The organism is Bradyrhizobium elkanii USDA 76 (assembly GCF_023278185.1).
Classification (GTDB): Bacteria; Pseudomonadota; Alphaproteobacteria; order Rhizobiales; family Xanthobacteraceae; genus Bradyrhizobium; species Bradyrhizobium elkanii.
The window spans coordinates 5,743,936-5,857,440 of record NZ_CP066356.1 but is presented as its reverse complement, the minus strand read 5'-3'; the positions used below and the strand labels follow the sequence as shown (position 1 = coordinate 5,857,440).

Genomic DNA, 113,505 nt, shown 5'->3' with positions numbered 1-113,505 from the left:
CAGTTACCTCCGCCACGGTTGCAGTTTCCGTCGCGATGAATGGGAATGCTTCCTCGTCAGAAAGCCGGGAGGAGATTTCATTGCCGGCTGTTTTGGGGTGGCCGGATCGTCGCCACCGTGATTATTCCACAGCCCGCCGTTTCTTCCTTCGCCACTATCTCGGCCGCGCTGATGCGTAAACAGCTTAGGTAACTTCCTATCTGGCGTTCCTGCGGCTGTCGATTTCCTTGAGCAGGTATGTGCGCCGCTTCTGTGCCCCTATCAGCAACCCTTCGAACATCAAGAAGATGTCGCGAGCTTGGGCGAAGACTTCCCAATTCAGCGCGTGTTGGTCATATCCGTACGAGGCCAGGCGGGCCTCGATCTCGGATGCGGCACTATGATCCGACCGCCAGCTCAGCGCGTTTTGGCGAGTGTGGCGGCTGGCATCCTCTTTGAACTCGGGCGCAATGCCCACGAGGTCGATGCGGCGCAGCGCGGCCTCGATCGCCTGCTGGCGGTGATCCTCTAGCAGCGCGTGGCGTAGCAGTCGGTAACGACGGATCTCCCATGAGAGCTCCGCGATATCAATGGTGAGCAGCCATTCGAGGGCCGATCGCGGCGCGATGTCGGCGAAGACGGCCTGCTGCAGCGCATGATACGCTTCGAGACTCTCGCCGGGTAGGAGTAGTGGCGCAGGTATTAAAGCTTCAAGCTCGAGCGGCAGTGCGGCGACCGCCAACTGACGGGCGGCGGGGACGGGCCCGTTCATGACGTGGCGCCCTCCCGGTCGACTCTGGCGAGGCGCGCGCCATTGGAGGCCGGCGCCGAGTGGGTTTGTTGGGCGGAGCTGGCTTGCCAAAGCTCCTTGGCGAATGGGAGCGGGGCGATCTGCAGATTGGCCCACCAGGCCTTTTCGTTGCCATTCCGGTGCAGATCCTGGTGGTGCGCGCGACAGAGCGGCACGGTGAACTCGTCGCTGACCTTGCGGCCGAGCGTCCGCGGCTGGGCGAACTTGAGGTGGTGGGCGTCGGTCGGGGTGCGTTTGCAGACGAGACAGGGCTGTCCCCGGACGAACAGCAGATGCGCCTTGCTGCGCTTGCGGGGGCTCTCCTTGGGGAAGGCGAGCCCAGCGTCGGGAGCGTCGGGGAGAGCTTGCGGTTGGCCGGCCTCGGCGTCCACCGCGGCATGCGGCCAAAGCTGGGGGGGAGGGGCCGGCGACACCGATGCGGAGGGGGCGCGCTCTAGCTCGCTGGCCGCGGGGGGCGCGCTTTCGAGGCGCATCTGGTAGGCCGCCTCCACACGCCGGGCGTCGCCCTCGACGAGGGGAGCTGGCCGCGATAGACCGTGACGGAGTGCGTTCCGGCTTGATCGAAGCTTCCCCTGGCCTGTCTTCGGGCCCGTGCTGCGCTTGGCATTTCGCCGATTGGCTTCGATTTGTCGATCTGACGCCATGGCCCATCCCCCTCGTCCGGCCCTCGCCGGTCACGTCGACCACCTCGCTCCGATCCACTGTCCGCATCAAGCTTTGGCGCGCAAAAGAGCAAGATTGTTGCTGCAGAAAGGACTGGCATTCCCGTGCCATTGGAGCGTTACTGAGTCGGCCGAGCACAAAAACGGCCCCGGTTTCTCGCCTCGCATCCCGCGGGGTTTGGGCAGTGCGGCAACCATCGCCGCGCTGTTCACACCAGGAGAGACCGGTGAGTACCATTTCCAACTCATCAAGTTCAGCCGTTCCGACCGCCGTCATTTCATCGGCGGCTCGGATGCCCGCATCATCATGGGAAATGACGAGGCTGATCTCATCCGCCTGTGGCGGGAAAAGCGCGGCGAAAGCGAGCCTGAGGACTTGTCCGGCAATTTGATCGTCCAGCTCGGCACCGCTACCGAAGAGCTCAATCGGAGCTGGTACCAGCGCAACAGCGGCCAGACCGTCAAAGACATCCAGAGGCGCGTACGTCACCCCGTCCATTCATGGATGGCAGCAACGCTCGACGGCATCGTCGAGCAGACCGGCGCGGTGTTCGAAGCCAAGTTCATGCTGCCCTGGGCCTTCACCGAGGAGGGTGCCGCCGACAAGCACATGGCGAGGCGTACCGGAAGATCCGGTCATCCTCTCGGGGGAAGGGCGATGACGATGCGGAGTGCGAGGCGCTGACACGGGGGCTTCTGGACTGGATGGCGCGCGAGGCGCCCTCCATTGAACCAACCGACGTCGTACGCCCTAAGTTCGAGCTTGCTCGCTTGCGCGCAGTCCGTCACGAATTACTCGCTGCCTTTCTAAAGGCTCCTGACGCAAAATTGCGAAAACAGTTGCGGGGGCTGGAGCGCTATGAGCGCGCGGCCTTTGCGCGGCAGACGCGGGCGATGCGGCGCAGCGGCTAGCGCCCCCGATTTGGCAACAAAAGAAAGCCAATCGGAATACTGCCCGTTGGCGAATCCTCCGAAGGCGCACGTTGCTGGCGCCGTGGCGTACGGTGCCGTGCCCCCAAGGATCGGGAGCCCCTCGCGTATCCTGCTCAACGGGCGGTAAGCATGGCCGCAGAACCGACTGGACTTGCGGCGCAAACGGAGCGTTCCTGCAAATGCGAAGAGCAGAGAGGAGCGCGTGCGATGGTCGCACAATGGATTGAGCCGGCCATTACGGCCTGCCTTAAGAACGTTCATGCCAAGCGCAAGGAGGCCGAGCAGATTGCCAGGGCCGCGGCCGCCTGCGCAGAGACCGGCAGCGTCAGCGAGGGCGTGCGCGTCTCCATGGACATCGAGCAGCTGATCTATGACGCCGGGCGGCTCCAGGACGCGGCGTCTTTGTTGCGGACATTGCTGCGAGCCTGAGACCGTCTGACCTCGCAGGCCGAATTCGAAAGACTTTTCTGGTCGGCTCGAACGCGAATGGGAGCAGCATCCTTTTTGTTTACCCGTTAGCGAAGCCTTCTAGGTTTGCTCATCTCAGCGAGTCCCTTTGGCGTAATCCGGTAACGGACTTCGCCACCGGTGCCTTGAACCTCGATCCATTGATTGTGAAGCAAGGTCAGTTTCAGTTTTTGCCGATCGGGTAGGTCGGAAGAACGCATCCATGCCCCGTGCCGAAGATACTCTAAAAACTGCCGATGGTGCTGGTTGAAGGCCACGGACAAGTCAAACCCAAATCCAATTCGCAATCGATGACGCGTTGAGAGCAAGTAAATGCAATAACGCTCACAAGCCAATTGAGGCGACCGTTACGATTCGTGTAGTGCGGTTTGCAGCAATCCAGCTCACAACACGCAAAGCGCCTTTGATAGAATCGCGAACGGCCAGGAAAGGGCATCGTAGGGCCTCCATGCCGGCGCGTCTTGGCCCATTTGGGTCACAGGCAAATCCTGTCAAGAGGAGAAGAATTTTGCTCGGCTGCTGGATATCCGCCGATCGTGGTCCGGATTGACAGCCATCGGGATAGAGATACGCTTCGCCGCAACGTAATCCATCGGATCGCAGTGCCCAACCATGACCGGCTCCGATCGGTGAGCCCATTGTCGGTTGGTCGGAGCGCGAGACCAACTTTGCAACACGAAGCCGATTTTAGATGACCCAGATTGTTTTCAGCTGCACCAATTGCGGTGCTCTTTATCGTGCGGTGCAAAAGCCGAGAAATCTCTCGAAATCGCCGCGCAGCTTCAATTGCGCTGAGTGCAACGCGCCGGTCCACTCATGGGAAGGCCAATTCAACTACATCTATTGGAGGAGGTTTGTCCCGGCGATCAGAGATGAGGGGGTGATCTTGACGAAACAGAGCGAGGCTGCCGATGCGCTGGAGGCGTTCAGGCTGCTGATGGCCTTTCGCTCGATCCGCGACCGCGCCGCCCGACTTAGAATCGTCGAAAAGGCTGAGGCCATGGCCGAACACCAACGGGACGATGAAGCGGCCGACGAAGATCGACGTTCGCTCTCGGACAGCGGCCTGCACTGATCTTTTTTCCGCCGGTATCGGATGATCGTGCCTGTGCCTGGCGTGTCCCCGGTGACGGCGTAACTCGCCGGAGCCTGCCCGCGCGTCGGTAAATGGCGCCGTAGCACGCGGATGGCTTTGCGGTGGGTTGGCAATTCGCCGGGTCGACGCCGATTTGCTGCGCGAGGTCGGCGGTGGGGCATGCCTTATGCCGAGCGGCTCTTGCCACGCAAAAATTGCTTGAACAGCTTGGCGGGGTTAGCGCCAAGGGCTTCGGCGATGGTGATGAACTCGACGACATCGAGCCGCCGTTCGCCACCCTCATATTTGGCAACAAAGGATTGCGGCTTGCCAAGTTTTTTGGCGAGCCCGTGCTGGCGGATGCCGGCCTTGTGGCGCGCCGCGATGAGGAGCGCAATGAGGCGTTGGTATTCGGCAGACTGAAGGGATTTTTGCATCGTCGCCGGGGATGAAGATTCGGGGCGACAAGCAATTTGATCCCGGATTCGGATTATCCCAAAAGAGGATATTGTTAACTGTAACTCGCTAGGGTTCGCGCCGTCGCTCGACTTGAGGGACGGAACGAGCGAACACACCGGTCCGCGATGACCGCTGTTAGGATTGAGCGAGATGGCGACACAGAGCAGCGGTGCAAGAGGCCGTAGCGAGGAGCGGAGCGGGCAGAATGGAAAGCGCGCCGTAACAGCTGCGCGCACAAGCCGATATGCGGGCGGCGCCGATCAATTAGCTTCCTTCAAAGTAGGCGCGGTGCGCTACATCAAGCTGGGTGAGGGCGGGAAATGGGCGCGAGCGGCCATCGTCGAGGGTATTCTGCCGTTCGGATATCGCGCCGTAGCGCACACGGCTTGCGCGCAGGGCAATTGGGACAGGGTGCGCGAAGAGCTCATTGCGATGGGGCGCAAGAAGGCCGGCGTGGGGCAGGGCCTGCGCGAGCTTCAGGCGTTTTATTCGTTGGGTGAAGATACCCTATGGGTGACGATAGCGGACGGACATCTTTGGTGGACGTTCGCGGACGGGGACGTGGTTGCGGGCGGTGAAGATGATGCCGCGGCGCCGGCTCGGTTTCGCCGCACCCGCGGCGGCTGGCGGTGCACCACCTTGAGCGGGGAGCCGTTGACCTCGCGTAGCTTAAGCTCAGCGTTGACCAGCACCGCGAACTATCAGATGACGATCTGCGCGGTCCGCCACCAGGATTACTTGCTGCGACGGATCCGCGGCGAAGACGAACCGCTGCGCGTCAAGGGTGATCTCCTGCTAGCGGAAATGACCACAACCGTCGCCGCCATGGTGCGCCGGCTTGACTGGCGGGATTTCGAGACGCTGATCGATTTGATCTTCTCCCGCGGCGGTTGGCAACGAACAAGCCCGCTCGGAGGCAACCAGGCCGACGTCGATTTGATCTTGCGGCAACCGATCAGCGGCGAAACCGCTTGGGTGCAGATCAAATCACGAACCTCGCAGGCCGAATTCGAGGGCTATCTTGACCGGTTCGAACGCGAGGCGAGCTGCGATTTCTTCTTCTTTATCTATCACAGCGCGCCTCGTCCGATCGGCGGGCCCGCCGCAACGAAGGTCCGTCTTTGGTCGGCCGACCAAATAGCGAGCGCGGCGATCGACGCAGGCCTGGTGCGTTGGCTGTCCGATCGCCTGATGTAGCAACCGAATAGTTGGCCGCACGACGGTGCAACATCCGAACCGCGCCGCTTGTCGAAAATGCCGTCTAGTCTTCGAATGGCTCGCCCGTTGCTTGCAGAACGGCGTTGAGGCCGCAGGCGCTTTGCATGCGGCGCACAACGACGTCGCAATATTGCGGGTCAAGCTCGATGCCATAGCCGATCCGTCCGGTTCGCTCCGCGGCGATCAGCGTGGTTCCGGAGCCGACAAAAGGATCAAGAACGATGCCTTTGTGGTGGGAGCAGTCACGGATGGCGTCCGCGACCAAGGCAATGGGCTTGACAGTCGGGTGCAGCGCAAGGTCCTCGCGGCCATCGCCAAAGCCGCTTGCGCCGGCGTAGCTCCAGACGTTGCTGCGGTTGCGGCCATATTTGCCAAGGCCGACATTGTTGAGGTGCGGTGCGGTTCCGACCTTGAAGACAAAGACGAGCTCATGCTGCGAACGGTAGAGCGAGCCCATGCCGGCGTTGTTCTTGGCCCAGACGCAGATGTTTTTGGTCTCGGTATAGACCGCGCGGCCGGCGCTGATCATATGCCCGATATGGCGCCAATCGATGCATTGGAAATGGATGGCGCCGTCATCGGAATAGGCCGCCAAATGGCCGAAGACCTCGGACAGAAAGCAGGTGAACTCATCGTCCGACATCTCGCCAGAGGCCATCGCGAACTCGCGATGCTGGATTTGGCCAAGCCCGCCGACATGGCCCGCGATCGGGACATTATAGGGCGGATCGGAGAACACCATTTGGGCCCGCGCATCGCCGAGCAGCGCTTGATAGGTTTCAGCTTTCCTCGCATCGCCGCAGATCAGGCGGTGCGCTCCGATGCACCAGATATCGCCGGGCCGGCTGATCGCCGGCCCCTCGGGCGGGGGAATCGGCGGGTCCGCAGGCTCTTCCCGGGCGGCCGTTGTCTCGCCGATCAGGATGTCGATTTCCGGGAGCTCAAAGCCGGTGATCGTAACGTCCAGATCGATCTCAAGATCTGAGAGGTACTGCAGCTCGATGCCCAGCAGTTTCCGATCCCAGCCGGCATTCTCGGCAAGCTTGTTGTCGGCAATAACATAGGCGCGGATCTCGCTCTCGCTCATCTGCGAGAGGCGGACGGTCGGTACCTCGGCAAGGCCGATGGTCTTTGCAGCCTCAAGGCGGCCGTGCCCTGCGATCACACCATTGTCGTCATCGACCAGAACCGGGTTGGTGAATCCGAATCGTTGGATCGCCTTTGCAATTTGGGCGATCTGCTGCTTTGAATGGGTGCGGGGATTGTTCTTACGCGGGTTAAGATCGCAGATGCTTTGGTAGGTGAGGTCGAGTTTTCTGGTCCAGCGTGGATTATCTAACATATTGGTCTCCCGTTGTGGTTCGCAGGAGAGACCTACAGATTCAGGACGGCGGCATCATTCAGGATAATGCGCGGATTATTTGTCTGAAGAGACCCGGTTGAGAAACGAACGCCAACCGATGGGCAGGCGCCACGTTCTGATGACGATTTTTGCAGCCCGTTCATGCGGCGGCCCCGACCACCAATCTTGGCGGCGCAGGATCGACCAGCCCCGAAGGCCCAAGCTTCGGTCGCGTTTGGTCAACCAGCCGAGGTAAGCCCGATAGTCCGCAGTGGCCGCGGCAAATCGAATTTGCTGGATTTGGCGCTCTTTTGGTCGACCGGCCCTTTGTTTCAAGTCGCCCCGGAGGCTCTTTGCGACCAGATCCAAAAACCAGGCGGGCAAAGGTTGATGTGCGTTGGCCGACAGGATATCGGCGAGCTGCTCTGGACTGGGGATTTCGCCCGCATCGAGCCGCCGCTTGCAGTTTTGCAGGCTGGTAGCCTCGAACAGATCGTAGAGCGTGGGTTTGGATACATCGTCCATCGGATCACCAAGCGGCAGATCGGTTAGATCGAATACTTCTCATGAAAAGCCAGCAACGCCTCGCCTAAAGGCGACGGTTCGCCGCGAACGGCCTTGAGAAATTCGTCGGCCTCCACATTGATTTCGGTACCCGGCTCGATCTTGTGCCTATTGGCTTCCTCCTCCCGCTTTATCCACTCGTCCTCTGTTAGGGCTTCCGGCGACAAGAGTACGGGACCTTTATTTTCAGGCTGTTCCGTGGCGGTAAGGCCGCGCAATTGATCGATTAGGACGGCGGCCGCGGGGTGTCCGGTTGCTGCGACCGCCTTGAGCTTGAGGATCGCGATCTCAAGCCGGCTCATCGATTGCGTCTTGCCTGAGATCGCGACCGGTTGGGTTTTGAGCGCAAATTTGCGGGTTAGCCGCTCGATACTGACCGCTCCCTTAGGCCGACCCTTCGGGTTGCCGGAGGTCCCTTTACGGAATTGTGTAGCAACCGGCGGCAGCCCGCGCTTATAGCTAGATCCTTCTGTAAATCCCTTGGCCATGATGCCCGAGCTCCCTAGTCCATAACGCTCCGACGGGCCGCCTCGGCCTGTTCTTTGAGTTGTTCGATATGCGCGATATCGCGCTCATATTCACTTTTGAATTGCTGGTAGACATCGGCAGCCCAGGGCGGGGGACCGACGTGTTTGACAAGCCGCACGGCGAGCGGCATCGGCGTGCCATGCGGTACCTCGATGACGGAACGGCTTACGATGTCAGGCGGTGGATCGAGCAATTTGGCGCGCTTGCATTCCCGCAGAAACAGCTTGATCGCGGGGATTTTGCCCGCGACCACACGCTTGAACAGCCCGTGCAGCATCGCCTGGTGCGGATGCAGTTTGGTGATTTTGCCATCGATGCGAGCCTCGATCGACCGCTCCAGCAGCGCCGCAATATCAGGCGAGCGCTGTTTGCTTGCACGCCGGTTCGGCTGCGCGCGTGCTCCAAAGCGGGTCGCCTTGGGCGGTTTGCCGTAACCAACCTCGTAGGCCTCGCTGCGCGGCTCGCAGGGCGCCTCATCGCCGTCTTTGCTCATTGCGCCGCTCCATCTTTCGCACCGCGGACGCGAGCAGCCCTCGGGGCACAGCCCAAAAGTCAATGCGCGCCGAAGCGCGGTTAACCGCGTCCGATTGTGATCATCGCCGATGTGGTTTCTGGAGGCTCAGCAGAGCCGACTCTAATCGCCGGCCGGCTCAAAAACACATATAGGCTCGGATTTTTGATCGTCAAACAGATTTAGCAATGAGGTTAACATGCAAAGCTGCGGAGCCCTGGGAGGGGATCCAGCTGAGGGCAGCCTTGTGCGAAGAGTCCTAGGGCGCCAGAGCATTGCCGCGCGCGGACTAAATTTCCCGTGTGACGAAGGCCGAATTCCCGTAACCCGTTTGTCGGGAATTGGTCGGGAGTTGCGCGAAAAAATCTCAAGCTTTCAGGAGCTTGGCGCAAGCCATTGCGCGTCAATGGGGCACATTTTCCGTATTTACCCTGTTAATTCCCGTAAGGAGCTAGTTCGGCAATAGCACGGCATCGATGCGGCGGCTGTTGCGCGTGCTGATGATGATGGCACCGTTGCGGGTCGCAAACCTCGCACCGACAAGGCGCGGCAGCTTCTCCGTGAGCGGTGAAGGCAGCGGAATCATTCCACCGGTGATGGGATCGCCGACATTGATCGGCGCGACAGCTGCGCCGGCAGAAGGCGCTGCCTTGATGTACTCCCTTATCAACTGAATCTCTTCACGCGAGAGGCTGAGCGCGGCCTGTTCGCCTGCGCCGTCAGTCAGCTTCTTGTCCGCCTCGGCCTTGTTCTGCGCATCTTCCTGCTGGGCGGCCTCGCGTTTTGCGACTTCGACCTGTTCGAGTCTGGCGAGGCGTTCCCTCAGCGGGGCGAGTTCCCGTCGCAACGCGGCAATGTCCGACTTCAGCGAAGAGAGCTGACCAAGTGCGATCGCGGCGGCAACGCAAGCGACGACCGAGATCAGGCTGAGGCACGCCACCGCGAGCCCCGTCAATCCGCCTCGACGATCGGCACGACGATCCCCGACATCCTCTGCGGATCGCCGTCGCCGCGCGCCGGCGAATTTCGGCTTGATCGTGCCGAGCAAGCCGACCAGACCGGACAGCCGCGAACCCACCATGCGGTTCGCCCTTTGAAACGAGCCGAATGCAGGCGCAGGGATGATCGGAGAGTCCCCCGAGGGGATGTCGGGAGCAGTGGTCGAACGGCCCTCGCCGGATGGCTGGCGGTCGTCGCGGTCCTCGCGCGTCATGCCGGGGAGCTCGAGATCAACGCCGTCGGGATGGTCGATCGCGGTGTCCGCACCTGGATGGCGCGTGTCGGCTGCAACAGTGTCCAATCGTTCCGTTTCCTGTTGATCGAGTCTTTGCTCGATGCGGGCGGCTTCAAGCGAGCGCCACAGCGAGAGTCCCGAATCGGTGATCTGCAGGCCCGCATCGTTGATCGATGCCCATCCCGATTGGAAGACGTCGGCGTCGCCAAGCTCGGACGGCCGCTTCGACTGCGTGGCTTCATCGCCGGCCGCGATCATGCGCTTGACCTCGCGGCTGACCTCGTCGATCGCGATCCGCTGCCCGGGCCTTGCGGCCAGCACACTCAGGATCGCCAGATTGAACCTCATGCGGCGCCTCGCGATGCCCGATCAACCGGCCGTGCGGCCGTTCCTCTCCCGTCAGGCGACGTGCAAGCCTCAGCGGGGTCGAAGCGGATCAATCATGCCGGCACGGACGTCGGTCAGTCAGGGAGTCGAGCAAGTGTACCGGCTCCCCAAGGGGCAAACAATCCGGCACCAGACCTACGACAGATGGATAAGTCGCTCCGCAAACGAGACGCGTCGGGATCGCGTTCGTGCGCGCCTCAGAGAAACTCGCGAAGCCTGGAGAGCTCGATCACATGCTCGGGTGACAACACGTCGGGGACGAGGGGAGGCTGCGACTTGGTCCGGATCTCGTAGAGATGTCGCGTCTTCTCGGGTTTTCCCATGAAATCCCGAATGCATTGGTCGAGCGTTCCGTTGACGACCATATAGGGCGCGCGATCCTCTCGCCTCGCGTTGTTGAGCGAAGGCCATTTGTAGAGGTGGGCCGCAGCTTGGAAGTCCACCTGATGAGATTGGTCGGTCATTGCAAAATATCTAGCCGAAAAAGCCCCGCGCGGCAAAGTCAGCCGGCTGATGCGTGAGCCGGTGCGGCAATACGCGCAAGCTGCGTGCGGTCGTCCATCGCAGAAGCCGCCGTCATGCATCTCGATCGATCCGCCGACGTGCCTCGCGTTTGATGCCTCGCAGCAACTCCCGCTTCGATCTCCCGCAGGCCGAGATCGGTGGCGATGGGGCGAGGCCGGCTGAAGGAAGAGCCGGCCGACTCCCTCGCGCGGCACGCGCGCGCAGTAGCGGCGCGCGTTGACGACCTCGCTCGTTCGCGGCGCCAGCAGCCGCGACGACGCGTGCTGGATTGACTCGATTCCAGAATGTTCCTATTTTGTTCTATTGTCAATTTCCGCGTCCGGAGACGGGCGGCTTCGGTCAGGTCAGGGATGAACGGGTCGAGATGGCAGCCGCAGCCACCATCCTTCATGCGGACCTCGATGCATTCTACGCATCGGTCGAGCAACTGCTCGAGCCGTCGCTGCGCGGCAAGCCGATCGCCGTCGGGGGCGGGGTTGTGCTTGCGGCGTCCTATGAGGCGAAGGCTTTCGGGGTGCATGGCGGCATGTCGGGGCGGGAAGCGCGTCAACTGTGCCCGCAACTCGTTTTCGTTGGCGGCCATTTCAGCGACTACCAGCGGCTGGGCGACGCGGCCATCAAGGTGATCGGCGACTTCACGCCGCTGGTCGAGCGAATTTCGATCGACGAGGCGTTTGCGGATGTTGCCGGCTGTACTCACCTGTTCGGAACGCCTGCCGAAATAGCCGCGTCGATCCGGCGGCGCGTGCGTAGCGAGCTCGGCCTTCCGATCTCGGTCGGCGTGGCCCGCACCAAGCATCTGGCGAAGATCGCCTCGCAGGTCGCAAAGCCCGACGGACTTGTCGTCGTTGATCCCACCGCCGAACTAAGCTTCCTTCACGAACTGCCGGTTGAGTTGATGTGGGGGGTAGGGCCGGTCACCAGGGCCCGATTGGGCGCGATCGGCGTTACGACGATCGGTCAGCTCGCCAAATTGTCGGAACGGTCGCTGACGCGCTTGCTCGGTCCGGCAGCGGGCGAGAAACTTGCCGCGCTGGCCTGGAATCGCGATCCGCGACAGCTCAAACCACACCGGCGTGCGCGATCCGCGGGAGCACAATCGGCGCTCGGCCGAAAGCCTGCCATCGAGCAAGTCATTCGGCCAACACTGCTTCATCTCGCCGACCGCGTCGCCACGCGGCTTCGGGCGAAGTCGCGGCCCGGACGAACCGTGACGGTGCGCGTCCGCTTCGCCAACCTGAAATCGGTGACGCGCTCGATGACGCTCGATGCGCCGGTGTGCACGACCATCGTGCTGGCCCGGCTCGCCGAGAATCTGGTGCGCGCGGCTCTTGCCGACCATCCCGGCGCGAAGATCATCTCGCTGTTGGCGATCTCGGTGTCGCATCTCGAGGAGCATTGGGATCTTGCGCTGGAGCTTCCACTCGGACTGGCGGACGAAGCGCTTCGCCCTGGAAGCCCGACAGGGATCGCCCGCTGGGCGGCGGACCGTGCGATCGACAAAATCCGCGATCGCTTTGGCTGGGAGGCGATCGGATATGGTTCAGCGGCGCTGGAGGCGGTTCATTCGGTGCCCGATGCGTTTCGCAAGCTTGCCGAGAGAGACCTCTAACGCTCGCCGGTTCACGTATCTGTCACTGCATTAAGAAAAGGCAATTTGGAATCGCGCGCTTGTGAGTGGCGACCTGGCACGGCCGGCCTATCTTGAGCGTGCGGAGGGACAGCCATGAAGTACAGCGCCGAACTGATTCAGACGATGCGCGATGCGTTGGATGCAGTCATGGCAAGCGTGCCGGCGGATCAATCCGTGTTCGGTCTCAAGGCCGCTGTTGCGGAATGCATCCTGCGAGCCGCGGCTCACGGCCAGACATCGTTCGACGGGCTCGTGACGTCAGCATCCGATCAGCTTCAATCGATCATCTCGATGCTGACCTAGGCGATCGGGAATGCACGCGACCATCGCGCTCGCCTTGCCGCGCGGTGTGCTGATGATGCAATCGCTCGGGCCGACGGTTCTCTCAGGGCAGCGATACGACCCGTAGATTGTTGGTTGTTCCCGCTTGTCCAAAGGGAATGCCGGCGACAACGACCAGCAGATCGCGGCTCGATGCAAACTGCTCTGCATGCGCGAATGTAGTTGCGCGCTCGACCATCTCCTCATAGCTCTGAACGTCGTCGGAAAGCACGCTGTGAGCGCCCCAAAGCAGGCACAGGCGGCGGGACACTTCGCGGCTCGGGGTGATGGCGAGGATCGGGCGGCTCGGCCGCTTGCGCGCGACGCGTGCGGCCGTGGTGCCGCTCGACGTATAGGCCACAATGGCGGCGGCGTGAACGACGGAGGCGAGATCGGCCGCTGCCGTTGCCACGGCGTGCGGTGGCGTCTGCTCTTCGCCGGGCTGGGTCGCCTCGACGATCGAGCGGTACATCTTGTGTTGTTCGGTGCTGCGGATGATGCGGTCCATCATCTCGACCGCCTCGCGCGGATATCGCCCTGTCGCGGACTCCGCCGACAGCATCACTGCGTCTGCGCCGTCATAGATGGCGGTCGCAACGTCGGAGACTTCCGCACGCGTCGGCGTAGGGGCGGCGACCATCGAGTCGAGCATTTGCGTGGCGACGATCACGGGCTTCACCGCGAGACGGCAGGCCCGCACCAGCTCCTTCTGGCGCCCCGGCACGTCCTCATGCGGGATTTCGACGCCGAGATCGCCCCGCGCAACCATGATGGCGTCGCACAACTGGATGATGTCGTCGATCCGTTCGAGCGCGGCAGGTTTCTCGATCTTGGCCATCAGACCGGCGCGGTCCCCAATGAGACCTCGCGCCTCGATGATGTCCGAGGGCTTCTGCACGAACGACAGAGCAACCCAATCCACGCCAAGTTTCAGGCCGAACTCCAGATCGAGGCGATCCTTCGCGGTCAACGGTGAAAGATCGAGGACCGTGCCCGGCAGATTGACGCCCTTGTGATTGGATATCGTGCCGCCGACGATCACCTTGGCTTCGATGAAATCGTCACCGAGCCCGGTAACGCGAACGCGGACCCTGCCGTCGTCGATCAGAAGGTCATGGCCAGGGGCAACGGCGGCAAAGATTTCCCGATGCGGGAGGGGAATTGCGGTTCGGTCGCCATCCGATCCGGACAAGACGAACCGAATGGTCTCTCCGGCCGCTGCGGCGATCTTTCCATCGCGCAAGGTGCCGACGCGGATCTTCGGACCCTGGAGGTCCATCAGGATGCCGATCGGCCGGCCGACTTCCTGTTCCAGCTTTCGGATCGCCGCGTGAATGCGTGCGTGATCGCTCTGCGTTCCGTGACTGAAGTTCAGGCGGAACGTATCGACGCCAGCCAGCAGCAGCGCCTCGAGCATCTCGGGGGAACTGCTGGCGGGACCGACGGTTGCGACGATCTTGGCGCGTCGATGGCGGCGCATGGGTCACCTCATTGCTGGCTTGATTCCCGGCTTGCCGGCTGCAATCAGCACGGCGCGGATATCGTTGACATTGGTAAGCGTTGGCCCGGTGCGCACGAGGTCTCCAAGGCGGTCGAAGAACGTATAGCTGTCATGGGCAGCCAGGTGCGCCCGTGCGTCAAGCAGGTTCGCGGCGGCGCGCCGCAGCGTATCCGGACCGATCAAAGCGCCAGCCGCATCTTCCGTTCCATCAATTCCATCGCTGTCGCCCGCAATGGCCCAGATATCGGATGCGCCGGACAGGGCGACGGCAAGCCCCAGCAGGAATTCGGTGTTGCGGCCGCCGCGTCCCGCCGGCCCGCGCCCGATCGTCACCGTCGTTTCGCCTCCGGACAGCAGCACCGTGGGGGCGGGCCCTGGCTGCGCGCGCCTCGCAACCGACCGGGCGATGCCGGCCATCACGGTTCCGAGTTCCCGTGCCTCGCCCTCGATCGCGTCGCCAAGGACGATCGGCGTCAAGCCTTCGTCTCGGGCGGCGTTGGCCGCAGCGTCAAGCGCATGGAATGGAGCGGCAAGGATGCGGACGTCGGCATCGATCTCGCCGGGCTTGGGCGTCTCGTCCGCTTGTTCAAGCACAAGCCGCGCCGCTTCCGGCAGGTCGATGGCAAACCGGCCAACGATCTCCAGCGCATCCGCTTTTGTGCTGCTGTCCGGCAGCGAGGGACCGGAGGCAATCGCCGCCGGATCGTCGCCGGGAATGTCTGAGATCACAAGGGTCATGACGCGGGCGGGGCGGGCGGCCAGCGCCAGCCGTCCGCCCTTGATCGCGGACAAATGTTTGCGGACGACGTTCATCTCGGCAATTGTCGCGCCGCTTGCAAGGAGTGCCCGGTTGACCGCCTGCTTGTCGGCGAGAGTCATCGGAGATGCCGGCAGGGTCATCAGCGCCGAGCCGCCGCCGGACATCAGGGCGATGACGAGATCGTCTGCCGAAAGCCCCTCGACGGCGCGCAGCATGCGAAGGGCAGCGGCCTCGCTCGTGTCATCCGGCACGGGATGAGACGCTTCGAGCACTTCGATGCGGCCGGCTGGAACCGAATGGCCGTGGCGCGTGACGACGACCCCTGAAAGCTCGACGTCAGGCCATGCCGCGTCGAGGCCCGCCGCCATTGCCGCCGACGCCTTACCTGCGCCGACGACGATGCATCTGCCCTTCGGCTTTGCCGGCAGGGCGTCGGCAATCGTGATCCTTGGATCGGCGCTCGCGATGGCGGCGTCAAGGATTCGCCGCAGGGCGGTCCGAGCTCGCACATCCGTCCATTTGTCGTTCAATCGTTTGCGCTCCGGCCAACAGGTCTCTTGTTATGGCGCCTTCTCGAGACGGTCGTAAGACACGGATGCGTCATCAGGGAAGACCTTTGCACGAGCGATTGCGGCGCTTGCCGTCGCTTCACTGCCGAGAATGAACGCGCGTCGCATCGGCTTGATCAGGAGCAACGCGGTGAGGGCAGCGGTGGCATTGAGTGCAACCGCGACGATGAACACGGCCTGCCAGCCGAGCTGGGAAGAGATGATGCTCGCGAGCGGCACCAGCAGCGCCGCCGTGCCCTTCGCCGTGTAGAGCATGCCGTTGTTGGTGGTTGCGTATTTGGCGCCGAACGTGTCGCCCGACGTCGCGGGAAACAGGCTGTAGATTTCGCCGAAGACGCCGAAATAGATCGCCGTGGCCAGCACGAAGACAACCGGAACGTGACCGTAGGTGGACAGCGTCAGCAACATCAGCGCCGCAGTCGCGAACGCGATGAACATCGTGTGCTCGCGGCCGATATTGTCGGAGACCCAGCCAAAGAGCGGACGGCCGAAACCATCGAAGACGCGATCGAGCGAGATGGCAAAGGTCAGTGCCGCCATCTGGAAGCCCGCCAGCGTGACCGGCGTGTCCGCGATCTTGAAGTCATGGGCGATCGGTCCGATCTGCGCGGCGGTCATCAACCCGCCGGAAGCCACCATGACGAACACCAGGTACATGACCCAGAAGATCGGGGTGCGCAGCACCTGGGGCGGGGTGTAGTCGATCGCGCTTTGCGGCAGATTGAGACGCTTTTTTCTGGGTGATTCGACGCCATGCGGTGGCCGGACGAACCAGGCCAGCAGGATGACGATGAGGCCTTGCCCGATCCCGAAGGTCAGGAAGGTGCTCTGGTAGCCGCTGGCGGCAATCATGTTGGCAATCGGGACGACGGTGAGCGCCGCACCGGCGCCAAACCCGGCGGCGGTTGCCCCTGCGGCCAAGCCGCGCCGGTCCGGAAACCATTTCAGCGCATTGCCGACGCAAGTGCCGTAAACGGCGCCGGCGCCAATGCCCGCGACGATTGCTGCCGCATAGAGCGTGACGAGAGAGGAGGCGTATGAGTTCATCACCCAGGCCAACCCGATCATCAGCCCGCCGAACATGATGACGATGCGGGGGCCGTATTTGTCCACGAACCAGGCCTCCACCGGCACGAGCCATGTCTCCGTCATCACGAAAATCGTGAAGGCGAGCTGGATGGCTGGACGACCCCAATGAAACTTCGCGTCGATCGGGTCAACGAACAGTGTCCACCCATATTGCAGGTTGGCGATCATCGCCATGCAGACGATGCCGATCGCCAGCTGCAGCCAGCGGAAGCCGCCGGGCGATGATGCCGGTTTCGTGGAGTTCATGTGTGCTCCTGAGGCAGATAACTGTCGTTTGGGCCGGCTGCGTCGGGCTATCGTCCCGCCGCGCCTACTGACGAAACTCGTTGGTCAACTCGCCGATTCCGTCGATCGCGACGGTGACCGTGTTGACGGGCTCCTTCATCACCCCGACGCCAATCGATGTCCCGCAGCAGATCAGGTCGCCCGGCAACAGCGTCATGTCGTGCGAGATCTTGCTGACCAGCGTCTGTGCGCTGAAGATCATGTCCGCGATCGGGTAGTTCTGGCGCTCGACGCCGTTCAGGATGGTGCGCACCACAAGGCTTGCGGGGTCGAGGCCTGAGGCAATGACGGGACCGAAGGGGCCATATCCGTCGAAGCCCTTGGCCCGTGCCCATTGCGGGAAGGTCGGGTCGCGATTGAGGATGTCCGCGGCGGTGACGTCGTTGGTGCAGGTGTAACCGAAGATGAAGGCGTCGGCCTGCTCGGGCGCGACCGCGGTGCAGCTCCTGCCGATGACGATGCCAAGCTCGCCTTCGTAGGTCGTCTTGCCATCGTAGCCCAAGGGGCGCGTGATGATCGCGCCAGGCGTGGTGACGCTGGTTGGCGCTTTCAACAGGTACAACGGTTCGGCAGGCTCAGGTGATTTCAGCTTCTCCGCCAGTGCGTGAAAATTGTTCCAGAGCGCGATGATCTTGCTCGGTTGCGTCGGGGCGAGCAGCTCGACGTCGTCCAGCGCCAGCATTTGTCCAGTCGGTCGCGGGTCGCCGAACATGTCCCCTTCGTGCACGGAGATGCCGGACGGGGTGAGTTGCCCGAAGCCGATTTTGTCATGGTGGCGGAAGCGGACCCAGCGCGTAACATTGGCCATCGGGATCACGCCACCGCCAGCGTTTCTGCCGCTGCGGCGCCGGCCGCCCCGTCATAGAGGCCGGCCAGCCTGGTGCGCTGCGCGACCAGGGCCAGCACCGCATCGAGGGCGGGTGTCGCGATCCCGGTCATCCGGCCCATCTCCTGCACCACGGTGATCAGCGGATCGATCTCGACCGGACGTCCACGCTCGAGATCCTGCAGCATCGAGGTCTTGTGCGCTCCGACCTTGCGCGCACCTTCGATGCGGCGTTCGACATCGACCCGAAACTTGACGCCGAGGCTTTCCGCAATCGCCTGGGCCTCCAGCATGATCGCTCTGGACAGCGCGCGCGTGCCCGGATTGCTGCAGATCACGTCGAGGGTCGCGTGGGTGAGGGCGCTGATTGGATTGAAACAGACGTTGCCCCACAGCTTGAGCCAAATCTCGTCACGGATGCGGTCGAGGACGGGCGCTTTCATGCCCGCGGCCGCGAACAGCTCGGAAAGTTTCTGGACGTCGGGTGTGATCTCGCCGGAGGGCTCGCCCAGCGGAAAGTTGTTGCCGTAGACGTGGCGGATCACGCCGGGCGCCTCAATTTCGGTGGCGGGGTAAACCACGCAGCCGATGGCGCGTTCGGGACCCAGCTCGTTCCACTGCCGACCGCCAGGATCGATGCTCTCGAGCGTCGATCCCTCGTGCCGACCACCATGCTTGTGGAAATACCAATAGGGAATGCCGTTGACGGCGGTGACGATGCGGGTCCGATCGCCCAGCAGCGGTCGCATCGGCTCGATGACGCCGGTGATCGAATGCGCCTTGAGGCAAATGATGACGTAATCCTGCTCGCCGAGTTCGGCGGGGCTGTCGGTACAACGAGGATGCACGACGCGCTCCTCGTCGCCGATCAGGAGCTTCAGGCCGTTCTGCCGCATTGCGGCGAGATGCGCGCCGCGTGCGACCAGGCTGACATCGGCGCCAGCGCGCATCAATTCGACACCGAGATAGCCGCCGATCGCACCGGCGCCGTAGATGCAGATTCTCATGAGATCCTCGCAAGCAGAATGGGGACACAGCAGGAGCCGCAGCGGCTCGAACCGAGTAGCGTGGCAATGGCCTTGGGTAAGTCTGTCAGGCCGCGCAGGCGGCTTCCTCGAAAGCAAGGGTGATGTCCCGCATGCTCACGACGCCGACGAGCCGGCCGTTGTCGATGACGGGGATATGGCGGATCCCGTGACGGGCCATGAGTCGCTCGACATCCGTGAGCGCATCTTGCGAATTGCAGGACACCAGCGGCCGCGGCGAAATGAACTGCGCGACTTTCATGGCAAGACCATTGGTGCCGCGCTCGGCGATCACAGCAACGACGTCGCGCTCGCTGAACATTCCGACCACGGCGGCGTCCTTGCTGCGCGAGGCGCTTCTGACCACGAGGGCGCCGACATTGCTCGCGTACATCAGGTTCGCCGCAATGCTCACGGTTTCGTTGGAGCCGATCGCCACCAGGTGTGGACTGTTGTTGCGAAGGATGTCCCCGACGTACATGGCAGCGTTCTCCCGGTTGCGTGATTAGGTCGTCTCGAAATAATCGTGGTATACATTATCCCAGAAGTCAAACAAAAGAATCGAGCCAGTTTAAAAGAAGAATGGCAAAAATACTGACCTATTCGCAGATTTCGTTCCCTTGACTCCTGAGCGTGATGGTATGCCATATGCCAATTCTGATGCTCGTTCTTGGCGAGCAATTTCGTTCTGAACCGCAACCGGTTAGGGTCAGGTCGTGATGAAAAGAGAGTCGATCAGGCGCAAGCCATCCGATCCCGATCTTCGCGCGCAGCCGGAGCAGGACGTACGCGACGGCGGTGTTCAGTCCGTCGATCGCGCCATGCAAATCCTGGAGACACTTGCAGAGGATGATGAAGGCTATCGGCTGACCGATCTGGCGATCCGTACCGGCCTGTCGCCCTCGACCGTTCATCGTCTGCTGACCACGCTCGAGAACCGCAGGTTCGTGCAGTTCGACCGCGAGGAGTCCAAGTGGCACATCGGCGCCCAAAGCTTCGTGGTCGGCTCGACCTTCGTGCGCCGGCGGAATTTTGCCGCGCAGGCGCTGCCTTATCTGCGCAAGCTGCGCGACCAGACCAGGGAAACGGCCAATCTTGCCGTGGTCGATGACGAATCCATCATTGTCGTGTCCCGCATTGAAAGCCGTGAGATCATGCGCTCGCTGACCAAGGTCGGCGGACGCGTCGCGATGATCGCCTCGGGAGTGGGCAAGGCGGTGCTGGCCACCTATTCCGATGCCGACGTCAACGCGATCATTCGCCGCCAGGGCATGCCGCGGCTGACGGAAAAGTCGATCGTGCGGCCCGGCGAGTTGTTCAAGGAATTGGAGATCGTGCGGCGTCAGGGGTATGCGGTGGATGATGAAGAGGCGCGCCTCGGCCTGCGCTGCGTGGCCGCGGTCGTCTTCAATGATTGCAACGAACCATATGCCGCAATCTCGGTATCGGGCATGGCCGACAGGCTGACGAACGAACGCTTGCCCGAGATCGGCACGATCGTGCACCGGATCGCAGCCGAACTCACGGCCGAACTTCGCGGGAACCGCACGCAGCAAGCGCAGGCGTAAGGCTGGCTGCGATTCCGTCCGCAACGATTTCCATTTCTACGCTGAGGCTAATCGTTTGAAGACGCGCAAGAAATCGCGAGCGTTGCCACAGCGCGGAAATTCCAATCGATTGCGTTGAGATCGATGCTCGCGGGCCTGATGATCCTGCTCAGGCCAACTCATAGCGAAGCGGGATCATCACATGAAGATGCGAGCGGTGGATGCAGCGGTCCGCATACTGGAGCGCGAGGGGATCACTTGCGCTTTTGGCGTTCCCGGCGCGGCGATCAATCCGCTTTACTCCGCACTGAAGCGCAACGGCTCGATCAGTCATATCCTGGCGCGGCACGTCGAAGGCGCCTCGCATATGGCGGAAGGCTATACCAGGGCGAAGGCAGGCAATATCGGCGTTTGCATCGGCACATCGGGCCCCGCCGGCACCGATATGATCACCGGCCTCTATTCGGCGATCGCGGATTCGATTCCGATCCTCTGCATTACGGGTCAGGCGCCGCGGGCGCGGCTCTACAAGGAGGATTTCCAGGCCGTCGACATCGAGGCGATCGCAAAGCCGGTGACGAAATGGGCCGTCACAGTGCGCGAGCCGGCGCTGGTGCCGCGCGTGTTCAGCCAGGCTTTCCATGTCATGCGGTCGGGACGGCCGGGACCGGTGCTGATCGATCTTCCGCTCGATGTGCAATTGGCCGAGATCGAGTTCGACGACGAGACCTATTCACCGCTGCCGGTCTACAAGCCGGCGGCGACGCGCAAGCAGATCGAGAAGGCGCTCGAGATGCTGAACGCCGCGGAGCGGCCGCTGATCGTGGCCGGCGGCGGCGTGATCAACGCCGATGCGTCCGAGCTGCTGGTCGCCTTCGCCGAAGCGGTCAACGTTCCCGTGGTCCCGACGCTGATGGCGTGGGGCGCCATTCCTGACGATCACGCGCTGATGGCAGGCATGGTCGGCCTGCAGACCAGCCATCGCTACGCCAACGCCACGATGCTCGAATCCGATTTCGTGCTCGGCATCGGAAACCGCTGGGCCAACCGGCATACCGGCTCGATCGAGACCTATACGAAGGGCCGCAAATTCGTCCATGTCGACATCGAGCCGACGCAGATCGGACGGGTCTTCAATCCGGACCTCGGTATCGTTTCGGACGCCAAGGCTGCGCTGGAAATGTTCGTGAGCGTCGCCAGGGAGTGGCGGAAGTCGGGGAGGCTGCGCGATCGGCAGGCCTGGCCCGCCGCCTGTCGCGACCGCAAGCGTTCGATGCTGCGCAAGAGCCACTTCGATAACATCCCGATCAAACCGCAGCGCGTGTACGAGGAAATGAACAAGGCCTTCGGCCGCGACACCTGTTACGTGACCGTGATCGGCTTGTCGCAGATCGCCGGCGCCCAGTTCCTCAACGTCTACAATCCACGCAATTGGATCAACGCTGGCCAAGCCGGCCCTCTCGGCTGGACGCTGCCGGCCGCGCTTGGCGTGCGTGCCGCCGATCCCGATCGCGACATTGTCGCGCTGTCGGGTGATTACGACTTCCAGTTCCTGATCGAGGAGCTCGCGGTCGGGGCGCAGTTCAATCTGCCCTACATCCACGTCGTCGTGAACAATTCATATCTCGGCCTGATCCGGCAGGCCCAGCGCGGCTTCGACATGGACTATCACGTCCAGCTATCGTTCGAGAACATCAACGCGCCCGAGATCGGGGTTTACGGCGTCGACCATGTGGCCGTCGCGGAGGGGCTGGGGTGCAAGGCGATCCGTGTGACGGACCCGAACGACGCGCAGGCGGCGTTCGCGACCGCACGCGAGCTGATGGCGAAGCATCGCGTGCCCGTGGTGGTGGAGTTCATTCTCGAGCGGGTGACGAATATCGCCATGGGAACGGAGATCGACAACATCGTCGAGTTCGAGGAAGTGCTCGATCTTCCGCTCGATGACGTCCCGAGCGCGTCACGATCCGGCACGCTGTTGCCGGCCTGACGACATCTTTCAGCGCTTCAAGCGGAGATACGACCCGTGCCTCAATTTGCCGCCAACCTCACCATGCTCTTCAACGAGCTGCCGTTTCTCGATCGGTTCGCAGCCGCCAAGGCCGCCGGCTTCAACGCAGTCGAGTATCTTTTTCCTTATGACTTCGAGAAGGGCGCGTTGCGGGAGGAATTGGCGCGCTGTGGGCTGACCCAGGTGCTGCACAATCTTCCGGCCGGCAACTGGGCCGCCGGCGAACGGGGCATTGCGATCCTGCGCAATCGGGTCGATGAATTTCGCGACGGCGTGGTGCGTGCAATCGATTACGCAAAGGCGCTGGATTGCCGGCAGCTGAACTGCCTGGTCGGCATCGCTCCAGCCGATACGGATAGGGCAGAACTGCAGGACGTCCTCGTGTCCAACCTGCGCTTCGCTGCCGGCGCGCTCGGCCAGCACGGCATCAAGCTCCTGGTCGAACCGATCAATACGCTCGATATTCCCGGCTTCTTCCTGAACCGTACGGAACAGGCGGTGCAGCTCATTTCCGAGGTGGGCTCGTCCAATCTGTTCATCCAGTACGACATCTATCACATGCAGATCATGGAAGGTGATATCGCGCGGACCCTGCGGAAGCATCTCGGCCGGATCGCGCATGTCCAGCTCGCCGACAATCCGGGCCGTTATGAGCCGGGAACCGGCGAGATCAACTACTCCTATCTGTTCAAGCATCTCGACAGCATCGGGTATCGGGGCTGGATCGGGTGCGAATACAAGCCGCGGACGACCACGCTCGAGAGCCTCGGCTGGCACGCCGCGCAGACTTTCGTGACCTAGAGCCTGTTCCGTTCCGATTGAATCGGGACGGAGCTCTGGAATTTATTTGTCGCGTTTTCTTCACGCGAGCCGAGAGTCGCTCGCCGAAAAACGCTTTCATCCGGCTGACAGGAGCAACGACAATGAAAGACATCGGATTCATCGGACTTGGCACCATGGGACGTCCGATGGCCGGCCACCTCCTGGCTGCCGGCTATCGCCTGTTCCTGCACGACGTCGTACCTGTTGCGCCCGAGTTGATTGCGGCCGGCGGCACCGCTTGCGAGTCCGCCAGGCAGGTGGCGCAGGAAGCGGACGCCGTGATCATCATGGTACCGGACACTCCGCATGTCGAAGCCGTGCTGTTCGGTCAAGGCGGCGTGGCGGAGGGCATCTCCAAAGGCATGATCGTGACGGATATGAGCTCGATCTCTCCGCTGGCGACCAAGGAGTTTGCACGTTGGATCGATGCGCTCGGGGCCGACTATCTCGACGCGCCGGTCTCCGGCGGCGAAGTTGGCGCCAAGGCGGCCAGCCTGACCATCATGGTTGGCGGGCGGGAGCGGGCGTTCAATGCGATGAAGCCCCTGTTTGAAACGATGGGGAAGAATGTCACGCATGTCGGCGGCAATGGCGACGGCCAGACCACCAAGGTTGCGAACCAGATCATCGTGGCGCTGACCATCGAGGCGGTGAGCGAGGCGTTGCTGTTCGCCTCCAAGGCGGGGGCCGACCCCGCGCTGGTGCGCCAGGCGTTGATGGGTGGCTTTGCGTCGTCCCGGATCCTTGAAGTGCACGGCGATCGCATGCTGAAGCGCAATTTCGATCCGGGCTTTCGCATTGAGCTGCATCAGAAGGATCTCAACCTCGCGCTGGAAGGCGCACGCGCGCTCGGCTTGTCGCTGCCAGGCACTGCCGCAGCCCAGCAGCTGTTCAACACCTGTACCGCCCTCGGCGGCAAAAGCTGGGACCATTCCGCTATTCTGAGAGCGCTGGAGGTCATGGCGGGCCACGAGGTCGCGGCTGCCTGAGCCCCAAGGAAGGGAACGGACGAAAATATCGTGGCCCTGGTCGGTGCGGGGAGACGGTAACGCTTACCCGCCGCGGATCAGGCGCCTGGCGCCCAAGTCGGTCGCTCGGCGTTCGGATCGTTTGCTGGGCATGTTCCGGTGTCCCTAGGGCGTCTGGTGAGGACGAACAAGGTTGTCCGTCCACACCTCGACAATGTGAGACAGCGCCAGACCCGGCTTGCGCTCGAGCAGAAGTTCGAGCACGCGCGGCGGCGTCAGAGGTAATTCCTGCACCCGCTTTCCTGTCGCGTTGGCAACGGCGCAGGCGACGGCGGCGCCGACATTGAGGATCGGCACCTCGCCGGCGCCCTTGGTGCCGAGCGGCCCCACCGACGGCGCACCCTCATAGAGGCTGATCTCCACCGGTACGACGTCGAGCGCAAGCGGTACGCGGTAGGTCTCAAAGCCGCTTTGACTGACACGGCCATTGCTGCCGATCGTCACCTCCTCGTGCAGGGCGTAGCCCAGACCCTGCACGACGCCACCCTGGATTTGGCCTTGGATTGCGCGTGGATTCAGCGCGCGGCCGACGTCCTGAACCACGCGATAGCTTAGCACCTCGACATGCCCGGTCTCCGGATCGACGGCGACCTCGCAGTCATGGACGGCGAAGACGGGGATGTCGATCGCGTCGATGAAATGACCGGCAACGCAACCGGGCATCGCCGGCACCCCGGCGCCGGTGAAGGCGCCGGTGCTGGCGACCGGTCCGCCCAGCGCTTGAGCACGGGTCGCGACCTCAGCGACGGTGCGGCCGGAGCCCGGCGCGCCCGCGATCTCGATCCGACCATCGCGCATGACGAGATCGCCGGGCGCGGCCTCGATCATCTCGGAGGCGATCCTCAAAAGCTTCGTGCGGACCTCCTGTGCCGCCGACAGGCTGGCGGCGCCGAGCGAGACGGTGGTGCGGCCGCCACCGACGCCGACATCATAACCGGCCGCATCGGTATCGGCGGCGCGGACGATCACTTGCTCGGGCGCGATGCCGAGCGTGCTGGCAACGATCTGCGGCAGGCTCTGCATCATCGAGCCGGATCCGATCTCGACACCCGACGTGACCAGGGTCGCCGTGCCGTCGGCATTCATGTTCACCGTCGCGGCCGACGGGCCGACGAAGACGAACCAGGTGCCGACGGTGGTCGCACGTCCAAGGAGCTTGCCGTCGGTGCGCGCCGGCAGCGGCGCTGCCGCATCGCGCAACGTATCCATCCGGTCGAGCATCGGGCCGAGCACATCGTCTTCGAATACCTGGCCGGTGGCGCCGAGGTCCTTGTCGCCGAGCACATTGCGGCGCCGGAAAGCAAGTGGATCCATTCCGATCCGCGCCGCGATCTCGTCGGTGTGCCGCTCGAGCGCAAAGGTGTTGTAGACGCCGTTGCAGCAGCGGAACGCACCGTTCGGCGCCGTGTTGGTGTAGACTGCGCGCGAGACCATGCGCACGCTGCCAAGCCGGTAGTTTCCGCCGAGCGTGTGTGCGGTCATGGTGGTCAGGAAGATCTGTTCGCCGCCATAGGCACCGCAATCCATCAGCACGACCGCCTCGCGGCCCACGATCTCTCCCTCGCGTGTCACCGCCGAGCGGATGCGGATATCGGCGTTCTCGCGGAACAGGCAGGTCAGCATCTCGTCCTCGCGGGAATTGACGAGGCGCACCGGCCGGCCGCTGGCGCGGGCGAGGAGGGCGGCGAAGGGCTCAACCGCAAGATCGAATTTGAGACCGAAGCCGCCACCGACCGGCGGCACGGTGACGCGCACCTGTGACGCCGGCACACCCAACACGCGCGCGGTCGCGTTGCGGATGCTCCAGGGAACCTGCGTCGACGTCTCGATATGGAAGCGGCCGTCCTCGTAGGTTGCGACGACCGCACGCGGCTCGAAGGCCACGTGGTTCTGCCGGCCGACGCGATAAAGACTTTCGACGATCTCGACGTCGGGCCGCGCAAAGGCGGCGTCGACGTCGCCGCGAACGACGGTCGCCTCCCAGGCGACATTGCCCGCACGCGCGCCGCCTTCGAGCAGCACCTCATAGCTGCGCCAGTCCGGATGAACCAGCCGCGCATCTGGTGCCAGCGCATCCGCCATGGTCAATACTGCGGGGATTTGCTCGATCTCCACGTCGATCGCCGCGAGCGCGGCCTGCGCCTGCGCCAACGTGACGGCTGCGACCGCGGCAAGCGGTTCGCCGTCGTAGCGAATGACATCGCGGGCGAACAGCGGGTGATCGGCGATGCCGATGCCGATCATGCCAGGTGCATCCGCCGCCGTCACGATCGCACGTACCCCCGGCATGCGGGCAGCCCTCGACGTGTCGAGACGAATGATACGGCCCGAGGGCACGCCGGCGCGCAGCACCGCGGCGTGCAGCATGCCCGGCAGATATCGATCGATGGTGTAGCGCGTGCGGCCACGCAGCTTGTCGGCGGCGTCACGCCGGCGCAGATCCATCGTCGCGGAAACGTCGGACATGCTTGCGCCTCCTGATTATGCCGTGGCCAAGGCGAGCAACGTCGCCTCGACGATGCGTTCGTATCCCGTGCAGCGGCAGATGTTCCCGGTCAGTGCCGCCCGGATATCGTCACGGGTGGCGTCAGGCCGGGTCGTCAGGAGATGCACCAGGCTCACCACCATGCCGGGAAAGCACATGCCGCATTGGACGGCATCACTGGCCTCGAGGGCCGCCTGGATACGGTTCAGTTCGCCGTGAGGCGCAAGGCCTTCGACGGTGCGGATCTTGCGGCCATCGGCCAGCGCGGCGGGCAGCAGGCACGATGGCGTCGGCTCGCCGTCGACCAGCACCATGCAGGCACCGCAAAAGCCCTCGCGACAGACCGGTTTCGCGCCGGTCAGATGCATCTCCTCGCGCAGAATGTCAATCAGCGGCGTGGCGGGGTCGGCCACGGAAGAGAGGCGATCACAGTTCACTGTCAAGTTGAATCCCATGTCGATCCCCACCGGTTCAGGAGCCAAGCGCTGCGATCGCAGCGCGGCGAACGAGACCGGGTAGCACGCTGACCCGATACCAGGCCGGGGCATCGATGCTGTCGCGGCCGACGAACTCGTCCGCCAACGCGGCCGCAGTCTGCGCCGCCTCCGCTGCATCGAGCGGACGTCCGATGAGCGCTGCCTCGAGCCGCTCCCAGCGGCGCGCCACCGGCTCGACTGAACCGACCGCGACGCGCGCCGCCTGGACCCGGCCCGCTGCATCGATGCTGACCGACAGGCTGACGATGGCGACCGGGTAGTCACCCGATTTGCGCAGCGGCAGGCGGGCATGGGCGCTTCTGCGCGCCGCCCGCGGCAAGATGATCCGCGTCACCAGATGACCGGGGGGAAGGGACGATCGGATCTTTAGGAAATGCGCCAGGCCGATGCGCTCGCGGCCGTCGCGTGCGGACATTTCGACTTGGGCCTCGAGGCAGAGCAGCGCCGGCACGCAATCCGCGGCGGCGAATTCCGACGTCGCAAGGTTGCCGCCGATCGTTGCCATCGCGCGGATCGCGGGATTGGCGGAGCGGCCGGCGGCGTCGACCAGGACCGCGAATTCCGCATGATCGGCCAGGGCCGCTGCGAGTGCCGCATGCGTAACCGCCGCGCCGATCTCGATCGCATCGCTGTCGATACGGACCGTGGTCAGCTCGGCGATCTTGCCGATCGCGACATAGTGGGGCTTCAGCCGCTCGTGGCGGATCGGCGACCGCATGATCCATGTGCCGCCCGCAAAGGCAGCGCCGGCCGCGCCGAATTCGCGCAGTGCGTCGAGTGCGGAAGCGAGCGAGGGCGCGACGTAGATCGACGCAGGTGCATCGTGCGTCTCGCCAGCGACGCTCTGCATGGGAGAACCCGTCATCATTGGCGCCGCTCCAGTCGCAGGCGATCGAGCAGAACGCCGACGATGACGATCGCGCCGAGCACGACCATCTGGACGTATCCGTCGATCCGGGTGAGGTTCATGCCGTTGGACAAAATGGTGATGAACAGGGCGCCGAGCACTGCGGTTCCGACCCCACCGCGCCCGCCCGCCAGGCTTGTTCCGCCGACCACGGCGCCGGCAATCGCCTGCAGTGAAAGTGCTCCGCCGAGGTTCGGCTCGCCCGATCCGGTCCGCGCCGTCATCATGATCGCGCCGAGCGCCGCAAGCCCGGAGCACAGCACATAGGTCGCGATCAGGATGCGCTTGACCGGCAGGCCGGCGACCGCCGCTGCGCGCGGGTTGGTGCCGATGAGGTAAAGCGAACGGCCGAACACCGTCCGTGTCAGGGTCCAATGGAGCACGGCGCCGACCCCGACCGTGATTGCGATGGCCGCCGGGATACCGAAGACGCTGCCGCCGTAGAAGATCTGCGAGAACGGCGCCGGAACGCCTTGCACGGGCCGTCCGGACGACAGCGTGGTCGCAACTCCGATCGCGATATTGTAGCTGCCGAGCGTTGCGACGAAGGGGTTGACCCCGAGCAGCGCAATAACCACGCCGTTGAAGAGGCCGCACGCGATGCCGAGCAGGAAACCGGCAGCTAGCCCGGCGAGCAGCACGGAGCCTGTACCATGGCCCGACGCCGTGGCGCCGGCCATCGCCAGCGCGGTGCCGACGCTCACCATCGATACGGTCGGGCCGAGTGCGAGGTCGAAGCCGCGCGTCAGGATCACCACGGTCTGGGCCATCGCGAACAGGGCCAGATAGCTGGCCTGCTGCGCGATGTTGAGCAGGTTGGCCGGCGACAACACGCCGCGGTCGACCGCCGCGAAGCCGAGCAACAGGGCCACCAACGCGACCGGCAGCGCTGCGCTCCAGAGCCAGCGACCCGGCGCCAATTTCGAGCGATCCGCGTTCTTGGCGGCGACGGACAATTCGAGGTCAGACACGAGCCTTGCTCCGTCGGCTGAGTTCGTCCAGCGCCACGGCTGCGACCATGATGACGCCGAGGAAGACCGGCTGCAGCCGGGAGTCGACGTGCAGGAGGTTGAGCGCATTGCCCAGGATGGTCAGGAACAGGGCGCTGATGGCGACGATTTCGATGCGTCCGACGCCGCCGCGCAAGCTCACGCCGCCGATCACGGCGGCCGCGATCGATTGCAGCATCATCCGGTCGCCGCCGAAACTCGCCTGGCCGGAGCCGACCTGCGCGGTCAGCAGGATGCCGGTCAATGCCGCGAGCATGCTCGAGACAACGTAAGTGCCGACGACGTGGCGCTGGATCGATACGCCCGACACGATGGCCGCATCGACATTGCCGCCGATTGCGTAGACGTAACGGCCGAACAGTGTGCGCCGCTGCGCAAACACCATCACGATGATGATGACCAGCGCGACGTGGACGGCGGTCGGCAGGCCGAGCGCCTGGGCGCGGCCAAAGCCCTTCACGAAGATATCGGGCATGCCGTAAACCGGGATTCCGTTGGTGATCATCAGGCCGACGCCCGCGGTCGCCGACATCGTGCCCAGGGTCACCACGAAGCCGGATACCTTGAGCTTCGCCACGCAGAAGCCGTTGACGAGCCCGACCACGGCTCCGGAGCCGAGTCCGGCCGCCATCCCGCTGGCAATGATAAGGGCGTTGTTGCCGGGAAACGCGGTGGCTGCGGCGGCCATGGTCTTGGCGGTGACGACGCTCGCAAGCGCCACGACCGCGCCGACCGAAAGATCGAAGCCCCCCGCGATGATGACCAGCGCCTGACCGCAGGCGACGATCGCGAGCAGCGATGCGTTGCGCAGGATGTTGAGGATGTTGATGATGCCGTAGAATTGCGGATCGACCGCCGACATGCCGGCGACGAGCAAGACCAGCAGGGCAGGCAGGAACCCGACACGGCCTGCGATCGATCGCAGGCCGATCGCGCCTTGCGGGTTCGCGGTGACCAGCGCGGTGTTCACGCGACCTCCGCGGCGAGATGGTCGCGGAAGAAGCTCGACAGCACGTTCTGCTCGGTCTTCTCGGCGCCCTTCAGCTCGGCGGCGATGCGGCCGTGATGCATGACGTAGAGCCGGTTCGACAGCGCCAGAACCTCCGGCAATTCCGACGACACCACGATCACGGCAGCGCCGGCCTCGACCAGGCGCTTCATGAACTGGTAGACCTCGAGCTTGGCGCCGACGTCGATCCCGACGCTCGGCTCGTCGAACAGGAACACGGTCAGTTCGCGGGTGAGCGCGCGTGCCAGCATCACTTTTTGACGGTTGCCGCCGGACAGCGCTCCGACGCTCCGTTCGATGTTCGGCGGCCTCAGCTGCAACCGCTCCATGATGTCCGCGATCGTTATGCATTCGGCGGCCTGCCGCAGCACGCCGTAGCGCGCGAACGCGGGCAGGTCGAGCACCGTCATCGATGCGTTCTCGCGGATCGGACGGGATAGCGCGAGCCCTTCAGCAACTCGGTTGGCAGGAAAATAGGCGATGCCGCGCTTGAGGCTTTGCCTGGGGGCCGGGAATTCGTAAGGCAGACCGTCGATTCGGATCACGCCCGATGCCGTGGGCTCGATGCCGTAGACCGCGCGGATCAGCTCCGATTTGCCGCAGCCGACGAGACCTGCGATGCCGGTGATCTCGCCGGCGCGGGCGTGGAAATTCACCTCCTGTACGCTGCCGTCCGCGAGCGTCAGGTTTTCGATGTCGACCATCACCTTGTCAGGCCGGTGGGCGATGGTCGGGAACAGCAGGTCGATCCTGCGGCCGGTCATCAGCTCCACCAGCTCGCCGTCGGTCGAGCCGGCGGCGTCGAGGGTCTGGATGTGGCGGCCGTCGCGCAGCACCGTCACACGGTCGGCAAGGGCGCGGATTTCGCGCATGCGATGCGAGACATAGATCAGCCCGACATTCTGGCTCTTCAGGCGCGCGATCAGCTCGAACAGCCGTCCGGTCTCGCGCTCGGTCAATGAGGCGGTCGGCTCGTCAAGGATCAAAAGGCGGACGCGGCCGAGCAGGGCCTTGGCGATTTCGGCCATCTGCTGGTGCGCGCGGGAGAGGTCGTCGATCCGTTGCGCCGGATCGAGATCGAAGCCGAGCTCGTCGATCAGCGCCCTGGCGCGCTTGCGCATCTCGCGTGAGCGCAGCACGCCGCCATGCGTGACCTCGCGGCCAAGGAACAGGTTCTCTTCCACCGTGAGGCTCGGGATAAGCGAGAACTCCTGAAAGACCGGGCTGATGCCGATCGTGCGGGCTCGCTGCGGCGTGAGATGATGGATCTCCTCGTCGCCAAAATGGAACGTGCCTTCGTCCGGCGGAAACGTTCCCGAGACGACATTGATCAGGGTCGATTTGCCGGCGCCGTTCTCGCCGAACAGGACGTGAAGTTCGCCGGCACGAACGTCGAGGTCGACCCGGTCGAGCGCGCGAACGCCGGTGAAGCGCTTCGATATCCCCCGCAATCGAAGCAGAGGCTCGGCAGGCTTCGGGTCGATCTCGACATCCATCCGCGTCTCCGTTGGGCCGTGAGCAAGACGGGTGGGAGCAGGTGCTCCCACCCGGCACCATTCGCGAGCGGCTTACTTTGCCTTGACCGAATAGACCGGTGTCCAACTCGCCGGCGCCAGCACGAGGTCCATCTGCAATTTCGGTACCGTGGTCTTGTCGATGACCGCGGCGATCGGCTGGACAAGGCTCATGACCGGCTTCTTCTCGATGAGACGCACCGCCTGATCGATCGCGACGGCGCCTTCGCCGACCGGATACTGGGTTGCGAAGGCGAGGATGTCGCCGCGGTTGAGCGCGTCGAGCATGGCCTGGTTTTCGTAAGACGATACGATCTTCAGGTCGCTTCGGCCGGCCTCGGCAACGGCGCCGATGGCGGCTTCAGCGGTGGGGGCGGTGCCCCAGATCACGTTCATGCCGGGATAAGCCTGCAACGCGTCCTGAATGAGCTGAAGCTGCACGGCGACGCCGGAGTCGCCGAATTTCTCGGCCAGAATCTTGGCGTTCGGGTTCTTGGCAACAGCCTTCTTGAAGCCTTCGTTGAACGATTCCGCCCAGCCAGAGCCGGCCGGACCGGGGAACGTCACGATGTTGAGCTTGTCGCCGGGCTTGGTTTGCGCCAGCAGGCCGGCGCCGGTGACTTCGCCCATGGCGACGAAGTCGACGTAGTTGGCCGCGGGCAGCGCGTTCGGCGGCAGCGGGTTGGTGACGCCCACGACCGGCACGCCCTTGGCCTTGGCTTCCTCGAACTTCTTGCTGAGGCCTGCGCCGGAGATGGCGCCGACGATGATGGCATCCGGTCCGCTCGCCATGCAGTCATCGAATTGCGACAGCTGTTTCGGCAGGTTCTCGTAACCTCCGGCCTCGTAGAGGTTCATGTTGACGTTCATCGCCTCGGCCTGTTTGACGATGCCGTAGGCGACGGCGACCCAGAAACTGTCCTTCATGTGCGGAAACAGCACACAGAGCCTGTAGGGCTTCTCGGCCTTCGGCAGCGGCGTGTACTCGGCCGGCTTCGGTGTGCCGGACGACGCGTCGTAGACCTTCATCGGAAACCACGGCGTCTCGGCCGCGGCCGGCGCGACCGCAGCGGCAAGGGTGAGGCCTGCGGCAAGGCCGAGCGCGTGGCGGATCGGCCAAACTCGATTGGGGGAAAGGCACGTCGTACTCGTCATAGCACAATCCTCATGGCTCGAATGAAAGTGGAGGGGCGATGTCGGATCCAGTTTTCGTGAACGCTCTGTGCCGCCTGCCGGCGGCGCGGCCGGCGATGGCAATCAGCCTGCTTTCCACGTTGCGACCGAGCGCCGCTCGAACACTTCGCGGAACTGGCGCGTGGATTCGGGAAGCAGGGCGCCGGTGCCCCAATCGAGGATCACCGCGTGCTTGCGGATCGCATCGAGCGCGTCGATTGCCCCGCTGCGATAGCGTTGCGCCACCAGCTCCGGATCGAGCCGGACATTGGCAACGCGCTCGGAGCGGATCTTCGCGCGGAGCGCCTCGGTCGCGACCTTGTCGACCTCGTAGTTGCAGAGCTCGGCGTCGATGGTGTGCACCACGACGCCATAGTCCTTGGCGGCACGCTCGACCGAGACATAGTCGTCCTTGATATCCTCGATGACGAGGTTCGGATCGCGCTCCAGCGGATCGCCAAACCCGCCGCCGCCGGCGGTCGGACGCGAGAAAGTGTCGCCTTCGCCGATCGGGACGTCCGAGAAGATCGAGCCGAGCCGCTCCTCGGCCGTGCTGCCGGCGCGCTTCAGGGTCAGGCCGTGCGGCATCGACGGCAGGCCGCCCTCGATGCCCCACACGATCGCACGCTCGCGGTCGCAGATATAGGAGATCACGGTTTTCTCGGCCTGAAGCATCCGCGACGTCTTCACCACGCCGGCGCCGCCGCGCCACTTGCCGGGGCCGGGAGAGTCCTTGAGGATCTCGCATTCCGTGGTCAGGATCGGGTTGGCGCGCTCCTGGCCCTCGACCGGCTGCGACATCAGGCCGGTGCCGAAGCAGGCGGTCGTGACATTGCTGCCATCCTTGCCGTTGCGCCCGCCCCAGCCGCCGGGCAGCCAGTCATAGAACATGAAGATCGGCTTGTCGGAGCTGCGGGCATCGAGCCCGCCGGTGAGCAGATATTCGAGATTGAACGCGCAAGCGAGCGCGCGCTCCGGCATCAGCTTCGACCACATCTCGTAGATCGAGTTCATGATCTTCTCGAACGGCATCAGAAAGCCGGTGACCGCGATCGGCCATTTGGCGTCGACGATCGAGCCTTCGGGCGCGATGATCTCGAAGCAGCGGTAGAAGCCGGAATTGAGCGGCAGGTCGGGGAAGAAGGTCTTCATGCCGGCCGCGACGGCGGAAAAGGTCGCGCCGAACGCCGAATTGTAGATCGAGCCGATGGTCGGATGGCTGCCGGTGAAGTCGTAGATCGCGCGGTCGCCCTTGATTGTCATCTTGATGCGGATCGGGATCATGCCTTCGCCGCCGGCTGGATCGCGGTCGATGAAGTCGACCGTCTCCCATTCGCCGTCAGGAAGCGCTGCGATGCGCTGGCGCGCGGAACGTTCGACATAATCCTGCACGGCGGCAAGCCCGGTCTCGACGGTATCACGGCCATATTTGCCGACCAAGCGCAGGATCTCGCGTTCGCAGACGGCGGTGGCTTCGGCCTGTGCCTGGATATCGCCGATGATCGAGGCCGGATCGCGCGTATTCGAGGCGATCAGATGTGCGACGTCCTTGCGCAAACCGTTCTTGTCGAACAGCCGGACCGGCGTGATGCGCAGACCCTCGCGGAACATCTCGCGGGCGGCGACGTCGAACGATCCCGGCACGCTGCCGCCGACGTCGGACCAATGTCCGTTGGATTGGCTGAAGGCGATGATCTTGCCGTCGGCGAAGATCGGACGGATCAGGCGGACGTCCGAGAAGTGCGTGCCGCCGGCATAGGGATCGTTGATGGCGAAGACGTCGCCCTCATGCATGTCGCCTTCGAAATGGCGCATGACATCCTTGCAGGTGAAATGCAGCGTGCCGACGTGGACGGCGATATCCTGGTTGCCCTGCGCCGCGCATTCGCCGTTGGCGTCATGCAGCGCGCTCGAGAAATCACGATTGTAGATGACGAAGGAGTAGCAGGTCCTCAAGACCTGCTCGCCCATCTGGTCGACGCTGGTGATGAAGGAGTTCTTCAGAACCTCGAAGGTCACGGGGTCGAGCGGGAGAGCTCCGGCCATGGTTCACTCCTTCACGCGGATGATGATGTTGAGATATTTGTCGACCTCGGCGCTGGCGCCGGGCGGTACGACAGTGGTGGCATCGACCTGCTCGATGATCGCGGGGCCTTGAAAGGAGAAGCCGCAGGGCAGGTCGTCGCGCCGATAGACGGGTGTATCGAGCCCGCTGCCCTCGAACCAGACCCTGCGGCGGCTGACCGGCTCGGGGCTAGCGCCGGTCGGCGCGTGAACGGCAAACTCGGCCTTGGGCACCACCCCCACTGCCTTCAGATTGAGACGGAAGAAGCTGACCGGTGCGCTGTCGCGGCGGAAATTGTATTCGCGCTGATGCTCGGCATGAAAGCTCTGCACCAGATCGGCGATCGCGCCGATCGGCCGCGGCGCATTGACGGCAAGCGAACGCCACTGGCCGCGATACATCATGTCGATCGAGCGCTGCAGCACGATGTCCCGCTGCGCGACGCCCTCATGGGTCAACCGCGCGAGCGCGGCTTTCTCGAGCTCGGCGAACTGCGCCTCGATCCCGGTGGCGTCGGCATCGGTGGCGTCGACCATGCAGCTTTGCGAAAAATCGTGCTGCATGTCGACGAGCAGGCAACCGAGCGCCGAGGTCACGCCGGGATTGGGCGGTACGATCACGACGGGAATCGCCAGCTCGCGAGCGACGTCGACCCCATGCAGGGCACCGGCGCCGCCGAATGCCACCAGCGCAAAATCGCGCGGATCGTAGCCGCGACTGATCGAGATCAGCCGCACCGCATCCGACATGTTGGCATTGGCGACCTTGACGATTGCATCTGCGGCTTCATGCAGGCCGAGGCCGAACGGCTTGGCGACGCTGCCCTCGACCGCTTGCCGTGCCAGCTCGGGATCGAGCTTGACCTTGCCGCCGGCGAGATCGGTGCCAAGCCGGCCGAGCGTCACATTGGCATCGGTGTTGGTCGGTTGCGCATTGCCGTTGCCATAGCAGGCCGGTCCCGGATAGGCGCCGGCCGATTGCGGGCCGTTGCGCAGCGAGCCGGCCGGATCGGTCCAGGCCAGCGAGCCGCCGCCGGCACCGATGGTGAGCACCTCGATCGATGCGAAGCGGATCGGATAGCCGAACTCGATGTGCCAGTCCTTGGTGATCCGCGACTGGCCCTCATAGGCCAGCGAAACGTCGGTCGACGTGCCGCCCATGTCGAGGCCGATCGAATTGGGGAAACCGCAAAGACCGGCGATATGGCGGCTGGCGATGGCGCCGGCGGCGATGCCGGAGCCGGCAAGGCGCGCCGCAAAATCCTTCACGCTCGCCGGAGTCATCACGCCGCCGCCGGTGTGCAGCAGCAGAAGATCGCGGGTGTAGCCCTCGTCCGAGAGGCGTTCGCCGAGCCGGCTCGTGTAGTTGACGACGACCGGGCTCACCACGGCATTGGCGACCGTCGTCGAGAATCGCTCGTGCTCGAAGATTTCGGGAAGCACCTGCGAGGAGATCGAGACCGGAATGTCGGGCATCTCGACCAGCAGAATATCGCGCATCGCGCGCTCATTGGCGCCGTTGAGATAGGCGTTCATGAAGCACACCGCCACTGCGGCGACGCCGCGACGCTTGAGGATGCGTGCGACGCTGCGCGCGGCTTCGACGTCGAGCGGTTCGATCACCGTGCCGGCAGCATCGACGCGCTCGGGCACGGTGAGGCGGTCGCGCCGTGGCACATAGGGCCGGACCACGTCCTTGTAGGTGTCCCAGAGGTCTTCCTTGTTGGCACGCCGGATCTCGATGACGTCGCGGAACCCCTTGGTCGTGACCACCGCGGTGCGCGGCAGGCGGCGGGTGATCAGCGCGTTGGTGGCAATCGTGGTGCCGTGCGAGAACAACGCCACTTTCGACAGGTCGATGCCGGCCTTGGATACGCCGCCCATGATCCCTTCGATCGGATCGCGCGTGGAGGAGGTCTTCTCGATGCGCACGAGTCCGGTCGTCTCGTCCATGATGCAGATGTCGGTGAAGGTGCCACCGACGTCGACGGCCACACGAAGGTTCTGCGCCATGCCTCTTCCTTTCGAACGAGCGTTTCGCCGATCTTAGGCAGAGCGGCGGCTTCCGTTCTTGACGCTGAGCGCAGGAAGATTTGTGCGAGAGAGCGAACCGTGCCGGTGCCCATACATGCCCAGACCGGCGGCTGTGTGCCTAAGAATCGATCAGCAGGCCAGTCTTCAGGAGTTGGCTGTGCGCGAAATGGCGCGCGCCTCGCTCGGGGTGCATCCGAACCGGCTGCGATAGTTGCGGCTGAACTGCGCCTGGTCGGCAAAGCCCCATTGATAGGCGATTTCCGAAATGCTCTTGCGGCAGTTCGCATCGCGCAGCAGGGCGTCGCACATTGAAAGGCGCTGGTTGCGGATGTAGGCGCAGACGGTCAGACCTTCGCCCTCGAAGATCTGGTGCAAATAGCGCAGCGAGATGCCGCAGCCGTCGGCGATCATCTGCGGCGTGAGCCGCATATCGTCGAGGCGGGCGCGGATTAACTGCTCGCAACGCAGCAAATGGCCGTTGCGCACGGAGGACGAATGACCGGTCAACACACGGTCGTCGGATTCAATGGCCATCGCAAGCAGCTCGATCAGGTGCTTGCCCATCATCGTGCGCGCCGTCTCGTCCATTTCCTCGATCCGTTCACCGGACAGGCGCAGCGTGTCGACGAACAGCGCGCCGACGCTGCGGCTGGCGTCGAACTGCAGCGTGGCGAGGCGCTCGGGCCGGGAAATGCGAGCGCGCAGCACCGCGCTTGGGATCTTCAGACACCACAGCGCCGTCGGATCCTGATGGCTGAACTCGTAGGGTAGGTGGCTACGTTCGATCAGAAATGCGCCCGGCCGGCAATGCACCACCTTGCCGTCCTGCTCGAAACGGATTTCGGCGAGCTCGGGCACCGTGATCAGGAATGACTCTTCCCGCTCGCTCAGGAGATGCCGCTCGTGCCGCTTGTACAGCAGGCCGTTGGCAATGTTGCGGGACACCGAGACAGGGCCCATCGACCAGGCGCCGAGGCGCGCATTGAAGTCGCGCGTGCTCGGGAAGCGCAGGTCGAGCGAGTAATAGGTCTTCGAAACGACCTCCTGCCAGTACTGGCGGCGGGTCTGCAACGGGATGTCGTTGGTCGTGTACGTGACTTGCATGTCTCACTCCCGCCGCCGGCTGTGCCTCCGGTCGTCGTGTCCCCGGATAAAGTTTGGCGAGGACAGCCGGACGGCGTCAAGTCGAATAAAACGGAAACTGATATTCTAGATTTCGATGGCCTCTTCGGCCTGGTGCCGGTGATCGACGTGGACGGGGGGCCTGGCCGGCCCGACGCCGGCAACCGCAAAGCGCATGAAATCGCGGAAAGCCATGGCAGCCTCCGATGGCTTGGTGTCGCGACGCCAGGCAAGACCGATGTCCATGCTGGGCACCTCGTCCTCGATGACGCGGGTCTCGATCCGCTGCCCCTCCAGCGACCACGGCCGGTAGATCAGGTCGGACAGAATGGCGATTCCCATGCCGCCGGCGACCATGGAGCGGACGGCTTCGACCGAGGAGGTGCGGAACACCGTCTTCGGTTCGAGTGAGGCGTTGTTCCAATAGCGCATCGACGTGTGCTTGGCCTCGTCGACCGTGAGCATGACGTAGGGATAGGTCGCGATGTCAGCGAGGTGGACCCGCTCGGCACGGGTCAGGGGATGCTCGGGCGCAAGCCACAGCCGGCGCGGCGATCGCAGCAAGGTCTCGCTGGTGAGCATGGCGTTGTCGCGCAGGTTCGAGACCAGCATCACCGCGAGGTCGAGCGCACCATCGACGAGTGCGCGCTCGAGCACGTCGCGCGGCGCCTCGAACAGCTCGATCGTGATTCCGGGGAAACTCGCCTTGAAGCGCATCTGATGACGCGGCAGGAAGTAGCCCGACACGGTGTAGGTGACGCCGACGCGGACCGTCCCGAACAGAGGGCCGGCGGACATCTGCGTGTCGCGCACCGCCTCGGCGACGGCGGCGAGGATTTGACGGCCCTGGGAGAGGAAGCGGCTGCCCTCCATGGTGACGGTTACGCCGTTCGGCGCGCGCTCCAGCAAGCGGGCGCAGACGGTGGCCTCGAGCTGCTGGATCGCCGCGGTGACCGCGGATTGCGAGACGTTGAGATCGATGGCCGCCTGGCTGATCCGCCCGGTCTCGGCGGCGGCGACGAAGTAGCGGATCTGTTTCAGAGAAACGGACATCGCGGTTGTTCCGATGTTTGCATAACTCATGAGCAGTGTTTCTCAGCCCGGAGGTTTCCGCTGCAACTCTCGTGCCGCCCGGAGGACAGCACGCCGTGGTACCGACCTCAGATGTGCGAGCGCGCAACCGACAGCCACAGGTTTAGGCTTGACCATGCGCGATTGCGTCGGCGCCGACGGCCGAGGTCCGTTAGCAGATGCGGCGAGCTCCTGGCGATTACGCCATGGCGCTGCGAAGCTTGCCCAGCAGCTCGGTCCGGCTCTTGCGTGCCGCAAGCGCCTGATTCATGTCGACCTTGACGAACTTCACCGGCGTGTTGGGCTGCAGCTGGCCGATCAGATCCATGTCCGCGGCGATCACGGTGCCGACCATGAAGTAGCCGCCGCCGGATACGGCGTCGCGATGCAGCACGATCGGCTCGGTGCCGCCGGGAACCTGGATCGAGCCGTAGGGATAGCAGGCATCGGTGATGTTGGACGGATCGGAGCCGGCGCCGAACGGCGGTTCGCGCGGAACGAACTCGAGCGGCTTGCCACCCTTGAAGCGGTAGCCGATCCGGTCCGCTTCCGGCGCGACCTTCCAGGTGTCGGAGAAGAACCCGTTGCCGGCGGCCTCGGTGATCCGGTGCCAATAGAGGCCGGGCATGGCGCGCAGCTCCGTCGGCATTCCCGCCGGGTGCCCGCGCAAATCGCTGGCGACGGTGCGGCCGTCCTTGACCGTCACGCTGGCGTGGCCGACCGGCAATTCGTCGCCGGCCTCGAGCTTGCGGCCCTTGAAGCCGCCGAGCGCGCCGAGTGCGTAGGTCGATCGCGAGCCGAGCACCACCGGCACATCGATGCCACCGGCGACCGCGATGTAGCCGCGTGCGCCTCGCTTGAGGAAGTCGAAGGAGAGAATCTGGCCGCGCTTCACCTTGAAGCTGGTCCAGGTCTCGCGCGGCTCGCCGTCGAGCTTCGGCGGCAGCTCCGCGCCGGTGACGGCGACCGTGGCGTCCTCGGTGAATTCGAGCTCGGGCCCCATGAACACCGCTTCGAGCACGGCTGCGCCTGCATCATTGCCGACGAGCAGATTTGCGGCGACCAGCGCGTGACGGTCCATGCCGCCGGAGAGCGGGATGCCGATGTGATAATAGCCGGGACGTCCGAGGTCCTGGACGGTGGTCGCAAGACCCGGCTTCAAAACCCTAACGGCCATGGAGAACTCCATCGAGCTTGCTGTTGTAGCCATCAATGTCGCGGTTGAACTCGGTCAGCGAGAACGAGACGTCGCGGATCACGGGCGCAAATCGGCCGGCGTCGACGTCGGCGACCGCAGCGTCATAGGCTGCCCGGTCGATCGGTTTCCATTTCACGATGTCGCCCGGTTTGAACAGGCACATGAAGTCGCGCAAATAGCTGATGGTCTGGTTCGGATCATAGATCGGCATCGGCGTGATGCCGAACATCTGATAGCCGCCGGCGCCGCGCACCGAATAGATGCAGCTGAAACAGCCGCCATGCCCGACGGTGAGCTTCGGCGTGTCCGTGCGCGGGCGCAGATATTTCGGGGCCTGAAGCTGCCGCTTGCGCTCGACCATCTGGTAGAGGAAGGGCAGGCCGGCGACGAAGCCGACCATCGAGACGAACCAGGGCGCGCTGGAATGCGCCTTGATGAAGGCATCGACGCTGTCGAGGCCGTTGATCCGCGCGGCGTATTCGAGGTCGGTGCCATCAGGATTCTGGTGACGCTCGCGGAAGCGCATCAAGGTCTCATGGGTCCAGGGATCGTTGTAGAGCACGGGAATCTCGATGATCCGCGTCTTGATCACCGGTTCCGATTTCTCGGACGCGGAATCCAGCCGCTTCAGCTCGGCGAGGAGATCGTCCGGCTTGATCCGATCCGGATCGAACTTGACCTGATAGGACGCGTTCGCCGGGCAGATCTCGGTGACGCCCTTGACTCTGGCGTCGCGCACCGCATTGGTGATGAACAGGCTCTTGAAAAAGGCCTCGAGCGACATTGCCTCGCCGACCTCGGCGAAAATGTGCTCATCGCCGCCGAAGGAAAATCGAGTTTGCATGCTAGCGGCCTCCTGTTGCTGACGGGGCGGATTCTCTTGCCATCATGAGGCGACCTTCGCAGCTGATGGCGGCTGAGCGGTGGCAAGAGCGGCGGCATGGGACTCAAGCCATGGTTCGAGCCATGCCGTATGGAAGCGTCCGGCCTTCACGTCGGCGTCGCGCGCCAGCGCCTGGTGCAGAGGCTTGGTCGTAAAGATGCCTCCGACGGTGAGCTCGGCAAGCGCGCGCTCGAGCTTCTTCATGGCGCTCGGCCGATCCTTGTCGTGCACGATCAGCTTGCCGAGCAGGCTGTCGTAGAAGGGAGGCACCGTGTAGCCCTGATAGAGCATGCTGTCGAAGCGAACGCCGTCGCCGACGGGCAGGCTGAGCGCGCTCACCGTGCCCGGGTTCGGCAGGAAGTTTCTGGCGGGATCCTCGGCGTTGATCCGGACCTCGATCGAATGGCCGCTGACGCGCATCTCGTTCTGGCTGATGCGCAAGCGTTCGCCGCCGGCGATCTGGATCATCTCGCGGACGAGGTCGATGCCCGTGATCATTTCCGTGACCGGGTGCTCGACCTGGATGCGGGTGTTCATCTCCAGGAAGTAGAATTCGCCGGTGGCGTCGTCGTAGAGATATTCGAGCGTTCCGGCGCCGCGATAGTTGACCGCTCTGGCGAGTGCCACGGCCGAGCTGCAGAGTCTCTCCCGCACGGCCTGGGTGAGGGAGGGCGAGGGGGCTTCTTCCCACACCTTCTGGCGGCGGCGCTGCAACGAGCATTCGCGTTCGAAGCAATGGATCACGTCGCGTCCGTCGCCGAGCACCTGCACCTCGATATGCCGCGCGCCTTCGATCAGCTTTTCGACGTAAAGTCCGCCGTCGCCAAAGGCCGCGAGCGCCTCGGCTTGTGCCTGCGGCATCAGGTGTTGAAACTCCTCAGGCGACCGCGCGATGCGGATGCCGCGTCCGCCACCTCCGGCGGCGGCCTTGATCATCACGGGGAAGCCGGTTTTCTCGACCAGCGCGAAGGCCGCTTCCGCCGACTCCAGCCGCCCCTGGCTGCCGGGGACGGTCGGCACGCCGGTCGCGGCGGCGGCCTCGCGTGCCGCAACCTTGTCGCCCATCAGCCGGATCGATCGCGCGGTCGGGCCGACAAAGATCAATCCCGCCGCTTCGACAGCGGCGGCGAACTCGGCGTTCTCGGCCAGGAAGCCGTAGCCGGGATGGATGGCGTCGGCGCCAGTGCTCCGCGCCGCGGCGAGGATGGCCGCCTGGTTGAGATAGGATTTCGACGCCTGCGGCGGGCCGATATCGACCGCTTCGTCGGCGAGCCTGACCGCAAGCGAGTCCTGATCGGCCTTGCTGTAGACCTGCACGGTTGCAATGCCGAGATCGCGCGCCGCGCGAATGATGCGCACCGCGATCTCGCCGCGATTGGCTATGAGGAGCTTCTTGATCGCCATGGCTGGTCAGAGAGCCCTAAACGTCGATTTCGGCGATCGGCTGGCCGGCCATCACGGCATCTTCATTCTCGGCCAGGAAGCGGACGATCTTGCCGGCGATGCCGGCTTTCACTTCGTTGAACGATTTCATCACCTCGATAAGCCCGATCGTGTCGCTCTCGGCGACGGCGTCGCCGTCGTTCTTGTAGACCGGCTTGTCGGGCGCGGGCTTGCGATAAAAGATGCCTGGGAGCGGCGAGAAGATCTGCTGCGTTGCCATTGTTTCCTCGTGGTGTATTGGTTCGTTGCCGCGACGGTTCAGCGCGCGGTGAGATAGGGGCGTACCGCCTCGCGGACGGCCTCGGCGATGGCGACGGCGTTCGGCGTGTCGGAGTGGATGCAGATCGAATCGGAGCCGACCACGATGTCGTTTCCCGCCACCGTGCGCGTCTTGCCTTCATTGACCGCCCTTGCGCACCTTGTGGCGGCGTCGGCCGGATCCTTCGCCTCGTGCTCGCGGGTGATGATCAGGCTGCCGTCGGCATTGTAGTCGAGGTCGGCATAGTATTCGGCGACGAAGGCATGACCGCGCCGCTCGTAGACCTTCTGGTGCAGCGTTCCCTTCATGCCGAGCAGCGGCACCTTGTAGACGTCAGCGGCATCAGCCACGGCTTCGGCGATCTCCTCGCTACGCGATGCCATGCCGTAAAGTGCGCCGTGCGGCTTGATGTGATTGAGTGCCATGCCTTCGGCATCCAGGAAGGCCTTGAGCGCGCCGATCTGGTAGAGCAGGCAATTGGCCAGCTCCTCGCGGTCGATCTTCATCTCCCGGCGACCAAATCCCTGCAGATCGGGCAGCGACGGGTGCGCCCCGACCTTGACGCCAAATTGCTTGGCGAGCTGCACGGTCTTGCGCATGTGATTGAAGTCGGAGGCATGAAAGCCGCAGGCGACGTTCGCGACGTCGATATGAGGCATCAATGCCTTGTCGTCGCCCATCTTGTAGAGGCCGTAGGCCTCGCCCATGTCGCAGTTGATCACGACCATCTCCTGATTTCCTTCCAACTGGCTTTGCATATGACCGGCGAAGGCCGCCCCGGCGTATGACTGGCGCACCCAGGGCGGCGCATTGCCGGGTTACTTGGACACCAGATAGTCGAGCGGGATCTTTTCCGAGATCGTCCACTGATCGATCACCTGCGGCTTGCCGGCCTCAGTGTCGACGATCAGGTAACGACCCTGGTTCTGGTGGTGGATGTCCTTGGTGAAGGTGCGCGGCCCGAACAGCGTGGGCTCGCTGTTCATCTTTTCGAGCTCGGCCACGACGGCTGCCGCATCGGTCGATTTGGCGCGTTCGACCGCCTTGGCCCAGACGTCGATCAGGACGTAGCCCGGATAGACGTACTGGCTGGAGGGGTCACCGCCGGTGATCTCCTTGTACTTCTTGTTGAACTCGTTGACCTTTGGGTTCGGATCGTCGCCATAGACCGAGCCCTGCACCGGGACGTAGAAGTTCGAGAGGTCAGGAACTGCGTTCATCCAGTAGCTGCCGTCGACACCCGACCCGTTGAGGATCATCGACTTGATGCCGGCGGCACGGATCTGCTTGATGGCGGAGACAGCGCCCGGCATCATCGTGCAGAGCATGATGGCGTCAGGCTCCTTCGGCAGGCTCTTGATGCGCGTGATCTGCGAGGCGATCGAGGCATCGTCGTTCTTGAAGGTGTCGCTGCCGACCAGCTTGGCCTCCTTCAGGCGCGGCAGCATCCAGTCGAAGCCGTCGCAGATGCCCTTGTTGTAGACGGTCCAGCTGTCGAGCAGCCGGTAGAAGCTGCGTGCGTTCTTCTTGGTGTAAGCCCATTCCGACATGGTCGCTCCCTGCACCGGTGCCAGCACCGAGGCCGAGAACGAGAACGGGCCGACGCCGGGGATGCCGGCCTTGATCGATTCGGCGCAGAGGAAGAAGGAAACCTTGCCTGCAGCCTGCGCCTGCAGCGCCGCGGGCGCGCCGAAATCGTAGTCGCAGGAGACGATGACGAGGTCGGCACCCTGGTCGAGCACCGCAAGGCCGGCCTTGGCACCCTCGGCCTGATCGGTCTTGGTGTCGGCAAAGACGGGCTTGATCTTCTTGCCGAGCAGGCCGCCGGCCTTGTTGATCTCCTCGATGCGGATCAGCGCCGCGTCCTGCGCCGGCTTGTCATAGGCCTGCATGAATCCGGATGCCGCGGTCGCAAATCCAACAACGATCTCGTTGGCTGCCCGGGCCGGTGTGAACCAGAGCGCGGATGCTCCGGCCAAGATGCTGAGTAATGTCGTAAAGCGCATAACCCCACTCCTCCAATTGTACAAACGAGCGTCAGTGCAGTTCCTTCAGAGCGGTCTGGACCGGTGGCGCCAGGCGGCGCTGCAACGGCCATCGACGCCAGCAGAATTCCTGGTTGCGGGTCAGTCCCGTCGGCAAATACATCAGGATCGCGATGGTGATGATGCCGATCGCGATCTCCTGAACACCGTTCGGCAGGCCGACGGTGTGACCGCCGAGGCTGATGCCCTTCTCGAGATTGCGGAACAGCTCGATCAGCACGGATATCGCGACCACGCCGGAGACGGCTCCGCTGAGGCTGTACATGCCGCCGACCACCAGCATCGACAGCGTGATGAACGTCGTCCGCAGATAGAATGCGCCGGGATTGACGATGCTCAGGAAGTGCGCGTACAGCGCGCCGGCGAGCCCGATGATGAAGGCGCTGACGACGAAGGCGATCAGCCGTTCGCGGACGATATCGATGCCGGAGGCGCTGGCCGCGACCGCTTCGTCTCGCGTGGCGCGAAGTGCCAGTCCGGAGCGCGAGATCGAGTAGAGATAGGCGATCGCGATGGCCACGGCGCCGCCGATCCATCCGGTCCAGACATTCATGGTGGGCGGAATGCCGACGATCGAACCCTGTCCGCCCGTCACCGAATCCCAGTTCGAATAGACATTGTTGATGACGCCGAGCAGGCCGAAGGTCGCAATCGAGGCGGCGATGCCCGACAGGCGCATGATGACGCGGCCGACGATCAGCGCGAACAGTGCCGCAAACAGGCCGGATATCGGCGTCGCCACCCACATCGGCAGTTGCGCGTGGAGCAGCCACGCCGGCAACCCCTTGAGCGTGATCGACTTCATCACCGGCGGAATCGTGAGCCAGGCGGTCATGTAGGCGCCGAGGCACATGAAGCTGATATGGCCGAACGACAGCAGGCCCGAATTGCCGACGAAGACGTAGAGCCCGACCACCACCATGATGTTGATGAACATCTCGACCACGGTGCGGTTGAAGGCCCGGCTGCCGAATTGATAGGAGAGGGCGGCCATGATGAGCAGCGCCACGATCAGCACGATCGGCGTGATGATCGTTTGCCGGATGACGGACGGCCGCTGCGACATCGATCAGACCCTCTGCTTGGCGGATTTCGGTGCGAACAGGCCCTGCGGCCGCACCAGAAGGACGACGATGACGGCGCTGTAGACGAAGGCGTCGCGGAATACCCTGGCGTCGTGTGGCAGGGTCGCCTGGAACACGACGCTGGCCGCACCGATCAGGAAGCCGGCGGCAACGGCGCCGGGAATGCTGCCGAGGCCGCCGATCACGGTCGCGATGAACGCGATCAGCATCACGTTGGCGCCCATGCCGATGTCGGCGGTGCCGGAATTGGTCGCCAGGATCAGGCCGATCGCCGCCGCAAGCATGCCGCTGATGGCGAAGGCCAGCAGGATCACGCCGTTGGCGCGGACCCCGAGCATGCGCGCCATGGTGAAATTGTCGGCGGCCGCGCGCATCTCGAGCCCGTAGCGCGTGCGCTTGAGGAACAGGACGAGGACCACCAGCACGGCCAGCGTGATGATGATGGTCACGACCTGGAGCATCGGGATGTGAGCGCCCAGCAGTTCGACCGGCAGGCCGAGGCTCGACCACAGCGTGATCGACTTCGGCCGGCTGGAAAACAGCATCAGCAGGAGATGCCGGATCACGAAGCCGAGCGCGAAGGAAGCGATCATCATCGTCGCCGGATTGGCATTGCGGAAGCGGCGGAACACGACGATCTCCGACAGGATCGACAGCGCGGCTCCGATCAAGAGCAGCAGCGGGATCAACAGATAGAACGGCAGCTGCCCGGCAAAGACGATCGCCGCCGCATCGATCGACGGCCACAGCATGGCAAAGACGCAAAACGCGATGAAATCGCCGTGGGCGAAGTTGACGAGCCGCATCACGCCGAAGATCAGAGCGATGCCGAGCGCACCAAGGGCGTAGAGGCTGCCGAGGCTGAGGGCATCGAAGATGATCTGCAGCAGCTCGCGCATCTCAATGATCTCCGAAGCCGAAATAGGACTGCTTCAGACGATCATCCCTGACCATGTCGGCCGCAGGGCCCTCGAGCACGATGCGACCGCCGCGGATCAGGACCATCCGTCCGCCCGTCATCATGGCGCGTGTCGAGCTCTGCTCGACGATCAGGAGGGTGAGCTTGCGCTGCGTCCGCAGCCGCACCAGGATCTCGTAGACCTGGTCGATGATCTTTGGCGCAAGGCCTAGCGACGGCTCGTCGATCGCCATGATGCGGGGCGCGGCCATCAAGGCGCGGCCGATGACGAGCATCTGCTGCTGGCCGCCGGAGAGCATGCCCGCCGGGGTGTGGCGGCGCTCGGCCAGCATCGGGAATTCCTCGTAGACCTGATCCAGATCGTCGGCGATCTTCTTGCGGTCGGCGCGCATGCCGGTTCCGACCTTCAGATTCTCCTCGATCGTCAGCGCGCCAAAGACATTGCGTCCCTCCGGAACCAGGGAGAATCCACGCCGCGCGATGTCTTCGGGCGCGGCACCCGTGATCTTGGCGCCATCGATCATGATGGACCCGGAGCCCGGTGGCACGACGCCTGCGATGGCGTTGAGCAAGGTCGACTTGCCGGCGCCGTTCGGGCCGGTCACGAACAGGATTTCGCCTTTATCGATCTTCAGCGTCAGGCCGCGGAGAGCCGTCAGGCGCCCGTAGCTGACCGTGATGTCGTCGACGGCAAGCAGCGTCATGACGCGACGGCCTCTTCGGCGGCGACCGGCGGAAGCGGCTCGTCGCGCTGCGTACCCATATAGGCGTGCCGCACCGCATCGCTGTCACGGATCTGAGCGGGCGGGCCGACTTCGATGACCTCGCCGGAATCGAGCACGTAGATGCGCTCGCAGAGCTCGAGCACGAGGCCGATATTGTGCTCGATCAGCAGCACCCCGACATTGAGCTCGCCGGCGATCCGCCGGATGATGGCGGCAAGCTCGTGGCTTTCATGCTCCGACATTCCAGCCGCCGGTTCGTCGAGCAGCAGATAGCGCGGTGTGCACATGATGGCGCGGCCGATCGCGACGCGGCGCTCGTCGGTATAGGGCAGGGCGCCGGCGATCGTGTTGGACAGATGCGAAATGCCGAGCCAGGCCATGACGCGCTCGGCTTCACCGATCGCCTCCGGACGGGATTGGCCCAGGCCGACGCCGGTGACCTCAAGGTTGTCCATCACCGGCAGGTCGCGGAAAAGCCGGCCCGACTGGAAGGTTCGCGCTACGCCTTTGCGGCGCAGCTTGTGCGCTGCAATGCCACTCAGCGTCTCGTCCTCCAGTTCCACGGTTCCGGCGCCAACCGGCTGGAAACCCGTGAGCACATTAATAAGAGTGGTCTTGCCGGCTCCATTCGGACCGATCAGTCCGACGATACGTCCCCGCGGTACGGCCAAGGTCACGTTGGACAGTGCCTTCAGGCCTTCGAATTGGACGCTGATATCGCGAGCGACCAACTCGAAACCATCGGACATGACCTCAATGCCTCTCACTCGCGAACCGATGGATTGATTTTTCCGGTCCGCCGGGGGATTGTAAAATTCGAAATATCGTTCGCTGATATCGGAAATTTTTATGTCTCTGACGTTCCGTCAGGTTCGGCATTTCATTGCAACCGCCGAGACCGGGCGCGTTTCGGCCGCTGCGGCGGCGCTCAGCGTGACGCAGTCTGCGGTCACCGCGTCCATCAAGGCGCTCGAGGCCGAGCTCGGCCACAAGCTGTTCGACCGTCACTCGAACGGCGTGACGCTGACCTTTGACGGACGGGAGTTCTTGCAGCGTGCCCGCGCCATCGAGGCCAGCGTGTCGGATGCCATACGCGGGCCGCATCGCTGGGGAATGCAGGTCGACGGCACCGTCGATGTCGCCGTCAGCTACACCATCGCCGGATATTTCCTGCCGCCCTTGTTGTCGCGCTTCTGGCGATCATTCCCGGGCATCACGGTGCGTCTCCACGAGTTTTCGCGTGACGCGATCGAGCAGAGCTTGATCAGTGGTAGCGTCGATGCGGCCATCATGCTGGTTGCGAACTTGCATGACCGGCACTCCATTCGCTCGCGGCTCTTGTTGCGCTCGCCGCGTCGCTTGTGGACTTGCGTCAATCATCCGCTGCTTCGCAAGGACAGCATCAAGCTGGCGGACCTGGCGAGCGAGCCCTATCTGATGTTGACCGTCGATGAAGCCGAACGCTCCGCGATGCGTTACTGGCAGCATACCGCGTACGTGCCGAACGTCATCTTCCGGACCCTGTCGGTCGAGGCGGTTCGCAGCATGGTCGCAACCGGCATGGGAATTACAATCCTGTCCGACATGGTCTACCGTCCTTGGTCGCTCGAAGGACATCGCATCGATCTCAAGACGCTCGATGACGATGTCCACACCATGGATGTCGGGCTTGCCTGGAAGGACAAGACGAAGCTTTCTCCGGCGGCTCGCGCGTTCTGCGAGTTCGTTGCTCATTCCTATCCCGGATCCGAGCCGGTCCAATTTGAATAGCGAACTTGCCCTGCCAAGGACAGGCTTGAGCGTCTGCCTCAGCGTCTTTCCTTGGCCGGTGCCTGGTTAAACCGGTCCATGATGGATTGGATCGATGGTTGCCGACACGTGTCTTTGCCCCAACGTCGAACAAGGCAAAGGCAGCGCAGGACGTCAGGAGGTACCTGTAGGCTTGGACATCGCCGAAAGCGCGCGTCTCAGGGCAGTGGCGGCGACAACGCCTGCGCAACAGCCGGCGCCTTTGACGAATATGTCTTTCATGTAGCCATGCCTGCCGGCGAGCAGCTTTTGAATGAGTTCGAAGCCGACAATGACGGTGAGAAGCGCCAGCAGGATTGGCAGGACGTGCTTCGGATAGGCGAACGAAAAGACGGCACCGACAACGAACAGCGCGGCAAAGCGATCGGCGTTTGGCGATATCAAGGTGTGGGGACGAAATGCCAGCGTTGTATCGGTGACGATGAAGAGGCCCAGGATCAAACCCCAAGCCAAATATCGGAATACGGTTTGGGGCATTTCTGATCTCAACGGGCCATGTTGGGCGCGGCATTGAGCGGTGCGCCGCCAACCGAAACGGGACCCGACGGCCTGGCGGCCCGGGGCGGCGGCTTTCTCGGCTGCGGGGCGGGCGGCGCGATCGGGGCGCGCGGCACCTCGGCCGCAACAGGTGGCGGCGGCGCTACCGGCGGGGGCAGGTGCTGTAACTCTTCGACCTTCGAGGTCAGGACCGCCAACTGGTCGGTAATGGCCTTCAACTGCGCCTGCCCGTCGGCTACCGACCGATCGAGTGCGGCGAGGTCTTCCTCGAGCTTCTGCTGGGCCGCGAGGAGAGTTGGCAACGCCTCCTTGTCGCTCGTCGTCATCGCTCCGCCGGACGATTCGTGGCTTATGGCGGGAACCAACGCCGCGACTTCGGGCCAAGCGTAGACGCCGCCGGCGCCGACAAGGGCGAGGACGACGATCAGAAGCAGCCACGGCCAGCGGCGGCGACCGGCGGGCAGGGGGCTTTTCGGCGCATGGCCATGCCACGCCTGATCGGAATCGTTGTCCATCAATGCTTCCTAGGCGCCTCTGGCATTCGTTGCAATCGATACGGAGTTCGACCATGTTACCGGGTAATGCTTCATTTGCCCGTTCCCCGCTCAGCGCCTACCCGTACTTCCCAGCTCCTCGAAGAACTCGTCGCGCGAGCACCTGACGGCCCCGTCGACCTCGAATGGCTCCTCAGCCATCTGGACAGGCGCTCGTTCGGGCTGCTCCTGCTGTTGCTGGGGCTGCTCGTGATTGTCCCTGGCGTGGCCACGGTTGCGACGCTGGCCCTCCTGTTTCCGGCGGTCGAGATGATGTTGGGGCACAGTGCTCCATCTTTTCCCCGCTTCCTGTCGAAGCGGCCGTTCGACTTCAAGCGATTCAAGCGGTTCACCGTCAGGGCGGGTCCGCTGCTGCGCGCGATCGAGAACATCAGCCGGCCGCGCTGGAACGCGCGCCATGACGTGACTGACCGCCTTGTGGGGTTGGTCGTGTTCCTGCTGGGTCTGTTGGCGGGCTGGCCCCTGCCTCTGGTCAACGTCATTCCCGGGATTGTGGTCGTTCTGATCGCGATCGCTTACCTGCAGGAAGATGGTCTGCTGTTGGCCGTGGCAATGGCGGCCGCGGTGATGTCCTTGCTTGGCCTTGGATGGACGCTCTGGACGTCGGCCGCGGCCGTAATCAGCTGGATCGCGGTCTGAAATACCGCGGCAAGCCGCCGGATAGATGCGCTGCAGGACCGTTGAAGTTTAAGACATTGGTTATCACTTTGCTTTCATTTTCACCGCCTCATTCAACAAAGAGGCACCATGTCTGACATCACCATTCCCGGCGGAAAAATTCGTTCCTTCATCGAGCGGATCGAGAATCTGGACGCTGAACTGCAGGAACTGAACGAGCAGAAGAAGGAAGTGTTTTCGGAAGCCAAGGGTGAGGGTTTCGACGTGAAGATCCTCAAGGAGATCGTCAAACTGCGAAAGCAGGATCAGGATGAGCGCGACGAGCGCGAATCCCTGCTCGATCTCTACATGCGCGCGATGGAAACGGCACCGGCGGACAAGGCTGCTGCGAAAGCGGCGTGAGAAGCCCGGTGCGTTCCCCGCGATCGAGATCCGGGGGCGCGCGATCTCTCGGCGGACGAACTTCCCAAGCTCGTCCGCCTCCGTCCCATCAACCATTCGCGCGGCGCTGGTCGCACCTTCCGCCTGTAATTGCGTCTTCCGATCGGATCGGAGTAGCGCTCGATCAGGGTTGATGCGGCGATGCGCAGCGGAGCGCTGGAACCGGCAATCCAAGGTTATCGCGACGCTTTAGCGCCCCGCACCGTTTCGACCATGGTTCGAAAGGTGATCGAGTATCTGGGGGCCTCGACCGGCGGAATGCTGTGCTCCCATATCTGCCGTGCATCGCCGGCCATCAGGTAGAGCGATCGGGGCGCCGCATCGAGCGTGAACCGCTCCCATCCGTTTTCCGTCCGACGACGAAAGCGGAACTTGCATGCGGATCCCAGGGACAGTCCAAAGATCCGGTCGAAATGCGGCTTGTCGCGGTGCCAGCCGATGCCGACGCCGCGATCATACTCGGTGCACAGGATCTGCCCGATCTCGGTCGACGCGCCGCCGAAAGTCTGGATCGCGGCGACGATGCCGTTTAACCAGGACGGGATCGGTTCGGCACATTCCAGTCGGCGCGATGCATAGTCGTACCGGTAACCGAACGAAGCCACGCGGCGCTTGCCTTCGAACTGTCCGAACTGGAACGGGGCAAGCGGAAGTGCCCGGATGTGGCGGATGAGTTCGCCCTCGGCCGCTTTGGAGATGAAATCCGGCGCGTAGTGCAGACCCGCCGGTCCCGCGGCAGGCGCATCGAACATCGACAATTGTTCGGACAATCGGGTGCCGTCAGTGTTTGCGAAGCTGTCACGAATATGGGCGCGCCGAGACAGAATTTGAACCGGCGGTCAGGTCGCCCGGGCTTCCACCTGGCGCGGCTTCGATGGGCGGAAGACGGCGTCAACGCTCGGTCCCGGCATCCTCTATCGCCGCGATCTTCAGGCCTTGGCCGGGAAGCGATTGCCGCAACGTCGTCGGCTCCGTCCGGTCGCCGCGGCTGGATCGCGCTGTGAGGACCAGTCGACCTTAGGGACGGGCTCCTCAGGCCAAATGTATCCAATATCGCAATTTCGGCTTCAGAAAGGCCGATCGAACTTGGAAAACGCGCTTCAATTGCGGTCACTCGCCGATGCATATATCAACGGAATACAAAATGTTATGAGGGATTCAGGCGCGAATATATCCTTGGGTCAAGCCAGTTGCTGTCCGAATCCTGGATACGGACATTGACTTCTGGATACATTCTGTTCAATTTCCGCCCACAATAAAATCAATCCTGGGAGAACCCGGTGACCGGCAATTCGGGCGCGCGCGGGGCGAAATTGACGCAAACGACGGCCGTGCTGGTGATGTGCGCGGTCCTGATCGTCATTTTTTCGATCTTCCTGAAGGGCTTCCTGACGCTGGGCAATCTGTTCGCGCTGGCGCGCAACATTTCGATACTCGGCATTCTCGCGCTCGGCATGGCGGTGGTCGTGATTGGGCGTGGACTGGATCTGTCGCAAGTCGCCTCCTTTGCCGCTTCCACCGCGATCGCGATCATCCTGATGAATTCGGGCTACGCGACGCCGGTCGCGCTGCTGATCGGCTTCGTGATGGCGATCGCCATCGGCATCCTGAACGGGTTTCTGATCTCGGTGATCGAGATGCCGCCGTTGCTGACGACGCTGGCGTCGAGCCTTGCGGTGCTGGGAATCGTACGCACCACAGCGGTGCAGCACTATGTCGTCTATCTTTCCAAGGGGCATGACGAATTCCTGCGGCTCGGCGGAAACATCTGGGGCGGCGTTCCGATCTCGATCCTGATCTTCGCGGCCACCGCGGTCGTCGTGCATCTTTTCCTGTCGCGCACCGTAATCGGGCGCTTCGTCTATGCCCATGGCGACAATCCCGACGCCGCGCGTCAGACCGGTCTGCCGACCCGCCCGCTGACCATGATCGAGTACGCGCTGTGCGCCGCGATCGGGTATGTCGGCGGTGTCGTGATGGTCGCGCAGACGGCGCTGATGCATCTCCAGGTCGCGGAATCGACGATCATTTTCGACGTCATCATGGTCGTGGTGCTCGGCGGCGTCAGCCTCGTCGGCGGCCGTGGCAACGTGATGAGCGTCATCGCCGGAACGCTGCTGATCGGCGTGCTGCTGAACGGCATGACCATCATGGACATGGACGTGCAGACCCAGAACATCGTCAAGGGAGTCGTGCTGCTGATCGCGATCCTGCTCGATTCCCGGCTGCATCCGCGCGACGAGGAGACGTCGAAGCAGGGCGATTAAAGCTCTGCATCAACCAACGGGCCGCAACAGTCGGCCGACATAACAGGGGAGGAATTGACATGACGAAAGCTGTGCACAGAAGGGCGTTTGCCGGCATCGGGCTCGCCGCGATGGTGGCGACCGCCGCGCTGGTGGCCGCGCCATCGCAGGCGGCCGGGCCGCGCGACCAGCTGCGCGAGAAATTCGACAAGTCGCTCAAGGGCAAGACGGTGGCCTGGTCGCCGGTCTGGATGGGCGTTCTGGAATCCGAATGGACGCGCGTGATGAAGGATCGTTTCGACGATTACGGCATCAAGCTCGTCACCCGCGACGCCAACATGAAGTCGGACATCCAGCTTCAGACCGTCAGCGACTATATCAACGAAAAGCCCGACGTGATCGTGGTGCAAAATCCGAACGTCACGCTGCTCGCCAAGGAGCTCAAGCGTGCGATGGACGCGGGCATCTATGTCGTGCAGGTCAACATGGCATCGAATACCCTGACCGATGCCTATGTCGGTGTCGATGCCAAGGATCTCGGCACCAAGATTGCGCGCGAGGTCATCAATCAGTGTGGCGGCGGCAAGGGCTCCGGCGAGGTTGCGATCCTTGAAGGTGAGGCGACCGCCGCCTATTCGCTCGACATGAAGAATGGCGCGATGGAGGTGTTCAAGACCGACCCGTCGATCAAGGTCGTGTCGTCGCAGCCGACAAGCTGGGATGCCAACAAGGCCGGCGACATCACGACCACCGTGTTGCAGCAGCACCCCAAGCTGTGCGGGATCCTCAGCGTCTGGGGTCCGCAAACGGCGGGCGCGGCGCAGGCGATCAAGGCGGCCAACATGGGTGACAAGGTGAAGGTGTTCGTCGCCAGCGACGGCCAGCCCGCCGATTGCGATCTGCTCGAGCAAGGCGCGTTCTCCGCGAACCTGTCGTATCGCGCCGACGTGCAGGGCCAGACCATCGCCGACGCGGTGATTGCGCTGTTGCAGGGCGGCGACAAGCCGGGCGCGAAGAACATCGCCTATTACACGACCCCTGCCTGGGTGAAGTCGAAGGATGATCGCATGTACTGCTTCAGCATCCCGAAGGGCGCGAAGTAAGTCGTTCCGGCGCCCGCGCCCACTGCGGCGCGGGCAGGCCGGAACCATCGATCCCAATCCCCTGCGTTGTCCCGCCGTTCGGCCGCTTCCGCGCCGAGCCCGCCGGAGTCTGTTGATGAAGAGCCTGCAACGAGCCTGGCACCGCCATTCGCCCCAATTGTTCCTGGGCGAACTGCTTGAGAAGCGCTGGATGGAGCCCATCATTCCATTCACGCTGACGATCGCGGTTTTCCTGGCCTTCGCGATCATGATTCCGCGCTATCTGACGGCAGGCAGCCTGCAGGAACTGATGCGAAATTTCGCGGAGCAGGGCATGGTCGCGGTCGCGATGGCCTTCTCCGTGCTGTCGGGCGGCATCGACCTGTCGGTCGGCGCGGTGTTCGCGATGTCGAACTTCCTCGCGCTCTATCTGTATCTCATCCTCGGGCTGCCGCTGCCCGTGACCATCGTGCTTGTCGTCCTGTTCGGCGCGGCGATGGGCGCGATCAACGGCGGCCTGATTGCCTATGGCAAGACCCGGCCGTTCCTGACGACACTGGTCGTCCTCATCATCGTCCGCGCCGCCTACAACAAGGTGACGGTCGCGTTCACCAACGAGCTCGCCAGCATCGACAGCGGGTCCAGCACGTGGGACTTCATGGGATCGGGGAGGGTTCTCGGCATTCCCTTCAACATGCTGGTCCTGATCCTGCTCGCGGTCGGAACGCACTTCTTCCTCACCCGCATCAAGCCCGGCGTCCACATCATGGCGGTCGGGTCGAGCCGCAAGGCGGCCCGCCACGCCGGCGTCAACGTCAAGCGCGTGCTGTTCTCGGCCTATGTGATGTCGGGGGCGATCGCGGCGCTGGCGGGAATCCTCTATGCAGCCCGGCAGAGCAGTTCGGGCACCGACACCGGCGTCGGCTGGGAGATCAACGCGCTGGCCGCGGTGGTTCTGGGCGGCATCAGCCTGTCCGGCGGCCGCGGCACCATCGCGCGCGCCGTCATGGGCGCGGCGATCATCTTCATGCTCACCAGCGGCATGGTCCGGCTCGGTATCTCCGGCAACCTGACGACCGCCATCATCGGCATCATCCTGCTGCTCGCGGTCGGCTTCAACGTGAAGTGGGTCAAGAACAAGGGCAAGGTGCTGCAGAAGGTCTATGTCACCCCAAGCTGGGTTGATTTCGAGCCGCCGCCGTCGGTCGAGCGGGGCAGCGGCACGCCGTTCGCGGAGAATGATCGCCTGAAGAACGCGGAAGCGATCGCGCTCGACATGATCGAGGGCCCGGAAGACATCATCCTTGACCGCAAGGACAACCTCTACACCGTCAACCGCAACGGCTCGATTATCCGCTTTCTTGCGCCGGACTATACTGTGCGCGAGGAGTTCGCGCGCATCGGCGGCCGGCCGCTCGGGTTGGCGTTCGATCGGGATCAGAACCTCCTCGTCTGCATCGCGGGCATGGGCGTTTACGGTGTGAAGCCCGATCGTTCGGTCTTCAAGGTCACCGACCGCACCACGCGCACGCGCACACGCCTCAAGGACGATTCGCGACTCTATCTCGCTGACGATCTCGACGTTGCGCCCGACGGCAGGATCTATTTCAGCGAGGCCTCGACCCGCTACGAGCTGACCGATTGGGCACTCGACGGCTTCGAAGGGCGCGGCAACGGCCGCCTGATCTGCCACGATCCGAAAACCGGAATCACCAAGACGGTCCTGAAGAACCTGACGTTTCCCAACGGCATCTGCATCTCGCATGACGGTCAGTCGGTGCTGTGGGCCAGCACCTGGCTGTGCCAGATCAACCGCTTCTGGATCGCCGGCCCGAAGGCGGGCACCAGCGAAATCCTGATCGACAACCTTCCGGGCTATTGCGACAACATCAACCGCGCCTCCGACGGCAAGTACTGGCTCGCCTTCGTCGGTCTGCGCACGCCGGTCTATGACCTTGCGATGCGCAACCCTGTTTTCCGCACCCGCATGGTCAAGCAAATCCCGCCGGACGAGTGGCTGTGCCCGGGCATCAACTACGGCTGCGTGGTCAAGTTCGACGACAACGGCGTGGTGACGGAATCGCTCTGGGATCCGGGCGGGCTTTCGCATCCGACCATCACCTCGGTCCGCGAGCACAAGGGCCATCTCTATATCGGCGGTCTGGAGAACAACCGCATCGGCCGCATCCGCCTGCCGGACGCCGACCCGACCTGGGAAGCGCACAAGTCCTATTGGGGAGGGGCCTGAGCCATGTCGCTGCTTGGCGATATCATCGATCGCGTGCTGTCCCCGAACCGGGAAATTCACGGCATTCCGGTGCTCGACGGCGCCTTCTCCCCGAACCAGCGGCTCGATCAGGCCCGCCGGCTCGGCGATGAGATCGAGCGACCGGACGACATCACGCTCGGGCAGGACGGCGCGCTCTACGTCTCGACCGGCAACCGCATCCTGCGTTGCACGGGAGACGACTTCAACACGCGCACGGCGTTCGCGACGCTCGACGGCCCGGTCGGTGGGCTTGGCTGCACGCCGGACGGCAGGCTGCTCGCCTGCGTCTCCGGCGTGGGGCTGGTGGCGCTTTCGCCAACTGGCGAGATCATCGGCAAGCTCGAAAGCGTCGGTGGCGAGAAGATCGCCTGTCCGTTGTCGGTGACGGTCGCGCCGGACGGGGCGATCTACCTGACCGACGGCTCGCGAAACAATCGGCCAGAGCAATGGCTGACCGACTTGATGCAGAACCGTGCCCCGTCGGGCCGGCTCATCGTCTGCAATTCCTCGCTCGGCAGTGCGAGCGTGCGTGCGGACAAGCTCGCATGGCCGCTCGGCGTGGTCGTGTCCGGTGACGGCAAGGAAGTGTGGGTCGCCGAGTCCTGGGCCCACCGCTTGACCGCTTTTTCACGCGCGGGTGACGACAGGCGCGTGATCGTCAAGAATCATACCGGCTATCCGGCGCGTCTTGCCCGAGGCGCGAACGGTGAGATCTGGATGGCCTTCCTCGCGCTGCGCACGCAACTGACCGAATTCGTCCTGCGCGAGCGGGCATTCTGCGAAGAGATGATGCGGACGGTGCCACCGGAGCTTTGGATTGGGCCGGCGCTGGATGGTCGGCTCAATCCGCGCGAACCGACCCAGATCGGCCGCATCAAGAAGCTCGGCATCCAGAAGCCGTGGGCGCCGCCGCGTTCCTATGGCCTCGTCGCCCGGCTCGACGCCAGAGGCGCGGCGACGGAGACGCTGCACAGCCGCGTCGATGGTCGTGTTCATGGAATAACCGCCGTCCGCCCGATCGGCTCGCATGTGCTGGCGGTGTCCAAGGGACGCGATTGCCTCGTCGAACTGCCGCCTGGTCGCGGCATGCAGGAAGGATGAACGCCATGCCGGCCGAACAACAGGCAGGGACCCCGCTGCTTCAGATCGTCAACGGCAGCAAGGTTTATGGCGGTCTGCACGCGATCGACGGCGTCAATTTCGATCTGCGGCCGGGCGAAATCCACGCGCTGCTGGGGGAGAACGGTGCGGGGAAATCGACGCTCTGCAAGGCGATCGCCGGTGCGATCGTGCTGACCTCCGGCGACTACCTGATCCAGGGAGGCAAGGTTTCGTTCGCGTCGCCAAAGGAAGCGCTCGAGGGTGGGGTCGCGATGGTCTACCAGGAATCCAGCCTGGTCCCCTCCATGACGGTGGCGCAGAACCTTGAACTCGGCATGGAGAAATGGGTCACGGTCTACAGCAAGATCAACATTGCGGCGACCCAGTCGCTGCAATCGATGAACTTCAACGTCGACCCGCTGGTGCTGGTGGAGAATCTCGGAACGGCCAAGAGGCAGATGGTCGAGATCGTACGTGCGGTTCGCCACAACGCCCAGGTCTTCATCTTCGATGAGCCGACCGCATCGCTGACCCCTGAAGAGACGCAGCATCTGTTCCATCTTCTCAACACCCTGAAAGAGAAGGGCGCCGGGATCATCTTCATCTCGCATGCACTGGAAGAGGCATTGAACATCGCGGATCGCATCACCGTACTTCGCGATGGCAAGCTGGTCGCCACCGTACCGGCGAAGGACGTCACGCGTGACGCGCTGGTGCGGATGATGGTTGGCCGTGAGGAAACGGCAGCGCAGTACGCGACCCACGGGGCCGATCCGGATGCGCCGAAGCCGCATGCCTCCCGCGGCGAGAAGGTGCTTTCGGTCGAGAACGTGACGATGGGCAGCATCGTCAAGAATATGTCGTTCTCGGTGTTCAACGGAGAAGTCGTCGGGATCTTCGGGCTGGTCGGGGCAGGACGCTCCGAGATCGCGCAGATCGTCAGCGGCGCGCGCAAGCGCAACTTCCTGCGTGGCGGGATGATCTATCTGCGGGACAAGCCGGTCCGCTACCGGGTGCCGCGGCAGGCGGTGCGCGACGGAATTGCCTATATCACCGAGGACCGCAAGGTCGACGGCTTCTTCGAAACGATGACGGTGGATCAGAACATCTATCTTGGCTATCTGTCGTCGCCGCGCGTCAAGCGGTTCCTTTACTCCACGCGCGAGATGAAGCGGATCGCCGATCAATGGATCTCGGCGCTCTCGATTTCTGCATTGAAACGGACGCTCAAAATTGTCGAATATTCCGGCGGCAACCAGCAGAAAGTCGTGGTGGGAAAGTCTCTGGCCCAGGAACCCACGGTGGTCATCTTCGACGAACCGACGCGAGGCGTCGATGTGAGCGCCATCCCACAAATTCACGAGGCGATTCGCAGGTTGGCGCGCGAGAACAAGGCGGTTGTCGTTATCTCTTCCTATCTGCCGGAGATTCTGGCTATCTCGGATCGGATCCTGGTCGCTCGTGGCGGGCGTATCGTCGAGGAAATGGCGCGGGCTGATGCGACCGAGGACAAGATCATGTACGCGGCCATTCATTGAAGGAGGGCCTTTCATGAGTCCTTATCAGCGGCCTCCCCATTGGAAGGACATGACGCGGGACGGCACTGAAGACGATCCGGAGTCCGGTCGCCTGATGAGCGAGAGGATCGCAAGCGAAATTCGCAGCGCGGTGCTGAGCGGCGAGATGCGGCCGGGCACGCGGATTCGGCAGGAGCTCCTTGCGGCTCATTTTGGAGCAAGCCGCATTCCCGTGCGCGAGGCGCTGAAGCAACTCGAGAACGAGGGGCTCGTCGTGATGGCGCCGAACCGTGGCGCCTGGATTGCGGACGTCAATTCGGAAGAATCGATCGAGATCTACAAGATCCGTGAAGCGGTCGAGCCGCTCGCCATCGGCGAAAGCGTTCCAAATCTGACCGACGAGGATATCGAGACGCTTGACCGCATTGTGCGCGAACTTGAGCAGGTCACCACGCTCGAGGAATACATCCAGCTTGACCGGGAGTTTCATCTACGGACCTATTCGCGGGCGCGGATGCCGCAACTGCTGGCGATGGTCGAACGCTTCTGGAACAGCACGCAGCATTTCCGGCGGCAGTTTGTGAGCGAAACCTACGCCAAGGACGGGTTTCCGTTCTCCGATCCCCAGCATGTCCTGATCATGGACGCGATCCGGGCGCGCGATGTCGAAGCTGCGCAGGTGTTGGTGCGCCTCCACATCCGGCGCACGCGCGTGGTCATTCAAGCAAAAGAGAGTGGGGCGGCCCAACCGCCCCTTGCAAGCCGTGCCGCGCTACCGCATGCGCGTCTCGGCTCGGTCTATCGAGGGAAAAGTGCCAATGAGTAGTGGCGGCGAACGCCTCTTGCCACGGTTCCTGCTGCGCCAGGTGGTGGCGGCCGCCTATAGCGGCCGCCGGGCCGGACGGGGCCGCCATCGTTACGACAGTGGTGGCAAGCGGCGATGACTGTCGGCCTGGAGTCCGTGTCGCGTGCGCGCGCTTACGAGGAAGCCGCGGGCCGGCTGCGCGCGCTGCTCGGGGACTCGTCGGTCGCTTCGCCCGATCCCGGAAGGCGGACGGCGCTTGATCTGTTTCGTGCCGCACCGCGCGAGGCGCCGGCGCTGTTCTATTTCGACGCGACGCAGACCTATGCAGATATCGATCGGCTCAGCGACCGGCTCGCCGCCCGCTTGGCACAGAAAGGGGTCGGGCGCGGCGATCGGGTGGCCGTCATTCTTCAGAATGTGCCGCAGTTCGTCATCGTCAGCGTGGCGGCTTGGAAGGTCGGGGCCATCGTCGTCAGCCTCAACCCGATGTACCGCACGCCGGAGCTTCGCAAGCTGTTCGGAGATTGCGAACCGAAGGCGGTGATCTGCCACGACGATCAATGGGAGAACGTTTTCCCGGCCGCCGGTTCGGTCGATTCCGAGCTGGTGTTCTGGACCGGCGCGCGCGAATTCCAGACGCGGAACGATGTCCGGGTGTTGCCGGTGCCGGGCGCAGCTCCGCCGGCTCAGGCGCTGGCGACGGTTTTCGCCGAAAATGCTCCCGCTCCACCGGCACCGGTTCTGACGTCCGACGACATCGCCCTTCTCTTGTATACCTCCGGAACCACGGGCGTTCCGAAGGGCGCCATGCTCACGCATCGCAATCTGGTGGCGACCGCGTTGATCTGTTGCGATCATTTCGAATTGAACGGCACGTCGCGCATCTTTGGCGTCGCGCCGCTATTCCACATCACCGGCTTTGAAATCCAGATGGTCGCGGCGTTTGCCGCGCGTGCGGCGATGGTGCTGACCTATCGCTTCCAGCCCCAGGTCGCGCTCGATGCCTTCCTTGAATGGCGGCCGACATTCATCGTCGGTGCCATCACCGCGTACATTGCGCTGATGAACCAGGCTGACGCGACGAGCCGGCATTTCGAGAGCTTCGTGCATATCTATTCCGGCGGCGCGCCGATCGCGCCCTCGGTCATCGATGCCTTCGCGAGACGGTTTGGACGGGCGATCCGCAGTTCCTATGGAATGACCGAACTGACCTCTGCAAGCCATCTTGCGCCCAACGAGGGCCGGATTCCGGTCGATCCTGACTCAGGCGCGCTGTCGATCGGCAGGCCGACGCCCGCCGTCGATGCAATCGTCGTCGACGACGAACGCCGCCCGCTCGGACCCGGCGCGCATGGCGAGGTGGTTGTGCGTGGCCCAGGGGTGATGGCCGGCTACTGGAGGAAGCCGGCGGAAACCGATGAGGTGCTGACCAACGGCTGGCTGCATAGCGGCGACGTCGGCTTCTTTGACGAGAGCGGCTGGTTCTATCTCGTCGATCGCAAGAAGGACATGATCTCCGCTTCGGGCTTCAAGGTCTGGCCGCGTGAAGTCGAAGACGTGATCTATGGCTTTCCGGGCGTGCGCGAGGCAGCCGTCGTCGGCGCCGCCGATCCCTATCGCGGCGAGACGGTGGTCGCCTTCGTCTCCGCTCAACCCGGCACCGTGATCGACGCCGCCGCGCTCTCGCGCTTTTGCCGCGAGCGGCTGGCGGCCTACAAGTGCCCGGTCGACATTCGCGTGCTGGACGATCTGCCGAAGACGGAATCCGGAAAAATCACCCGAAACACGCTCAGGGACGGCCTGCGCGGCCTGTAAGGAGAATTTACGTGGATATCACCCAAAGCGAGCGCAGCCAGCAACTGGCCGCGCGTCTCCAGCGCTTCATGATGGAGCACATCTACCCGAATGAGCGCCGATACTATCAGGAGGCCGAGCGGCTCGGGCCCTGGGCTGTGCATCCCGTTGTCGAGGAACTGAAGCCGCTCGCACAACAGGCCGGCCTGTGGAACCTGTTTCTGCCCGCTCACGAGGACGGCCTGACCAATCTCGAATATGCGCCGCTATGCGAGATCATGGGACGTTCGCACCTTGCTCCCGAGGTCTTCAATTGCAGCGCCCCTGACACGGGCAACATGGAGACCATCCTGCGCTATGGTACGGAGGCGCAGAAGGATCGCTGGCTGAAGCCGTTGCTGGCGGGTGAGATCCGTTCTTCCTTTGCGATGACGGAGCCCGACGTTGCCTCGTCCGACGCGACCAATGTGGCCAGCTCGATCGTCCGTGATGGCGACGATTACGTGATCAATGGTCGCAAATGGTACACCACCGGCGCCACCGATCCGCGATGCAAGATCATCATCTTCATGGGGCAGACTGACCCGGACAATCCGGATCGCCACAAGCGCCAGTCGATGATCCTTGTGCCGAAGGAGACGCCCGGCGTGCATGTCGTCCGTTCGCTGCCGGTGCTCGGCTTCTACGGCGTACCTGATCGCGCGTCCGAGGTGATCTTCACCAACGTACGCGTGCCGGCCGCCAACATGCTGCTCGGCGAGGGGCGCGGATTCGAGATCGCGCAGGGGCGGTTGGGTCCCGGCCGCATTCATCACTGCATGCGGCTGATCGGCCTTTCCGAGCGCGTGCTCGAGCGCATGTGCCGACGCGCGCTGAAACGCGTCGCCTTCGGCAAGCCGCTCGCCGAGCAAACCGTGACGCTCGAGCGCGTAGCCGAAGCGCGCATGAAGATCGATCAGGCGCGGCTGCTGACGCTCAGAGCTGCCTACATGATGGACACGGTCGGCAACAAGGCAGCGCGGCAGGAAATCGCGATGATCAAGGTCGTCGCGCCGAACATGGCGCAGACCATCGTCGACTGGGCGATCCAGGCGTTCGGGGGAGGCGGCACCAACAACGACCATTTCCTTTCGGCAGCACTCGCAACGACTCGCTTGTTGCGACTGGCCGACGGCCCCGACGAGGTCCACCGCAACCAGATCGGCAAGCTCGAATTGCGCCGATGGCTCAATGTCGATCCCGCACGAACCGGCGGTGGCGCGGATCCGTTGTCGCCCGATGAATCTGAATCCTGGTCCGAAGGAGGCTTGTGGCCGCGCCCGAAAGATCTGCCATAGGCGCGGTGGGAAGGGGCTGGAGCCGGACGGCATCGGCTCCAGCGATGATCAACGAGCTGATCAACAAAAGGAGAGATGTGAGCGGTCTCACAGGTGGACTGCGAGTTCTGCACTAGTCAGGGATCGGACTCGCTTAGAACCAACGGAGGTTCGCATGAAGCTCCTGATGATCGCCGGCCTGACCGCCCTCGCGCTTGTTGTGGCCGCGACAAATGTCCCGAGATCGCATCCATCGTCCGTGAGCCACACGTCAGTGGCGGGGATGCCCACTGTGCAAGAACAAGACAAACTGCCGGTCGAAGATTTCGAAGATCGATCGCTGGTGTTTCCGAGGGGAGCACAGCAGTAGAGAGACGACTGCCGCCGCATCTGAACGAGTCCAGATGAACGGGTCGGGAAATTCGTCTCGCGTTGAACAGCTCGACGCGTCGGACGGCCTGTCCGCTTGCGCAGCCCCGTCGCGGGCTGTGTTTCAAAAACTCATGAAGATCGGGTTGATCCCGGCGAGATCGCCGACATCTCCCGGGAATTGAAACGGCACACGGTGGCGATCGACGATCAGGATCACCAGTAGTAGCGCCAACACAGCGGCAATGTAGATCAGCAGTGGCGACGCGTCCCGGCTGGCGGGATTGCGATCCCGCGGCGGCAACACGCGAAAGTGCCAAATGCGCGAGATGAACTGCAGATATGCTTTGGGGTGTATTTGCATGTTCGACCTCGATTTGTGAGGCGCCCGTGGCAAGACTGCGATCGTGTGGACCGTCTTTCAAGGCGCCGCTTGTCGCACCTTGAGCCGAATATGTGCTCCCCTCGTTGAGCTGGATCAATGAATCAAATGGGGCGTTCTTGCCAGAGGCCAAGCCCGTCGACCACGGACACGCCAGATTTCCAGAACGATCGGCGGCCGGGCCCGATGGACGCCAGGGGGCATTTGGCTGTGCCGCAAGAACCGGGCAGAATGACCCGGGGGCTTCGCTGTGGGTGTCGCCGACGGCCATGGATTCGATTTTGCGTCTCGCCACGTTCCTTGTGATGGCATCGCTGCTTCTCGCGCTGCAACCGGCGCAAGCGCAATTGGCCGGACACGGCGGACCTGTCCGCGCGATCGCCGTCTCAGGCGATGGCAGGACGGTTCTGTCGGGTAGCTTCGACACCGCAGCTATCCGATGGTCCCTGGCAACCGAGTCTGCGGAGCAGGTTCTTCGCTTCCATTCGGGTGCGGTGAACGCGGTTGCCTTCCTCGGCGATGGAAGAATGGCAACGGCTGGTGCGGACGGCCAGATTGCCATCTGGACGTCGGGCCGGCCGCAGCCGGACCGGGTTTTCGCGGACCATGCGGGACCCATCGTCGGGCTCGCCGTTTCGCCCGATGCATCTAAGCTCGCATCCGCCTCGTGGGACCACACCGTGCGGGTCTCGTCGTTGTCCGACGGGGGCTCGCGCGTGCTGCAAGGTCACTCGCAAAACGTGAATGGCGTGGCCTTTGCCCCCGACGGACAATCGCTGGTGAGCGTGGGCTACGATCTGACGGTGCGGATCTGGCGCCTGCCGGACGGCAGCGCCGAGGTCGTCACGGTGCCGCTGCCGCTGAATGCCGTGGCCATCTCGCCTGACGGCGAAATCGTCACCGGCGCAGCGGACGGCAAGCTGCGCATGATGACGGCCGACGGCAAGGCAAGCGGCGAGGTCATGGCCGGCACCACGCCGATCGTCGCCTTGGCGGTCGCGCATGACGGCGCCTTGATCGCCGCGGCGGCAATTGACGGCTCGGTGGCGATCGTCGATCGCAAGGCGCGCAGCGTGCTGCGCACGCTCGCCGGGCTGGGCGGGCCGGTTTGGTCGGTTGCATTCCTGCCCGATGGCGTGACGCTCCTGACCGGCGGTGCCGACGGCAAGATCAGGCGCTGGAACGCACTGACCGGCGCCGCGATCGGATCGAATGTGGTGGGCACGCCGGGGGATCCGCTCGCCGGCTATGCCGGCGATCACGGCGCCGAAATCTTCAGGGCCTGCGTCGCCTGCCACACATTGTCGGAGACGGAGGTGCAGCGTGCCGGTCCGACGCTTGCCGGACTGTTCGGTCGGAAGATCGCCTCGCTGCCGGGCTATCGCTTCTCCGACGCACTCAAGACGATGGACATCGTCTGGACGCCGGAGACCGTCTCAAAACTGTTCGAGATCGGGCCGAACGCCTATACGCCAGGCACGAAGATGCCGGAGCAGCACATCGGCTCGGCCGAAGATCGCCGCGCGCTCACGGACTTCCTGGCGCGCGCGACGTCGAAATAGCCTGATTTGGCGGCAGCTGCCTTGCGGCGTCCTCATGCGATGGCGTCAAGCCGCGATATCAGGCTCTAATACCCCGGCCATTGCTCCACCGGGATCTTCGTCAGCTCCGGGGTCTCCTTGAGCATGCGAGCGACATTAATACTGGGATGTTCCTTGAGCGCAGCCACGACGCACTGGTTGACGTATTTGCGGCGTGACAACCACTTGATCTTCTTGCCCTTCGCCTCGGCCTTGCAGGCGACGACCGCCTGTTTGAGGGCAACCTTTTCCGCCTTCGTAAGGGCTGCCTCGGCGGCTGTGCCGCCAAGGACCGTGGTGACAAGGCACGTCGACAGAACCATCATGAATCGAGGCATGCGGGGCTAGTCCTTGTTCTCGCGTTGACGCAGGTAGTCATCCGTCGTCCGTGGTGGCGCGCGTTCCGGCACGTCCTGGATCGGATCGAACTGTTGTTCGCTCATGACAATGACCCGGCAATCGGCGCACATCCGCAAGGTCTCGGTCCGGCGGTCCCCGGCAGGGTACATCCAATGCCGTCCCTCGAGTTTGGTCGCGATCCGATCGATCGTGCTCTTGACGCCGAAGGGCGTGCCACAGCGAACACACAGGGCCGGTTCTTCTTCCTTGATCACCCGCGCCGGCGCGCGTCTTGCCCGGAAGTCGATCTGCGGGGTGAGCTTGATCACCTTTTCAGGACAGGTGCTCTGACACAAGCCGCACTGCACGCAGGCGTCTTCCACGAATTTGAGGACGGGGCGGTCGGGATCGGCGCGGAGCGCGCCGGTTGGGCAGGCCGAAACGCAGGACAGGCACAGCGTGCAACCGCCGACGTCGACGGTGATCGCACCGACAGGTGCACCCTCGGGCAAGGCGATCACGTCGACCGGCTTGGGGGCGAGGCGATGCAGCTCGCTCAAGCCGAAACGAAGCAGATCGCCGCGTTTGCCGACCGTCAGGAAAGTCGCGGGATTATCGAGGCCGGCGAGGGGGCCAATCCCCGTCAGTTGCTCGGCCAGAGTGTCGGGATCGTCGGTTTCGATCGTGCTCACGCGGCGGCCGTCAAATCCGAGTCCGGCGAGGATGGTCTCGGCCATTCGGATCGTCTGCAACGAACCGGTCAGGTCGTGTCGTGGCTTGGCGCGCAGCAGCAGCCGCACGGCAGCCGCGCCATAGGCGAAGGCCCCGATGATGGCTTCCAGGCCGATCTGCGTCAGCTCGTTGACGGCGAGGGGGAGCACATTGGCCGGCAATCCGTCGCCATGGCGGGCGAGCGCATCGATCAGCGGCGTGCCGTGCTGGCTGTCGTGCAGCAGCAGGACCGGATGCGTGCCGCCGGCCTCGCGATAGGCGCGCAACATGGCGCGGAGGATCTGCAACTGGGTATCGGCGGGGGGCAGCGCGTAGGATGCCGCTCCCGTGGGGCAGGCGGCCGCGCATTGCCCGCAGCCCGCGCACACCTCCCCGTTGACTGCGACATGGTCGCCGTCCGGCGTGATCGCGCCGGTCGGGCACAAATCGAGGCAGCGATGGCATCCGGTCAGCTTCGAGCGCGAATGCGCGCAGAGGCTCGGTGTGAAGTCGACATATCTCGGCTTGTCGAAGCTGCCGACGAGATCGCGGGCCGCAAGCACCGCGCGCAGCATGGCCGCGGGATCTCTCGGATCCGCACGGAGATAGCCGTCCCGCAGATCGTGCGCGGGAAACAGAGGCGGCTCGCCGGAAAGGTCGAGCACGAGATCGCAGCGCGAGATCGCGCCGTCGCGCGGGGCTTCGAACTCGAAGCGGGCGCGCGAGGACGGGCGTGGCTGCGCGTAGTCGTCGACCGTGAGCTCGAAGCCGCCAAAATGCCCCCGTGCGTTGTGGATTATGCCCTTCACGATCGGGAACACCGCCGCGGCAGGCGGCACGACGTCCGCCGGCTTCCTGAGCATGACCGTGACATCGAGATGGTCCGCCAGCAGCCGGCCGGCCTCGATCGCGGTCTCGTCGCGCCCATAGATCAGGATGATGCCGTCGCTCGACAATGTGACCAGCGGATAGTCCGGCGCGGGAATCGCGGCCGCCGCAAGCAGCGCCGCCATCTTCGGACCCGCCTTCGCGCCGTCGCGCGACCAGCCCGCCGTCTCGCGGATGTTGACGAAGCTGATCGCGCCAGGGCGTTCGCCCATCTCATTGGTGAATTGCCCGGCCTGCTGCGTGCAGGCGACGGTCAGCGGGCCTTCGGTTTTCGCGGCGTTGCGGAAATCTTCGAGCTCTGCGCCGCAGAGATGACGATGGCTCCGGATCTCGCAGTTGGGACAACCCCGTTGGATCGCGGCCACGTCAAGGCGCATCGTGCCTTCACACGAGCAGATCAGGACGGTCTTCGCTGGCTGCTCCAGGTCGATCCCTCCGCGGGTGCGGCGCCGTCTTGCGGACTCGCGCCATTCCTTCACCTCGTATAGATATTCACTATCGGAAGGAAAAGGAAAGTGGAGGACGGCCCTTGCGGTCGACCCCGACCAGCCGCGTGTCCGTGGCGGAAGCGATCCATCTGCCACCGCCATTCACGCTCGTCCGGTTACGTGAGAGCGGAGACGCCTTTGCTCACGCTTGCCGCATTGCACCTAAAAGCGGTGCCGGCACGCTGGTGTGCGTCGGACGGTTCGATCTTGCCGAATTCGCCGTGGTGCTCGAGCCGGGCGAGCCCTTGGGCACCGCGCGGCGCGCCTTTTATGCCGGCATGGTCGCGCTCACCGACGCTCTGCGCGCCTATGCGCCGCCGCACAAGACGGTCGCGATCGGCTGGCCCGACACCGTCGTGATCGACGGTGGGCTGGTCGGCGGCGGACGGATGGGATGGCCGACGTCCGCGCGCGAGGACGAGCCGCCTGCCTGGCTGGTGTTCGGCGCCATGATCCGGACGGTCGCAATGGCCGATCAGGGACCAGGGGTTCATCCGCTCGCCTCCGCGCTGGATGAGGAGGGGTTTGGAGAAGCGGGAGCGGTGCAGGTGACCGAGAGCTTTGCGCGGCACCTGATGCGTGCGATCGATAGCTGGCAGACCGATGGCTTTGCCAGCCTCGCACGCGATTATCTCAGCCGGGTTCCCCGCGAGCGGCGAACCGTGCTGCGGATCGATGACGGCGGCGATCTCCTCACGCGCCGCGTTGGTGCCGACAGGATTGAACGCAGCGTACTCGCCAAGGCGCTCGTAACGCCGTCCTGGTTCGATCCGAAGCTCGGAGGGCCGCGACTGTGAAATTGCTCCGCAGCATCGCGCTCGATCCCTCCGACACCTTCGTGTTCGATGTGGCGGCCGCCCCGGGCGAATGGGCCGTCTCCGGTGCCTTCCGCTTCTGCGATCAGGATCCGACGAAGCTGACCGGCAAGGCGCGCGTCGCGTTCCGCAGCGGTTTCCTCGGGGTGCAATCCTGGGGCTGGTCGACGCTGGTGCAGATCGTCCCTGCGACCGAGAACGATTGCAGCGCGCTGATCGACCGCCTCGCGAGGCAACTCGTCGACCGTTTCGGAGCGCCGGATCTGGCGACCGCGCGGACGGCGGCGGAAGAGGAGGTCGCCTTCGCGCAGTCGCTCTGCAACCATCCGGTCAGCTCGCTCATTGCCGTTCACCGTTCGGTGAGCGACGGCGAAGTCCGGGAGTCGTTCCGCAGGCTGCAACTGCGCCAGGGTCAGGGACACAGCAAGGCGTTCTCGTTCATGGAAGTCGAAGATGATGTCGAGCCTGACGGTGATCTCAAGCTTGCCGATATGGGCCGGGAGTCGCAGCACCGATGAATGATTTCTGGATCGCGTGCGGCCACCATCTGCTCGATCGCGACGAGAGCGGGGGGCTTTGCGTTACCGACGAGTTCCTGAAGGCCTATTTTGCTCGTCCGGAGCTGATTCCGCCGGACGAAGCATGCCCGGTCGAGCGGCGGCTGCACCGCGCGCTGCTCGCTTCTCCCCGCAGGCCGGTCAGCGCGGAAGAGATCGAAGCGATTGTCGATGCGGATGCCCGGGAGAACTGGCGGCTCGTGCTTGCGTTCCGCGATCTCCTCGTGCGGCACCCGACGCTGGAGCGGGCCTATCTTGCAACCGTCCGGTCCGGGACCAACGACTTGCCGCCGCTGTTCGTCAATCAGCTCGTGCATGTGATCCTGCGCAATGCGCTCGACGGCTGCGATGATCCGTTCGTGCTGCGCGCAGCCGAGCTGTTCTTCCGCCCGCAGCGCATCCTGCCGCAAGAGCAGGCCCTGCTGCTCGGCGATGAAGAGGTCGTCGGTGGACAGACTCCGACCCCGGTGCTCTCGCTGATGTCGATGCTGGGGGCGGTGACCGATGCCGAGCTCGACGTCTTGCGCGAGGACAATGCTGACGACTACTGGTGCCGGAGCGATCATTTCGACATGGCATTCGACCTCACCGCAGGCGGCCGCGGGCCGGCGGCGCTGGCGCAGGCGATGGCACGCTGGATCTCCCATCTGCTCGGGATCGACGTCAGCATTGAGCCGCTGCACGAGCTGCGTGATGCACGTCTCATCTGGTATGTCGGGCTCGACGCCGACGCGACCAGGCTTGGCGATCGTCTCTGGCATGGCGAGCAGCTCGACGATCGCAGTGCCGGACGCGTGCTCTCATTGTTCCGCCTGACATTTGCGGACACGAGCGCGGCCGCAGACGAGATGCGAGGCGAGCCGGTCTATCTCATTCTGTCGATGAACGCCGACCGGAAGCTCCGGATGAAGCCGCAGAATTTGCTGACGGGGCTGCCGGTCAAACATCTGGAGATGGCGACATGAGCCCGGCCGCGCTGCCGCTTGTGCGCGTTCCCGTCGGTGTCGTGGTCGAGCGGCATCAGGCGGATTCGCCGTGGACCGACTTCGTCTGGCGCGCGGTTGCCGTGCTGCCCGACGAACCGGACACAAAACCCTGGACAGTGCTTCGCGAAGAGAATGGGACGACGCTGTTTTATGCCGGCAGCGCCACGGTCGATCTCTATGGTTCCGAGACGGCACGCTATCGCGACAATCTCGCCTCGGGCAGTCCGGGGATCTGGACCGTATTGTCGCCGGCGGAAGGCGCCTGGCCCTATTCGGTGGCTGCCGCGACCGCCGATCCTTCGGAAGGGGAGGCGTTCACGGAGGCCGGTGCGAATCTGGTCGAGGCCGTCCCCATGCCGGAGATGCTGCGTGAGCAGATTGAAAGCTTCGTTGCCGAGCACCACGTCGAACGTGAGTTCTTCAAGCGCAAGCGACGGCAGGCCGATCCGGAGGCGCTCGCGCGCCGGCAGCATGAAGGCGGACACGAATGAGTGAGGACAAGTTCCTGGCGCGCTGGTCCCGGCGCAAGCAGGAGGCAAAGGCGAACGCCACGCCACCGGGCCCGGCGATGCGCGACGACATGCGGTCGATGCCGCCGCCTGCCGTGAACGACGACGACACGGAATTCGACCTCTCGAGCCTGCCTTCGATCGACTCGATTACGTCGGCGACCGACATCACGGCCTTCCTGCGCAAGGGAATTCCGCAGGAGCTGACGCGTGCGGCGCTTCGTCGCGCCTGGAGCGCCGATCCCGTCATCCGCGACTTTGTCGGGCTTGCCGAGAACGCCTGGGACTTCAACGACCCGACTGCGATGCCGGGCTTTGGCCCGCTGGATTGCTCCGAGCCAGAGCTGGCTGCGCTCATCGACAGGATCGTCGGCGGCCTCAGCAAGCCGGCCGAGGCGCTGCCTGAGCCCCCAGTTGAAGTCGCGGATTCTTCGCAGGAATTGTGCGAGGTCGAGTTGCCGGGCATCACGGCCGAAGCTGCCGCGACCACGGGATCCGCACCTGATCCTGCTGCAACGCAACGAACGGTCGCCGACAGCGCCGAAAGCGAACGGCCGTCGGTTGAGCGCCGCACGCACGGCAGTGCGCTGCCTCGCTAGAGACCGCGACGAAAGGCCATAGCCTCAGACTATGGCGCCGATTGACCCCCCGTTGGACCGGGACTACGCTTCGCTAGCGCTTTGTAACAAAAGCAAAATCAGCAGACGGGACTTGGATGGAGGTCCACGTGCGTGATGCTGGCCTTGAGCGAGCCATTGACGCTGCTGGCGGCGTTGCGGAGCTTGCGCGAAAAATCGGCATCAGCCAGCCCTCTGTTTCGAACTGGAGCAAGGTGCCCGCGCAACGGGTGATCGCTGTCGAAGCCGCCACCGGCATATCGCGCGATAATTTACGGCCTGATCTGTACAGCGAGCCGCTTAACGCTGAAGCACCGATCGATTCTGTCGATGTCGCACGTGCGCAGGAATATCTGCTGCTCGCAACTCTCTTGTCCGCCGCTCCCTCAGGGGAACTGCTCGATCAACTTGCTGCATTGGCCGTCGACGCGACGCCGCTCGGGCGTGCGCATGCCGGGCTCGCCGCAGCCGCCGCCAATGCAGTCCCAGCGAAAGTCGAACGCGAATATTTCGAGCTGTTCACAGGTCTCGGCCGCGGCGAGCTCTTGCCCTACGCCTCCTATTATCTCACCGGCTTTCTCAACGAGCGGCCGCTGTCGCGCCTGCGCGCCGACCTCGCGGCGTCCGGGATCGAGCGCATCGCGAACAATTCCGAGCCGGAAGATCACGCGGCGATCCTGTGCGAGATCATGGCAGGCTTCGCGGGAGGGCGTTTCCCGGCGCCGTTCGACACGCAGCGCGCCTTCTTCGGCAAACACGTCGCGCCATGGATGGGGCGGCTGTTCGCCGACATCGAGCGCGCGGAGAGCGCCGTCTTCTATCGTGCGGTCGGTGCGCTCGGTCGCGCCTTTATCGAAATTGAGACAGAAGCATTCACGTTCGCGAACTGACCCGCATCCGCAGGTCCAGGAGAGATGCGATGAGTGAAGACAGGACAACCACAGTCGGGCGCCGCGATTTCCTGCGCAAGGTCGGCGTCGGCACGGCGGGCGCCGGCGCGACACTCGCAACGCCGCTGGTCGGGGCTGCGCAAGCTGACAGCGAAACCAACGATGAGAAGCGCAAGGCGCGCTACAAGGAAACCGATCACGTCAAGGCGTTCTACCGCGTCAATCGTTATCCGGCCAAGGGAGGTTGACCGTGCTGATCAAGCGAACAAACCAGCGTTCCCTGCGCCAAGGCTCCGCCGCCAGCTCCTCTGCAGATCAAGCCGGTGGCCTCGACCGCCGCAGCTTCCTGCGCAAATCCGGTCTTGCCGGCGGCGCGCTTGCCGCGTTCGGCACCTTGCCGCTCGGCAGCGTGCGCAAGGCGGAAGCCGCGGTGGCCGGACCGCTTACGGCGGGCGCAACCGTCCGCAAGAGCATCTGCACGCATTGTTCGGTTGGGTGCACGGTGACGGCCGAGGTCTTGAACGGGGTATGGATCGGCCAGGAACCGAGCTGGGATTCGCCGATCAATCGCGGCTCGCATTGCGCCAAGGGCGCGTCCGTGCGTGAACTCGTGCACAGCGAGCGGCGGCTGCGCTATCCGATGAAGCTGGTGGGCGGGCAGTGGACCCGCGTCCCCTGGGACACCGCGATCAACGAGATCGGCGACAAGCTGCAGGCTGTCCGTGAGAAATCGGGTCCTGATTCCGTCTATTGGCTCGGCTCGGCCAAGATGACCAACGAAGGCGCCTACCTGTTCCGCAAGCTCGGCGCGTTCTGGGGCACCAACAATACCGATCACCAGGCCCGCATCTGCCATTCAACCACCGTCACCGGCGTCGCCAACACCTGGGGCTACGGCGCGATGACCAACAGCTACAATGACATCCGCAATGCGAAGACGCAGGTCATCCTGGGCGGCAATCCGGCCGAGGCGCATCCCGTCTCGCTGCAGCATCTGCTCGAGGGCAAGGAGCTGCAAAGGGCCAACTTCATCGTCATTGACCCGCGCCTGACGCGCACCGCCGCGCACGCGACCGAATATGTGCGGATGCGGCCGGGTACCGACATTCCGGTGCTCTACGGCATGATGTGGCACATCCTCCAGAACGGCTGGGAGGACAAGGAGTTCATCCGGCAACGCGTCTACGGTTTCGACGACCTCAAGAAGGAGGTCGAGAAATGGCCTCCTGACGAAGTCGAGCGCGTCACCGGGATTCCCGGCGAGCAGCTCAGGCGCGTCGCCAAGATGTTCGCCACCGAGAAGCCGGCAACGCTGATCTGGGCCATGGGCCAGACGCAGAAGACCGTCGGCACCGCCAATGTGCGGGCGAGCTGCATCGCGCTGCTGATGACCGGCAATGTCGGCAAGGCCGGCGCCGGCGCCAACATCTTCCGAGGCCACGACAACGTGCAGGGCGCGACCGATGTCGGGCTCGATATCGTCACGCTGCCGTTCTACTACGGCCTCGCCGAGGGCGCCTGGAAGCACTGGTCGCGGGTCTGGGAGGTCGATTATGACTTCCTGAAGTCGCGGTTCGATTCCAAGCAGATCATGGAAACCCCCGGCATTCCGCTGACCCGCTGGTTCGAAGCGGTGACGTTGCCGAAGGAGCAGGTCGCCCAGAAAGACAACGTGAAGGCGGTGTTCGTGCAGGGACACGCCTCCAACAGCATCACCCGTATCCCTGAATCCCTCAACGGCCTGAAGGCGCTCGAGCTGCTCGTCATCGCCGATCCGCATCCGACGACCTGGGCCTCGCTCGCGGTCGAGGCGGGACGCACGGATGGCGTCTACATTCTCCCGGTTGCCACGCAGTTCGAGTGCAAGGGGTCGCGCGTCGCTTCCAACCGCTCGCTGCAATGGGGCGAGCAGATCGTGAAGCCGATCTTCGAGTCGAAGGATGATCTCGAAATCATCTATCTGATGGCGAAGAAGCTCGGCTTCGCCGACCAGATGTTCAAGAAGATCAAGGTCGAGAACAACCTGCCGGAGGCCGAGGACGTGCTGCGCGAGATGAACCGCGGCAGCTGGTCGACCGGCTATTGCGGACAATCGCCAGAGCGCCTCAAGGCGCACATGAAGAACCAGGCGAAGTTCGACATGCTGACGATGCGGGCGCCGAAGGACGATCCCGAGGTTGGCGGCGACTATTACGGCTTGCCTTGGCCGTGCTGGGGATCGCCCGGGGTCAAGCACCCCGGCACGCCGCTGCTCTACAACACCAATCTGCACGTGATGGACGGCGGCGGCACGTTCCGGCCGCGGTTCGGCGTCGAGCGCGAGGAGAAGCTGCCGGATGGCACGACGCGGAAGGTGAGCCTGCTCGCGGACGGCTCGTATTCGTTGGGGTCGGGAATCCAGGATGGCTATCCGGAATTCACGCTGGCGAGCCTGAAGAAGCTCGGCTGGGACAGCGAGCTCACCGAAGCGGAAATGGCCGTGATCAACAAGATCAATCCGGCCAATCCGGATACAGTGTCGTGGTCGCTCGATCTGTCGGGCGGCATTCAGCGCGTCGCGCTGGCGCATGGCTGCGTACCCTACGGCAACGGCAAGGCGCGCATGAATGCCTTCGGCTTGCCGGATCCGATCCCGGTTCACCGCGAGCCGATCTATACGCCACGCGTCGATCTCGTCGCCAAATACCCGACGTTGCCCGACGCCAAGCAGTTCCGGATGCCCAATATCGGATTCTCCGTGCAGAAGGCCGCAGTGGAGAAGGGCATTGCAAAACAGTTCCCGCTGATCCTGTCGTCCGGCCGTCTGGTCGAATATGAGGGCGGCGGCGAGGAGACGCGCACGAACCCGTGGCTCGCCGAATTGCAGCAGGACATGTTCATCGAGATCAATCCCGCTGATGCGGCCGATCGCGGTGTCAAGGACGGCGGCTGGGTCTGGGTCACCGGCGCCGAGAACAATTCCAGGGCAAGGATGAAGGCACTCGTCACCGAGCGGGTCGGCAAGGGCGTTGCCTGGATGCCGTTCCATTTCGGCGGCTGGCTTGCGGGCAAGGATCTTCGCGGCAACTACCCGAAGGGCACCGATCCGATCGTGCTCGGCGAAAGCGCGAACACGATCACGACCTATGGATACGATCCCGCGACGGGCATGCAGGAGCCCAAGGTCACTCTCTGCCAGATCGCGGCGGCATAAGGAGCAACGACGATGGCACGTATGAAATTTCTCTGCGACGCCGACCGTTGCATCGAGTGCAACGCCTGCGTCACGGCCTGCAAGAACGAGCACGAGGTCCCCTGGGGCATCAACCGCCGCCGGGTCGTCACCATCGCCGACGGCAAGCCGGGCGAACGCTCGGTCTCGATGGCCTGCATGCACTGCACGGATGCGCCCTGTGCGGCGGTGTGCCCGGTGAACTGTTTCTATACCACCGCCGACGGCGTGGTCCTGCACTCCAAGGATCTCTGCATCGGCTGCGGCTACTGCTTCTACGCCTGTCCGTTCGGCGCGCCGCAATATCCGAAGGTCGGCAATTTCGGCTCGCGCGGAAAAATGGATAAATGCACCTATTGTGCCGGCGGCCCCGAGGCCGATGGCAGCAAGGAAGAATACGAGAAATACGGTGCGAACCGGCTTGCCGAAGGCAAGCTGCCGCTGTGCGCGGAAATGTGCTCGACCAAGTCGCTGCTCGCCGGCGACGGCGAGATCATTGCCCAGATCTATAGGGAGCGCGTGCTGAAGCGCGGCTACGGCTCAGGCGCATGGGGCTGGAAGACCGCCTATCGCGAGACGATCGAGTCCTGACGACGGCCTGGCGCGGGTCGCGTCGATATCGGGAGGACCTTATGGCGTGTTTTGCACGATTTGTTCGGCTCGTCATTGGCGTGGCTGGACTCCTGCTGCTCGTCTCCGCGGCTTCCCCGTCCATCGCCCAGCAGGTCAATCCGACCGCGAGTTCGGTCAAGGAGCAACAGCTGCTGCAGGAACTGAACCGGGTGCAGGGACGCGTCAGCATTCCCGACCAGCGCTCGGGCGTTCTCGAACAGCCGGCGGGCCGTGAATGGCGCGAGTTCCGGAACGTGACGCTGCGCTGGATCGGCGGCATCGCGATTCTTGGCATGCTCGCGGGGCTGGTCATCTTCTATCTCAGCCGCGGGATGGTGCGACTACAGAGCGGGCGTTCCGGCCGGACCATCGTGCGCTTTTCCGCATTCGAGCGCTTCGTGCACTGGATGACGGCGACTTGCTTCATCATTCTGGCGATCTCGGGGTTGAACGTCACTTTTGGACGTCCGTTGCTGCTGCCGTTGACCGGCTACGAGGCGTTTTCCGAATGGTCGCAATGGGCGAAATATGCTCATAACTATCTCAGCTTTCCGTTCACCATTGGCGTGGTGCTGATCTTCCTGATGTGGATCGCCGGCAATATCCCGAACAAGGTCGATGTCGACTGGATCAAGCGCGGCGGTGGCATCGTCGGGCACGATCATCCGCCGGCCTATCGCTTCAACGCCGGCCAGAAGGCGGTCTACTGGATCGTGGTCATTGGCGGAGGTCTGGTGGCGGCGACGGGATATGCGCTGATGTTCCCGTTCTACCTGTCAGGCATCGAAGGGATGCAGCTCGCGCAGATCGTCCACTCCATCGTGGCGGTGCTCTTTACGGCAGTGATGCTGGCGCACATCTATATCGGCACGATCGGCATGGAAGGCGCGTTCGAGGCGATGGGAAGCGGCACCGTCGATGTCAATTGGGCCAGGGAGCACCACAGCCTCTGGCTTGAGGAGGAGAATGCGCGCGATGCCCGACCCCAGCCCTCCGTCACCGCAGCGGAGTAGGGCGCGCAGCCGTTGAACGCGAACTTGCTACAGCCGTACGCCCGTCGTCGCAAAGGCCTGTGCGACCGGCTCTTGCACGCGATCTAGCGCCAACGCCCCGATCGTCGCCACGACGACGGCGACGACGCAGGCGAGCAAGAAGACTTTCATTGTCGTTCTCCCAAACTGATCGGGATGCCGTGAAAGTCTACACAAGATGGCGCGTCGCGAACAGCGCTGTCCCGTGCGCGTGAGCAGCCAGCGCCCAAGCCATGGGGGCGCAAGCGGCGGCTTTCGGGACGCCGCACCATCGAGACGTCGCATCCCGTGTTAGGTTGCCTGGCAGTGTGCGTGGAGGGATGGATTGATCGCGCAATTTGAGCCTAATGGAATTCCTCCCTCGCCCCAATCCCCGCAAGCATCGGGTGCCGAAAATAGATGAATAGAACTAATGACTTAATGTGGAAATTCTCCGTGACCCGGCACTGGGTTGGACTGGCTGATCTTAAAGTCGGTAGATGATGTTTGCTCTCGGCACAGAGTGTGCGCGTGAGGGCCAGCGTCCCCTCTCCAGAAGTCAAAATGGCGCTCCCGCCTGCGCGCTTGCTGAATTGGGTTTGATTCAGATCAACCCACGATGCGCTCCGATGCTCTGTTTATCGTGTGAGGTCCCGGGTCCAATGGGGAGCGCCGTGGCAGCCTGGAAGCACGCTTTGAGGGTCCTCCGCGCGACATTTATCGACGGCGACGCAAACAGCCGGCGCGCCGCGCATGGGTTGCGGCCATGCCGAAGCGATGTCGCAACGGGTCAGCTTCATTCTCGAGCGCCTGCAGTTCGCTCGATGCGGATTGCAGGATGCGTTTTGAGCGTCGCGGTCGTGCTGACCTCGACGGATTGTCTCGCGATGGAGTTTTCCCGCGTCCAAGGGTGTTTTGGAGATGTCTTGAAGCTCAGTGGAGATATCAGGGATGGGGACTTTGTCCGCTTTCGCGGATATCTGGCGACTGAACGCCGGATCGTTGGCCTCGATCTCGATTCCCGAGGTGGATCTCTCTACGAAGGCTTCCGAATCGCCATGCTCGCGCACCAGAAGCAGATCGCCAGTTATGTTTCCGGAGAATGCGACTCGGCATGCGCTTTTATCTTCCTGGCGAGCAGGAAGCGCTATGTGGCGCCAAATGCCAAGATCGGCGTCCATTCGGTTTCCAATTTACACGGCAACGAGGACAGTCGAACGATTCGTGATACGATCAAGCTTGCGAGGTTGTCGGCCAAGCTCCGTATTCCTCCGTCGGCCATCGGCAGGATGGTGATGACTCCGCCGGGAAAGATCTCCTTTTTGAACAAGGAAGAGCTCGTTTCGCTGAAGGTCATGGAGCGGAATCCGTTTGACCGCACCGCTCGCACGGCGACCGCGGATTCAAGGCGTAGCTCCATCTGCGGCGCGGCGCCCTCGAAGAGCGCGTCGGAGCAGGAACGTCCGATGCGGAACGCCGCCGGCTCGAAGGGAGGCTAGGGCGCTGGTTGAGCGGGCCTTGGGCCGAGCCGGCTCGTATGGCTCAATTGGGTCAGTCAAGCCGCCGCACGTGATCCTGATTGCTTGGCACAAGCTGCACTGGTCTCTCCATTCCGCCGCGATCTACAATGGCAGTCATGGGATATGCCAGTGACAGATTCCGGCGAGTGCCTGGCGCAAGCCAGCCGGCTGGCTTGCGCAAGTGGCTGCGTCGCTGGCTTGCAGCGGCCGACGGCGATATTGCCTTCACGGTCGCGGTCGTGACGGCCGGGATGCTGTCGACCGCGGCGATCGCCTTTGGATTGCTATCGTCCTGAGCGCGCCTCTTGTTCGCCGTGCGTGGTGCTGAAATCGCTGTTCTGAGGTGCTCCGCCCGCGAAGCTCTGACAATATGAGCTATCGTCTCCAGCGCGACACGGATCATTCCCGGCGGCAATGAATGCACTTCGAACTGGCTGAAAAGTCGAGCGGACGTCGAGACCGTCTGGCGGCCAAATTGGGCGTCGGGGCCTGCGCCGCGACCTTCCTGTTTTGCTGCGCGCAACCGGCGGCGGCGCTGCCGCTGACGCCGTTCCGCTATGAAGCCCAGGCTCAGCGGCATTGCCCCGGCGATAGCGTGGTCTGGCTCGATTTTCGGCGCGGACGCTACTACCTCAAAGGGCAACGCCGCTATGCCAGGGGCTTCGATGGCGGCTTCGTGTGCAGGAATGAAGCGCGCGAAAGCGGCTACCGGCGTTCGCTGCTCGGCCTGCGGTGACGTCACCGAAGACCGGCCTGGCACGTAAAGGCGGCACTACCATCCGTAATAGTAGCGTGGCCGAGCGTAATAGCCATAGCCGCCGCCCGGCGGGCAATAGTCGTAGCCATAGCCGCCGCCATAGCCGTATCCGCCGCCATAGTAGGGATACCCGCCATAGTAGGCCGAGCTCGCGATGGCTCCGCCAACGATCGCTCCGGCGGCCGCTGCACCCCAGCCTCGATAGCCCCATCCACGATAGCCTCCCCAGCCGCCGTAGCCTCGCCAACCGCGATAGCCCCAGCCGCCGCCGCGCCAGCCGCCCCAGCCGCCCCAGCGCACCTGAAGGGCGGTATTGGTCTCGACCATGCCCTTCATGGCCGCGACGTTGGTCGGCAGTGGCGCCGCCTGGCCCGCGCCAATGCCGACCATGCTCGCAAGCAGGATCAAGGCCGGCAAGGTCTTGGTGTTCTTCATGACGTCCTCCACATCGGGGGTGACACAGCCAGTCGCGATCGAAGCAGCCAAATCGAGAGCGGCTTTCCGATCCATGAGCAGGCCGAGCCTGTCAGCCGCGGCCGGCCGAAGCTTGATTTGAATCAAAGTGGCGCGGGGGCGGTGCGGACGATTGATCCTGCAGCTTGGGACGATTGCCTCGGATAGGCAGGCGCCGCCTGATGGGGGCGCGATCGCGCTAGTGATCCCGATCGCGAATGCATCCCGGCGAAGTCGGAGCGGCCCCGATTCCTGCCCCCGAACCGGGGCCGCCTCTGCGGCGAAAGTCCGGACACGTCACACTTGATCTGAATCAAGCCGTGCGCGGCAAGGCGATGGCACCGCTTCCCACGTAGCTGCTGATGCTCAATCGAAAGCACGCTCTTGAAAACCCTGCGCCAGCTCGTGACCGGAGACGAGTTCATCCAGCTCGCAATTCGCCTCGGATTGCTGGCGCTGTTGATCTACTGGTCGTTCGTCCTGGTCAGCCCGTTCGTGCCGATCCTGGCCTGGAGCGTGGTGCTCGCGGTCGCGCTCTATCCCGTCTACACCTGGCTCGCAGCAGTGCTCGGCGGCCATGCCGGCATCGCGGCGCTCGTGCTGACCTTGATCTCTCTGGGAGTCGTCATCGGGCCGGCGACCTGGCTCGGAATCGGAGCGGTAGAGGGGATGAAGGAGCTCGCCGAACAACTGGGCGCCGGCAACGTTGTTGTGCCGTCGCCGCCGGCGGAGGTCAAGGATTGGCCGCTGATCGGCGACCCACTCTATGAGATCTGGGACCGGGCGTCGACCAATTTGCGCGCCGTGCTGCGCGAGGTCGTGCCGCATCTGAAGCCATTGGCCGGGACCCTGTTTGCGTTTGCCAGCAATGCCGGGATCGGGATGGTGAAGTTTCTGCTGGCGGTCGTCGTGGCAGGGTTTCTGTTTCCGTATGGCTCGCAGCTTGCAGCGGCGTGCCGGAGCTTCCTGTCCCGCATCGTGCCGGAGCAGAGCGAGCACTTCCTCGATCTCGCAGGTGCGACCATCCGGGCGGTCTCCCGCGGCGTCATCGGCGTCGCCGTCCTGCAATCGCTGCTGGCCGGCATTGGCTTCAAGCTGGCGGGGATCCCGAGCGCTGGGCTGCTGGCGTTTGTCGTGATGCTGCTCGCGATCGTGCAGATCGGGGCGGCAATCGTGCTGTTTCCGGTCATCATCTGGCTATGGTCGGCCAAGGACTTCCCGACGGCGCTCGCCCTCACGTTCTTCTTCCTGGTCGTCGGCGTCCTCGACAATGTGCTGAAGCCGCTGGTGATGGGGCGGGGCCTGACCACGCCGGCGCTCGTCATCTTCGTCGGCGTGATCGGCGGCACGCTTGCCCACGGCATCGTGGGCCTGTTCATCGGTCCAATCATTCTCGCGGTCGCCTGGGAATTGATCACGGCATGGATCCGGGACGATCGCGCCCGGCTGGCGGGAGAGCGATGATGCTGTTTCAGCTCCTCGTGGGATCGGCGGTGAGCGCGATCAACATCGCGATCCATTCGCTCTGGACAGTCGCGGCCATCGGGTTGCTTCGCAACGTTGCCTTGAGCGCGGCCGGCCGGGCGGGGCTGCAGCTCAGCGGTGTGATGGTCGCAACCGCGCTTGCGCTGATGCTGGCTCACACGCTCGAGATCGTGGTGTGGAGCGTGGCCTATTGGGTGCTCGGCGCCGCGCCCGCCGGCAGCAATCTGCTGTATTTCGCCTTCGTGAACTACACCACGCTCGGCTATGGCGACGTCATCCCGGTCAAGCAGTGGCTGTTGATCGGGCCGATGGCGGCCATGAACGGCATTCTCATGTTCGGGTGGTCGACCGCGGTCTTGTTCGAAGTGTTGCAAAAGACCATCGAGCGCCAGGCGGCGCTGACGAAATCCCCCTGACGTCGGCTAGTTGTCCAGCCTGGACAGCTGGTCGCGGTCAACCAGCATGATTTCGCGCTGGTTCGAGCCAAGGAAGTTGAGCGCGCCGTAGGCGTGCAGCTTGGAGAGCGCACGTGACACGGTTTCGAGCGTCAGCCCGAGATAGTCGGCAATATCGCGCCGGCACATCGGCAAGGCGACGACGCCGACTCCGGTCAGCCGGCGATCCATTTCGAGCAGAAACGCGGCAACCCGCTCTAGCGCGGTCTTGCGGCCGAGCAGCAGCATGTGCTCTTCGGCATGTCGCAGGTTGCTGGTGGTCATGACCAGCAGGTTGCGAGCCAGGGCGAAATCGGAATCGGCCACGCGTTCGAGGCTCATTCGCCTGATCAGGTGCACGTTCGTGTCGACGATGGCTTCGGCGGTGAAGCGGTGGGTTTCGCCATTCTCGAGGCCGAAGATGTCTCCGACAAGGTGAAAGGCGCCGATCTGGCGGCGTCCGTCGGAGAGCAGCTTGTAGCTGCGGACCGCCCCCGAAACGACCTGGTAGACGTACTCCGCCGGCTCCTTCTCCCCGTAGATCTCGGTGCCCTTCCTGTAGTGGAATTCGCTGGTGGTGCAGTTGGCGTGCCGGGCGGTCAGCCCACCGAGGATGCTCGGTACGTTGGCCGGTCTGACATTGACGCGAGCGAACATGGACTAACTCTCTTGGGTAACGACTGTTGCAGCGTCCGCGGCGGCTCGAAATGCTTGTCCGCGCGCAAATGACTACGACAGGGCCCGGCCAGTCTCTATTGGTCTTGAGGTCATTGTCCTAAAGGACAGGGTGCGCCAAATGCGGCAATTTGTTCGTAATTGATGCGCACCATCTTAGATTACTTTTCAATTTTCACGGCGATAACCGGGTGCTACTTTTTGAACCCGTTGGTCTCCGGCTCCGAACGCTATGGGCAAGGCAATTCGGCTCTCTGGCCTGGTCATCCTCCTGGCTGCGTTGTTGGCGCCGGCCGGCCTCCAGGCGCAACCGATGCGCCCGCATTCCATGCTGGTGCTGGACCAATCCGATCGACGTGGCCCCTTCTACTACCAGGTGTTCGTTGGCTTGAGGGATGCGGTGAGCGCCCACGGTCACGCACCGACCACCGTCTACACGGAGAGCCTCGATCTCAATCGGTTCGGTGGCGAAGCCTATCAGGAGGATTTCCGGCGATTCCTCGAGGCAAAATATCGCGATCGGCCGATCGGCGTGGTGGTCACCATTGGAGCGGCTGCGCTTGAACTTGCGCTCCACTGGCGTCCGCAGCTCTGGCCCGATACGCCAATCGCGTTTGCGCTGGTCGAAGAGGCCGATTTCAAGCGATTGCGACCGCCTGCCTTTGTGACCGGCGGCATCGTGGCATCGAAGCTCAAGGATGCCGTCACGGCCGCTCGCGCCGTCGTGCCGGAGCTCAAGACCGTCGCGCTCGTCGGTGCGGACTGGGAGCAGCAGGTTCTGTTTCGCAATTGGAAAGACCAGGCCGCGGCCGGCATTCCGAGCCTCGACATCATCGAGATCATCGCACGTCCGATGCCTGATATCGTCGAGCAGGTCGCAGCGCTTCCCGACCATAGCGCGATCATCTACACGGGCCTCTATAGCGACGGGAAGGGCAACTACTATCCGCCCTCGGATGCCCTCTCATTTGTCGCGGCGAAGGCAAATCGTCCCATCGTGGTTCCGGCGGAGACGTTCCTCGAACCGGGCGGCATCGGCGGATTTGTCATCGTCCCATCCCTGGTCGGTGCCGAAGCAGCAGGCAGGGCGCTGCGGATTCTGGATGGCGAGGAACCGGAAAGCCTCCCACCGTCGGTCATCGATGTGGTGAAGCCGATTTTCAACTGGCGGCAGATGCAGCGCTGGAACGTCAGCGAAGCCAACCTGCCACCAGGCAGCGAGATTCGCTTCCGCGAACCGACCTTCCTGGAAAAATATCGTTGGCGGGCCGTCGCCCTGGCCACGGCATTATTGGTTCAAACAACTCTGATTGCGTTTCTGCTACATGAGCGTCACATGCGGCGGAGCGCCGAAGTCGAAGCCCGCAATCGCCTGTCTCAGCTCGCCCATATTAATCGGCAGGCGACAGCCGGAGAACTCTCGTCCTCGATCGCCCATGAGCTCAACCAGCCGCTCGGCTCGATCCTGACCAATGCCGAGAGCGCGGAGCTGATCCTCGCTTCGCCGACACCCGACCTTCAGGAGGTGCGGGAAATCATTTCCGACATCAAGCGCGATGATCTGCGTGCAAGCGAGGTGATCCGCAGGATGCGCAGCCTGCTGAAGCGTGCGCCATTTGAGAAGAAAGAGATCGACCTCAACCAAACCATGCGGGAAGCATTCGATTTCCTCAAGCTGCAGGCCTCGGCGCGCAACGTCGCAATCTACCTGCAGACCTCGCCGCAGACCCTGCGGGTGAAAGGCGACCCCGTCCAGTTGCAGCAGGTCATTCTCAACCTCGTGGTCAATAGCATGGACGCGATGGCCAAAATGCCCTACGGGCGCACCATCATCGGTCGGACGGAGGTCAATGGGGACGCGTCAGCGGTGATTTCCATTTGCGATTCAGGTCCGGGAATTCCCCAGGACAGGTTGAACGATATCTTCGATCCGTTCTTCACCACAAAGGAGCAGGGCATGGGCATTGGCCTGTCCATCGCGCGGACGATCGTTCTGGCGCATAGTGGCCAGCTCTGGGCCGAGAACCAGTCTGGAGGAGGCGCGGTATTCCACCTCTCACTGCCGCTGGCGGCGTAGCGCGTTTGGGTCTTGTTTGCCGAGGTGCAAGGTTCGATTTACGACCAACGCAGTATTTTCAGCCATGGCTGATGGTCATTCAATAAGTAGCGGCGATCGGCAGGCGGTGGAGCCAATAATGCACGCTTACGTGCACATAGTTGACGACGACGCCTCGTTTCGTACAGCGCTCGAGCGCCGGCTCAAACTTGCAGGCTATCGGGTTGCTACGTATGCATCGGCCAGTGAATTGCTTGGCCAATTGCCCGACGACGAAGAGACCGGCTGTATCCTGCTGGACGTACGCATTCCCGGAATGAGTGGTCCGGACCTGCAGCGTCGCCTCAACGAGCTGGGATCGACGCTCCCGATCGTTTTCCTGACCGGATATGCCGATACAGCGACGACAGTCCAGGCGATCAAGGCAGGTGCCGAAGATTTCTTGACCAAGCCGATCGCGTCGGAGCAGCTGATCGAGGCGATCAATCGCGCCGCTGCGCGGCACGAGCTGGCTCGTGGCCGGCGAACCAGGCTCGACTCACTGCGCGCGCTGCTGGCGAGGTTGACCCCGCGCGAGCGGCAGGTGTTCGACCTGATTGTGCGCGGTCGGATCAACAAGCAGATCGCTCACGAACTTGGCACGACCGAACGCACGATCAAGGCGCATCGTCACCAGGTCATGGAGAAGATGCAGGTGCAGTCGCTTGCCGAGCTGGTGTCGATCGCGGAGCAGCTCGGCACGCGCGCGTCCGGTGGCGAAGTCAAGGCTTGATCTGCCGCGCTGCTCTGCCCCTCCTGTCCCATGGTACAATATGAAAGCTCTGTGACGCGGCGTATCTCCGATATCGGCCGCGAGAATATTGCGCGCCGGTAGCCGCTTGACGTGCCCTTTGTCCATGCGCGAGCGAAGGTCATTCAGCGATAGGTAGAGGCTTCAGGATTTGCCGACCGCGAAACTCGTTTTCGTCGTGGATGATAATCCCTCGATGCTCCGTGGAATCGGACGGCTTCTACGGCAGTTTGGATTTGCATCCAGGCTATTCGAGACCGGAAGCGCGTTACTGAAACATGGCAGCTTTGACAGCGCGGTTTGTCTGATATTGGACGTCAATCTCAGCGATGGGTCCGGGATCGAACTGCGGCACCGCCTGGCGGATCAGGGCATAAAAATTCCTATCATCTACATCACCGGAAATGACAGCCCGGCGACGCGCATGGCGGCAATGGCATCGGGATGCGTCGCTTATCTGACCAAGCCATTCACGGCCAATTCGCTGATCCAACCGATTGAACGGCTACTGGCCGAAGTGGTCTAGCGGCCAGTGGTCTCAATCATTCGTCGATGACTTGATCGAGCGTCAGCGCGGGCGCTCCCTTGCGCACGGTCGCAAAGCGGTCGAGCGGGACCGATGTCGTCATCGTCAGAATGCTGGTGTCGACGACCTCGATCGAGAGCGTCTTTCCGCCATCCATGTCCTCGAGAAGCTTGGGATCGGCGACGTCGGCCGCGATGCACATGTTGGTCACGCACCAAGTATAAGGCAGGCGATAGGCTTGCTTCTGGTCTACCGATAGCTTGACGCCGGCCTGCAGATACATCCCGACCGGCAGGAATAGCTGGACGCGGTCGGTGCCGTCCTCTCGCTCGATCAGATCGACGCGAACGGCCGTCTGCCCGGTTGGGAAGGCGCCGGTGATCGTCGTTCGGCATAATGTCTTGGCGCCGGCAGCGTTGAAGCAGAGCTTTCGCCACTCGCCATACTTGATATCTCGTACCGGCGGGCGTGTCCCCCGCGGGGCCACCTCGCCACCGTCCTTCGCCGCAGCCGGTGGTGAGGGCGTCTGCTGACCGTGGGCGGCACTGATGCCGGCCGCAAGCAGCACCGACTTCGCCAAGGCACCATATCGGACCATGGATGCTCCTCCAGCGGAAAGGGCCGCCTAGCGAACCTTGTTGAGAAATCGTTCGACCAAGGGCGACCATGTGGGAATGGAATCGGGAGAGCCGATCAGGAAATGCCCTTCGTCGCCGAACGGCGGCAAAAGACGGTATTCGGCACGACCGCCGGCACGCGAGAAGGCCTCGTGCATTCGCTTTGACAGGGCCGGGCCGAAAAACGTGTCGTTCTCGATGTAGAGCCACAGCATCGGCACCCGCGAGGTGTGGCCGAACGCGCCGGTCGCTTCGACCAGTCTGTCGGGAGCGCAATTGTTGTTGGGCTTGCCGTCGACACGGCCGCCGCGGCCCGCCGCGAAGGTGATGATGGCCTTGACCTGCGGCGGATTGAGGCTCGACAGGGCAATCGCCGCCCAGCCGCCGGCCGACTGTCCGACGACGATCACGTCCTTCGGCACGATGCGCCTTTCGGCGGCCATGTAGTCAATGATCCAGAGATCGACCTGGGCGACGGCGAGGCCCGCATCGTGGAAATTCGGATCGGTGCATTTGCCGATCTTGGAGAAGAACGGGCCATAAAGACCGCGTTCAGGAATATCGATGGCCGCCGCGCCATAGCCGGTACCGACCGGCGCCACCACGAGGTAGCCGCGCCGTGCAAACCACATTGCGGCATCGCGAAATTCGACCAGCGGGAAGAAGCTGCGATCCCTGGCGTTCAGTGACACGCCATGGTTCATGATGACCAGCGGGAAAGGACCGTCGCCGAGCGGACGGACCAGATAAGCGAACATTGGCAGCGGCGTCGGCAACACCCAGATCTCTTCCTGGATGCGCTGGGGTGACTGTTGGTCATCGGCGCGTGCTGGAGCGGTCAGGCCAAGCAACAGCAGCGCTGCGGTTGCGAGGGTCCGTAAGCGGTGCTGACGCATGCCATGCGCTCCGGCAGTCATCTGGCAAATGTGCAGGTCACGACGATCGAGCCGCGCAAGATCAGAAGCACATTGAAGGCTGCAAGGCTTGATCTGAATCAACGCGCATCGGACCCGCCGGCGCAACCACATGCGACCATTTGTGGCGTGATACGGCGGGCTTGATGTCGATCCAGGCAGAGACGAGTTGGATGCGCTGGTTTCCGCCGGCGAACTGGCTCGCCGACTACCGCGCATCCTGGCTTGGGGCGGACGCAATCGCCGGGGTCACGCTGGCGGCCTACGCGATCCCGGTGTCGCTGGCCTATGCGGGGCTCGCGGGTCTGCCGCCGCAGATCGGCGTCTATGGCTATCTGCTCGGCGGCGCGGGCTACGCCCTGCTGGGCTCGTCCCGGCAGCTCGCGGTCGGACCCACCTCGGCGATCTCGCTGATGATCGCCGGCGCCGTCGGCATATTGGCCGGCGGCGATGCCGCGCGTTATGGGCAGATTGCCAGTCTCGTGGCCTTCAGCGTCGCAGTGCTGTGCCTGATCGCCTGGCTGTTCAAGCTCAGCCTGCTGGTGCGGTTGATCAGCGATAGTATTTTGGTGGGCTTCAAGGCCGGAGCGGGCCTCACCATCATCATGAGCCAGCTGCCCAGCCTGTTCGGCGTCGCTGGAGGCGGCCACAACTTCTTCGACCGCGTGATCAAGCTTGCCGGCCAGCTCGGCGATACTAGGCCGCTGGTGCTCGGCATTGGTGTGGCTGCGACGGTGTTGCTCCTGCTCGGCGAGAAGAGACTGCCCGGAAAGCCCGTTGGGCTGGCGGTGGTCGCGTTGTCGATCCTCGCGGCCAGCGCATTCGGGCTCGCAGAGCTGGGTTTGCCGGTGACCGGGCCGATCCCGACCGGGTTGCCGACGATCTCGCTACCGACCTTTGGTCTGCTCGAATTTGACGATCTCTTTCCGATCGCCGCCGGATGCCTCGTGCTGGCCTATGTGGAAGGGGTGTCCGCCGCACGAAGCTTTGCGGCAAAGCACGGTTACGCGCTGGATGTCAGGCAGGAGTTTCTGGGACTCGGCGCGGCCAATCTCGCCGCAGCCTTCGGGCATGGCTATCCCGTCGCCGGCGGGTTGTCGCAGTCGGCCGTGAATGACGCCGCCGGCGCACGCACGCCGCTGGCGCTGGTGTTCTGTTCGGCAACCCTCGCGCTCTGCCTGCTGTTCTTCACGGGCCTGCTGACCAATCTGCCGAAGACCGTGCTCGCCGCGATCGTTTTCTCAGCCGTCTACAAACTGGTCGATATTGCGGCGCTCGCCAGAATGTGGCGGATCAGCCGGATCGATTTCTATGCCGCTATCATCGCGCTGGTGTCCGTGCTGTTCCTCGGGATATTGCAGGGTGTGCTGCTGGCGGCCGTCGCCTCGATCTTCCTGCTGTTGTTGCGCGCGTCCCAGCCCAATATCGCGTTTCTGGGCCGTCAAGCCGGCAGCGGGCGCTATTCCGACCGGGCACGACACGATGACGTCGAGCCCTTGACCGGGATCATCGCGTTCCGCCCGGAGACCTCGCTCCTTTATGTCAATGCCGAGACGATCTTCGAGACGGTGCTGGCGGCGCTTCGGACGTCGCCGGACGTCAAGCTGGTGGCTTGTGACCTGTCGGCCTCGCCGTTCATCGACCTTGCGGGTTCGCGCATGCTGCACGACCTTCATCAGGAGCTCGCATCGCGCCAGATCACATTCTGCATCGTGGGCGCGCACGCGCAGTTGCGGGACCTGCTTCGGGCCGATGGTCTTGCCGACAAGACCGATAGCGGCGACTGGATGCGTACGCTCGACAGCGTATTGAGCAACAGGAAGCCGCAGGCAAGCATCTAGCGTGCCGAGCGGACTGCTGCGACATTCCGGTCTTGTTGCGTCGTCAAGACGTCGCGATCATGCGCGCTTGGGGGCTGCCTCAATGCAGCTTGCAGCTTGACTTGGATCAAAGGGCGCAATGGGCCCGGTTTGTACGATTCGACGGAACCAGCGCTGAGATCACGAGATCGGGAGATACTCATGGCCAACGACGCGAAGCCGGCACAGCAGCGCATCGACCAGTTCTTCTCCGGGCCCGGCGGACGGGCCGACAATTGGCGCGATCTGGTCGAGGCGGCAAAGACGTGGAGCAGGGGCGGCGACCGTGCGCCGTATGACGCGGCGCTGTCGGCGCTTGCGGTCACGGAGGAGTTTCACGGCTACCCGGGCCTGCGCTTGATGACGGCGCTGAAGGAAGCCGCGACGGCCGGCGACGCCGCCACCTCGCATATGCTTGCGGCGCGGATCGCGCAAGCGATTCAGACAAAATCCTTCCGCCAGCATGCAGGTGACTGGAGCACGCAGGATGACGGCAATGGCGACGTTCCGGATTTGCTCCCGCCAACGCTCGGACATTCGGCTGCGCGACGTCCTTACTTCGAGACCCTGATCGTGACCGGGGTGCCGGCCAGCAACTGGCCGGGACTCCTGGCGGAATGGCGCAAGCTGCGGCGTCCGCTCGACGCCTTCATCTATGAGCCCGTCGTGGTAGGTAGTCTCGAGGACGCCTTCTGTGCGGCAATGCTCAACCCCAACATTGCGGCGGTCGTGATCAATGAGGGCTTCGCCCTGCGTTCGCGTCACGATGCGCCGGTGCTGCGATCCATGATGACCGCGATGGGGCTCAGCCAAGAGTCCGACGCGTCTGCGTTGGGGCTGGCCCACATCCTGAAACGGGTTCGTCCCGAACTCGACATCTACCTGATGTCCAACCGCGACGTGGAAGCCATCGCCGGCGATCCCGAGGCCGACGTGGTGCGCCGCGTGTTCTACTCGGTCGAGGATATCCTCGAATTGCACCTTTCAATTCTGGAGGGCGTGCAGGATCGCTTCGACACGCCGTTCTTCGACAATCTGAAGAAATATGCGCAGCGGCCGATCGGTACCTTCCACGCGCTGCCGATCGCGCGCGGCAAGTCGGTGTTCAAGTCGGACTGGATTCGCGACATGGGCGAATTCTACGGGCTGAACCTGTTCCTTGCCGAGAGCAGCGCGACCACCGGCGGCCTCGACAGCATGCTGGAGCCGACCGGCAACATCAAGAAGGCGCAGGAGAAGGCCGCGCGCGCGCTCGGCGCCGACCGCGTCTACTTCGTGACCAACGGCACCTCGACATCCAACAAGATGGCGGTGCAGGCGCTGCTGGGTCCCGGCGACATCGCAATCGTCGACCGCAATTGCCACAAGTCGCACCACTACGGCATGGTGCTGGCCGGCGCGCAGCCGCTCTACGTCGAGGCATTCCCGATGACCGAATACTCGATGTACGGCGCGGTGCCGCTGCAGACGATCAAGCAGGCGCTTCTGAACGCGAAGGCCGATGGCCGGCTCGCCCGGGTCAAGATGATCGACCTGACCAATTGCACCTTCGACGGCCACATCTACAACACGCGGCGGGTGATGGAGGAATGCCTCGCGATCAAGCCTGACCTGATCTTCCTCTGGGACGAGGCCTGGTTCGGCTTCGCGCGGTTTTCGCCGTTCCTGAGGCGGCGAACCGCGATGGGCGCGGCGAACGAGATCGAAGCCTGGATGCGCGATCCGAAATCGGTCGCCGCCTATGAGAAACAGCAGGCCGAGCTCGGCAAGAATCCCTCCGACGAGGTGCTGCTCAAGACCAGGCTGATCCCCGATCCGCGCCAGATCCGGCTGCGCGTCTACCAGACCAATTCGACGCACAAGTCGATGTCGGCGATCCGCCAGGGCTCGATGCTGGCGGTCAAGGACATCGAATTCCACACCGTCGAAGCGCAGTTCAAGGAGGCCGTATTCACGCACGCCTCGACCAGCCCGAACCAGCAGCTGATCGCCAGCCTCGACGTCTCGCGCCGGCAGATGGAACTCGAGGGGTATGGACTGGTGGCCAATGCCATGGAGATCGCGTTCGCCATCCGCAACGCGGTCAACACCAATCCGTTGATTTCGAGGTATTTCCGCGTTCTCGGCGCGGATGCCATGGTGCCGAAGCAATACCGCCAGAGCGGCTTCACCGACTATCTGGCGGCCGGGACCAACTGGGCGAGCGCCCTGAAGAGCCTGAACGACGACGAGTTCTGCCTCGATCCGACCCGGATGACGCTGGTCTGCGGCACCGCCGGGTACGACGGAACGTCGTTCAAGGGGCTGCTCGCCAGCCGTTACAACATCCAGGTCAACAAGACCTCGCGCAACTCGGTCCTGATCCAGTCCAACATCAACAACACGCGGAGCGACGTCGCGCATCTCGTCCGGGTGCTGGCCGAAATCTCCGGCGAAATCGATCGCAGCCTGGCCAGGGGCGGCGCGAACGCCAGGGTCGACTTCGACATGCGGGTCAACAGCCTGATGAAGGACGTCCCCGACCTGCCGAACTTCTCGCATTTCCACGATGCCTATCGCGGCGATGCCGGCACGAAGACGAATGAGGGCGACATCCGCGGCGGGTTCTATTCGGCTTATGACGCTGCAGGATGCGAATATATTCGCCTGAACGATCCCGAGATCGACCGGCGCCTGAAGAACGGGCCCGATCTCGTCTCCGCAAGCTTCGTGATTCCCTATCCGCCGGGCTTCCCGATCATGGTGCCTGGCCAGGTCGTCACGCAGGAGACCATCGATTTCATGCGCAAGCTGGATGTGAAGGAAATCCATGGCTACGACGCGGCCGAGGGCCTGAAGCTCGTGACGACCGAGGCACTGGCCAGGAAGGGCAAGCCGCGAGCGGCCGCGCCGAAGTTCAAGGCTGCATCATAAACGAAGGAGAGTCCGCAAGGCGTCTTCGCATTCTTGCGGCGATGAGTCTTGCGCAACAAGCGTAACGCAACCGGTTCCTGGAGGGACACGATGAGAAAAATGAATTTGATCGGAGCTCTTGCTATGCTGGCGATTGGATTGGCCGGATTCAGCACGTCGTCGCTGGCTGAAACCGGCTCGGTCGCCGTCATCTTCACCAAGGGTGGATTCATCGTTGGTGTCGGAGGCGGCGAGGGCGTATTGACCCTGCGCGGCAAGCGCTATCCGTTCACGGTGTCGGGCATGAGCGTCGGCTTCACGATCGGCGCTTCGACCACCAAGCTGGTCGGGCGCGCCCTCAATCTCAGAGGGCCTGCCTCGATCGAGGGCTCCTACAGCGCTGCAGGCGCCGGTGGGGCGATCGCCGCGGGCGCCGGCGGCGTGCAACTGCAGAACGCCAATGGCGTGATCCTGCAGCTCAGCGGCCCGAAGGTCGGCGCCGAAGTGTCAGCCGCCGTGGGTGGGGTTACCATTCGCTTGAAATAGGTCCGGAGTGATCCAGGCCGCGCCCGGCGCGGCCCGGAGCTTTAGTAGCGTTCCTCGACGAACTTCATTCCGCGCAGTCCGGCCTGATCGTTGTAGCGACCCTTGTTGGAGCGCTGGGGTAGCTTGACCTTGTCGCGCCTGACCCGTCCGTGAGGAATCGTCTTCAGCAGGAACGCGATGCAGTTCAGCCGCGCCCGCCGCTTGTCGTCGGAACGGATGACGTTCCAGGGCGCGTGCTTCGAGCTCGTCGCCTTGAACATCAGGTCGCGCGCGCGGGAGTAATCATACCAGCGGCGGTAGGATTCCGTGTCCATCGGGCTCAGCTTCCACTGCCGCAGCGGATCGTCGATCCGGGCCCTGAAGCGGCGCTCCTGCTCATCCATCCCGACTTCGAGCCACAGCTTGATCAGGATGATGCCGCCCTCGATGATGTATTGCTCCATTTGCGGGCAGAGCGAGAGAAACCGCTTGTGCTCCGCCGGGGTGCAGAACCCCATCACATATTCGACGCCTGCGCGATTGTACCAGCTGCGATCGAAGATCACGATCTCGCCAGCCGCCGGAAACTGTTGCATATAGCGTTGGAGAAAGAGCTGGGTCTTCTCACGATCGGACGGCGCGGGCAGTGCGACCACGCGAAACACACGCGGGCTGACCTTTTCAGTCAGTGCCTTGATCGTCCCGCCCTTGCCGGCCGCATCGCGTCCCTCGAACAGGATGATGACCCTGAGATTGTTCGCCCTCACCCATTCCTGAAGATGACAGAGCTGGACCTGCAGCTTCTGCAGCTCCTTCTCATAATCCTTGCGTTTCATCTTCTCCGCGGACTTGTCTTTCGCCATGGATCCCCGTCCGTCGTTTTCAACTAGTCGCCCCAGGCAATGACGATTCCGATATCGCCGGGCATGCCGCCGGGGTAATCGACGATCTGATAGCGGATGCGGTAGCCGCGCGGCTGCAGGTAGTCAGCCCAAAGCTGGTAGATTTCCTTAGGTATGCCCGTCAGCGTCTTCTCCCAGCCGGCCTCCATCTGATTGATGGCTCGCCCCTTGTCGGTGCACAGCGTATTGGGAAAGCGATAGACCTGCACTTCGCTCAACCCGTTGCGCACCGCCCGCTGAATCACCGTCGACGCCAGTTTGACCTTCTCGTCCTCGCTGAGCCCGGAGGGCTTGCTCAGCCGCTCGATCAACGCGCGCTTCTCGGCTTCGATGGCAGCCGCACGCTTGGCGTGCTCCTCGGCTTTCTCCGCTTCCTTGAGCGCCGCCTGCTTCTGGATTTCGTGTGCCTTGGGGATCAGATCATCGATCTTGTCTCGCATGGCTGGGGACTCCTAAGCCCGATCTTCCACCTTGCCCCCGGAACGGTAGGGATGAGCCGACCGGCTTCCTTGATCCAGATCAAGCAAGCGCGATAGGATCGTCAGCAGTGTCGATCAAGATTCGCTTGCGGTGTTATTGCGACCGGGAGACTTGGCTTGAGCGAACAGATGCATCCGGCGGCCCCCCATCATCTGCCGTTTTTCATTCCCGGCGCCGACGGGTCGGACACCCTGATGGTGGTGATGGGCATCTTCCTCGTAGCCACAGTCTTCTGGGTTGGCACTCTGTACTGGAAGCTGCACAGCCTGCCGGAGCGCATGGCGCACAAGAGCCAGAAACTTCAGTTTGAGATCGTCGCCGTCCTCGGCCTGATATCGCTGTTCACCCACATGCATATCTTCTGGGTCGCCGGCCTCTTGCTGGCACTCATCGACCTGCCGGATTTCGGCACGCCGATGCGCAGCATCGCCGATTCCGTCGAGCGCATCGCCGACGCCACGCCGGGCGCTGCCGAACCGGAAGCCGAATCCGTACCTGACGGCAGTCCCGACGTCCGGACGCCCGCGAAGCAAGAGGTGCACAACCATGCTTGAGCTGATGATCTGCTCGCTGGTGACCATCCTGCCGGATTACCTCTACCGCCGCTATCGGCAAGGCAAGCGGTTCGGCAAGGAGATCACGTTCTTCTCTGTCTGGTACGAACTGAGATGGGGGATCACCGGCTGCCTGATGCTCACGATCTCGCTGATCACGATGATCTTCTACTTTCATCCCTCGACAACTTCCGCGGCGATCTACTTCAGGACAGTGCCGATCCTGCCCGAAGGTTCCGGTCGCGTCGTCGAGGTCAATGTCGACTTCACCGCGCCGGTGAAGAAAGGCGACGTTCTGTTCCGGCTCGACAGTTCGAAGCAGGAGGCCGCACTCGAGACCGCCAAGCGAAAGATCGCCGAGGTCGATGCGTCGTTGATCGCGGCGCAGGCCGACGTCGTCAAGGCGGACGCTCAGATCGGGGAGGCGAAAGCCTCCTTGCAGCAGGCCAAGGACGAGCTGGAGGTGAAGAGCGAGTTGCAGCGCCGCAATCCCGGCATTGTGCCGCAACGTGACATCGAGAAGCTGCAGGTCCTGGTTGATCAGCGGCAGTCCGGCGTCGATGCCGCCGGCGCCGCCAAGCAATCGGCAGCGCTACGCGTCTCCACGCTGTTGCCGGCCGAGAAGGCGAGCGCCGAGGCCGCGCGGGCGCAGGCGCAGGTGGATCTCGACAAGACTTTCGTCCGTGCCGGCGTCGATGGCCGCGTCGAGCAATTCCTGGTTCGCCCCGGGGACCTCGTCGCCCAGATCATGCGGCCGGCCGGAATCATGATACCGGACGAAGCGGGCCGCAACAGGTTGCAGGCGGGATTCGGGCAGATCGAGGCCCAGGTGATGAAGCCCGGCATGATCGCGGAAGCCACCTGCATGTCGAAACCCTGGGTGATCATTCCGCTGGTCGTCACCAGCGTGCAGGATTTCATCGCCGCCGGCCAGTTTCGGGCCAGCGAGCTGTTGATCGACCCGCAGAGCCTGCAAAAGCCAGGTTCGATCCTCGTGTTCCTGGAGCCGCTTTACAAGGGCGGCCTTGACGGCGTGACACCAGGCAGCACGTGCATCGTCAATGCCTACACCAGCAATCATGACGTGATTGCCGATCCGAAAACCGGCACGTTAAAAGGCCTTGCCCTGCACGCCGTCGACGCGACTGCACTCGTTCATGCCTTGCTGCTTCGGATTCAGGCTCTGCTGCTGCCGATCCAGACGCTGGTGCTCAGCGGTCACTGACGGGCGCGAACAGGGAGACAGCCCATGAGACCGGACCGTAAGCTTCGCGCAATCGTGGCGACAGGCATGATCTTCGGATTGCCGGGTTACGCGCACGCATTCGATCTCACGGGTGCCTGGGCCACGAGCGCCGAGCAATGCCGAAAAGTGTTCGCCCACAAGGGCAGGGCGAACCAGCTGACCTTCACGAACTTCTCAGGCGTCTATGGCGGCGGATTCATCGCCGAGCCCGATCGCCTGCGGGGCAAGTTCGAGAACTGCAAGATCAAATCGCGCAAGGACGACGGCCAGACCATCAACATCATCGTCGGCTGCGCGTCCGGAATCATGGTATCGAATGTGCAGTTCTTCCTTAAGGCCGTCGACAACGATACCATTACGCGCCAGTTCCCGGGCATCGAGGGGATGGAGGTCAACTATCATCGTTGCAAGATCTAGAGGCGTCCGCTCCCCGCGCTGGCTCCGCGCCGCCAGACCGTTGTCGGCTGAGGCCGGACCGATTGGGTGATGCGCCGTGGATCCCAGCAGGTTGCCGAGGTCATTGCGCATCGCCCTGGTGGCCGGCCTCGTCCTTTTGGTTGGGGGCGCAGGCTTGCTGGCCTATCGCTGGTACGAGCGGCCGACGACCTTGACGATCGCAGTCGGGTCGGTGGACGGCGAGGCCGGCAGGCTGGTCTCGGCGATCGCGGGGAAGTTTGCCCAGTCGAAAGCGCCAGTCCGGCTCAGCCTGGTCCAGACGCCGGGACCGCTTGAGTCTGCCAAGGCATTCGCGTCCGGAAAGGTGGACCTCGCGGTCGTGCGTGGAGACGTCGGCGATCTCTCGCAGGCCCAGGCCGTTATCGTGTTGGCCCACGCCACCGTCCTGTTGGTCGCGCCGCCCGGCGCTGCGATATCCGACGTAGCGGAGTTGAAGCGCGCCACCATCGGCGTGATCGGCGCCGAAGCCAATCAGAAGCTGATCAAGGTGCTGACCGATGAATACGATCTGACGCGCGCGGGCGTGACGTTCAAGCCGCTCGCCCCCGCGGACGCGCGCCGGGCGCTCGATGCCAAGGAAGTCCGGGCGATCCTGCTCGTCATGCCTTTGACCGAAAAATATCTTTCGCTGCTGCGCAATGTCTTCTCGCGCACCACGCGAGCCGGCCCGGTGATGATCGCCATCGAGTCCGCCGGAGCGATCGCCGAAAAGGAGCGCGCCTATGAAAGCTTCGACGTGCCGAAGGGGACCTTGCGCGGCTCGCCGCCTGTTCCTGCCGACGACCTGACGACGCTGCAGACGTCGTTCTATCTGGTAGCGCAGAAGAAGCTCGGAAATGACCTGATCGGCGACCTGACGCAGTCGATCATGAATGCGCGACGGGATTTGCTTGCCGAGTTGCCGGCACTCTCCCAGATCGCGACGCCCGATACCGACGCAGGCGCCTACATCCCGGTGCATCCGGGGGCGGCGGCGGTCTATGAGGGGACCAGGGAGAGTTTTCTCGACCAGTGGGGCAATGCGATCTTCCTGGCGCCGATGATCGCCGGTGGACTTGCGTCCGTGCTTGCGGCAGCGTGGAAATTCCTCCGACCGGTCGAGACACCGAGCCGCGAGGAGGCGCTCGACACGCTTTATGCGTTGGGGCGCCGGATTCGCGCGGCCGGGCGTGAGTCGGAGCTGGAAGAGATCGAGCGCGAAATCGACCAGGTGCTGCGAACGCAGCGGGACCAGCCGGTCGCGGACGACAAGGCCGAGCGCGCCGTCACGGCGGTGAACGTTGCGGCCCATCGGCTCGAGAACCTGATCCACGATCGCCGCATCCACCTTGCGTCGCGACAGCCGGGCCAAGCCGAAAGCCAAATCGAAGGCCGAGCCGAAAGCTGAACGGAAGGGCCGTTTCCTTGATCTTGATCAAGGAGGGGACGGGACCGTGGCCGATGTTGTCGACCGTTGGTGTCGATGGAGGTCGCGATGTTCCGTTGGGGCAAGACTCTGCTTGCGGTTGTGCTGGTGTCGGTGACGTCCGTTGCCGCAACCGCGCAGACTGCCGACAAGCCGCCGGCCCAGGCCAGCCAGCCGGCCGCGGCAACAACGCAGCCTGCCGATCAGCTCCTGAAGCCGGAACAGCTGGAAGCCCTGGTGGCGCCGATCGCGCTTTATCCGGACTCGCTGCTCGCCAACGTGCTGGCGGCGTCGACCTATCCGCTCGAGGTCGTGCAGGCCGATCGTTGGCTCAAGGAGCGCAAGAGCTTGAAAGGGGATGCACTGAAGGCCGAGGTCGACAAGCAGGCCTGGGATGACAGCGTGAAGGCGCTCGCGAGCACCGCCGACGTGCTCGCGATGATGAGCGACAAGATCGATTGGACGAAGAATCTGGGCGATGCCGTGCTGGCGCAGCAGCCCGACGTCATGGATGCGATCCAGCGGCTGCGCAGCAAGGCGCAGGCCAACAACAAGCTGGTGACGACCAAGCAGCAGAAGGTCAGCGTCCAGACTCAGGAGAGCAAGCAGGTTATCGTCATCGAGCAGACCGATCCGAACACGGTCTACGTGCCCTATTACGATCCCGCGACGGTCTATGGCGCGTGGCCCTATGCAGACTATCCGCCGTATTATTTCGGCTATCCGTCCTATATCGGCGCCGGGGTGATCGCGGCAGGTCTTGTCTTCGGCGCCGGATGGGCGATCGGACGTTGGGGCAATTATTGGGGCGGCGGCTTCAACTGGGGCAATCGGAACGTCTATGTGAACAATTTCAACCGGGTCAATAACATCGGGAACAGCTGGCAGCACAATCCGGCGCATCGCCAGGGCGTCCGCTACAACAACAGCAACGTGCAGCAGCGCTTCGGCGGCAACGCCAATCGGGCCGGTGCCAGCGACCGGATGGATTTTCGCGGCCGCGATGGTCAGCAGGTTCTCAAGCCCGGCGGCGATCGCCCGGGCGCAGATCGCGCCGGTGACCGGGCAGGAGACCGCGGTGATCGCGCCGGAGATCGGGCTGGAGACCGTGGAGGCGACCGCGGCGGAGACCGTGCGGGCGATCGCGGCAAAGGCGGCGACCGCGCAGGTGCCGCTGATCGCGCCAAGGGCGGCGACCGCGCCGGCGCCGGCAACAAGGCCAAGGGCGGGGGCGATCGCGCAAAGGCCGCCAACCGCGGCAATGCCGGTAACCGCGCAGCTGCGGCGAATCGTGGCGGTGGCAGTCGCGGTGGCGCCATGAACGTATCGTCCGGACGGGCGGCTGCGGCGGCATCGGCGCGCGGGCGATCGAGTATGGCCAGCATGCCGCGCGGCGGCGGCGCAAGTTTTGCCGGCCGTGGCGGCGGCGGAGGCGGCTTCCGCGGAGGTGGCGGCTTTCGCGGCGGCGGCGGCGGTGGACGACGCTCCGACATCGCGCTCAAGCACGATATCGAGCTGCTTGGACACCTCGCCAACGGCCTAGGCTACTATCGCTTCAGCTATCTCGGCAGCAACAAGAGCTATGTCGGCGTGATGGCGCAGGAGGTCGAGCAGATCATGCCGGCGGCGGTGACGCGCGGCGCCGACGGCTATCTCAGGGTCTATTACGACAAGCTTGGACTCAAGTTCCGCAGCTACAACGACTGGCTTGCCGCCGGCGCGAAGATTCCATCCCCGTCGGAGGCATCACGATGACACGCTCCTCGGACTCGCGACTGGATCGTATTGCCTCGATCGGCGTGGTCGCAGCAACAGCACTCGCCTTGCTGCTGTCTCCTGCGCGCGCGCAGCAAGGCTTCCCCAATCCGGAAGACGCGGCGTCCGCCTTGGCAACCGCGGTCAAGGCCGGCACCAGTCGGGCGATGCTGAAGGTGCTGGGCCGCGATGCCGCCGATATCATCGAGTCGGGCGACGATGTCGCCGACGCCAATGCGCGAGAGAGCTTTCTTTCCGCCTACGACGCCAAGCATTCGATCAAGGCTGACGGCAACAAGAGAGCCACCTTGATTTTGGGGAGGGACGATTTCCCGCTCCCGATCCCGCTCGTCAACAACAATGACGGCTGGAGTTTCGACGCCGCCGCGGGACGTCGCGAAATCCTCTACCGCAGGATCGGCCGCAACGAGCTGGCCGCGATCCAGACCTGTCTTGCCTATGTCGACGCACAGAACGAATACGCAGAGAAGGATCGCGGCGAGGGTGTGGGCGCCTATGCGCAGCGCATCGTCAGCAGGCCGGGCAAGACGGACGGGTTGTTCTGGCGCGACGACAAGGATCCGAGCCCGCTCGGCGAGCTGGCGGCCCAGGCCGCCGCGGAAGGCTACAAGGTCGGCGAGCAGAGCATGCCGTACCACGGCTACTACTATCGGATCCTGAAGGCACAGGGCTCCGACGCTCCTGGCGGCGCGCTGAACTATGTCGTGAGGGGCAAGATGATCGGTGGATTCGCGCTGGTCGCCTATCCCGCCGAATACGGCAATTCCGGCGTCATGACCTTCCTGGTCAACCACGCAGGCACGGTCTATCAGAAGGATCTCGGCTCACGCACCGATTTCCTCGCCAAGCGCATGGTCGTTTTCGATCCGGATCAGACCTGGAAGAAAGTGGACCCGGCAAATCCCTGAGCGAGGAGGGGACCGCAGTGACGCGATCCGTGATCCGTTCCGTCATACTGGCGCTTGCGGCGATGGTCCTATTGGTCGCGCCATGCTTCGCGCAGGCCGTCGGCCACGTCCAGGTCAAGTTCGTAAAGGCGGCGCTCGTCGTGGGTGGCGGCGGCGGCAACGGCACGTTGACCTACCGTGGGCGGCACTATCGGTTCATCGCGTCCGGCTTCAGCCTCGGCGTGACGGCCGGTGCGTCGGTGACCTGGCTGGAAGGCACCGCCTCAGGCATCAGGGACGTCAACGATTTCGCCGGCAGCTACACGCTGGTCGGAGCAGGCGGCGCATGGGCCGGTGGCGTCGGCGGGGTGAGCCTGCGAAATGAACAGGGCGTTGTGCTCATGCTCAAGGGACCGAAAGCAGGATTGGAATTCGCCGCCAATCTGGGCGGCCTCACGATTTCGCTGCGGTGAACTCGGGCTCGATTCGCCCTGCCTCAGATGGGCCGCACGTGGAAGGTGCCTCCGCCGCGCGACGACCAGCGTCCGGGGGGCGGCACTGAGGGATGGATTGATCTATCTCAAGGCCGGGTCCGAGGCTCAGGTTCAGCCTTCATTTGAGGTGCTGACGCAAGCAAGGACTCCGGTCCTTGTCTGGCAGTGAGGGCGCAGATCGCTGGATAGAAATCACTGTGCACGGAGCTTGGGAGAAATCGAATGAACAAAATCACTGTGTGCCTGGCGCTTGCCGGTGCGGCGTTGTCGAGCCCGCTGCAAGCTCAGACCAGCATCGATATGGCGCGGATAACTTGCTCGCAATACCTCGCCATGTCCCCGGGCGATTCTTCCGTGTTTTCTGCCTGGATGAGTGGCTGGTTCAATCAAAAGAAGGGATACGTCTTCGTCGATCTCAACGCGTATGCGCGAAATGTCGCAAGCGTGAAGGCGTGGTGCGCGATTAATCCCACTCAGACCGTGATGGCCGGCCTTGAGCGCTCCACGGCCGGCCAGTGATCAAACAGGGTTGGAAGATAACAATGAAACCATCGATTCTTGCAATTGCGACTGTTGCACTCCTCGCCACCAGCGTCGTGGCCAAAGCGCAGGTCGTCGTCGATCTGTCCCTCATTACCTGCAAGCAATTGCTGGAGTCGGATCAGGAACGACAAACGCTGATCAGCTCCTGGATGTCGGGCTATTTCAGCGCATCGAAAAATCTGACCGTCGTCGATTTTCGCTACGTCGAGCGAAACGGCAAGGTAATCGGCAAGTACTGCAAGTCGCACAAGGCAGACACCGTAATGAATGCGATGCAAAAGAACTGGCGCTGATCATCGTTGTTGCGAACGCGCAGGCATTGGACGGCATCATTGTCCTTTTCGGGTCGGAGGTGAAGCCCCGCGATGCCAACGGTCGGCAGGCTCGTCGCAGTTCACTCGCGCTTCTGATCGAATCGCTCCTCCCTCAACTCGGGCCGCGGCGCCCGTATTTTTACGGTCCGCGCCCTTGACCAAGGTCAAGGCGCGGCCACCGGCCAGATGGTGTGTCGCTAGGGCTGTTCGCTCTTGCCCGGTGTCGCAGTGTCGGCCATCTGGTATGTCACTTATGAAATTCGCCGACGTGGTCTGCTGGCTCGAAGGGCGCGCAGTCCTCGCGAGACCAGGACATTTGCCAGCGAATCGGAAGCCAAGGTATTCGCCCGGTCAAAACTGGACGAAGGGCTGGTCGTGTTTGCCGGCACCATCAATCCGCACCTCCCCAGGCAATTGATCCCGTCGCAGAACATTGCCGATTGGCTCGTCGAGCAGTGAGCCGGCGCGGCGCCGCCTCTCCGGCAGGACGAGCTTCGTGCTGCACCGAAGTTGAACGCGGAGTCCGAGCACGGTGTTTCGTTTGCCCTTGAGTGTTGCCATTTTGGCACGTGGCTTTTCGTGACTCACATCTAGGCTTCGACCACTGCCCCGATTGGGCGAGCGCAAGGACTGCTTTTCTCGATTAACGCGAAGAGACCCGGAGATCATTCCATGAAGAGATTTTTGCTTTCTGTCGCCGCGATTGTCGGCATGGCCACGCCGGCGTTGTCGGCTGACATGGCTGTCAAGGCGGCGCCTGTGCCGGTCCCTCCGCCGGTCTACAACTGGACCGGCTTCTATATCGGTGCGAATGGCGGCTGGGGTGAGAGCCGCACCTGCTGGGATTTCCTCCCCGCCCTCGGAGGTGTCGTGGCCGACGGGTGCAGTTCGCGCTCCGGCGGCGTTTTCGGCGGACAGCTCGGTTATCGCTGGCAGGCCGGCCAGTTCGTCTTCGGCCTGGAAGGACAGGGTGATTGGGCGGACCTGAAGAGCTCGCGCCTCAGCCTGATCGATCCGAGGTTCTCGACGACAACGAAGACCGACGGCCTGGGTCTCTTCACCGGCCAGCTTGGCTGGGCCTGGGATGCCGCGCTGTTCTACGTGAAGGGCGGTGCAGCGGTCACCAGCAATCGCTATGACATCTGGACCACGGTCGGCGGAATTGGGGTCGCGTCGGCGACGTCGACCCGCTGGGGCGGCACCGTCGGCGTGGGCTTCGAATACGGCTTCACTCCGAACTGGTCCGTCGGGCTCGAATATGACCGTCTTTTCATGGGCGATGCGAACAACACTTTTTCGGTCGTCAATCCCATCGTGGCCGGCGCTGCCAACCGGATCGGACAAGACGTGGATCTGCTGACGATACGCCTGAACTATCGCTTCGGCGGGCCGGTCGTCGCGAGATACTGATCTTCGTGACATGTAATTTGAGCCCCGGCACTATCGCCGGGGCTCTTCTTTTGCTTCAGCCCTGCCGGATCGGACGCTCGATGCGCGGCAAACACCGCTGTCAGCGCTTCGTGGCTCCGCCCTCCGCTGCTTCGTAGGCGTCGCGATAGCCCCTCGCGATCGTCCGAACGCCGCGCCCGATGTCGTCATAGACATCGTCAGGCAGGTTCGCGAGCGACACGCGAAGCGACCATTCGGGCGCATCGAATCCGCCGCCGTTCAACAGCACGATCCCGTGGGCTTCGGCCAGCCTGAACGCGAGGTCCAGCGGATGGACGTTCTTCTTTAGATATTCGACCGCAGCGTCGCCGATGTTCTTTCGGGCCCAGAACTCGAAATCGATCAGGGCGTAGTAGGCATCGTAGTTCGGATTCGGGCTTAGCTTGTCGGCCAACCCGAGCCCGTCGAGCATCGACCACAGGCGCTTGTTGACGATCTCCATGCAGGCCGCCTGATAGGCCTTGTTCACGTCCATCATCTCGGCGAGCGAGAACAGGCTCATCATCACCTGCTGCGGCAACGACAATCCCGCGGTGTGATTGAGCGCCACGTCGCGGCTGTCGGCGACGATGCGGTCGATCAGCTTGAGCTTGCGCGGCTCGAGCGTGAGCGGCCCGTAGCGCTTGTCGAGTGCCTTCACGGCGTCGTCCGGTAGCTTGGCGATCATCTTGTCGAAGATATTGTCCTCGTTGATGGCGATGGCCCCGAGCCGCCATCCCGTGCAGCCGAAATACTTCGAATAGGAGTAGACACCGATGGTGTTGTGCGGCAGTTCGCCCAGCAGCGAACGGAAGCCGTGCACGAAGGTGCCATAGACATCGTCGGTGAGGATCATCAGGTCGGGGCGCTTGGTCTTGACCAGATTGGCCAGCTTGGCAACCGTCTCCTTGCTCAACGCCATCCCCGGAGGGTTGGACGGATTGACCACGAAGAAGGCCTTGATCTTCGGATCCTCCAGCTTCTTGATTTCCTCGTCGGTGAACTGGAACTTGTTTTCTTGCGGAGCCCTGATCTGAACGACCTTCAGGTCGTAGTCTTCCAGGTGCGTCATCTCGATGTAGGGCGTGAAAATCGGCGTCGCCAGCGCAATTGTATCGCCAGGCACCAGCAGGCGGTTGGCCTTCAACGACTTGAAGAGGTAGCACATCGCCGCGGTGCCACCCTCGACCGCATAGATGTCGAATTTCCCGGCCGGCCGGGGCTCGCCGCAAACCGCCCACATCAGGTATTCGTGCACGATCTTTTCGTTGTGCACCAGCATCCGGTCCGGCACCGGGTAATTGTCGCCGATGATCGAATCCACCAGTTCGTGGACGAAGGCGTCCGGATTGAAGCCGAATTTCTTGACCGCAAAGGGCAGCATCTCGGTCAGGAAGCTCGCGCCCGGCATGTCCTTGTGCTGTTTGAGCCAGGCCTCGAACCGCCCGGCGATGCCGTTTGCCTGAGGCATGCCGCCGATGCCCGCCGGGTGCTCCATCACCCGCTTGCTCTCGGTGATGGCGAATTGTCCCAGCAGGAAGAAGCCTTCGCGCGGCGTCGTCGCCACCCAGTTCGGATTGCCCCGCCCGGCGTTCAGGAAGGGCATCTGGCTCCGCTTCGAATTGCTCTTGGCGAGGTTGATCAACTCGTCCTTGATCTCGAAGGGGCTCAATGCCTCGAATTTCTTCAGGGTCAGAAGATCGGCCATTTGACACTCCCGGGGCGATGCAGGCTGTTGGAATGGAGGCGACAGGCTCTGTTGCCTGCGCAATCGCGCGCAGCATGATCGGCGACCGGTGACGAGCCTTGATCTATGTCAACGGTCGCGCGCTGGCGATGCGATCGCTGCGACGGATCGCCGCTCACGATGCAGGTGCGCAGCACATGCGTAGTGTCGGCAAGATCATGAAATCGCAAGGCTCTCGCAGTTGCGGTTGACATAGATCAACATCCTGCTCGCCAGCCGCCATCTGATGTCGACCGATACGGTTGCTCGCCGTTTTCGGCCCTGACGAGATCGAAGCGGGCGCACGCCGAAGCCCCGGGACAGCATGAACGGGTGACATCATGATCGATTGGCTCTTCCAGACGCTCCGCACTTATCCCGAAATTGCGATCTTCCTCTCGCTGGCTCTTGGCTACTATTTCGGATCCTTCACCTACAAGGGTCTTGGACTGGGCGCGGTCACCGCGACACTGGTCGCCGCTGTCATCATCGGCCAGATCGGAATCACCATTTCGGGGCCGCTGAAGCCGTTCTTCTTCCTGATGTTCCTGTTCGCAATCGGTTACGGTGTCGGACCGCAATTCGTGCGCGGCATCGCGCAGGACGGCGTTCCGCAGGCGGTTTTCGCGGCGGTGGTCTGTGTCTTCTGTCTGCTGTCTGCGTATCTCGGCGCCAAGCTCGCCGGTTACGACGTCGGATCGGCCATCGGGCTCTATGCCGGCTCGCAGACGATTTCTGCGTCGATGGGCCTCGCAACCGACGCCATCAATCGCCTTGGTCTGCCCGCAGATGAAGCCAAGAAGCTGCTCGATGCCATGCCGGTCGCCTACGCCGTGACCTATATTTTCGGCACGGTTGGGTCGGCGATCGTGCTGGCGCTGCTGGGGCCCGCGCTGCTCGGCATCGACCTTGAAGCCGCGTGCAAGAAATACGAGGAGGAGCATGGCGGCAAGAAGGAGCTGGGCGGCCCGGGCACGGCCTGGCACCAGTTCGACCTGCGTGCCTACCGCGTCAGCGAGCGGGGGCCGGTCGTCGGCAAGACGGTCGAGCAGGCCGAGGCGCTGATTCCCGATCATCGCATCTTCGTTCTCCGGCTTCGGCGGGGCGGAAAGATCGTGGAGGCGACCTCCGACACCGTGATTCATGCCGGCGATGTCGTCGCCGTGGCCGGGCGCCGCGATGTGCTGGTGCAGCTGATCGGCGAGCAGGCCGAGGAGGTTGACGACCGCGAGCTGCTGGCGGTGCCGATCGAAGGCGTCGATGTCTACGTCACCAGCAAGGACGTCGACGGCAAGACGCTGGAGCAGCTGGCGAAGGAACCGGGCGCGCGCGGCGTATTCCTGCGCAGGATCGCCCGGGGCGCGATCGCGACCGAGATTCCGATCCTGCCGAACACCAAGATCAATCGGGGCGACATCCTCACCTTGGTCGGCCGCACGTCCGATGTCGCCGCCACCACAAGGCTGCTGGGCCGGCCGGATCGCGCGACCGACGTTGCCGACGTCGCGTTCATCGGCGCCGCCATCGCGATCGGCGCCCTTGTCGGCGCCTTCGTCTACAAGATCGGAAGTGTGCCGCTCACGCTGTCCACCTCCGGCGGCGCGTTGATCTCAGGTCTGTTCTTCGGCTGGCTTCGATCCGTGCATCCGACCTTCGGCCGCATCCCGTCACCCACCGTGTGGTTCATGAACTCGGTCGGCCTGAACGTCTTCATTGCCGTGGTCGGAATCTCCTCGGGCCCGGGATTTGTCGCCGGCCTGCAAAAGCTCGGCTTCAGCCTGTTCCTCTGGGGCGTCGTCGTGACCACCGTGCCGCTGATCCTGGCGATGTTTGTCGGCAAATACGTGTTCCGCTTCCACGACGCGATCCTGCTCGGATGCTGCTCCGGCGCGCGCACCACGACCGCTTCGCTGGGCATGATCAACGACCGCGCGAAGAGCCAGATTCCCGGTCTTGGCTACACCGTCACCTACGCGGTCGGAAACACGCTGCTGACGATCTGGGGCATGGTGCTGGTGATGATGATGACATAGCCGCGGCCCGGGACCGTGTTGAGACGATGTTGACCTGGCTGGCGCAATTTCTCGTTCGTTATCCGGAGCTCGCGCTGTTCCTGGTGATCGCGGCGGGCTACTGGATCGGGAGCTTCAGGATCGGCGCTTTCAGTCTTGGCCCGGTGACGGGCGCGTTGTTCGCGGGGCTCGCGGTCGGCGATTTTGCGCATGTGCCCGTCTCAAGCATGACCAAATCGTTCCTGTTCCTGCTGTTCCTGTTCGGGGTCGGCTATTCGGTCGGTCCGCAATTCGTGCTGGCGATGAAGCGCGACGGGCTGAAGCCGATGCTGATAGCCGTTGTCGTGAGCCTCACCGGCCTTGCGGCGGCGATCGTCGTGGCACGCGCGCTGCGGCTCGACCCCGGCTTTGCCGCCGGGCTCCTGTCGGGGGCGCTCAGCCAGAGCGCTGCAATGGGTACGGCGACCGATGCGGTCAATTCCCTGCCTGTGTCCGAGGCAGAGCGCGCGTTGTTTGTCTCGCACATCGCGGTCGCGGATGCGGTCTGCTACATCTTCGGCTATGCCGGCGTGATCACATTCTGCACGATTGTCGTTCCGGCGCTGCTGAAGATCGATCTGAAGACCGAAGCGCTCAAACTGGAACAGGCCCTGGGCATCACGCGCGCCAAGCCCGGCCTCGCGTCGGCCTGGCGCAAGTTCGAACTGCGCGCCTACCGGCTGGATGCTCACGCTGCGATCGTTGGGCTGACGGTTGCCGCGACCGAAGCCCGCGTGCCTGGGCAGCGCGTGTTCATCCACCGCATCCGCCGTGGCGAGCGCATCCTCGAGGCGGAGCCTGCAACGGTGCTCGCGGCAGGCGATGTCGTCGCGCTGTCGGCGCCGCGCCAGATCATCGTCGAGCTGATCGGACCGCGCGGGGAGGAGGTCGAGGACCGAGAGCTCCTCGATATCCCCGTGGTCGCGGCGGACGTGTTCTTGATCAACACGAAGCTCGCGGGCAGCAGCCTCCAGCAGGCGTCGGAACAAGACTGGACGCGCGGCCTTTATCTGCGCTCCGTGAGCCGGGGTGGTGAAGCGCTTCCGATCGCTGCCGGCACGGTTCTGGAGCGCGGCGATCTGCTGCGTATCGTGGGTCCTGAAGCCGTGGTGCAGAATGCGGCCAAGAATATCGGCGTCATCGTTGCGCCCAGCACCACGATCGATTTCGTGGTGCTGGGGCTTGCGATTTTCCTCGGCGGCCTCGTTGGCGTTCTCGTGAGCTTTTCGGTTGGTGGCGTCACGATCTCGCTGAGCACCAGCGTCGGCACGCTGCTCGCCGGACTTCTGGTCGGCTATCTCCGCACGCGTCTGCCGTATTTCGGCCGAATCCCCGACGGCGCCATCAGCCTGATGACGTCGCTCGGACTGGCTGCGTTCGTCGGCCTGACCGGGATTCATGCCGGGCCGATCTTCCTTGCCGCGATACGCGAGTCGGGCATCGGGCTGCTGCTGGGCGGCATGATCGTCACCCTGTTGCCGCAGATCGTCGGCTTCTGCTTCGGCCATTTCGTGTTGCGCATGAACCCGATCCTCTTGCTCGGTGCGTTGACCGGCGCACAGACGGTCACGGCCGCGATGGCTGCCATTCAGGAGCGCTCGGGCAGCTCCGTGGTCGTGCTTGGCTACACGCCCGCCTATCCGATCTCCAATATTCTGCTGACAACCTGGGGATCGGTCATGGTCGTCGTTTTCGCCGGATGACGGGGCAGGGACTCCCCCAGGTCCGGACGACCGCAACCCGCCCGCCGGTGGCTTCGCCAGATCGCTGCGCACACCGAATGTCGGAACGTGCAGCTCCCCGATTTCGGCTTCGTAAAGATCGACATTGCGTGTGCACTTCACCCCGATTTTCGTGTGCGCTGCATGTGCATCGGGAGATCAAATGAGGTACATACGTGCGCAATTCCGACTGGTTTGGAGTACACATGTGTGCACGTGTTCCTGTTCCAGTCCATGGTAGAGATGGGATAACTATTTGGAATATCGAGACTATCTGTTCTCCGTCGCCCCGATGATGGATTGGAGCGAGAGTTCAATTTTTTCAACCAATTAGAAGGTGGCGTGTGCACGACGTGTGCACCGGGAGATCAAGAAAAATCCCACGGCGGGCAATGTGAGCAGGTTCGAACGGGGTGCCCCGTCAGACAGGCGGACATGCACGACATGAATTTTCGCAGGGCAGGGCACTTTCGCTGACGAACCAATTTCAATTGTCGGAGCCGCCGCATCAGCATCGCGCGGCTTTGGTGGTCTGACTGAGAACAGATGCAGTGTGGGTTGGTAGCGCTCCCCCCTACTATCTTTCCCCACACTCCTTTGACGCGGTTCGGATAGGCCTTTTCGCCCAGCAGGGCATTTAGCCGGCCTGCGATCTCCACAGTTACGCCGCCCGGCCGCTCTGGATCGCGGAAAACGGTGACGGTCTCGACGAGGTCCCTGATAGCTTCGGCGGCCTCTCCGTCGCCCGCGCTGATACCCTTCGCTAGCGCTTCCTCAAGACGGCCGAGTTGTTCCTCATACCGCGAACGGGGAGCATGTTATGTTTTCGACGTAGCCCATCTGGGTGAGATTCTGAACGTCAGCCGGACCGAGCGGGTTGACGATAAAGCGCCTGGCTCTGATGTCCCGCAAGACCCAGCGAAGTCGGATGGCTTCGTCCAGGGGCAAGCTCTTCAATTCACCCATGCGGCCATGTCATCCGTTCTGTCACGTTGCGCGAGCGGGTTGCTCAGGCTGCCGACGCTTGTCCAGCAGCAGTTGCTCTTCGTTGATGCGTTGGCGAAAGCGCTCGCGCTCCCGTTCCGAGGTCGCGGTAGCCAGGAGATACTGGTATTGGTCGATGATCTTCTCGCTGCCGCGAATAAGTGTCATTTGAAGGTCGATCATGGATGGCCTTTTCCCGATGTTCTGGCCGTCGGGATAGACGTCAGACACGTACCGATGGGGGGTACGTCAGACGCCACGCGTTGCACGGCTTCGAGCTCCGCGCCGATGCGCCTTTCGATGAACTGACGCTCCAAGTCGGAAAGCTGCGTTTTCAGGAGCCACCGATAATGCCGGATGTTGGTGCGGTGCGCTCGGAGTTGCTCGAGCCGCCGGTCGATCAATCTGGAGTATGGCTTCTCCATCGGGCCATACCTTCAGACTGCCGGGCTTCAGCCAGGTTATCGAGGAACATCGCGGTCCCCCCAATTGTTATCTAAGCATCATCGGCAACTATCAATTGGGCGCCGGTGGCTGAGAGTGTCGTGCTCCCGATCATCCGTTGGCGAAGCAGGCATTTCACCGCCGGCGCTACGCTCATTTCCTCCAATGCGGGAAGAACGCCGATGACTTCAAACATCGCGACTAGCCTGATCACAAAGTTAACTGCCTCCAACCGGCTCGACAGCGATGATATTCAGGCACTTCAGCAGCTTCCGATCCAGGAACGCCAAGTCCCGGCTCAGCACATTATTGTCGCCGATGGCAGCCGACCAAAGGAGTCTTGCCTGCTTGCCGAAGGATTTGCGTACCGTGCAAAAATCACGCAGGACGGCAAGCGGCAAGTCCTCTCGTTGCACATTCCCGGCGAAATACCGGATCTGCAGAGCCTCTACCTCAACGTCATGGATCACGATTTCACGACGCTGACACCCTGCACGCTTGGCTTCATCCCTCATGAAGCGATCAAGGCCTTGTGCAAGCAGCGCCCGAATGTGACAGGTGCGCTTTGGCGCGAAACGCTCATTGACGCGGCGATTTTTAGGGAATGGATCGTCAATGTCGGCCGCAGGTCCGCGGACGAGCGTATGGCCCACCTTTTCGCCGAAATTCATCGTCGATTGAGGGCTGTCGGTCGAACGAGCGACGGTGATTTCAACTTCCCTATTACGCAATCCGATCTTGGAGATTGTCTCGGACTTTCGACGGTCCACGTCAACCGCACGCTGCAGGAACTGCGGCAAGAAGGTATCATGCAAGTCGAGCGGCCACACTACCGCATTCTGGACCACGATAAATTGGAGGAATTGGCCGGATTCGATCCGGCCTATCTTCACTTGGAGCCGACTGGCTAGCTCGAAGGGGAGACGATGCGCTTGGCGGTGACGTCGATCTGAAAGATTGCGTTTTCCTCTCGCTTGACCACGATCGACCGACGATTGGATTTGTCGGGATCCAGATTGGACTCGGCATCGCGAACCGTCATCACGGCCTTCTGCCAGGCCACCTCGTCGTTCAGCAGCTCCTCGCCATCGGGATCATCAAACGGACGGTCATTCGAAATGGAGAAGGAGCGTAGCCGGCAACTCGTCGTCGAACTAGAGGGTCTATCTCACTTTCATATTTAGCCGAGTGTGCTCTAGGTTTTGTACAAGCCACACGGCCGGTCCGAGCGGGCCGCAGCCGCCGCATAGTACCGGGGAAAATAGCAACCGATAGAACGATTGGGTTACCTGATCCGGGGAGCCAAATGCGCTCCGCTAGTGCTACGACAAGGCGCGCCCTGTCATGCCCCAGCGCTGAGCAATTGTCGCGGAAACCGTAGGCGTCCGGTCTCGACTATCGTCGCCACCGATCTAAGCTAGCTCAGCCTCGTGGTGTGATCTCGCGGTCGACTAAGAGGACGGAGCCGCCAAGCCCGACCGTACCCGGATTGGCGGTTCTCTTTTGCACCGAATGCAACATTAACAGGCAGGTCGCGGCGGTGAGCCTGAGCCTTTGTCGCAATTTATCTGCCGAACCCGCGACCTAGCAGCCTCGGTTTAACGCAAAAGCCCGGCCGTCAACTAGGACGGCCTGGCGAAAGTGATACGAGCTCGATGAACGCTGCGGATATGCTGCGGCGCGGCAGGGCGGTGGGTACCTTGATTGGAGGGTGTTTAGCCGCCGGACTGAGGCACGAAAGCATTCACGTATGCCGCTATTCGCGCCGCCGGTGACGGTCGTATTGTCAAAGGTTACCGAGCTGACGGAATGGAGGCGGCCAAGCCGGCATCAGCGGTACAATCGCAATTGCAGCGAGATGATCGGTGCTCATGGCGATGTCCTTGCATCGCCCCCATCAATTGGTCTTCGAGCGCGAGCTATTCCCTATAGGCGCCAGGCCTACCCGCCACTTTGCAAGATCAATGCGTCGGATATGGGCGTACTAGGTTCCTCATTCCATTCGTGATGAAAATTGGGGAACGAAGACGCCCCGCCAGAAAGCAGCAGGCCCCCATAAGCGCGGTTCACATGTGCTAATGACGCGGTGCCCGCATGATAGAAAACTCGTCTTCGAGCGTGGCGCTCATATGGCGTGGGCTACCGCTCGACCCCAGCGTAAATCGATCGCAGCTTCAGATTACATTTAGGATAGTTGCGTACCCATGAACGAGTTTTTTGACTGCAGCAAACGCGCTTTAAACATCCTCTCCGAACTTCATGCTTCCGAAAAAGAGTTGGTGGGCAAGGGGGTCGTCTTGTCCGATGGGAAAGCCGGCACAATTGAGCACGTATTTGTAGATGACGTCCATGGGCTCCGCATTGCAATTGCGGGACATGAAGGTCGATGGCCAATAGCGATGGTCAAGCAATTGGAAGGGGATCTCTCAAGAAAGCCAATCGCCAAAACCAAATTACGGCGCGAGATTCACGAAGGTTAATGACTCCGCTGCTGCACACTGCGACGATCGGCTTCCTACGAGCGGGCTTAAAACCATGGAACGCATGAATGGAGTGGAGCGGACATTTGCGTCTGTTACTGCGCTGAGTGTCTTGGTTCTCGTCGCTAGCCTGACCGCATATGCGTTTAGCTAGTGGAGCCAGAAAAGTAGCGGCATCCGAACAATAGGCCAGATAACTTTCATTTCGTATTGTTTCAGCCTTGGAAACAGGCTCGCTGCTTCTCGGCGGACAGCGGTCCTCGATCTGGCCTGGCCCCAGCATGATCCGGATGCTGGGGCCATCTTTTTTGTGCTGCCTAACAGGACGCGCCCCCAGCACAGGCCGATTGCGCCCAAAGCCTTCTGGCCGTCCTTTTCATAGGAGCGGGCCTGACGAAGTTGGGTTACTCTCAAGCCAGGCGCTGATCCCGCCCCACAACGTCTGACGCCGCAGTATGTAAGCAAAGCGCGGCCTCAGCGATTCCTACCGCGCTGAGGCCGTTTTACTTTCAGGAACAAGTGGCAATTTGTGGAGTTGCAA

Annotated in this window: 109 protein-coding genes and 2 pseudogenes; 59 read left to right on the top strand and 52 right to left on the bottom strand. The window is 63.3% G+C overall.

The window, feature by feature from the left end; all coding sequences use genetic code 11:
• Positions 1–196: 196 nt before the first annotated feature.
• Together JEY66_RS28530 and JEY66_RS28525 are read right to left on the bottom strand one after the other, a co-directional pair.
• Entirely contained in the window at positions 197–751 is a 555-nt protein-coding gene (locus JEY66_RS28530; protein WP_018270919.1) for a hypothetical protein, read from the bottom strand.
• Positions 748–1,305: pseudogene (locus JEY66_RS28525) on the bottom strand (DUF968 domain-containing protein); the annotation flags it as partial. The gene JEY66_RS28530 and the pseudogene JEY66_RS28525, both read right to left, overlap by 4 nt.
• Before the next feature lie 394 nt (positions 1,306–1,699).
• Here JEY66_RS28525 and JEY66_RS28520 point away from each other — a divergent pair.
• From JEY66_RS28520 to JEY66_RS28510, 3 genes and pseudogenes are all read left to right on the top strand, one after another.
• Positions 1,700–2,071 (top strand): annotated as a pseudogene (locus tag JEY66_RS28520) (YqaJ viral recombinase family protein); the annotation flags it as partial.
• Positions 2,072–2,514: 443 nt separating this feature from the next.
• Positions 2,515–2,814 carry a hypothetical protein gene (locus JEY66_RS28515; protein ID WP_244620876.1) on the top strand — a complete coding sequence of 100 codons (300 nt, stop codon included), beginning with the start codon at positions 2,515–2,517 and terminating at the stop codon, positions 2,812–2,814.
• A gap of 730 nt (positions 2,815–3,544) precedes the next feature.
• On the top strand, positions 3,545–3,928 hold the full coding sequence (locus JEY66_RS28510) for a hypothetical protein (protein WP_018270923.1): 384 nt from the start codon (positions 3,545–3,547) through the stop codon (positions 3,926–3,928).
• Between the two features lie 185 nt (positions 3,929–4,113).
• Here the strand turns inward: JEY66_RS28510 and JEY66_RS28505 are convergent, their stop codons facing one another.
• Positions 4,114–4,365 (bottom strand): helix-turn-helix domain-containing protein, encoded by a 252-nt coding sequence (locus JEY66_RS28505; RefSeq protein WP_018270924.1) that lies wholly within the window; start codon positions 4,363–4,365, stop codon positions 4,114–4,116.
• A 172-nt stretch (positions 4,366–4,537) separates the two neighbouring features.
• On the opposite strand from JEY66_RS28505, the gene JEY66_RS28500 reads away from it, so the two are divergent.
• Positions 4,538–5,584 carry a restriction endonuclease gene (locus tag JEY66_RS28500; protein ID WP_129964967.1) on the top strand — a complete coding sequence of 349 codons (1,047 nt, stop codon included), beginning with the start codon at positions 4,538–4,540 and terminating at the stop codon, positions 5,582–5,584.
• Between the two features lie 64 nt (positions 5,585–5,648).
• Here the strand turns inward: JEY66_RS28500 and JEY66_RS28495 are convergent, their stop codons facing one another.
• The 6 genes from JEY66_RS28495 to JEY66_RS28470 all read right to left on the bottom strand — a co-directional run bounded on the left by JEY66_RS28495 (position 5,649) and on the right by JEY66_RS28470 (position 10,635).
• The gene (locus JEY66_RS28495; protein WP_018270926.1) at positions 5,649–6,947 is read right to left on the bottom strand and encodes a site-specific DNA-methyltransferase; all 1,299 of its coding nucleotides are present in this window, start codon (positions 6,945–6,947) and stop codon (positions 5,649–5,651) included.
• A gap of 75 nt (positions 6,948–7,022) precedes the next feature.
• Complete coding sequence (locus JEY66_RS28490; protein WP_129964968.1) at positions 7,023–7,472, bottom strand: hypothetical protein; 450 nt, start codon at positions 7,470–7,472, stop codon at positions 7,023–7,025.
• Positions 7,473–7,495: 23 nt separating this feature from the next.
• Positions 7,496–7,999, bottom strand: a complete 504-nt coding sequence (locus JEY66_RS28485) for a DUF5681 domain-containing protein (protein ID WP_129964969.1) — start codon at positions 7,997–7,999, stop codon at positions 7,496–7,498.
• 14 nt (positions 8,000–8,013) lie between these two features.
• Positions 8,014–8,532, bottom strand: coding sequence for a hypothetical protein (locus tag JEY66_RS28480; protein ID WP_018270929.1), 519 nt, complete (start codon positions 8,530–8,532; stop codon positions 8,014–8,016).
• Between the two features lie 469 nt (positions 8,533–9,001).
• Complete coding sequence (locus tag JEY66_RS28475; protein WP_018270930.1) at positions 9,002–10,132, bottom strand: hypothetical protein; 1,131 nt, start codon at positions 10,130–10,132, stop codon at positions 9,002–9,004.
• A 236-nt stretch (positions 10,133–10,368) separates the two neighbouring features.
• Entirely contained in the window at positions 10,369–10,635 is a 267-nt protein-coding gene (locus JEY66_RS28470) for a hypothetical protein (RefSeq protein ID WP_018270931.1), read from the bottom strand.
• A gap of 425 nt (positions 10,636–11,060) precedes the next feature.
• Here JEY66_RS28470 and dinB point away from each other — a divergent pair, with 425 nt between their 5' ends.
• Together dinB and JEY66_RS28460 are read left to right on the top strand one after the other, a co-directional pair.
• Positions 11,061–12,308 carry a DNA polymerase IV gene (gene dinB / locus JEY66_RS28465; RefSeq protein WP_026192584.1) on the top strand — a complete coding sequence of 416 codons (1,248 nt, stop codon included), beginning with the start codon at positions 11,061–11,063 and terminating at the stop codon, positions 12,306–12,308.
• Between the two features lie 114 nt (positions 12,309–12,422).
• On the top strand, positions 12,423–12,632 hold the full coding sequence (locus JEY66_RS28460; protein ID WP_016846027.1) for a hypothetical protein: 210 nt from the start codon (positions 12,423–12,425) through the stop codon (positions 12,630–12,632).
• An 82-nt stretch (positions 12,633–12,714) separates the two neighbouring features.
• Here the strand turns inward: JEY66_RS28460 and pyk are convergent, their stop codons facing one another.
• From pyk to JEY66_RS28430, 6 genes are all read right to left on the bottom strand, one after another.
• Complete coding sequence (gene pyk / locus JEY66_RS28455) at positions 12,715–14,130, bottom strand: pyruvate kinase (RefSeq protein WP_018270933.1); 1,416 nt, start codon at positions 14,128–14,130, stop codon at positions 12,715–12,717.
• A gap of 3 nt (positions 14,131–14,133) precedes the next feature.
• Positions 14,134–15,441, bottom strand: coding sequence for a glycerate kinase type-2 family protein (locus JEY66_RS28450; protein WP_018270934.1), 1,308 nt, complete (start codon positions 15,439–15,441; stop codon positions 14,134–14,136).
• A gap of 30 nt (positions 15,442–15,471) precedes the next feature.
• Positions 15,472–16,815 (bottom strand): oxalate/formate MFS antiporter, encoded by a 1,344-nt coding sequence (gene oxlT, locus JEY66_RS28445; RefSeq protein WP_018270935.1) that lies wholly within the window; start codon positions 16,813–16,815, stop codon positions 15,472–15,474.
• A 64-nt stretch (positions 16,816–16,879) separates the two neighbouring features.
• Entirely contained in the window at positions 16,880–17,662 is a 783-nt protein-coding gene (locus JEY66_RS28440; protein WP_016846031.1) for a fumarylacetoacetate hydrolase family protein, read from the bottom strand.
• 5 nt (positions 17,663–17,667) lie between these two features.
• Complete coding sequence (locus JEY66_RS28435) at positions 17,668–18,687, bottom strand: 2-dehydropantoate 2-reductase (protein WP_016846032.1); 1,020 nt, start codon at positions 18,685–18,687, stop codon at positions 17,668–17,670.
• Positions 18,688–18,772: 85 nt separating this feature from the next.
• Complete coding sequence (locus tag JEY66_RS28430; protein WP_016846033.1) at positions 18,773–19,186, bottom strand: CBS domain-containing protein; 414 nt, start codon at positions 19,184–19,186, stop codon at positions 18,773–18,775.
• A gap of 238 nt (positions 19,187–19,424) precedes the next feature.
• Between JEY66_RS28430 and JEY66_RS28425 the strand changes: the two genes are divergently transcribed.
• The 4 genes from JEY66_RS28425 to JEY66_RS28410 all read left to right on the top strand — a co-directional run bounded on the left by JEY66_RS28425 (position 19,425) and on the right by JEY66_RS28410 (position 24,074).
• Complete coding sequence (locus JEY66_RS28425; RefSeq protein WP_016846034.1) at positions 19,425–20,273, top strand: IclR family transcriptional regulator; 849 nt, start codon at positions 19,425–19,427, stop codon at positions 20,271–20,273.
• 181 nt (positions 20,274–20,454) lie between these two features.
• Complete coding sequence (gcl, locus tag JEY66_RS28420) at positions 20,455–22,242, top strand: glyoxylate carboligase (RefSeq protein ID WP_016846035.1); 1,788 nt, start codon at positions 20,455–20,457, stop codon at positions 22,240–22,242.
• A gap of 36 nt (positions 22,243–22,278) precedes the next feature.
• The gene (gene hyi, locus JEY66_RS28415; RefSeq protein WP_026192585.1) at positions 22,279–23,064 is read left to right on the top strand and encodes a hydroxypyruvate isomerase; all 786 of its coding nucleotides are present in this window, start codon (positions 22,279–22,281) and stop codon (positions 23,062–23,064) included.
• Positions 23,065–23,186: 122 nt separating this feature from the next.
• Positions 23,187–24,074: a 2-hydroxy-3-oxopropionate reductase gene (locus JEY66_RS28410; protein WP_018270937.1), complete on the top strand. Its 888-nt coding sequence runs from the start codon at positions 23,187–23,189 to the stop codon at positions 24,072–24,074.
• 144 nt (positions 24,075–24,218) lie between these two features.
• Here the strand turns inward: JEY66_RS28410 and JEY66_RS28405 are convergent, their stop codons facing one another.
• The 21 genes from JEY66_RS28405 to JEY66_RS28305 form a co-directional block, all read right to left on the bottom strand.
• Entirely contained in the window at positions 24,219–26,579 is a 2,361-nt protein-coding gene (locus JEY66_RS28405) for a xanthine dehydrogenase family protein molybdopterin-binding subunit (RefSeq protein WP_018270938.1), read from the bottom strand.
• Between the two features lie 15 nt (positions 26,580–26,594).
• Positions 26,595–27,053 carry a (2Fe-2S)-binding protein gene (locus tag JEY66_RS28400; RefSeq protein WP_026192586.1) on the bottom strand — a complete coding sequence of 153 codons (459 nt, stop codon included), beginning with the start codon at positions 27,051–27,053 and terminating at the stop codon, positions 26,595–26,597.
• Between the two features lie 16 nt (positions 27,054–27,069).
• Entirely contained in the window at positions 27,070–27,945 is an 876-nt protein-coding gene (locus tag JEY66_RS28395) for an FAD binding domain-containing protein (protein ID WP_018270939.1), read from the bottom strand.
• Between the two features lie 14 nt (positions 27,946–27,959).
• A complete protein-coding gene (locus JEY66_RS28390; RefSeq protein WP_018270940.1) occupies positions 27,960–28,973 on the bottom strand; it encodes an ABC transporter permease in 1,014 nt (337 codons plus the stop codon).
• Positions 28,966–29,982: an ABC transporter permease gene (locus JEY66_RS28385; protein ID WP_018270941.1), complete on the bottom strand. Its 1,017-nt coding sequence runs from the start codon at positions 29,980–29,982 to the stop codon at positions 28,966–28,968. Before JEY66_RS28385 ends, JEY66_RS28390 begins: the two co-directional genes overlap by 8 nt.
• Positions 29,979–31,517, bottom strand: a complete 1,539-nt coding sequence (locus JEY66_RS28380) for a sugar ABC transporter ATP-binding protein (RefSeq protein WP_018270942.1) — start codon at positions 31,515–31,517, stop codon at positions 29,979–29,981. Before JEY66_RS28380 ends, JEY66_RS28385 begins: the two co-directional genes overlap by 4 nt.
• Before the next feature lie 72 nt (positions 31,518–31,589).
• On the bottom strand, positions 31,590–32,690 hold the full coding sequence (torT, locus tag JEY66_RS28375; protein ID WP_018270943.1) for a TMAO reductase system periplasmic protein TorT: 1,101 nt from the start codon (positions 32,688–32,690) through the stop codon (positions 31,590–31,592).
• Positions 32,691–32,792: 102 nt separating this feature from the next.
• The gene (locus tag JEY66_RS28370; RefSeq protein ID WP_018270944.1) at positions 32,793–34,754 is read right to left on the bottom strand and encodes a hydantoinase B/oxoprolinase family protein; all 1,962 of its coding nucleotides are present in this window, start codon (positions 34,752–34,754) and stop codon (positions 32,793–32,795) included.
• A 3-nt stretch (positions 34,755–34,757) separates the two neighbouring features.
• Positions 34,758–36,785, bottom strand: coding sequence for a hydantoinase/oxoprolinase family protein (locus tag JEY66_RS28365; RefSeq protein WP_018270945.1), 2,028 nt, complete (start codon positions 36,783–36,785; stop codon positions 34,758–34,760).
• A 165-nt stretch (positions 36,786–36,950) separates the two neighbouring features.
• Complete coding sequence (locus tag JEY66_RS28360) at positions 36,951–37,877, bottom strand: AraC-like ligand-binding domain-containing protein (RefSeq protein ID WP_018270946.1); 927 nt, start codon at positions 37,875–37,877, stop codon at positions 36,951–36,953.
• Positions 37,878–38,015: 138 nt separating this feature from the next.
• Positions 38,016–38,981 carry a LysR family transcriptional regulator gene (locus tag JEY66_RS28355; protein WP_018270947.1) on the bottom strand — a complete coding sequence of 322 codons (966 nt, stop codon included), beginning with the start codon at positions 38,979–38,981 and terminating at the stop codon, positions 38,016–38,018.
• Between the two features lie 217 nt (positions 38,982–39,198).
• Complete coding sequence (locus tag JEY66_RS28350) at positions 39,199–40,176, bottom strand: 5-oxoprolinase subunit C family protein (RefSeq protein ID WP_016846050.1); 978 nt, start codon at positions 40,174–40,176, stop codon at positions 39,199–39,201.
• Positions 40,166–41,041 carry a 5-oxoprolinase subunit B family protein gene (locus JEY66_RS28345; RefSeq protein WP_018270949.1) on the bottom strand — a complete coding sequence of 292 codons (876 nt, stop codon included), beginning with the start codon at positions 41,039–41,041 and terminating at the stop codon, positions 40,166–40,168. Before JEY66_RS28345 ends, JEY66_RS28350 begins: the two co-directional genes overlap by 11 nt.
• Positions 41,042–41,083: 42 nt before the next feature.
• The gene (locus JEY66_RS28340; protein WP_018270950.1) at positions 41,084–42,484 is read right to left on the bottom strand and encodes an acetyl-CoA carboxylase biotin carboxylase subunit; all 1,401 of its coding nucleotides are present in this window, start codon (positions 42,482–42,484) and stop codon (positions 41,084–41,086) included.
• Positions 42,485–42,500: 16 nt separating this feature from the next.
• Positions 42,501–42,743, bottom strand: a complete 243-nt coding sequence (locus JEY66_RS28335) for an acetyl-CoA carboxylase (protein WP_018270951.1) — start codon at positions 42,741–42,743, stop codon at positions 42,501–42,503.
• A 38-nt stretch (positions 42,744–42,781) separates the two neighbouring features.
• Positions 42,782–43,510: a 5-oxoprolinase subunit PxpA gene (gene pxpA, locus JEY66_RS28330; RefSeq protein ID WP_018270952.1), complete on the bottom strand. Its 729-nt coding sequence runs from the start codon at positions 43,508–43,510 to the stop codon at positions 42,782–42,784.
• Between the two features lie 90 nt (positions 43,511–43,600).
• The gene (locus JEY66_RS28325) at positions 43,601–44,788 is read right to left on the bottom strand and encodes an ABC transporter substrate-binding protein (RefSeq protein WP_026192587.1); all 1,188 of its coding nucleotides are present in this window, start codon (positions 44,786–44,788) and stop codon (positions 43,601–43,603) included.
• A gap of 31 nt (positions 44,789–44,819) precedes the next feature.
• Positions 44,820–45,893: a branched-chain amino acid ABC transporter permease gene (locus JEY66_RS28320; protein WP_018270954.1), complete on the bottom strand. Its 1,074-nt coding sequence runs from the start codon at positions 45,891–45,893 to the stop codon at positions 44,820–44,822.
• A gap of 3 nt (positions 45,894–45,896) precedes the next feature.
• Positions 45,897–46,811 (bottom strand): branched-chain amino acid ABC transporter permease, encoded by a 915-nt coding sequence (locus tag JEY66_RS28315; RefSeq protein ID WP_018270955.1) that lies wholly within the window; start codon positions 46,809–46,811, stop codon positions 45,897–45,899.
• Between the two features lies 1 nt (position 46,812).
• On the bottom strand, positions 46,813–47,535 hold the full coding sequence (locus tag JEY66_RS28310; protein WP_016846058.1) for an ABC transporter ATP-binding protein: 723 nt from the start codon (positions 47,533–47,535) through the stop codon (positions 46,813–46,815).
• On the bottom strand, positions 47,532–48,305 hold the full coding sequence (locus JEY66_RS28305) for an ABC transporter ATP-binding protein (protein ID WP_018270956.1): 774 nt from the start codon (positions 48,303–48,305) through the stop codon (positions 47,532–47,534). Before JEY66_RS28305 ends, JEY66_RS28310 begins: the two co-directional genes overlap by 4 nt.
• A 100-nt stretch (positions 48,306–48,405) precedes the next feature.
• Between JEY66_RS28305 and JEY66_RS28300 the strand changes: the two genes are divergently transcribed.
• Positions 48,406–49,326, top strand: coding sequence for a LysR substrate-binding domain-containing protein (locus JEY66_RS28300; RefSeq protein ID WP_018270957.1), 921 nt, complete (start codon positions 48,406–48,408; stop codon positions 49,324–49,326).
• Positions 49,327–49,479: 153 nt separating this feature from the next.
• Here JEY66_RS28300 and JEY66_RS28295 read toward each other — a convergent pair whose 3' ends face one another.
• On the bottom strand, positions 49,480–49,842 hold the full coding sequence (locus JEY66_RS28295; protein WP_063710722.1) for a hypothetical protein: 363 nt from the start codon (positions 49,840–49,842) through the stop codon (positions 49,480–49,482).
• 8 nt (positions 49,843–49,850) lie between these two features.
• The gene (locus tag JEY66_RS28290; protein WP_018270959.1) at positions 49,851–50,378 is read right to left on the bottom strand and encodes a hypothetical protein; all 528 of its coding nucleotides are present in this window, start codon (positions 50,376–50,378) and stop codon (positions 49,851–49,853) included.
• Between the two features lie 66 nt (positions 50,379–50,444).
• Between JEY66_RS28290 and JEY66_RS28285 the strand changes: the two genes are divergently transcribed.
• A complete protein-coding gene (locus JEY66_RS28285; protein ID WP_018270960.1) occupies positions 50,445–51,056 on the top strand; it encodes an exopolysaccharide biosynthesis protein in 612 nt (203 codons plus the stop codon).
• 108 nt (positions 51,057–51,164) lie between these two features.
• Entirely contained in the window at positions 51,165–51,437 is a 273-nt protein-coding gene (locus JEY66_RS28280) for a DUF2312 domain-containing protein (RefSeq protein WP_016842183.1), read from the top strand.
• A gap of 215 nt (positions 51,438–51,652) precedes the next feature.
• Here JEY66_RS28280 and JEY66_RS28275 read toward each other — a convergent pair whose 3' ends face one another.
• On the bottom strand, positions 51,653–52,228 hold the full coding sequence (locus JEY66_RS28275; protein WP_018270961.1) for an alpha-ketoglutarate-dependent dioxygenase AlkB: 576 nt from the start codon (positions 52,226–52,228) through the stop codon (positions 51,653–51,655).
• A gap of 528 nt (positions 52,229–52,756) precedes the next feature.
• Between JEY66_RS28275 and JEY66_RS28270 the strand changes: the two genes are divergently transcribed.
• From JEY66_RS28270 to JEY66_RS28230, 9 genes are all read left to right on the top strand, one after another.
• A complete protein-coding gene (locus tag JEY66_RS28270; protein WP_016842185.1) occupies positions 52,757–53,743 on the top strand; it encodes an ABC transporter permease in 987 nt (328 codons plus the stop codon).
• Positions 53,744–53,802: 59 nt separating this feature from the next.
• Positions 53,803–54,825: a sugar ABC transporter substrate-binding protein gene (locus tag JEY66_RS28265; RefSeq protein WP_016842186.1), complete on the top strand. Its 1,023-nt coding sequence runs from the start codon at positions 53,803–53,805 to the stop codon at positions 54,823–54,825.
• A 115-nt stretch (positions 54,826–54,940) separates the two neighbouring features.
• Positions 54,941–57,052 (top strand): ABC transporter permease, encoded by a 2,112-nt coding sequence (locus JEY66_RS28260; protein WP_018270962.1) that lies wholly within the window; start codon positions 54,941–54,943, stop codon positions 57,050–57,052.
• A 3-nt stretch (positions 57,053–57,055) separates the two neighbouring features.
• The gene (locus tag JEY66_RS28255; RefSeq protein ID WP_018270963.1) at positions 57,056–58,174 is read left to right on the top strand and encodes an SMP-30/gluconolactonase/LRE family protein; all 1,119 of its coding nucleotides are present in this window, start codon (positions 57,056–57,058) and stop codon (positions 58,172–58,174) included.
• A complete protein-coding gene (locus JEY66_RS28250) occupies positions 58,171–59,712 on the top strand; it encodes a sugar ABC transporter ATP-binding protein (protein WP_018270964.1) in 1,542 nt (513 codons plus the stop codon). The genes JEY66_RS28255 and JEY66_RS28250 overlap by 4 nt, the downstream gene beginning before the upstream one ends.
• Positions 59,713–59,857: 145 nt before the next feature.
• On the top strand, positions 59,858–60,517 hold the full coding sequence (locus tag JEY66_RS28245; RefSeq protein WP_233285872.1) for a GntR family transcriptional regulator: 660 nt from the start codon (positions 59,858–59,860) through the stop codon (positions 60,515–60,517).
• A 114-nt stretch (positions 60,518–60,631) separates the two neighbouring features.
• Complete coding sequence (locus JEY66_RS28240) at positions 60,632–62,311, top strand: AMP-binding protein (protein WP_018270965.1); 1,680 nt, start codon at positions 60,632–60,634, stop codon at positions 62,309–62,311.
• 11 nt (positions 62,312–62,322) lie between these two features.
• Positions 62,323–63,627, top strand: a complete 1,305-nt coding sequence (locus JEY66_RS28235) for an acyl-CoA dehydrogenase family protein (RefSeq protein WP_018270966.1) — start codon at positions 62,323–62,325, stop codon at positions 63,625–63,627.
• 154 nt (positions 63,628–63,781) lie between these two features.
• The gene (locus JEY66_RS28230) at positions 63,782–63,976 is read left to right on the top strand and encodes a hypothetical protein (protein ID WP_016842193.1); all 195 of its coding nucleotides are present in this window, start codon (positions 63,782–63,784) and stop codon (positions 63,974–63,976) included.
• 123 nt (positions 63,977–64,099) lie between these two features.
• On the opposite strand, the gene JEY66_RS28225 is transcribed toward JEY66_RS28230, so the two are convergent.
• The gene (locus JEY66_RS28225) at positions 64,100–64,339 is read right to left on the bottom strand and encodes a hypothetical protein (protein WP_018270967.1); all 240 of its coding nucleotides are present in this window, start codon (positions 64,337–64,339) and stop codon (positions 64,100–64,102) included.
• A gap of 287 nt (positions 64,340–64,626) precedes the next feature.
• Here JEY66_RS28225 and JEY66_RS28220 point away from each other — a divergent pair, with 287 nt between their 5' ends.
• Complete coding sequence (locus JEY66_RS28220; RefSeq protein ID WP_018270968.1) at positions 64,627–65,919, top strand: c-type cytochrome; 1,293 nt, start codon at positions 64,627–64,629, stop codon at positions 65,917–65,919.
• 65 nt (positions 65,920–65,984) lie between these two features.
• Here the strand turns inward: JEY66_RS28220 and JEY66_RS28215 are convergent, their stop codons facing one another.
• Entirely contained in the window at positions 65,985–66,275 is a 291-nt protein-coding gene (locus tag JEY66_RS28215; RefSeq protein WP_240537094.1) for a hypothetical protein, read from the bottom strand.
• A 6-nt stretch (positions 66,276–66,281) separates the two neighbouring features.
• A complete protein-coding gene (locus tag JEY66_RS28210) occupies positions 66,282–68,252 on the bottom strand; it encodes a 4Fe-4S binding protein (protein ID WP_026192591.1) in 1,971 nt (656 codons plus the stop codon).
• Between the two features lie 152 nt (positions 68,253–68,404).
• Between JEY66_RS28210 and JEY66_RS28205 the strand changes: the two genes are divergently transcribed.
• The 10 genes from JEY66_RS28205 (at position 68,405) to JEY66_RS28160 (ending at position 77,573) form a co-directional block, all read left to right on the top strand.
• Positions 68,405–69,160 carry a biotin/lipoate--protein ligase family protein gene (locus tag JEY66_RS28205; RefSeq protein WP_041482634.1) on the top strand — a complete coding sequence of 252 codons (756 nt, stop codon included), beginning with the start codon at positions 68,405–68,407 and terminating at the stop codon, positions 69,158–69,160.
• Positions 69,157–69,696, top strand: a complete 540-nt coding sequence (locus JEY66_RS28200; protein ID WP_016842200.1) for a DUF6505 family protein — start codon at positions 69,157–69,159, stop codon at positions 69,694–69,696. Before JEY66_RS28205 ends, JEY66_RS28200 begins: the two co-directional genes overlap by 4 nt.
• Positions 69,693–70,700 carry a DUF6352 family protein gene (locus JEY66_RS28195; RefSeq protein ID WP_018270972.1) on the top strand — a complete coding sequence of 336 codons (1,008 nt, stop codon included), beginning with the start codon at positions 69,693–69,695 and terminating at the stop codon, positions 70,698–70,700. Before JEY66_RS28200 ends, JEY66_RS28195 begins: the two co-directional genes overlap by 4 nt.
• Complete coding sequence (locus tag JEY66_RS28190) at positions 70,697–71,212, top strand: DUF3305 domain-containing protein (RefSeq protein WP_018270973.1); 516 nt, start codon at positions 70,697–70,699, stop codon at positions 71,210–71,212. Before JEY66_RS28195 ends, JEY66_RS28190 begins: the two co-directional genes overlap by 4 nt.
• Positions 71,209–71,829: a DUF3306 domain-containing protein gene (locus JEY66_RS28185; protein ID WP_018270974.1), complete on the top strand. Its 621-nt coding sequence runs from the start codon at positions 71,209–71,211 to the stop codon at positions 71,827–71,829. Before JEY66_RS28190 ends, JEY66_RS28185 begins: the two co-directional genes overlap by 4 nt.
• A 128-nt stretch (positions 71,830–71,957) precedes the next feature.
• Complete coding sequence (locus JEY66_RS28180; protein ID WP_026192593.1) at positions 71,958–72,737, top strand: Cro/CI family transcriptional regulator; 780 nt, start codon at positions 71,958–71,960, stop codon at positions 72,735–72,737.
• Positions 72,738–72,766: 29 nt separating this feature from the next.
• Positions 72,767–72,985, top strand: a complete 219-nt coding sequence (locus tag JEY66_RS28175) for a twin-arginine translocation signal domain-containing protein (RefSeq protein ID WP_016842205.1) — start codon at positions 72,767–72,769, stop codon at positions 72,983–72,985.
• Between the two features lie 2 nt (positions 72,986–72,987).
• On the top strand, positions 72,988–75,930 hold the full coding sequence (locus JEY66_RS28170) for a formate dehydrogenase subunit alpha (protein WP_026192594.1): 2,943 nt from the start codon (positions 72,988–72,990) through the stop codon (positions 75,928–75,930).
• A gap of 12 nt (positions 75,931–75,942) precedes the next feature.
• Positions 75,943–76,539: a formate dehydrogenase FDH3 subunit beta gene (gene fdh3B / locus JEY66_RS28165; protein WP_026192595.1), complete on the top strand. Its 597-nt coding sequence runs from the start codon at positions 75,943–75,945 to the stop codon at positions 76,537–76,539.
• Between the two features lie 41 nt (positions 76,540–76,580).
• The gene (locus JEY66_RS28160) at positions 76,581–77,573 is read left to right on the top strand and encodes a formate dehydrogenase subunit gamma (protein ID WP_026192596.1); all 993 of its coding nucleotides are present in this window, start codon (positions 76,581–76,583) and stop codon (positions 77,571–77,573) included.
• Between the two features lie 27 nt (positions 77,574–77,600).
• Here the strand turns inward: JEY66_RS28160 and JEY66_RS45185 are convergent, their stop codons facing one another.
• A complete protein-coding gene (locus tag JEY66_RS45185) occupies positions 77,601–77,723 on the bottom strand; it encodes a hypothetical protein (protein WP_016842209.1) in 123 nt (40 codons plus the stop codon).
• A gap of 692 nt (positions 77,724–78,415) precedes the next feature.
• On the opposite strand from JEY66_RS45185, the gene JEY66_RS28155 reads away from it, so the two are divergent.
• The 3 genes from JEY66_RS28155 (at position 78,416) to JEY66_RS28145 (ending at position 79,826) form a co-directional block, all read left to right on the top strand.
• On the top strand, positions 78,416–79,069 hold the full coding sequence (locus tag JEY66_RS28155) for an ATP-dependent Clp protease proteolytic subunit (protein WP_018270979.1): 654 nt from the start codon (positions 78,416–78,418) through the stop codon (positions 79,067–79,069).
• 167 nt (positions 79,070–79,236) lie between these two features.
• Positions 79,237–79,386 (top strand): hypothetical protein, encoded by a 150-nt coding sequence (locus JEY66_RS28150; RefSeq protein WP_157183447.1) that lies wholly within the window; start codon positions 79,237–79,239, stop codon positions 79,384–79,386.
• 122 nt (positions 79,387–79,508) lie between these two features.
• Entirely contained in the window at positions 79,509–79,826 is a 318-nt protein-coding gene (locus tag JEY66_RS28145) for a hypothetical protein (RefSeq protein WP_018270981.1), read from the top strand.
• A 36-nt stretch (positions 79,827–79,862) separates the two neighbouring features.
• Here the strand turns inward: JEY66_RS28145 and JEY66_RS28140 are convergent, their stop codons facing one another.
• Positions 79,863–80,282, bottom strand: coding sequence for a hypothetical protein (locus JEY66_RS28140; protein WP_026192597.1), 420 nt, complete (start codon positions 80,280–80,282; stop codon positions 79,863–79,865).
• A gap of 402 nt (positions 80,283–80,684) precedes the next feature.
• On the opposite strand from JEY66_RS28140, the gene JEY66_RS28135 reads away from it, so the two are divergent.
• Together JEY66_RS28135 and JEY66_RS28130 are read left to right on the top strand one after the other, a co-directional pair.
• The gene (locus JEY66_RS28135; RefSeq protein WP_018270983.1) at positions 80,685–81,764 is read left to right on the top strand and encodes an AI-2E family transporter; all 1,080 of its coding nucleotides are present in this window, start codon (positions 80,685–80,687) and stop codon (positions 81,762–81,764) included.
• On the top strand, positions 81,764–82,201 hold the full coding sequence (locus tag JEY66_RS28130) for a potassium channel family protein (RefSeq protein ID WP_026192598.1): 438 nt from the start codon (positions 81,764–81,766) through the stop codon (positions 82,199–82,201). Before JEY66_RS28135 ends, JEY66_RS28130 begins: the two co-directional genes overlap by 1 nt.
• Positions 82,202–82,207: 6 nt before the next feature.
• On the opposite strand, the gene JEY66_RS28125 is transcribed toward JEY66_RS28130, so the two are convergent.
• Entirely contained in the window at positions 82,208–82,876 is a 669-nt protein-coding gene (locus tag JEY66_RS28125; protein ID WP_016842217.1) for a helix-turn-helix domain-containing protein, read from the bottom strand.
• A 250-nt stretch (positions 82,877–83,126) separates the two neighbouring features.
• Here JEY66_RS28125 and JEY66_RS28120 point away from each other — a divergent pair, with 250 nt between their 5' ends.
• The 3 genes from JEY66_RS28120 to JEY66_RS28110 all read left to right on the top strand — a co-directional run bounded on the left by JEY66_RS28120 (position 83,127) and on the right by JEY66_RS28110 (position 86,266).
• Positions 83,127–84,971: a sensor histidine kinase gene (locus tag JEY66_RS28120; protein ID WP_018270985.1), complete on the top strand. Its 1,845-nt coding sequence runs from the start codon at positions 83,127–83,129 to the stop codon at positions 84,969–84,971.
• 118 nt (positions 84,972–85,089) lie between these two features.
• Positions 85,090–85,722 carry a response regulator transcription factor gene (locus tag JEY66_RS28115; RefSeq protein WP_075968889.1) on the top strand — a complete coding sequence of 211 codons (633 nt, stop codon included), beginning with the start codon at positions 85,090–85,092 and terminating at the stop codon, positions 85,720–85,722.
• A gap of 169 nt (positions 85,723–85,891) precedes the next feature.
• Positions 85,892–86,266: a response regulator gene (locus tag JEY66_RS28110; protein WP_018270986.1), complete on the top strand. Its 375-nt coding sequence runs from the start codon at positions 85,892–85,894 to the stop codon at positions 86,264–86,266.
• Between the two features lie 16 nt (positions 86,267–86,282).
• Here JEY66_RS28110 and JEY66_RS28105 read toward each other — a convergent pair whose 3' ends face one another.
• Positions 86,283–86,864, bottom strand: a complete 582-nt coding sequence (locus JEY66_RS28105) for an invasion associated locus B family protein (protein WP_018270987.1) — start codon at positions 86,862–86,864, stop codon at positions 86,283–86,285.
• Positions 86,865–86,891: 27 nt separating this feature from the next.
• The gene (locus JEY66_RS28100) at positions 86,892–87,779 is read right to left on the bottom strand and encodes an alpha/beta hydrolase family protein (RefSeq protein ID WP_026192601.1); all 888 of its coding nucleotides are present in this window, start codon (positions 87,777–87,779) and stop codon (positions 86,892–86,894) included.
• Positions 87,780–87,943: 164 nt separating this feature from the next.
• Between JEY66_RS28100 and JEY66_RS28095 the strand changes: the two genes are divergently transcribed.
• The 3 genes from JEY66_RS28095 to JEY66_RS28085 all read left to right on the top strand — a co-directional run bounded on the left by JEY66_RS28095 (position 87,944) and on the right by JEY66_RS28085 (position 93,094).
• Positions 87,944–89,638, top strand: coding sequence for a SulP family inorganic anion transporter (locus JEY66_RS28095; RefSeq protein ID WP_018270989.1), 1,695 nt, complete (start codon positions 87,944–87,946; stop codon positions 89,636–89,638).
• A gap of 180 nt (positions 89,639–89,818) precedes the next feature.
• A complete protein-coding gene (locus JEY66_RS28090; protein WP_018270990.1) occupies positions 89,819–92,569 on the top strand; it encodes a decarboxylase in 2,751 nt (916 codons plus the stop codon).
• Positions 92,570–92,659: 90 nt separating this feature from the next.
• Positions 92,660–93,094 carry a hypothetical protein gene (locus JEY66_RS28085; RefSeq protein ID WP_026192602.1) on the top strand — a complete coding sequence of 145 codons (435 nt, stop codon included), beginning with the start codon at positions 92,660–92,662 and terminating at the stop codon, positions 93,092–93,094.
• 41 nt (positions 93,095–93,135) lie between these two features.
• Here the strand turns inward: JEY66_RS28085 and ppk2 are convergent, their stop codons facing one another.
• Positions 93,136–93,936 (bottom strand): polyphosphate kinase 2, encoded by an 801-nt coding sequence (gene ppk2 / locus JEY66_RS28080; RefSeq protein WP_018270992.1) that lies wholly within the window; start codon positions 93,934–93,936, stop codon positions 93,136–93,138.
• A gap of 23 nt (positions 93,937–93,959) precedes the next feature.
• Positions 93,960–94,415, bottom strand: coding sequence for a hypothetical protein (locus JEY66_RS28075; protein ID WP_018270993.1), 456 nt, complete (start codon positions 94,413–94,415; stop codon positions 93,960–93,962).
• A gap of 156 nt (positions 94,416–94,571) precedes the next feature.
• Here JEY66_RS28075 and JEY66_RS28070 point away from each other — a divergent pair, with 156 nt between their 5' ends.
• The 11 genes from JEY66_RS28070 to JEY66_RS28020 all read left to right on the top strand — a co-directional run bounded on the left by JEY66_RS28070 (position 94,572) and on the right by JEY66_RS28020 (position 103,540).
• A complete protein-coding gene (locus JEY66_RS28070; protein ID WP_018270994.1) occupies positions 94,572–95,009 on the top strand; it encodes a hypothetical protein in 438 nt (145 codons plus the stop codon).
• The gene (locus tag JEY66_RS28065; RefSeq protein ID WP_018270995.1) at positions 95,002–96,234 is read left to right on the top strand and encodes an HlyD family secretion protein; all 1,233 of its coding nucleotides are present in this window, start codon (positions 95,002–95,004) and stop codon (positions 96,232–96,234) included. The genes JEY66_RS28070 and JEY66_RS28065 overlap by 8 nt, the downstream gene beginning before the upstream one ends.
• 24 nt (positions 96,235–96,258) lie before the next feature.
• Positions 96,259–96,672, top strand: coding sequence for a hypothetical protein (locus JEY66_RS28060; RefSeq protein WP_041482636.1), 414 nt, complete (start codon positions 96,259–96,261; stop codon positions 96,670–96,672).
• A gap of 91 nt (positions 96,673–96,763) precedes the next feature.
• Positions 96,764–98,098, top strand: coding sequence for a TAXI family TRAP transporter solute-binding subunit (locus tag JEY66_RS28055; RefSeq protein ID WP_210291425.1), 1,335 nt, complete (start codon positions 96,764–96,766; stop codon positions 98,096–98,098).
• A gap of 87 nt (positions 98,099–98,185) precedes the next feature.
• Entirely contained in the window at positions 98,186–99,871 is a 1,686-nt protein-coding gene (locus JEY66_RS28050) for a DUF3300 domain-containing protein (protein WP_041482804.1), read from the top strand.
• Complete coding sequence (locus JEY66_RS28045) at positions 99,868–100,800, top strand: DUF2950 domain-containing protein (RefSeq protein WP_018270999.1); 933 nt, start codon at positions 99,868–99,870, stop codon at positions 100,798–100,800. The genes JEY66_RS28050 and JEY66_RS28045 overlap by 4 nt, the downstream gene beginning before the upstream one ends.
• 17 nt (positions 100,801–100,817) lie before the next feature.
• A complete protein-coding gene (locus tag JEY66_RS28040; RefSeq protein WP_244620874.1) occupies positions 100,818–101,252 on the top strand; it encodes a hypothetical protein in 435 nt (144 codons plus the stop codon).
• Positions 101,253–101,495: 243 nt separating this feature from the next.
• Positions 101,496–101,792, top strand: coding sequence for an HdeA/HdeB family chaperone (locus tag JEY66_RS28035; RefSeq protein ID WP_016842236.1), 297 nt, complete (start codon positions 101,496–101,498; stop codon positions 101,790–101,792).
• Positions 101,793–101,815: 23 nt separating this feature from the next.
• Positions 101,816–102,109 carry an HdeA/HdeB family chaperone gene (locus tag JEY66_RS28030; protein WP_018271001.1) on the top strand — a complete coding sequence of 98 codons (294 nt, stop codon included), beginning with the start codon at positions 101,816–101,818 and terminating at the stop codon, positions 102,107–102,109.
• A 249-nt stretch (positions 102,110–102,358) separates the two neighbouring features.
• On the top strand, positions 102,359–102,589 hold the full coding sequence (locus JEY66_RS28025) for a hypothetical protein (RefSeq protein WP_038374749.1): 231 nt from the start codon (positions 102,359–102,361) through the stop codon (positions 102,587–102,589).
• 213 nt (positions 102,590–102,802) lie between these two features.
• Positions 102,803–103,540 (top strand): outer membrane protein, encoded by a 738-nt coding sequence (locus tag JEY66_RS28020; protein WP_018271002.1) that lies wholly within the window; start codon positions 102,803–102,805, stop codon positions 103,538–103,540.
• A gap of 100 nt (positions 103,541–103,640) precedes the next feature.
• On the opposite strand, the gene aspD is transcribed toward JEY66_RS28020, so the two are convergent.
• Positions 103,641–105,266 (bottom strand): aspartate 4-decarboxylase, encoded by a 1,626-nt coding sequence (gene aspD / locus JEY66_RS28015; protein ID WP_018271003.1) that lies wholly within the window; start codon positions 105,264–105,266, stop codon positions 103,641–103,643.
• Positions 105,267–105,625: 359 nt separating this feature from the next.
• Here aspD and aspT (JEY66_RS28010) point away from each other — a divergent pair, with 359 nt between their 5' ends.
• Positions 105,626–107,317, top strand: a complete 1,692-nt coding sequence (gene aspT, locus JEY66_RS28010) for an aspartate-alanine antiporter (protein WP_016842241.1) — start codon at positions 105,626–105,628, stop codon at positions 107,315–107,317.
• Positions 107,318–107,343: 26 nt separating this feature from the next.
• Positions 107,344–109,038, top strand: a complete 1,695-nt coding sequence (gene aspT, locus JEY66_RS28005) for an aspartate-alanine antiporter (protein WP_018271004.1) — start codon at positions 107,344–107,346, stop codon at positions 109,036–109,038.
• Between the two features lie 1,005 nt (positions 109,039–110,043).
• Here aspT (JEY66_RS28005) and JEY66_RS28000 read toward each other — a convergent pair.
• The gene (locus JEY66_RS28000) at positions 110,044–110,223 is read right to left on the bottom strand and encodes a hypothetical protein (RefSeq protein WP_018271005.1); all 180 of its coding nucleotides are present in this window, start codon (positions 110,221–110,223) and stop codon (positions 110,044–110,046) included.
• Between the two features lie 443 nt (positions 110,224–110,666).
• Between JEY66_RS28000 and JEY66_RS27995 the strand changes: the two genes are divergently transcribed.
• Positions 110,667–111,395: a Crp/Fnr family transcriptional regulator gene (locus JEY66_RS27995; protein WP_016844137.1), complete on the top strand. Its 729-nt coding sequence runs from the start codon at positions 110,667–110,669 to the stop codon at positions 111,393–111,395.
• On the opposite strand, the gene JEY66_RS45720 is transcribed toward JEY66_RS27995, so the two are convergent.
• On the bottom strand, positions 111,392–111,526 hold the full coding sequence (locus JEY66_RS45720) for a hypothetical protein (RefSeq protein ID WP_256438838.1): 135 nt from the start codon (positions 111,524–111,526) through the stop codon (positions 111,392–111,394). The genes JEY66_RS27995 and JEY66_RS45720 overlap by 4 nt on opposite strands.
• A gap of 1,162 nt (positions 111,527–112,688) precedes the next feature.
• Here JEY66_RS45720 and JEY66_RS27990 point away from each other — a divergent pair.
• Positions 112,689–112,964 (top strand): photosystem reaction center subunit H, encoded by a 276-nt coding sequence (locus JEY66_RS27990; protein WP_075969240.1) that lies wholly within the window; start codon positions 112,689–112,691, stop codon positions 112,962–112,964.
• Positions 112,965–113,505 lie beyond the last annotated feature (541 nt).

Coding starts and splice junctions, on each gene's coding strand:
- JEY66_RS28220 (WP_018270968.1), top strand. CDS start 64,627: ATGGATTCGATTTTGCGTCTCGCCACGTTCCTTGTGATGGCATCGCTG.
- JEY66_RS28505 (WP_018270924.1), bottom strand. CDS start 4,365: ATGCAAAAATCCCTTCAGTCTGCCGAATACCAACGCCTCATTGCGCTC.
- JEY66_RS28195 (WP_018270972.1), top strand. CDS start 69,693: ATGAATGATTTCTGGATCGCGTGCGGCCACCATCTGCTCGATCGCGAC.
- JEY66_RS28530 (WP_018270919.1), bottom strand. CDS start 751: ATGAACGGGCCCGTCCCCGCCGCCCGTCAGTTGGCGGTCGCCGCACTG.
- JEY66_RS28495 (WP_018270926.1), bottom strand. CDS start 6,947: ATGTTAGATAATCCACGCTGGACCAGAAAACTCGACCTCACCTACCAA.
- JEY66_RS28265 (WP_016842186.1), top strand. CDS start 53,803: ATGACGAAAGCTGTGCACAGAAGGGCGTTTGCCGGCATCGGGCTCGCC.
- JEY66_RS28320 (WP_018270954.1), bottom strand. CDS start 45,893: ATGTCGCAGCGGCCGTCCGTCATCCGGCAAACGATCATCACGCCGATC.
- JEY66_RS28100 (WP_026192601.1), bottom strand. CDS start 87,779: ATGCGTCAGCACCGCTTACGGACCCTCGCAACCGCAGCGCTGCTGTTG.
- JEY66_RS28230 (WP_016842193.1), top strand. CDS start 63,782: ATGAAGCTCCTGATGATCGCCGGCCTGACCGCCCTCGCGCTTGTTGTG.
- JEY66_RS28300 (WP_018270957.1), top strand. CDS start 48,406: ATGTCTCTGACGTTCCGTCAGGTTCGGCATTTCATTGCAACCGCCGAG.
- JEY66_RS28410 (WP_018270937.1), top strand. CDS start 23,187: ATGAAAGACATCGGATTCATCGGACTTGGCACCATGGGACGTCCGATG.
- pxpA (WP_018270952.1), bottom strand. CDS start 43,510: ATGGTCGTGATCAACTGCGACATGGGCGAGGCCTACGGCCTCTACAAG.
- JEY66_RS28160 (WP_026192596.1), top strand. CDS start 76,581: ATGGCGTGTTTTGCACGATTTGTTCGGCTCGTCATTGGCGTGGCTGGA.
- torT (WP_018270943.1), bottom strand. CDS start 32,690: ATGACGAGTACGACGTGCCTTTCCCCCAATCGAGTTTGGCCGATCCGC.
- JEY66_RS28315 (WP_018270955.1), bottom strand. CDS start 46,811: ATGCGCGAGCTGCTGCAGATCATCTTCGATGCCCTCAGCCTCGGCAGC.
- JEY66_RS28085 (WP_026192602.1), top strand. CDS start 92,660: ATGAGAAAAATGAATTTGATCGGAGCTCTTGCTATGCTGGCGATTGGA.
- JEY66_RS28380 (WP_018270942.1), bottom strand. CDS start 31,517: ATGGATGTCGAGATCGACCCGAAGCCTGCCGAGCCTCTGCTTCGATTG.
- JEY66_RS28475 (WP_018270930.1), bottom strand. CDS start 10,132: ATGAGGTTCAATCTGGCGATCCTGAGTGTGCTGGCCGCAAGGCCCGGG.
- JEY66_RS28435 (WP_016846032.1), bottom strand. CDS start 18,687: ATGAGAATCTGCATCTACGGCGCCGGTGCGATCGGCGGCTATCTCGGT.
- JEY66_RS28430 (WP_016846033.1), bottom strand. CDS start 19,186: ATGTACGTCGGGGACATCCTTCGCAACAACAGTCCACACCTGGTGGCG.
- JEY66_RS28065 (WP_018270995.1), top strand. CDS start 95,002: ATGCTTGAGCTGATGATCTGCTCGCTGGTGACCATCCTGCCGGATTAC.
- ppk2 (WP_018270992.1), bottom strand. CDS start 93,936: ATGGCGAAAGACAAGTCCGCGGAGAAGATGAAACGCAAGGATTATGAG.
- JEY66_RS28115 (WP_075968889.1), top strand. CDS start 85,090: ATGCACGCTTACGTGCACATAGTTGACGACGACGCCTCGTTTCGTACA.
- JEY66_RS28305 (WP_018270956.1), bottom strand. CDS start 48,305: ATGTCCGATGGTTTCGAGTTGGTCGCTCGCGATATCAGCGTCCAATTC.
- JEY66_RS28325 (WP_026192587.1), bottom strand. CDS start 44,788: ATGCGCTTTACGACATTACTCAGCATCTTGGCCGGAGCATCCGCGCTC.
- JEY66_RS28240 (WP_018270965.1), top strand. CDS start 60,632: ATGACTGTCGGCCTGGAGTCCGTGTCGCGTGCGCGCGCTTACGAGGAA.
- JEY66_RS28395 (WP_018270939.1), bottom strand. CDS start 27,945: ATGCAGAGCGTCGCTGGCGAGACGCACGATGCACCTGCGTCGATCTAC.
- JEY66_RS27990 (WP_075969240.1), top strand. CDS start 112,689: ATGAACGAGTTTTTTGACTGCAGCAAACGCGCTTTAAACATCCTCTCC.
- JEY66_RS28060 (WP_041482636.1), top strand. CDS start 96,259: ATGAGACCGGACCGTAAGCTTCGCGCAATCGTGGCGACAGGCATGATC.
- JEY66_RS28355 (WP_018270947.1), bottom strand. CDS start 38,981: ATGTCCGTTTCTCTGAAACAGATCCGCTACTTCGTCGCCGCCGCCGAG.
- JEY66_RS28185 (WP_018270974.1), top strand. CDS start 71,209: ATGAGTGAGGACAAGTTCCTGGCGCGCTGGTCCCGGCGCAAGCAGGAG.
- JEY66_RS28145 (WP_018270981.1), top strand. CDS start 79,509: ATGCACTTCGAACTGGCTGAAAAGTCGAGCGGACGTCGAGACCGTCTG.
- JEY66_RS28020 (WP_018271002.1), top strand. CDS start 102,803: ATGAAGAGATTTTTGCTTTCTGTCGCCGCGATTGTCGGCATGGCCACG.
- JEY66_RS28035 (WP_016842236.1), top strand. CDS start 101,496: ATGAACAAAATCACTGTGTGCCTGGCGCTTGCCGGTGCGGCGTTGTCG.
- JEY66_RS45185 (WP_016842209.1), bottom strand. CDS start 77,723: ATGAAAGTCTTCTTGCTCGCCTGCGTCGTCGCCGTCGTCGTGGCGACG.
- JEY66_RS28310 (WP_016846058.1), bottom strand. CDS start 47,535: ATGACGCTGCTTGCCGTCGACGACATCACGGTCAGCTACGGGCGCCTG.
- JEY66_RS28480 (WP_018270929.1), bottom strand. CDS start 8,532: ATGAGCAAAGACGGCGATGAGGCGCCCTGCGAGCCGCGCAGCGAGGCC.
- JEY66_RS28485 (WP_129964969.1), bottom strand. CDS start 7,999: ATGGCCAAGGGATTTACAGAAGGATCTAGCTATAAGCGCGGGCTGCCG.
- JEY66_RS28510 (WP_018270923.1), top strand. CDS start 3,545: ATGACCCAGATTGTTTTCAGCTGCACCAATTGCGGTGCTCTTTATCGT.
- JEY66_RS28405 (WP_018270938.1), bottom strand. CDS start 26,579: ATGTCCGACGTTTCCGCGACGATGGATCTGCGCCGGCGTGACGCCGCC.
- JEY66_RS28295 (WP_063710722.1), bottom strand. CDS start 49,842: ATGCCCCAAACCGTATTCCGATATTTGGCTTGGGGTTTGATCCTGGGC.
- JEY66_RS28515 (WP_244620876.1), top strand. CDS start 2,515: ATGGCCGCAGAACCGACTGGACTTGCGGCGCAAACGGAGCGTTCCTGC.
- JEY66_RS28075 (WP_018270993.1), bottom strand. CDS start 94,415: ATGCGAGACAAGATCGATGATCTGATCCCCAAGGCACACGAAATCCAG.
- JEY66_RS28285 (WP_018270960.1), top strand. CDS start 50,445: ATGCTTCATTTGCCCGTTCCCCGCTCAGCGCCTACCCGTACTTCCCAG.
- JEY66_RS45720 (WP_256438838.1), bottom strand. CDS start 111,526: ATGACGGTTCGCGATGCCGAGTCCAATCTGGATCCCGACAAATCCAAT.
- JEY66_RS28050 (WP_041482804.1), top strand. CDS start 98,186: ATGTTCCGTTGGGGCAAGACTCTGCTTGCGGTTGTGCTGGTGTCGGTG.
- JEY66_RS28245 (WP_233285872.1), top strand. CDS start 59,858: ATGCGGCCGGGCACGCGGATTCGGCAGGAGCTCCTTGCGGCTCATTTT.
- JEY66_RS28000 (WP_018271005.1), bottom strand. CDS start 110,223: ATGATCGACCTTCAAATGACACTTATTCGCGGCAGCGAGAAGATCATC.
- JEY66_RS28470 (WP_018270931.1), bottom strand. CDS start 10,635: ATGACCGACCAATCTCATCAGGTGGACTTCCAAGCTGCGGCCCACCTC.
- JEY66_RS28045 (WP_018270999.1), top strand. CDS start 99,868: ATGACACGCTCCTCGGACTCGCGACTGGATCGTATTGCCTCGATCGGC.
- JEY66_RS28030 (WP_018271001.1), top strand. CDS start 101,816: ATGAAACCATCGATTCTTGCAATTGCGACTGTTGCACTCCTCGCCACC.
- JEY66_RS28460 (WP_016846027.1), top strand. CDS start 12,423: ATGAAGTACAGCGCCGAACTGATTCAGACGATGCGCGATGCGTTGGAT.
- JEY66_RS28425 (WP_016846034.1), top strand. CDS start 19,425: ATGAAAAGAGAGTCGATCAGGCGCAAGCCATCCGATCCCGATCTTCGC.
- JEY66_RS28440 (WP_016846031.1), bottom strand. CDS start 17,662: ATGGCCAATGTTACGCGCTGGGTCCGCTTCCGCCACCATGACAAAATC.
- JEY66_RS28250 (WP_018270964.1), top strand. CDS start 58,171: ATGAACGCCATGCCGGCCGAACAACAGGCAGGGACCCCGCTGCTTCAG.
- JEY66_RS28500 (WP_129964967.1), top strand. CDS start 4,538: ATGGCGACACAGAGCAGCGGTGCAAGAGGCCGTAGCGAGGAGCGGAGC.
- fdh3B (WP_026192595.1), top strand. CDS start 75,943: ATGGCACGTATGAAATTTCTCTGCGACGCCGACCGTTGCATCGAGTGC.
- JEY66_RS28345 (WP_018270949.1), bottom strand. CDS start 41,041: ATGCAAACTCGATTTTCCTTCGGCGGCGATGAGCACATTTTCGCCGAG.
- JEY66_RS28090 (WP_018270990.1), top strand. CDS start 89,819: ATGGCCAACGACGCGAAGCCGGCACAGCAGCGCATCGACCAGTTCTTC.
- JEY66_RS28140 (WP_026192597.1), bottom strand. CDS start 80,282: ATGAAGAACACCAAGACCTTGCCGGCCTTGATCCTGCTTGCGAGCATG.
- JEY66_RS28365 (WP_018270945.1), bottom strand. CDS start 36,785: ATGGCGCAGAACCTTCGTGTGGCCGTCGACGTCGGTGGCACCTTCACC.
- pyk (WP_018270933.1), bottom strand. CDS start 14,130: ATGCGCCGCCATCGACGCGCCAAGATCGTCGCAACCGTCGGTCCCGCC.
- JEY66_RS28290 (WP_018270959.1), bottom strand. CDS start 50,378: ATGGACAACGATTCCGATCAGGCGTGGCATGGCCATGCGCCGAAAAGC.
- JEY66_RS28280 (WP_016842183.1), top strand. CDS start 51,165: ATGTCTGACATCACCATTCCCGGCGGAAAAATTCGTTCCTTCATCGAG.
- JEY66_RS28225 (WP_018270967.1), bottom strand. CDS start 64,339: ATGCAAATACACCCCAAAGCATATCTGCAGTTCATCTCGCGCATTTGG.
- JEY66_RS28105 (WP_018270987.1), bottom strand. CDS start 86,864: ATGGTCCGATATGGTGCCTTGGCGAAGTCGGTGCTGCTTGCGGCCGGC.
- JEY66_RS28335 (WP_018270951.1), bottom strand. CDS start 42,743: ATGGCAACGCAGCAGATCTTCTCGCCGCTCCCAGGCATCTTTTATCGC.
- JEY66_RS28275 (WP_018270961.1), bottom strand. CDS start 52,228: ATGTTCGATGCGCCTGCCGCGGGACCGGCGGGTCTGCACTACGCGCCG.
- aspD (WP_018271003.1), bottom strand. CDS start 105,266: ATGGCCGATCTTCTGACCCTGAAGAAATTCGAGGCATTGAGCCCCTTC.
- JEY66_RS28340 (WP_018270950.1), bottom strand. CDS start 42,484: ATGGCGATCAAGAAGCTCCTCATAGCCAATCGCGGCGAGATCGCGGTG.
- JEY66_RS28125 (WP_016842217.1), bottom strand. CDS start 82,876: ATGTTCGCTCGCGTCAATGTCAGACCGGCCAACGTACCGAGCATCCTC.
- JEY66_RS28370 (WP_018270944.1), bottom strand. CDS start 34,754: ATGGCCGGAGCTCTCCCGCTCGACCCCGTGACCTTCGAGGTTCTGAAG.
- gcl (WP_016846035.1), top strand. CDS start 20,455: ATGAAGATGCGAGCGGTGGATGCAGCGGTCCGCATACTGGAGCGCGAG.
- JEY66_RS28400 (WP_026192586.1), bottom strand. CDS start 27,053: ATGGGATTCAACTTGACAGTGAACTGTGATCGCCTCTCTTCCGTGGCC.
- JEY66_RS28260 (WP_018270962.1), top strand. CDS start 54,941: ATGAAGAGCCTGCAACGAGCCTGGCACCGCCATTCGCCCCAATTGTTC.
- JEY66_RS28490 (WP_129964968.1), bottom strand. CDS start 7,472: ATGGACGATGTATCCAAACCCACGCTCTACGATCTGTTCGAGGCTACC.
- JEY66_RS28210 (WP_026192591.1), bottom strand. CDS start 68,252: ATGCGCCTTGACGTGGCCGCGATCCAACGGGGTTGTCCCAACTGCGAG.
- aspT (WP_016842241.1), top strand. CDS start 105,626: ATGATCGATTGGCTCTTCCAGACGCTCCGCACTTATCCCGAAATTGCG.
- JEY66_RS28120 (WP_018270985.1), top strand. CDS start 83,127: ATGGGCAAGGCAATTCGGCTCTCTGGCCTGGTCATCCTCCTGGCTGCG.
- JEY66_RS28215 (WP_240537094.1), bottom strand. CDS start 66,275: ATGCCTCGATTCATGATGGTTCTGTCGACGTGCCTTGTCACCACGGTC.
- JEY66_RS28255 (WP_018270963.1), top strand. CDS start 57,056: ATGTCGCTGCTTGGCGATATCATCGATCGCGTGCTGTCCCCGAACCGG.
- JEY66_RS28190 (WP_018270973.1), top strand. CDS start 70,697: ATGAGCCCGGCCGCGCTGCCGCTTGTGCGCGTTCCCGTCGGTGTCGTG.
- JEY66_RS27995 (WP_016844137.1), top strand. CDS start 110,667: ATGACTTCAAACATCGCGACTAGCCTGATCACAAAGTTAACTGCCTCC.
- oxlT (WP_018270935.1), bottom strand. CDS start 16,815: ATGAACTCCACGAAACCGGCATCATCGCCCGGCGGCTTCCGCTGGCTG.
- JEY66_RS28130 (WP_026192598.1), top strand. CDS start 81,764: ATGCTGTTTCAGCTCCTCGTGGGATCGGCGGTGAGCGCGATCAACATC.
- aspT (WP_018271004.1), top strand. CDS start 107,344: ATGTTGACCTGGCTGGCGCAATTTCTCGTTCGTTATCCGGAGCTCGCG.
- dinB (WP_026192584.1), top strand. CDS start 11,061: ATGGCAGCCGCAGCCACCATCCTTCATGCGGACCTCGATGCATTCTAC.
- JEY66_RS28175 (WP_016842205.1), top strand. CDS start 72,767: ATGAGTGAAGACAGGACAACCACAGTCGGGCGCCGCGATTTCCTGCGC.
- JEY66_RS28095 (WP_018270989.1), top strand. CDS start 87,944: ATGTCGATCCAGGCAGAGACGAGTTGGATGCGCTGGTTTCCGCCGGCG.
- JEY66_RS28350 (WP_016846050.1), bottom strand. CDS start 40,176: ATGGCCGTTAGGGTTTTGAAGCCGGGTCTTGCGACCACCGTCCAGGAC.